The 110,403-nt window shown below is 54.8% G+C and carries 117 protein-coding genes and 2 riboswitches (2 of these 119 only partly in view); of the genes, 69 read left to right on the top strand and 48 right to left on the bottom strand.

The window, feature by feature from the left end; all coding sequences use genetic code 11:
- A protein-coding gene (locus D9A02_RS17855) for a sigma-54 dependent transcriptional regulator (RefSeq protein WP_120502222.1) crosses the window boundary here: on the top strand, positions 1–516 show its 3' portion. The gene continues 858 nt to the left of window position 1, outside the view; 516 of the gene's 1,374 nt are visible here — the last part of the coding sequence; its start codon lies off the left edge, out of view; it ends in the stop codon at positions 514–516.
- A gap of 19 nt (positions 517–535) precedes the next feature.
- Here D9A02_RS17855 and D9A02_RS17850 read toward each other — a convergent pair whose 3' ends face one another.
- From D9A02_RS17850 to D9A02_RS17835, 4 genes are all read right to left on the bottom strand, one after another.
- A complete protein-coding gene (locus D9A02_RS17850) occupies positions 536–1,138 on the bottom strand; it encodes a LysE family translocator (protein ID WP_120502221.1) in 603 nt (200 codons plus the stop codon).
- Between the two features lie 133 nt (positions 1,139–1,271).
- Positions 1,272–1,979 (bottom strand): glutathione S-transferase family protein, encoded by a 708-nt coding sequence (locus tag D9A02_RS17845; protein ID WP_120502220.1) that lies wholly within the window; start codon positions 1,977–1,979, stop codon positions 1,272–1,274.
- A 66-nt stretch (positions 1,980–2,045) separates the two neighbouring features.
- Entirely contained in the window at positions 2,046–2,588 is a 543-nt protein-coding gene (sigZ, locus tag D9A02_RS17840; RefSeq protein WP_120502219.1) for an RNA polymerase sigma factor SigZ, read from the bottom strand.
- Between the two features lie 4 nt (positions 2,589–2,592).
- Entirely contained in the window at positions 2,593–4,551 is a 1,959-nt protein-coding gene (locus D9A02_RS17835) for a cache domain-containing protein (protein WP_120502218.1), read from the bottom strand.
- Between the two features lie 234 nt (positions 4,552–4,785).
- Between D9A02_RS17835 and D9A02_RS17830 the strand changes: the two genes are divergently transcribed.
- From D9A02_RS17830 to D9A02_RS17810, 5 genes are all read left to right on the top strand, one after another.
- Positions 4,786–5,685, top strand: coding sequence for a 5-bromo-4-chloroindolyl phosphate hydrolysis family protein (locus D9A02_RS17830; protein ID WP_120502217.1), 900 nt, complete (start codon positions 4,786–4,788; stop codon positions 5,683–5,685).
- A 13-nt stretch (positions 5,686–5,698) separates the two neighbouring features.
- Positions 5,699–6,898, top strand: coding sequence for a toxic anion resistance protein (locus tag D9A02_RS17825; protein ID WP_120502216.1), 1,200 nt, complete (start codon positions 5,699–5,701; stop codon positions 6,896–6,898).
- A 4-nt stretch (positions 6,899–6,902) separates the two neighbouring features.
- Positions 6,903–7,868, top strand: a complete 966-nt coding sequence (locus D9A02_RS17820) for a DUF2927 domain-containing protein (protein ID WP_120502215.1) — start codon at positions 6,903–6,905, stop codon at positions 7,866–7,868.
- Positions 7,869–7,959: 91 nt separating this feature from the next.
- On the top strand, positions 7,960–9,090 hold the full coding sequence (locus tag D9A02_RS17815) for an SPFH domain-containing protein (protein ID WP_120502214.1): 1,131 nt from the start codon (positions 7,960–7,962) through the stop codon (positions 9,088–9,090).
- 52 nt (positions 9,091–9,142) lie between these two features.
- On the top strand, positions 9,143–10,282 hold the full coding sequence (locus D9A02_RS17810; RefSeq protein ID WP_120502213.1) for a TFIIB-type zinc finger domain-containing protein: 1,140 nt from the start codon (positions 9,143–9,145) through the stop codon (positions 10,280–10,282).
- Between the two features lie 60 nt (positions 10,283–10,342).
- On the opposite strand, the gene D9A02_RS17805 is transcribed toward D9A02_RS17810, so the two are convergent.
- The 4 genes from D9A02_RS17805 to D9A02_RS17790 form a co-directional block, all read right to left on the bottom strand.
- A complete protein-coding gene (locus D9A02_RS17805) occupies positions 10,343–11,365 on the bottom strand; it encodes a Fe(3+) ABC transporter substrate-binding protein (RefSeq protein WP_120502212.1) in 1,023 nt (340 codons plus the stop codon).
- A gap of 108 nt (positions 11,366–11,473) precedes the next feature.
- Complete coding sequence (locus D9A02_RS17800; RefSeq protein ID WP_120502615.1) at positions 11,474–12,274, bottom strand: iron chelate uptake ABC transporter family permease subunit; 801 nt, start codon at positions 12,272–12,274, stop codon at positions 11,474–11,476.
- The gene (locus D9A02_RS17795) at positions 12,267–13,010 is read right to left on the bottom strand and encodes a metal ABC transporter ATP-binding protein (RefSeq protein WP_120502211.1); all 744 of its coding nucleotides are present in this window, start codon (positions 13,008–13,010) and stop codon (positions 12,267–12,269) included. The genes D9A02_RS17800 and D9A02_RS17795 overlap by 8 nt, the downstream gene beginning before the upstream one ends.
- Positions 13,011–13,012: 2 nt before the next feature.
- Positions 13,013–13,489, bottom strand: a complete 477-nt coding sequence (locus D9A02_RS17790; protein WP_120502210.1) for a Fur family transcriptional regulator — start codon at positions 13,487–13,489, stop codon at positions 13,013–13,015.
- Between the two features lie 91 nt (positions 13,490–13,580).
- Here D9A02_RS17790 and D9A02_RS17785 point away from each other — a divergent pair, with 91 nt between their 5' ends.
- From D9A02_RS17785 to D9A02_RS17770, 4 genes are all read left to right on the top strand, one after another.
- Positions 13,581–14,618: a zinc ABC transporter substrate-binding protein gene (locus D9A02_RS17785; RefSeq protein WP_120502209.1), complete on the top strand. Its 1,038-nt coding sequence runs from the start codon at positions 13,581–13,583 to the stop codon at positions 14,616–14,618.
- A 103-nt stretch (positions 14,619–14,721) separates the two neighbouring features.
- On the top strand, positions 14,722–16,605 hold the full coding sequence (locus tag D9A02_RS17780; protein WP_120502208.1) for an acyl-CoA synthetase: 1,884 nt from the start codon (positions 14,722–14,724) through the stop codon (positions 16,603–16,605).
- Positions 16,606–16,677: 72 nt separating this feature from the next.
- Entirely contained in the window at positions 16,678–17,037 is a 360-nt protein-coding gene (locus tag D9A02_RS17775; protein WP_120502207.1) for a cupin domain-containing protein, read from the top strand.
- 250 nt (positions 17,038–17,287) lie between these two features.
- The gene (locus D9A02_RS17770; RefSeq protein WP_120502206.1) at positions 17,288–18,664 is read left to right on the top strand and encodes an MATE family efflux transporter; all 1,377 of its coding nucleotides are present in this window, start codon (positions 17,288–17,290) and stop codon (positions 18,662–18,664) included.
- 60 nt (positions 18,665–18,724) lie between these two features.
- Here the strand turns inward: D9A02_RS17770 and D9A02_RS17765 are convergent, their stop codons facing one another.
- Both D9A02_RS17765 and D9A02_RS17760 read right to left on the bottom strand, forming a co-directional pair.
- Positions 18,725–20,290, bottom strand: coding sequence for a 2-isopropylmalate synthase (locus D9A02_RS17765; RefSeq protein ID WP_120502205.1), 1,566 nt, complete (start codon positions 20,288–20,290; stop codon positions 18,725–18,727).
- A 597-nt stretch (positions 20,291–20,887) separates the two neighbouring features.
- The gene (locus D9A02_RS17760; RefSeq protein ID WP_120502614.1) at positions 20,888–21,331 is read right to left on the bottom strand and encodes an NUDIX hydrolase; all 444 of its coding nucleotides are present in this window, start codon (positions 21,329–21,331) and stop codon (positions 20,888–20,890) included.
- Positions 21,332–21,529: 198 nt separating this feature from the next.
- On the opposite strand from D9A02_RS17760, the gene aqpZ reads away from it, so the two are divergent.
- A complete protein-coding gene (aqpZ, locus tag D9A02_RS17755; RefSeq protein ID WP_120502204.1) occupies positions 21,530–22,210 on the top strand; it encodes an aquaporin Z in 681 nt (226 codons plus the stop codon).
- Between the two features lie 148 nt (positions 22,211–22,358).
- A complete protein-coding gene (locus D9A02_RS17750; RefSeq protein WP_162933123.1) occupies positions 22,359–22,727 on the top strand; it encodes a GNAT family N-acetyltransferase in 369 nt (122 codons plus the stop codon).
- A 116-nt stretch (positions 22,728–22,843) separates the two neighbouring features.
- On the opposite strand, the gene D9A02_RS17745 is transcribed toward D9A02_RS17750, so the two are convergent.
- Positions 22,844–24,358, bottom strand: coding sequence for an MORN repeat-containing protein (locus tag D9A02_RS17745; protein ID WP_120502202.1), 1,515 nt, complete (start codon positions 24,356–24,358; stop codon positions 22,844–22,846).
- A 163-nt stretch (positions 24,359–24,521) separates the two neighbouring features.
- Here D9A02_RS17745 and D9A02_RS17740 point away from each other — a divergent pair, with 163 nt between their 5' ends.
- Positions 24,522–26,189 (top strand): NAD+ synthase, encoded by a 1,668-nt coding sequence (locus tag D9A02_RS17740; RefSeq protein ID WP_120502201.1) that lies wholly within the window; start codon positions 24,522–24,524, stop codon positions 26,187–26,189.
- Here the strand turns inward: D9A02_RS17740 and D9A02_RS17735 are convergent.
- Entirely contained in the window at positions 26,186–26,890 is a 705-nt protein-coding gene (locus D9A02_RS17735; RefSeq protein ID WP_162933122.1) for a metallophosphoesterase, read from the bottom strand. The genes D9A02_RS17740 and D9A02_RS17735 overlap by 4 nt on opposite strands.
- 185 nt (positions 26,891–27,075) lie before the next feature.
- Positions 27,076–27,966, bottom strand: a complete 891-nt coding sequence (locus tag D9A02_RS17730; protein ID WP_120502199.1) for a LysR substrate-binding domain-containing protein — start codon at positions 27,964–27,966, stop codon at positions 27,076–27,078.
- A gap of 157 nt (positions 27,967–28,123) precedes the next feature.
- Here D9A02_RS17730 and D9A02_RS17725 point away from each other — a divergent pair, with 157 nt between their 5' ends.
- Positions 28,124–29,047 (top strand): dimethylarginine dimethylaminohydrolase family protein, encoded by a 924-nt coding sequence (locus D9A02_RS17725; RefSeq protein WP_120502198.1) that lies wholly within the window; start codon positions 28,124–28,126, stop codon positions 29,045–29,047.
- 3 nt (positions 29,048–29,050) lie between these two features.
- Here D9A02_RS17725 and D9A02_RS17720 read toward each other — a convergent pair whose 3' ends face one another.
- Positions 29,051–29,968 (bottom strand): MBL fold metallo-hydrolase, encoded by a 918-nt coding sequence (locus D9A02_RS17720; RefSeq protein WP_120502613.1) that lies wholly within the window; start codon positions 29,966–29,968, stop codon positions 29,051–29,053.
- Between the two features lie 77 nt (positions 29,969–30,045).
- On the opposite strand from D9A02_RS17720, the gene D9A02_RS17715 reads away from it, so the two are divergent.
- Positions 30,046–30,474, top strand: coding sequence for a DUF1801 domain-containing protein (locus tag D9A02_RS17715; RefSeq protein ID WP_120502612.1), 429 nt, complete (start codon positions 30,046–30,048; stop codon positions 30,472–30,474).
- A gap of 98 nt (positions 30,475–30,572) precedes the next feature.
- Positions 30,573–31,898: a glutamate--tRNA ligase gene (gene gltX, locus D9A02_RS17710; RefSeq protein WP_120502197.1), complete on the top strand. Its 1,326-nt coding sequence runs from the start codon at positions 30,573–30,575 to the stop codon at positions 31,896–31,898.
- Here gltX and D9A02_RS17705 read toward each other — a convergent pair.
- The gene (locus D9A02_RS17705; RefSeq protein WP_120502196.1) at positions 31,895–32,512 is read right to left on the bottom strand and encodes a gamma-glutamylcyclotransferase family protein; all 618 of its coding nucleotides are present in this window, start codon (positions 32,510–32,512) and stop codon (positions 31,895–31,897) included. The two genes, gltX and D9A02_RS17705, sit on opposite strands and share 4 nt — an antisense overlap.
- Positions 32,513–32,677: 165 nt before the next feature.
- On the opposite strand from D9A02_RS17705, the gene gcvH reads away from it, so the two are divergent.
- Positions 32,678–33,037: a glycine cleavage system protein GcvH gene (gene gcvH, locus D9A02_RS17700; RefSeq protein WP_120502195.1), complete on the top strand. Its 360-nt coding sequence runs from the start codon at positions 32,678–32,680 to the stop codon at positions 33,035–33,037.
- Positions 33,038–33,201: 164 nt separating this feature from the next.
- Entirely contained in the window at positions 33,202–34,152 is a 951-nt protein-coding gene (locus D9A02_RS17695) for a GlxA family transcriptional regulator (RefSeq protein ID WP_120502194.1), read from the top strand.
- Here the strand turns inward: D9A02_RS17695 and D9A02_RS17690 are convergent.
- Positions 34,149–35,015, bottom strand: coding sequence for an inositol monophosphatase (locus D9A02_RS17690; RefSeq protein ID WP_120502193.1), 867 nt, complete (start codon positions 35,013–35,015; stop codon positions 34,149–34,151). The genes D9A02_RS17695 and D9A02_RS17690 overlap by 4 nt on opposite strands.
- A 131-nt stretch (positions 35,016–35,146) precedes the next feature.
- Positions 35,147–35,350, top strand: a riboswitch (cobalamin riboswitch).
- A gap of 105 nt (positions 35,351–35,455) precedes the next feature.
- Here D9A02_RS17690 and D9A02_RS17685 point away from each other — a divergent pair.
- The 5 genes from D9A02_RS17685 to D9A02_RS17660 all read left to right on the top strand — a co-directional run bounded on the left by D9A02_RS17685 (position 35,456) and on the right by D9A02_RS17660 (position 39,914).
- The gene (locus D9A02_RS17685; protein ID WP_120502192.1) at positions 35,456–35,725 is read left to right on the top strand and encodes a hypothetical protein; all 270 of its coding nucleotides are present in this window, start codon (positions 35,456–35,458) and stop codon (positions 35,723–35,725) included.
- Between the two features lie 76 nt (positions 35,726–35,801).
- The gene (locus D9A02_RS17680; protein ID WP_120502191.1) at positions 35,802–36,275 is read left to right on the top strand and encodes a GNAT family N-acetyltransferase; all 474 of its coding nucleotides are present in this window, start codon (positions 35,802–35,804) and stop codon (positions 36,273–36,275) included.
- A gap of 176 nt (positions 36,276–36,451) precedes the next feature.
- Positions 36,452–37,285 (top strand): AraC family transcriptional regulator, encoded by an 834-nt coding sequence (locus D9A02_RS17675; RefSeq protein ID WP_120502190.1) that lies wholly within the window; start codon positions 36,452–36,454, stop codon positions 37,283–37,285.
- A 63-nt stretch (positions 37,286–37,348) separates the two neighbouring features.
- Positions 37,349–38,380, top strand: a complete 1,032-nt coding sequence (locus tag D9A02_RS17670) for a low specificity L-threonine aldolase (protein ID WP_216824967.1) — start codon at positions 37,349–37,351, stop codon at positions 38,378–38,380.
- A gap of 289 nt (positions 38,381–38,669) precedes the next feature.
- Positions 38,670–39,914, top strand: a complete 1,245-nt coding sequence (locus D9A02_RS17660; protein WP_120502188.1) for an MFS transporter — start codon at positions 38,670–38,672, stop codon at positions 39,912–39,914.
- A 239-nt stretch (positions 39,915–40,153) separates the two neighbouring features.
- Here D9A02_RS17660 and D9A02_RS17655 read toward each other — a convergent pair whose 3' ends face one another.
- Positions 40,154–40,360, bottom strand: a complete 207-nt coding sequence (locus tag D9A02_RS17655) for a DUF1127 domain-containing protein (RefSeq protein ID WP_254054668.1) — start codon at positions 40,358–40,360, stop codon at positions 40,154–40,156.
- 248 nt (positions 40,361–40,608) lie between these two features.
- Between D9A02_RS17655 and D9A02_RS17650 the strand changes: the two genes are divergently transcribed.
- Together D9A02_RS17650 and D9A02_RS17645 are read left to right on the top strand one after the other, a co-directional pair.
- Positions 40,609–41,700: an Mrp/NBP35 family ATP-binding protein gene (locus D9A02_RS17650; RefSeq protein ID WP_120502186.1), complete on the top strand. Its 1,092-nt coding sequence runs from the start codon at positions 40,609–40,611 to the stop codon at positions 41,698–41,700.
- A 112-nt stretch (positions 41,701–41,812) separates the two neighbouring features.
- Positions 41,813–42,136: a 2Fe-2S iron-sulfur cluster-binding protein gene (locus tag D9A02_RS17645; RefSeq protein ID WP_120502185.1), complete on the top strand. Its 324-nt coding sequence runs from the start codon at positions 41,813–41,815 to the stop codon at positions 42,134–42,136.
- Positions 42,137–42,644: 508 nt separating this feature from the next.
- On the opposite strand, the gene D9A02_RS17635 is transcribed toward D9A02_RS17645, so the two are convergent.
- On the bottom strand, positions 42,645–43,526 hold the full coding sequence (locus tag D9A02_RS17635) for a bestrophin family protein (protein ID WP_120502183.1): 882 nt from the start codon (positions 43,524–43,526) through the stop codon (positions 42,645–42,647).
- Positions 43,527–43,544: 18 nt separating this feature from the next.
- A complete protein-coding gene (purD, locus tag D9A02_RS17630) occupies positions 43,545–44,807 on the bottom strand; it encodes a phosphoribosylamine--glycine ligase (RefSeq protein ID WP_120502610.1) in 1,263 nt (420 codons plus the stop codon).
- 41 nt (positions 44,808–44,848) lie between these two features.
- On the opposite strand from purD, the gene D9A02_RS17625 reads away from it, so the two are divergent.
- Complete coding sequence (locus D9A02_RS17625) at positions 44,849–45,484, top strand: hypothetical protein (RefSeq protein ID WP_162933121.1); 636 nt, start codon at positions 44,849–44,851, stop codon at positions 45,482–45,484.
- Between the two features lie 24 nt (positions 45,485–45,508).
- Complete coding sequence (gene xseA, locus D9A02_RS17620) at positions 45,509–47,035, top strand: exodeoxyribonuclease VII large subunit (RefSeq protein WP_120502181.1); 1,527 nt, start codon at positions 45,509–45,511, stop codon at positions 47,033–47,035.
- Positions 47,036–47,040: 5 nt separating this feature from the next.
- Here the strand turns inward: xseA and D9A02_RS17615 are convergent, their stop codons facing one another.
- Complete coding sequence (locus D9A02_RS17615) at positions 47,041–47,553, bottom strand: hypothetical protein (RefSeq protein WP_367946757.1); 513 nt, start codon at positions 47,551–47,553, stop codon at positions 47,041–47,043.
- Between the two features lie 72 nt (positions 47,554–47,625).
- Between D9A02_RS17615 and D9A02_RS17610 the strand changes: the two genes are divergently transcribed.
- The 6 genes from D9A02_RS17610 to D9A02_RS17585 all read left to right on the top strand — a co-directional run bounded on the left by D9A02_RS17610 (position 47,626) and on the right by D9A02_RS17585 (position 53,652).
- Positions 47,626–49,311, top strand: a complete 1,686-nt coding sequence (locus D9A02_RS17610) for an NAD(P)H-dependent oxidoreductase subunit E (protein ID WP_120502180.1) — start codon at positions 47,626–47,628, stop codon at positions 49,309–49,311.
- A gap of 112 nt (positions 49,312–49,423) precedes the next feature.
- Entirely contained in the window at positions 49,424–50,104 is a 681-nt protein-coding gene (locus D9A02_RS17605) for a lysoplasmalogenase (protein WP_120502179.1), read from the top strand.
- Between the two features lie 42 nt (positions 50,105–50,146).
- Positions 50,147–51,388, top strand: a complete 1,242-nt coding sequence (gene ftsY, locus D9A02_RS17600; RefSeq protein ID WP_120502178.1) for a signal recognition particle-docking protein FtsY — start codon at positions 50,147–50,149, stop codon at positions 51,386–51,388.
- Positions 51,389–51,412: 24 nt separating this feature from the next.
- The gene (locus D9A02_RS17595) at positions 51,413–52,315 is read left to right on the top strand and encodes an EamA family transporter (RefSeq protein ID WP_120502177.1); all 903 of its coding nucleotides are present in this window, start codon (positions 51,413–51,415) and stop codon (positions 52,313–52,315) included.
- A gap of 26 nt (positions 52,316–52,341) precedes the next feature.
- The gene (locus tag D9A02_RS17590; RefSeq protein ID WP_120502176.1) at positions 52,342–52,947 is read left to right on the top strand and encodes an inner membrane-spanning protein YciB; all 606 of its coding nucleotides are present in this window, start codon (positions 52,342–52,344) and stop codon (positions 52,945–52,947) included.
- A gap of 165 nt (positions 52,948–53,112) precedes the next feature.
- Positions 53,113–53,652: a hypothetical protein gene (locus D9A02_RS17585; protein WP_120502175.1), complete on the top strand. Its 540-nt coding sequence runs from the start codon at positions 53,113–53,115 to the stop codon at positions 53,650–53,652.
- Between the two features lie 46 nt (positions 53,653–53,698).
- On the opposite strand, the gene D9A02_RS17580 is transcribed toward D9A02_RS17585, so the two are convergent.
- Complete coding sequence (locus D9A02_RS17580) at positions 53,699–54,409, bottom strand: dimethylsulfonioproprionate lyase family protein (RefSeq protein WP_120502174.1); 711 nt, start codon at positions 54,407–54,409, stop codon at positions 53,699–53,701.
- Between the two features lie 126 nt (positions 54,410–54,535).
- A riboswitch (SAM riboswitch) is annotated at positions 54,536–54,614 on the top strand.
- A 59-nt stretch (positions 54,615–54,673) separates the two neighbouring features.
- Between D9A02_RS17580 and metZ the strand changes: the two genes are divergently transcribed.
- A complete protein-coding gene (gene metZ / locus D9A02_RS17575) occupies positions 54,674–55,855 on the top strand; it encodes an O-succinylhomoserine sulfhydrylase (RefSeq protein ID WP_120502173.1) in 1,182 nt (393 codons plus the stop codon).
- Positions 55,856–55,938: 83 nt separating this feature from the next.
- Here the strand turns inward: metZ and D9A02_RS17570 are convergent, their stop codons facing one another.
- Positions 55,939–56,529, bottom strand: coding sequence for a YqgE/AlgH family protein (locus tag D9A02_RS17570; protein ID WP_174232042.1), 591 nt, complete (start codon positions 56,527–56,529; stop codon positions 55,939–55,941).
- 105 nt (positions 56,530–56,634) lie between these two features.
- Between D9A02_RS17570 and D9A02_RS17565 the strand changes: the two genes are divergently transcribed.
- Positions 56,635–57,441: a protein-disulfide reductase DsbD domain-containing protein gene (locus D9A02_RS17565; protein ID WP_254054667.1), complete on the top strand. Its 807-nt coding sequence runs from the start codon at positions 56,635–56,637 to the stop codon at positions 57,439–57,441.
- 6 nt (positions 57,442–57,447) lie between these two features.
- Here D9A02_RS17565 and moaB read toward each other — a convergent pair whose 3' ends face one another.
- Genes moaB through D9A02_RS17550 form a run of 3 tightly spaced genes read right to left on the bottom strand, consistent with a single transcriptional unit; the run spans position 57,448 to position 59,375 of the window.
- Positions 57,448–57,990, bottom strand: a complete 543-nt coding sequence (moaB, locus tag D9A02_RS17560; RefSeq protein WP_120502171.1) for a molybdenum cofactor biosynthesis protein B — start codon at positions 57,988–57,990, stop codon at positions 57,448–57,450.
- A 15-nt stretch (positions 57,991–58,005) separates the two neighbouring features.
- Positions 58,006–58,599 (bottom strand): metallophosphoesterase family protein, encoded by a 594-nt coding sequence (locus tag D9A02_RS17555; RefSeq protein ID WP_120502170.1) that lies wholly within the window; start codon positions 58,597–58,599, stop codon positions 58,006–58,008.
- On the bottom strand, positions 58,596–59,375 hold the full coding sequence (locus D9A02_RS17550; protein WP_120502169.1) for a uracil-DNA glycosylase family protein: 780 nt from the start codon (positions 59,373–59,375) through the stop codon (positions 58,596–58,598). Before D9A02_RS17550 ends, D9A02_RS17555 begins: the two co-directional genes overlap by 4 nt.
- Positions 59,376–59,474: 99 nt before the next feature.
- On the opposite strand from D9A02_RS17550, the gene D9A02_RS17545 reads away from it, so the two are divergent.
- The 5 genes from D9A02_RS17545 to plsY all read left to right on the top strand — a co-directional run bounded on the left by D9A02_RS17545 (position 59,475) and on the right by plsY (position 63,864).
- Positions 59,475–60,419: a glyoxylate/hydroxypyruvate reductase A gene (locus tag D9A02_RS17545; protein WP_162933120.1), complete on the top strand. Its 945-nt coding sequence runs from the start codon at positions 59,475–59,477 to the stop codon at positions 60,417–60,419.
- A 68-nt stretch (positions 60,420–60,487) separates the two neighbouring features.
- Positions 60,488–61,438 carry an aspartate carbamoyltransferase catalytic subunit gene (locus D9A02_RS17540; protein ID WP_120502167.1) on the top strand — a complete coding sequence of 317 codons (951 nt, stop codon included), beginning with the start codon at positions 60,488–60,490 and terminating at the stop codon, positions 61,436–61,438.
- Complete coding sequence (locus D9A02_RS17535; protein WP_120502166.1) at positions 61,435–61,971, top strand: hypothetical protein; 537 nt, start codon at positions 61,435–61,437, stop codon at positions 61,969–61,971. The genes D9A02_RS17540 and D9A02_RS17535 overlap by 4 nt, the downstream gene beginning before the upstream one ends.
- A 10-nt stretch (positions 61,972–61,981) precedes the next feature.
- On the top strand, positions 61,982–63,259 hold the full coding sequence (gene pyrC / locus D9A02_RS17530) for a dihydroorotase (protein WP_120502165.1): 1,278 nt from the start codon (positions 61,982–61,984) through the stop codon (positions 63,257–63,259).
- Entirely contained in the window at positions 63,259–63,864 is a 606-nt protein-coding gene (plsY, locus tag D9A02_RS17525) for a glycerol-3-phosphate 1-O-acyltransferase PlsY (protein WP_120502164.1), read from the top strand. The genes pyrC and plsY overlap by 1 nt, the downstream gene beginning before the upstream one ends.
- 100 nt (positions 63,865–63,964) lie before the next feature.
- Here the strand turns inward: plsY and D9A02_RS17520 are convergent, their stop codons facing one another.
- From D9A02_RS17520 to lepA, 5 genes are all read right to left on the bottom strand, one after another.
- On the bottom strand, positions 63,965–64,192 hold the full coding sequence (locus D9A02_RS17520; protein WP_120502163.1) for a hypothetical protein: 228 nt from the start codon (positions 64,190–64,192) through the stop codon (positions 63,965–63,967).
- 216 nt (positions 64,193–64,408) lie between these two features.
- Entirely contained in the window at positions 64,409–64,639 is a 231-nt protein-coding gene (locus D9A02_RS17515) for a hypothetical protein (protein WP_120502162.1), read from the bottom strand.
- Positions 64,640–64,837: 198 nt separating this feature from the next.
- Entirely contained in the window at positions 64,838–65,344 is a 507-nt protein-coding gene (locus tag D9A02_RS17510) for an alkylphosphonate utilization protein (RefSeq protein WP_120502161.1), read from the bottom strand.
- Between the two features lie 230 nt (positions 65,345–65,574).
- Positions 65,575–66,444 (bottom strand): DUF2971 domain-containing protein, encoded by an 870-nt coding sequence (locus D9A02_RS17505; RefSeq protein ID WP_120502160.1) that lies wholly within the window; start codon positions 66,442–66,444, stop codon positions 65,575–65,577.
- A gap of 108 nt (positions 66,445–66,552) precedes the next feature.
- Positions 66,553–68,352 carry a translation elongation factor 4 gene (gene lepA, locus D9A02_RS17500; protein WP_120502159.1) on the bottom strand — a complete coding sequence of 600 codons (1,800 nt, stop codon included), beginning with the start codon at positions 68,350–68,352 and terminating at the stop codon, positions 66,553–66,555.
- 236 nt (positions 68,353–68,588) lie between these two features.
- On the opposite strand from lepA, the gene D9A02_RS17495 reads away from it, so the two are divergent.
- Positions 68,589–69,926: a hypothetical protein gene (locus D9A02_RS17495; protein WP_120502158.1), complete on the top strand. Its 1,338-nt coding sequence runs from the start codon at positions 68,589–68,591 to the stop codon at positions 69,924–69,926.
- 178 nt (positions 69,927–70,104) lie between these two features.
- Here the strand turns inward: D9A02_RS17495 and D9A02_RS17490 are convergent, their stop codons facing one another.
- Genes D9A02_RS17490 through D9A02_RS17475 form a run of 4 tightly spaced genes read right to left on the bottom strand, consistent with a single transcriptional unit; the run spans position 70,105 to position 73,830 of the window.
- Positions 70,105–71,736, bottom strand: a complete 1,632-nt coding sequence (locus D9A02_RS17490) for a hypothetical protein (protein WP_120502157.1) — start codon at positions 71,734–71,736, stop codon at positions 70,105–70,107.
- Positions 71,737–71,787: 51 nt separating this feature from the next.
- Positions 71,788–72,846, bottom strand: a complete 1,059-nt coding sequence (locus D9A02_RS17485) for a quinone-dependent dihydroorotate dehydrogenase (RefSeq protein WP_120502156.1) — start codon at positions 72,844–72,846, stop codon at positions 71,788–71,790.
- A complete protein-coding gene (locus D9A02_RS17480; RefSeq protein ID WP_120502155.1) occupies positions 72,843–73,181 on the bottom strand; it encodes a DUF952 domain-containing protein in 339 nt (112 codons plus the stop codon). Before D9A02_RS17480 ends, D9A02_RS17485 begins: the two co-directional genes overlap by 4 nt.
- A 31-nt stretch (positions 73,182–73,212) precedes the next feature.
- Positions 73,213–73,830 (bottom strand): flavodoxin family protein, encoded by a 618-nt coding sequence (locus D9A02_RS17475; protein WP_254054666.1) that lies wholly within the window; start codon positions 73,828–73,830, stop codon positions 73,213–73,215.
- A gap of 34 nt (positions 73,831–73,864) precedes the next feature.
- On the opposite strand from D9A02_RS17475, the gene D9A02_RS17470 reads away from it, so the two are divergent.
- Entirely contained in the window at positions 73,865–75,127 is a 1,263-nt protein-coding gene (locus tag D9A02_RS17470; protein ID WP_367946756.1) for a class I SAM-dependent methyltransferase, read from the top strand.
- A gap of 3 nt (positions 75,128–75,130) precedes the next feature.
- Here the strand turns inward: D9A02_RS17470 and D9A02_RS17465 are convergent, their stop codons facing one another.
- Positions 75,131–75,505 (bottom strand): diacylglycerol kinase, encoded by a 375-nt coding sequence (locus tag D9A02_RS17465; protein WP_301951097.1) that lies wholly within the window; start codon positions 75,503–75,505, stop codon positions 75,131–75,133.
- 101 nt (positions 75,506–75,606) lie between these two features.
- On the opposite strand from D9A02_RS17465, the gene D9A02_RS17460 reads away from it, so the two are divergent.
- Entirely contained in the window at positions 75,607–76,392 is a 786-nt protein-coding gene (locus D9A02_RS17460; RefSeq protein WP_120502153.1) for an SDR family NAD(P)-dependent oxidoreductase, read from the top strand.
- Positions 76,393–76,488: 96 nt separating this feature from the next.
- Positions 76,489–77,487, top strand: a complete 999-nt coding sequence (locus tag D9A02_RS17455) for a type I glyceraldehyde-3-phosphate dehydrogenase (RefSeq protein WP_120502152.1) — start codon at positions 76,489–76,491, stop codon at positions 77,485–77,487.
- Between the two features lie 92 nt (positions 77,488–77,579).
- Here D9A02_RS17455 and D9A02_RS17450 read toward each other — a convergent pair whose 3' ends face one another.
- Positions 77,580–78,263 (bottom strand): helix-turn-helix transcriptional regulator, encoded by a 684-nt coding sequence (locus tag D9A02_RS17450; protein ID WP_120502151.1) that lies wholly within the window; start codon positions 78,261–78,263, stop codon positions 77,580–77,582.
- Positions 78,264–78,336: 73 nt separating this feature from the next.
- Here D9A02_RS17450 and D9A02_RS17445 point away from each other — a divergent pair, with 73 nt between their 5' ends.
- The 3 genes from D9A02_RS17445 to D9A02_RS17435 all read left to right on the top strand — a co-directional run bounded on the left by D9A02_RS17445 (position 78,337) and on the right by D9A02_RS17435 (position 79,481).
- Positions 78,337–78,660 (top strand): NIPSNAP family protein, encoded by a 324-nt coding sequence (locus tag D9A02_RS17445; protein ID WP_120502150.1) that lies wholly within the window; start codon positions 78,337–78,339, stop codon positions 78,658–78,660.
- On the top strand, positions 78,657–79,004 hold the full coding sequence (locus D9A02_RS17440) for an antibiotic biosynthesis monooxygenase (protein ID WP_120502149.1): 348 nt from the start codon (positions 78,657–78,659) through the stop codon (positions 79,002–79,004). The genes D9A02_RS17445 and D9A02_RS17440 overlap by 4 nt, the downstream gene beginning before the upstream one ends.
- Positions 79,005–79,130: 126 nt before the next feature.
- Positions 79,131–79,481, top strand: a complete 351-nt coding sequence (locus tag D9A02_RS17435) for an antibiotic biosynthesis monooxygenase (protein WP_120502148.1) — start codon at positions 79,131–79,133, stop codon at positions 79,479–79,481.
- Between the two features lie 231 nt (positions 79,482–79,712).
- Here the strand turns inward: D9A02_RS17435 and D9A02_RS17430 are convergent, their stop codons facing one another.
- The 4 genes from D9A02_RS17430 to trxB form a co-directional block, all read right to left on the bottom strand.
- Positions 79,713–80,693, bottom strand: a complete 981-nt coding sequence (locus D9A02_RS17430) for a murein L,D-transpeptidase catalytic domain family protein (protein ID WP_120502147.1) — start codon at positions 80,691–80,693, stop codon at positions 79,713–79,715.
- 306 nt (positions 80,694–80,999) lie between these two features.
- Positions 81,000–81,773 (bottom strand): hypothetical protein, encoded by a 774-nt coding sequence (locus D9A02_RS17425; RefSeq protein ID WP_120502146.1) that lies wholly within the window; start codon positions 81,771–81,773, stop codon positions 81,000–81,002.
- A gap of 231 nt (positions 81,774–82,004) precedes the next feature.
- Positions 82,005–84,080 (bottom strand): bifunctional sulfate adenylyltransferase/adenylylsulfate kinase, encoded by a 2,076-nt coding sequence (locus D9A02_RS17420; RefSeq protein ID WP_120502145.1) that lies wholly within the window; start codon positions 84,078–84,080, stop codon positions 82,005–82,007.
- A gap of 136 nt (positions 84,081–84,216) precedes the next feature.
- Complete coding sequence (gene trxB, locus D9A02_RS17415; protein ID WP_120502144.1) at positions 84,217–85,158, bottom strand: thioredoxin-disulfide reductase; 942 nt, start codon at positions 85,156–85,158, stop codon at positions 84,217–84,219.
- Positions 85,159–85,338: 180 nt separating this feature from the next.
- Here trxB and D9A02_RS17410 point away from each other — a divergent pair, with 180 nt between their 5' ends.
- From D9A02_RS17410 to ribD, 5 genes are all read left to right on the top strand, one after another.
- Complete coding sequence (locus D9A02_RS17410; RefSeq protein ID WP_120502143.1) at positions 85,339–85,872, top strand: SRPBCC family protein; 534 nt, start codon at positions 85,339–85,341, stop codon at positions 85,870–85,872.
- 7 nt (positions 85,873–85,879) lie between these two features.
- The gene (locus tag D9A02_RS17405) at positions 85,880–86,305 is read left to right on the top strand and encodes a secondary thiamine-phosphate synthase enzyme YjbQ (protein WP_120502142.1); all 426 of its coding nucleotides are present in this window, start codon (positions 85,880–85,882) and stop codon (positions 86,303–86,305) included.
- A 2-nt stretch (positions 86,306–86,307) separates the two neighbouring features.
- Positions 86,308–87,852 (top strand): amidohydrolase, encoded by a 1,545-nt coding sequence (locus D9A02_RS17400; protein WP_120502141.1) that lies wholly within the window; start codon positions 86,308–86,310, stop codon positions 87,850–87,852.
- A gap of 136 nt (positions 87,853–87,988) precedes the next feature.
- Positions 87,989–88,468: a transcriptional regulator NrdR gene (gene nrdR, locus D9A02_RS17395; RefSeq protein WP_085804361.1), complete on the top strand. Its 480-nt coding sequence runs from the start codon at positions 87,989–87,991 to the stop codon at positions 88,466–88,468.
- Positions 88,465–89,559 (top strand): bifunctional diaminohydroxyphosphoribosylaminopyrimidine deaminase/5-amino-6-(5-phosphoribosylamino)uracil reductase RibD, encoded by a 1,095-nt coding sequence (gene ribD / locus D9A02_RS17390; RefSeq protein ID WP_120502140.1) that lies wholly within the window; start codon positions 88,465–88,467, stop codon positions 89,557–89,559. Before nrdR ends, ribD begins: the two co-directional genes overlap by 4 nt.
- A 21-nt stretch (positions 89,560–89,580) precedes the next feature.
- Here the strand turns inward: ribD and metG are convergent, their stop codons facing one another.
- The 4 genes from metG to D9A02_RS17370 form a co-directional block, all read right to left on the bottom strand.
- Positions 89,581–91,293, bottom strand: coding sequence for a methionine--tRNA ligase (gene metG, locus D9A02_RS17385; RefSeq protein WP_120502139.1), 1,713 nt, complete (start codon positions 91,291–91,293; stop codon positions 89,581–89,583).
- 94 nt (positions 91,294–91,387) lie between these two features.
- On the bottom strand, positions 91,388–92,266 hold the full coding sequence (locus D9A02_RS17380; protein ID WP_120502138.1) for a DMT family transporter: 879 nt from the start codon (positions 92,264–92,266) through the stop codon (positions 91,388–91,390).
- A complete protein-coding gene (locus D9A02_RS17375; protein ID WP_120502137.1) occupies positions 92,263–93,507 on the bottom strand; it encodes an MFS transporter in 1,245 nt (414 codons plus the stop codon). Before D9A02_RS17375 ends, D9A02_RS17380 begins: the two co-directional genes overlap by 4 nt.
- 65 nt (positions 93,508–93,572) lie before the next feature.
- A complete protein-coding gene (locus tag D9A02_RS17370) occupies positions 93,573–94,142 on the bottom strand; it encodes a YceI family protein (protein WP_254054665.1) in 570 nt (189 codons plus the stop codon).
- Between the two features lie 97 nt (positions 94,143–94,239).
- Between D9A02_RS17370 and D9A02_RS17365 the strand changes: the two genes are divergently transcribed.
- The 3 genes from D9A02_RS17365 (at position 94,240) to D9A02_RS17355 (ending at position 96,811) form a co-directional block, all read left to right on the top strand.
- A complete protein-coding gene (locus D9A02_RS17365; RefSeq protein WP_120502135.1) occupies positions 94,240–95,283 on the top strand; it encodes an aldo/keto reductase in 1,044 nt (347 codons plus the stop codon).
- Positions 95,284–95,296: 13 nt separating this feature from the next.
- Positions 95,297–95,812, top strand: a complete 516-nt coding sequence (locus D9A02_RS17360) for a DinB family protein (protein ID WP_120502134.1) — start codon at positions 95,297–95,299, stop codon at positions 95,810–95,812.
- A gap of 75 nt (positions 95,813–95,887) precedes the next feature.
- The gene (locus tag D9A02_RS17355) at positions 95,888–96,811 is read left to right on the top strand and encodes a DMT family transporter (RefSeq protein ID WP_254054664.1); all 924 of its coding nucleotides are present in this window, start codon (positions 95,888–95,890) and stop codon (positions 96,809–96,811) included.
- On the opposite strand, the gene D9A02_RS17350 is transcribed toward D9A02_RS17355, so the two are convergent.
- The gene (locus D9A02_RS17350; RefSeq protein ID WP_120502133.1) at positions 96,808–97,665 is read right to left on the bottom strand and encodes a helix-turn-helix domain-containing protein; all 858 of its coding nucleotides are present in this window, start codon (positions 97,663–97,665) and stop codon (positions 96,808–96,810) included. The genes D9A02_RS17355 and D9A02_RS17350 overlap by 4 nt on opposite strands.
- A 106-nt stretch (positions 97,666–97,771) precedes the next feature.
- On the opposite strand from D9A02_RS17350, the gene D9A02_RS17345 reads away from it, so the two are divergent.
- The 3 genes from D9A02_RS17345 to D9A02_RS17335 all read left to right on the top strand — a co-directional run bounded on the left by D9A02_RS17345 (position 97,772) and on the right by D9A02_RS17335 (position 99,876).
- Positions 97,772–97,978, top strand: coding sequence for a DUF2061 domain-containing protein (locus D9A02_RS17345; RefSeq protein ID WP_120502132.1), 207 nt, complete (start codon positions 97,772–97,774; stop codon positions 97,976–97,978).
- A complete protein-coding gene (locus tag D9A02_RS17340) occupies positions 97,971–98,888 on the top strand; it encodes a fatty acid desaturase (protein ID WP_254054663.1) in 918 nt (305 codons plus the stop codon). Before D9A02_RS17345 ends, D9A02_RS17340 begins: the two co-directional genes overlap by 8 nt.
- Before the next feature lie 85 nt (positions 98,889–98,973).
- Entirely contained in the window at positions 98,974–99,876 is a 903-nt protein-coding gene (locus D9A02_RS17335; RefSeq protein ID WP_120502131.1) for a DMT family transporter, read from the top strand.
- Between the two features lie 2 nt (positions 99,877–99,878).
- Here D9A02_RS17335 and D9A02_RS17330 read toward each other — a convergent pair whose 3' ends face one another.
- Both D9A02_RS17330 and D9A02_RS17325 read right to left on the bottom strand, forming a co-directional pair.
- Positions 99,879–100,580: an NUDIX hydrolase gene (locus D9A02_RS17330; RefSeq protein ID WP_120502130.1), complete on the bottom strand. Its 702-nt coding sequence runs from the start codon at positions 100,578–100,580 to the stop codon at positions 99,879–99,881.
- A 27-nt stretch (positions 100,581–100,607) separates the two neighbouring features.
- The gene (locus D9A02_RS17325) at positions 100,608–101,000 is read right to left on the bottom strand and encodes a DUF983 domain-containing protein (RefSeq protein WP_120502129.1); all 393 of its coding nucleotides are present in this window, start codon (positions 100,998–101,000) and stop codon (positions 100,608–100,610) included.
- Between the two features lie 209 nt (positions 101,001–101,209).
- On the opposite strand from D9A02_RS17325, the gene D9A02_RS17320 reads away from it, so the two are divergent.
- The 4 genes from D9A02_RS17320 to D9A02_RS17305 are packed head-to-tail and all read left to right on the top strand — an operon-like array spanning position 101,210 to position 103,217.
- On the top strand, positions 101,210–101,695 hold the full coding sequence (locus D9A02_RS17320) for an EF-hand domain-containing protein (RefSeq protein WP_120502603.1): 486 nt from the start codon (positions 101,210–101,212) through the stop codon (positions 101,693–101,695).
- Positions 101,696–101,738: 43 nt separating this feature from the next.
- Positions 101,739–102,365 carry an RNA polymerase sigma factor gene (locus tag D9A02_RS17315; protein WP_120502602.1) on the top strand — a complete coding sequence of 209 codons (627 nt, stop codon included), beginning with the start codon at positions 101,739–101,741 and terminating at the stop codon, positions 102,363–102,365.
- Positions 102,349–102,732, top strand: coding sequence for a hypothetical protein (locus tag D9A02_RS17310; RefSeq protein WP_120502128.1), 384 nt, complete (start codon positions 102,349–102,351; stop codon positions 102,730–102,732). Before D9A02_RS17315 ends, D9A02_RS17310 begins: the two co-directional genes overlap by 17 nt.
- Positions 102,732–103,217, top strand: a complete 486-nt coding sequence (locus tag D9A02_RS17305; RefSeq protein ID WP_120502127.1) for a periplasmic heavy metal sensor — start codon at positions 102,732–102,734, stop codon at positions 103,215–103,217. The genes D9A02_RS17310 and D9A02_RS17305 overlap by 1 nt, the downstream gene beginning before the upstream one ends.
- Here the strand turns inward: D9A02_RS17305 and D9A02_RS17300 are convergent, their stop codons facing one another.
- A complete protein-coding gene (locus D9A02_RS17300; protein ID WP_162933119.1) occupies positions 103,218–104,606 on the bottom strand; it encodes a diguanylate cyclase in 1,389 nt (462 codons plus the stop codon).
- An 83-nt stretch (positions 104,607–104,689) separates the two neighbouring features.
- On the opposite strand from D9A02_RS17300, the gene D9A02_RS17295 reads away from it, so the two are divergent.
- The 7 genes from D9A02_RS17295 to D9A02_RS17265 all read left to right on the top strand — a co-directional run.
- Complete coding sequence (locus D9A02_RS17295; protein ID WP_120502125.1) at positions 104,690–104,974, top strand: DUF3572 domain-containing protein; 285 nt, start codon at positions 104,690–104,692, stop codon at positions 104,972–104,974.
- A gap of 25 nt (positions 104,975–104,999) precedes the next feature.
- Positions 105,000–105,695, top strand: coding sequence for an HAD family hydrolase (locus tag D9A02_RS17290; RefSeq protein WP_120502124.1), 696 nt, complete (start codon positions 105,000–105,002; stop codon positions 105,693–105,695).
- The gene (locus D9A02_RS17285) at positions 105,692–106,585 is read left to right on the top strand and encodes a DMT family transporter (RefSeq protein WP_120502123.1); all 894 of its coding nucleotides are present in this window, start codon (positions 105,692–105,694) and stop codon (positions 106,583–106,585) included. Before D9A02_RS17290 ends, D9A02_RS17285 begins: the two co-directional genes overlap by 4 nt.
- 83 nt (positions 106,586–106,668) lie before the next feature.
- Complete coding sequence (locus tag D9A02_RS17280) at positions 106,669–108,231, top strand: trimethylamine methyltransferase family protein (protein WP_120502122.1); 1,563 nt, start codon at positions 106,669–106,671, stop codon at positions 108,229–108,231.
- Between the two features lie 164 nt (positions 108,232–108,395).
- The gene (locus D9A02_RS17275) at positions 108,396–108,995 is read left to right on the top strand and encodes a heme NO-binding domain-containing protein (RefSeq protein ID WP_120502121.1); all 600 of its coding nucleotides are present in this window, start codon (positions 108,396–108,398) and stop codon (positions 108,993–108,995) included.
- Positions 108,992–110,029 (top strand): GGDEF domain-containing protein, encoded by a 1,038-nt coding sequence (locus D9A02_RS17270; RefSeq protein WP_120502120.1) that lies wholly within the window; start codon positions 108,992–108,994, stop codon positions 110,027–110,029. Before D9A02_RS17275 ends, D9A02_RS17270 begins: the two co-directional genes overlap by 4 nt.
- 116 nt (positions 110,030–110,145) lie before the next feature.
- A protein-coding gene (locus tag D9A02_RS17265) for an ATP-dependent Clp protease proteolytic subunit (RefSeq protein WP_120502119.1) crosses the window boundary here: on the top strand, positions 110,146–110,403 show its beginning. 372 nt of this gene lie beyond the right edge of the window; only the first 258 of its 630 coding nucleotides appear in the window; it begins with the start codon at positions 110,146–110,148; its stop codon lies off the right edge, out of view.

Here is a 110,403-nt window from a genome sequence, read left to right as displayed (position 1 = left end):
TTAGGGGCCGAGCGTGATATTCCGCTGAACCTGCGCTTTTTGTTTGCCACCAATGCCGATTTGGAGGTTGCGGTGGCAGAGGGGCGCTTTCGTGCAGATCTTTATCACCGTATCAATGTTGTCAATATCGCCATGCCGCACCTACATGAGCGGGCAGAAGATATTGTTGAGCTAACCGCCGCATTCATGAGTCAGATTTCCCGCTCACTTGGCATGCCTGCGCTAGAGCTGAACGAAGAGACACTGCTCAAGCTGAGCCGTTATGATTGGCCGGGCAATGTGCGAGAGCTGCGCAACCTGATCGAGCGCTCGGTTATTCTAGGGGCCTTTCCTGCCGAATTTGCAGGGCATGGGAAAATTACTGGGGTTGAGGCGATTGAAACCCTGGAACTGGTCGAACAACGCCATATCCTGAATGTTCTGGATGCTTGTAATGGCAATCGCGCCGAAGCGGCGCGTCGCCTTGGCGTGTCACGCAAAACGGTAGACCGTAAATGTGCAGTTTGGGGGCAGTGATTGCAGATACTGTAGGTCTTTATTGATCTGTCAACAATTTTAATCCCAATAAACCCAATACACCTGCAGCAATGCGATCAATATAGATCTTGGCGCGTAGGTAGCCATAGCTGACCGCTTTGGTGCTCATGCCAAAGGCAAGTGCGGCATAAAACAATACCTCGACGGCCAAGTGGTTGGCGACCACCAACATACTTTCTGGGAAACTCAGGTCACGTGGAAAAATGACCACCAGCACCGCTGCAGAAAAAAGGACGGCTTTGGGGTTGAGGATATTGATCATCATGCCTTGCTTGAACGCGTGGCGTTTAGGCTTTTGCGATGGCTCCACGTCTTTGCGGGCATTGAACCACATTGTGTACGCGATATAGAGAAGATAGATTGCTCCGGCGGTTTTCACGGTGACATAGGCCCATGGAAACAAATCAAAGATCACGTCCAAACCAAGCAGCGCGGTCAATGTCCAGAGTGCGGCCACAGTTGCCAGACCACAGCCGATTGCAATGCCAGCTTTTCGCCCCGAAGCCAGAGTTGTCTTGATCGCGACCAATAGGGCGGGCCCGGGGCTGGCAATGGCAGCAAATAGCGCGAAGTTGAAGGCAAGCAAGTGTTCAATGGTCATGGGATCCTCCAATTTTTACTTGTTGTGATTTCAGAGAAATTGCAGCAGATCCAGCCAATCCACAGAAGTGACCCAAAATTTGTCTGATTTGGGTTTGCTCAGCCTGAAAACAAGGCAAACCCGCGTTCAAACGTCACCCACAACAACCTTGCTTAGGTACGGTAGTTTCAGTTGGAACTTCATTGAGGTTCGCCCCACGGCCCAAAAATGTACGTTCCGCAAGATAGAAGTCGGCAAAGGCCTCCTCGAAATCTGTGGCGACGGATTTGTCAGCCAACCCGGTTGCAATCAATGTGTCTTGCCACGCTTTAACCTTGGGAAAGCTTGCTAAAAAATCATAGCCAGAGCGAGTTTCGATGATCTTTGCCCGGTGTAACAATGGTAGCCATGCAGTATCGACATTACCCATATCGGCGCCATTGAAGTATGGTCCAGCCCCCAGTTTATTCTCCGCCGTTTCAAAGGCTTTGTTAAGTTTGGCGCTGCGTTTCGCCAACGTTTCCTGATCAGCGCTTTGCATGGTGGAACATTGCACCAGATAGTGCTTGCTTGCCTGATAGCTCCAAGCGCGATCAATTGCGCGCTGCTCAGGGCTGACGTTATTCACAAGCGGTGCAGTTACCTCGTCGATATATTCAACGATAGCATCCGATTCAAAAAGCGCTATGCCGTCTTCGGTGACCATCAGCGGCACTTGTCCAGTGGGTGAGATGTCCAAAAACCACTGCGGTTTGTCGCTCAGGTTGATGTATTCTATTTCATACGGAACATTCTTTGCCTCCAACAATGCCGTGACGCGCTGGACGAAGGGGCAGATCTTGAAGCTTATGATTTTGATCATTGGGTGTCTTTCTTTCAAAGGTTACATCCGTAAGACGCGGGCCATTTGAAATAGACGAAAGAAATATCAACAATTCCCGCAATTATCTGATTTTGGGTGGTAATCGGTAATGTGTCCACGCGCATCCAAGGTCAGATGGCAGCAGCTTTCAAACACGTTCCTCAACTCAGACCGGCCCTTTTGTATTCGAGATTTTAGGGTGGAATAGGCTATGCCATGTGCGGCGCCGTAGTCTTTTTGTGACTGTCCTTCGATGTCGATGCTACGCAGCATTTGCGCTGTATCGGTCGGTAATGACGCGAGGAAAGGTTCAATACAGGCCTCAAAATCGCGCAAAACCTGCGTCTCTTCCTCCAGATACCACAGATCGTCCGGGTGGATGTCTTTTGCGCGCCCTTTGGTGCGATAGAAATCGATGATCGTGCGGTGCGCGATTTGAAACAACCAAGCCTGTATTTTTGAAAGGTCTTCCAGTGTGTCAATGCTGGTGACTGTTTTGATTGATATATCTTGCAATAAGTCTTCGACATCGGCTGGATTAGAGACTTTCGAATGTAAAAAGGCTTTGAGGCGGGCGCGATATTGGTGCCAGATTTGTTCTATGGTCATGGTGTCACGGCACCTTGAATTCTGCGGGCAGCCAAATGGTAAACTCCGCACCTTGTTTGGGCAGGTTCCGGACCGTGATCAGTCCACCCGCGGCCTGTATGAGTGTCTGACTGACTGACAGACCCAGCCCGGTCCCTTCCCCCAGCTTAGTGGTGTAAAACGGATCGAAAACCGTGTTTAGCTTTGCCTTGGTAATGCCTGGTCCGGTATCGGAAATGATCAGCTGCGCGCCGTCTTGACCGTCGCGTGTTGCGGTTTGGAGGGTGATTTCCAGCATGCCTTTGTTCTGCATCGCCTGAACAGCATTTATAATCAGATTGATCAGCACCTGCTGGAGCTCTCCGGGATTGATGTGCACGGGGGGCGTTTCATGACGGTCGATCGATACGGAAACTTCGCCCTTGCTGACAACATGGTCCACCAAGACCAGACAATCATCCAAGACATCGCTGATATGAACGTTTTCCTCAAAGGTGCCAAATTCAGTCGGCCGCGCGAATTGTAGCAACTTGCCGACAATGGCGTTGATCCGCCCAACTTGTTGGTCAATCAGGACCAATTCGGTTTTGACCGGCTCTGCCCCATCCTGCAAAATATCGCGGACGACATCGATGTTACCTTGAATGACCGCCACTGGATTGTTGATTTCATGCGCGACCCCTGCGGTGATTTCACCGATCGAGGCGAGTTTTTCGGACATCACAAGCTGTTGGTAGGTGTTTTCCAGTTTTTCGTTCGCATCACGCAGCTCAGCGGTGCGGTCTTCGACGCGAGTGTTCAACTCATCCGCCCAGGACCTGAGCGCGTGATCGCGTTCCTGCACCTGATTGAGCAGCTCATCCAGGTGAGCGGCCACAGCACCGATTTCATCGCGCGCAGGGATCGGTCCAATGCGCGCATTCAGATCACCATCTTCGACACGTTTCATGGTTTTTGTCATGCGTTCCAGTGGGGAGAAAATACCACCAGCCAAACGCAAGAATAGTGGGATCGTAAGAGCTAAAACAACGGCAAACGCCGTGAATATCAGAATATACGCGCTACGTTTTACGGCCTGAAAGGGTGCCTCAAGAAATCCGACGTAAAGCATACCAACGCGGTTTCCGAAGCTGTCGGTCAGGGGCAGGTAGCCTGAGATATACCAATCATTGACAACAAAAGCGCTGGCCAGCCAAGTGCGCCCTTCGGTTAAAACGGTATGGCGGACAATGGCCGAGACGCGCGTGCCCAACGCGCGGGCCCCTTCAAACAGGCGGACGTTGGTCGACACGCGGACATCTTCCAAAAATAGGGTGGCGGTTCCTTGACGCTCTCCGCCGTTAACCTGCGGACGGTAGACCAGCGCGTTGATTGTATCGATGAAGTTCAGATTGCGATTCAAAAGAATGCCGCCGACCAAAACGCCATTGCGTGATGGGGTGCTGACAGGCGTTGCTGTATGGACGACCATACCCCGGTCTTCAACAGTGCGATCTGTTGGGGTCGCGGCCTCTGTTTCGATTAGCGGGAACTGTGCGCGCGCTGCCAGATTTGCAGAATGTTCTGCCAGATCTGTATTTGCGAAAATGTCGATCTCTGTTGTGGATGTTCCATCATGTGCACGTTGTATGACGGGCCACTTTTCGGCTATTTTAAAGGCTTGGTGTGCGTCTAGATAATACAAAAAATCTAGGTTAAGCGCCGCACGATGCCCCGCCAGATAGGTGTGGAATGCGGTTTGGGATTTGTCCGACATATCGCGAAATTCTGCAGATTGAGCCAGTGCCTCAACATCGTCTCCGGTAGTGATCATAATTTGAGTAAGATATTGTTCCGCGATGCGCAGGTCGCTTTCGACGTTGGTAATCAGCAGGTTATCAAAATTTTCCGACCAACGGTTCACGGCAAGCGCAAGCAACAAAGGCATAAGCACGACCAGTGGCAACAGTGCCAATATGAGCAGACGCAGGCGAACGGATTTCATGAGGGATCCCAAAATATCATGTCATACCCAATCTAGATCACTCCGCGCGCCTATGCCAACTCTGTTGATAATCCTAATAAAATCTTCCCCCTAGCATACAACCTGTGGATCGCTTACCTTCACAACATATTCACCTGAGCGTGAGGGAGCGATGTCTGAAAGCGGTCTACAAAAGCTGGCGTTTTTCTTGCTTGTTTTGCTGATATTTTACGTTTCAGTACTCGGAGGCGTGTAATGGCTCAAAAATTTGGGGGTAAATACAGCCCTGATGGCCCTGCTGGTGATAACCCGGCCAAGCCGCGAAATGCCTATAATGGGGCAAATCGCACGCGGATTGGTGGGCGCGTGAACCTGCTGTTTATTGCGCCTTTGCCGTTGATCTATGCCGCATTCACCACCGGCCCGACGGGGCTGGCACTTAATCTGATTGCGCTAGGCTTGTTGCTTTTGGCCGCTTGGATGACACGCGAGGGGCTGAGGGCTGAAGAAGCCTATGAAGCTCGTAAAGTTGCGCGCAGACCGGGTGTGCCGCGCAAGATTTTGGGCAGCGTTTTGACCGGTTTGGGGTTGGCCGTGGCAGGTGTTGCCGCCGGGGCTTCACTGCTTGAGCCAATAATCTATGCCATTACCGGCGCAGTTTTACATTCCTTTGCCTTCGGACTTGATCCGATGAAAAGCAAGGGAATGGAGGGGATAGATACCTTCCAGACTGATCGAGTGGCGCGTGCGGTTGATGCCGCCGAGCAGCATTTGCAAGCGATGACCGATGCGATGAAACGTGTGAATGACCGTCAGGTGAAAACCCGAGTTGAACAGTTTCAAATGACCGCGCGGGACTTGTTTCGCACGGTCGAAGAAGACCCGCGCGACCTGACCGCCGCGCGAAAGTATCTTAGCGTTTATCTAAAGGGCGCGCGGGATGCGACGGTCAAATTTGTTGATATCTTCGGACGCAATGGAGATACAAAGGCCCGCACCGATTATCTGACGCTATTGGATGATCTGGAACAAAACTTTGCCGCACGGACGGAAAAGTTGTTGCTTGATGATCGCAGTGATCTTGAAGTTGAAATTGAAGTGTTGCGCGACCGGTTGGAGCGCGAGGGCCTGAAATCGGCCGGACAGAATGAGTAAGTGAGGGAAATTTATGTCTGAAAATATTCGTCAACAAGCCGAAGCCGCCTTGGCCGAAGTAGAAGAAATCAGCAATGCTGTTCTGCCCGAACCGGTGGCTGCTAATGCGATCATTACCCTAGATCAGGCGGATAGCGCCGTTAGCAATGAGATCAAAACCCGTATGGCTGAGATTGATATGAATGATACAAATTCAATCGTGTCATTCGGCTCATCTGCTCAGGCAGAGTTGCAGGAAATCTCGCAATCTATGCTGCAAGGCGTGCGTAATAAGGATGTTGGTCCCGCGGGTGACAGCCTGCGCAATATTGTGACCACCATTCGTGGATTTTCGGTTAGCGAACTGGATGTTCGCCGCGAGCGCAGCTGGTGGGAAAAATTATTGGGGCGTGCCGCGCCATTTGCGCAGTTCACTGCCCGTTTTGAAGATGTACAGGGTCAGATTGATCGCGTGACAGATGAGCTTTTGGGGCATGAACATACGCTGCTGAAAGATATTAAGTCATTAGATTTACTGTATGAAAAGACCTTGGATTTCTATGATGAACTGGCGTTGTATATCGCAGCAGGTGAAGAAAAACTGAAGGCTCTGGATGAAAAAGACATCCCCGCCAAAGAGGCCGAAGTACAGGCCGCACCTGAAGATCAGCAGGTTATCAAGGCGCAAGAATTGCGTGACCTGCGTGCGGCGCGTGATGACCTTGAGCGCCGGGTGCATGACCTTAAACTGACTCGTCAGGTGACGATGCAGTCGCTGCCGTCCATCCGTTTGGTGCAGGAAAATGACAAATCTCTGGTGACCAAGATCAACTCGACCTTGGTGAATACCGTGCCATTGTGGGAAACGCAGCTGGCGCAGGCGGTCACCATTCAACGCTCAGCGGAGGCTGCAGCTGCGGTTCGTGATGCCAATGATCTGACCAATGAGCTGCTGACCTCCAATGCTGAAAACCTGCGGTCTTCAAACAAGATGATCCGCGAGGAAATGGAACGCGGTGTGTTTGACATCGAAGCGGTGAAACAGGCCAATGCAGACCTGATTGGTACAATCGAGGAAAGCTTGCAGATTGCCGACGAAGGCAAGGCGCGCCGTGCCGCTGCTGAAGAAGATCTTAAGACCATGGAAACTGAATTGCGTGATACGCTGGCCTCCGCAAAATCGCGCCGCGATGGTACCGGAGACAACGCTGGTACCGCCGTTCCTAACGGCTGAACCGATGACGCGCCGCAGGTGGGCAGATAAATGGGCCGGGGGGCTGGCGCTGCTGTTGTTAACGGCATGTGTCACCCCACAACCGCCTGCACCAGCACCTCCTCCTGATCCAGAGGCGGGCGGTTTTGGCACGCAAGCGCCGGTCCGGCCTTCTGAACAAAGCCTGGCTTTGGCACGGTATTATGGTCGCGTGCAGGCGGATTTATTGGTGCAAGGCTTGTTGCGCGTTGATGGTGGCGGTGTGGATACGCCGTTTACTGATACGGACCTGGTGCGAAACTTTGACCGTATTGCATTCTATGATGAATATGCCCCCAATGGCGGTTTTGCAAAGGGATCTGAGCAAGCAGGGGGGTTGCGCAAATGGGCCGGGCCGGTGCGGTTGGGCATTGAATTTGGCGGCTCTGTGCCACAGGCGCAGCGCGATCTTGATACACAGGTGGTACAGGATTATTCGCGGCGGCTGGCGCGCATAACCGGGCACCCGATCAGTGTTGGTAATGCGCGTTCGGCGAATTTCCACGTTCTGTTCATGGGCGAAGATGACCGGACAGAGGCTGTCACTCGCATCAAACAGATTGAGCCAGGTGTAAATGCAGCAACCCTTGGTATGATCCAACGTTTGCCACGGTCGATCCATTGTATCGTAGTGGCATTTGCCGCACAAGAAAACAGCCGAACCTATCGTAGTGCGGTCGCCTTGATCCGAGCCGAGCATCCGAACCTGACCCGCAAATCCTGTGTCCACGAGGAATTGGCGCAAGGGTTGGGATTGGCGAATGACAGCCCCAAGGCCCGCCCGTCGATCTTTAATGACGACGACGAGTTTGCGTTACTCACAACTCATGACGAAATGCTGCTGAAGATGTTGTACGATCCGGATTTGCATGTTGGCATGAAACGCGAAGAGGTGCTGCCTTTAATTCGGGAGATGGCCGCAGAGTTAACCGAAGGACCACCGGGAAGTTAGGGCGGGCGCTGACCATAGAAAACCGTGATTTGCACGAAGCAAGATCACCAGAGATAAGAGTTTGCTGGCGTAAGCCGAAAGGGAGATAAAAATGGGTATTTTTGATTTTCTGACTGGAGAATTTATTGATGTCATCCATTGGGTGGATGATACCCGTGATACCATGGTCTGGCGATTTGAGCGTGAAAGCCACGAAATCAAATACGGCGCCAAGCTGACGGTGCGCGAAGGGCAGGCCGCTGTTTTTGTGCATGAGGGGCAGTTGGCCGATGTCTTCACGCCGGGGCTTTATATGTTGGAAACCAATAACATGCCAGTGTTGACCACGCTGCAACATTGGGATCATGGCTTCAAGTCACCGTTCAAATCTGAGATTTATTTCGTCAACACCACGCGCTTCAATGATCTAAAATGGGGTACGAAAAATCCGATCATGCTACGGGATCCTGAATTTGGACCAACTCGCATCCGAGCTTATGGCACTTATTCGGTACGTGTAGTCGACCCGGCGCGGTTTTTGGTGGAGATTGTCGGCACCGACGGCGAATTTACTATGGATGAGATCAGTTATCAGATCCGCAATATCATTGTGCAGGAATTCTCACGTGTGATTGCCAGCTCTGGCATTCCGGTGCTGGATATGGCGGCGAACACGGCAGACCTGGGCAAACTGGTCGCCACGGCGATTTCACAGACCATCGCTGAATATGGCCTGTCGATTCCTGAGTTGTATATCGAAAATATTTCGTTGCCCCCTGCCGTGGAAGAGGCGTTGGATAAGCGCACATCGATGGGACTGGCGGGTGATTTGGGCAAGTTCACCCAATATTCCGCAGCCGAAGCCATGACTGAAGCGGCGAAAAACCCAAATGGTGGCGGTGGAATGGGCGCTGGCCTTGGTATGGGAATGGGCATGGCGATGGCGCAGCAGATGTCGGGTGGACAAGGGCCTTGGGGCGCGCGTCCGGCAGCCACAGCGGAGCCACAAGCCTCTGCGCCACCTCCTCCACCGCCGGTTGAACACGTCTGGCATGTCGCCGAGAATGGTGAAACGCATGGACCATATTCCAAGGCGGCATTAGGCCGTATGGCTGGCGAAGGTAAACTGAACCGGGAAAGCCATGTCTGGACTGCTGGTCAAGATGGTTGGAAACGGGCTGAAGATGTGACCGAGCTTGCCCAACTCTTTACAGTCATGCCGCCACCGCCGCCTGCAGGATGACAGTACAATATGCATCATGGTGCTGCGGATACTTGAGATAGGTTTTTAGGTCATGGCAGAAACACCACCAATGTCTCCACCACTGTCATCGGCTGATGTCGAAGAACTACATCGCTTTCCCTGCGAGCAGTGCGGTTCGGATTATGCGTTCTCGCCATCTGACGGGCGGTTGGTTTGCGATCACTGTGGCCATGCCGAAGATGTCGCACAGATGCAACCTTGGGGTCGGACGCATGCTGAACTTGATCTGCGTGCTGCTCTTGCGGATCAATTGCCGCGTCAGGAAATTGAAGATACCCGTGTCCTGCAATGTTCTAGCTGCGGAGCGCAGGTGACGCTGGATTTAGACTCGCAGGCCTCGGAATGCCCGTTTTGCGCCACGCCGGTTGTAACGGATACCGGCACCCATCGCCATATTAAGCCGCGGGCAGTTCTGCCGTTTTCTTTGGATGAGCGCACTGCGCGCGGTGCAATGACCGACTGGTTGGGGCGGCTTTGGTTTGCACCCAACGGGTTGAAAGAGTACGCCCGTAAAGGCCGAAAGATGAATGGCATCTATGTGCCGTACTGGACTTTTGATGCAGATAGTAAATCCACTTATCAGGGGGAACGTGGGACGGTTTACTATGAAACCCGCACTGTGATGCGCGATGGTAAACGGCAACAGGTTCAGGTGCCAAAGGTGCGTTGGCGTCCTACCTCTGGTCGGGTGGCACGGTTCTTTGACGATGTGCTGATTCTGGCATCAAAGTCTTTGCCAAAGAAGTTCACCGACGCGCTGGCCCCCTGGGACTTGTCCTCGCTTGAGCCTTATCGCCCTGAATATCTGGCCGGCTTTCAGGCTGAGGGCTACACCGTTGAGCTGGAAGATGGATTTCAGGAAGCGCGCCAGTTGATGGACAAGGTGATCGTTCGGGATGTGAAGTTTGACATTGGCGGAGACCGCCAGCGGATTCACGATGTTCGAACCGAACTGAATGACCTTACCTTTAAACACATTTTGTTGCCGGTTTGGCTGGCGGCCTACAAATATCGCGGTCAGACCTATCGCTTTGTTGTTAACGGTTGCACGGGTCGGGTGCAGGGCGAGCGGCCCTATTCGGCTTGGAAAATCACCGTGGCGGTTGTGTTGGGGCTGCTGGCCGCAGTGGTTGTTGGATATGTTCTGGCGACCAGTCAAGGCGGGTATTGATCGCACACAAAAAAACAGCGCCGGAAATCGGCGCTGTTTCTGCTCGATCTGGCAAGGAGATCAGTCCCAACCGACCTGATTAAAGATAGCCTGTGCTGCTTTTGCATTTTCACTAAAGGCAGCGGTGTTGGTGGTTGTATCTGGCTTGTACTCACCTAGACGCTCGGTGTCTTCGTCACCGGTTGCGCCTGTCACTGCAGGATATTCGTTGTTGTTGTTTGCAAAGATCTGCTGGGCATAGTCGCTGGTCAGGAATTCCAGAAGCTGAATTGCTTCCTCAGAATTGGGTGACGCTTTGGTCATTGCAGCAGTAGCCAAATTGACGTGTACACCGCGGTCGTCTTGGTTTGGCCAGACCCAGCCAACGTTTTCAACGCCATCGGTCAACCCTTTAACATCTTTGTCAAAGGCACGCAGGAAGTAATAGTGGTTGGCCACAACCACATCACACTCGCCTGATACCAAACCGCGAAGCTGATCAGTGTCACCTCCTTGCGGTGGGCGCGCCATGTTGTCCACGATGCTGGCAGCCCAGTCTTTGGCACCTTCTTCGCCATGAGTGGCAATCAATGAGGCCAGCAGGGACTGGTTATAGATGTTCGAGGATGAGCGGATGCAAACTTTGCCCTGCCACTCTGGCTTGGCCAGATCTTCGTAGGTCTGTGGTGGGTTCTCGACTCGGTCTTTGGCGTAAAAGATGATGCGTGCACGTTGCGACAGGCCAAACCACAGATTTCCAGGGTGGCGCAGGTGGGCAGGCACACGCTCGGCGATAACGTCTGAGGTCACGGGTTGTAGAACGCCAGCCTCTTCAGCGCGGGCGATACGGCCCACATCGACGGTCAGCAGTACGTCAGCCGGGCTGTTGTCGCCTTCGGCCTCCAGACGTGCGATAAGTTCGTCTGCTTTGGCTTCAATCCGGTTGACGGTAATACCGGTTTCTTCGGTGAACTTTTCATAGATAGCAGCGTCAGAATCGTAATGACGGCTAGAGTAGACGTTGACCTCTTGTGCTATGGCCTGTCCGCTTAAGACGGCAATGAAGGCCGCCAATGTCAGTGAAGATTGAAAAGAAGGGCGCATGGATGCTTCCATTTCCTGATTGATTTTATCAGAAACAGGTTTCTATTTTCTGACTGAAAGAGTCAATAAAAGAATGAGGCATTTTCAAAAATACGCCGACCCACCTAATTAACTTGATTTTTCCCTGCGTAGTGCGGAAAGCGATGTGCTGAAAACAAAGAAGACAGCGGCACAGCAAACGATTGTGGGCCCTGTTGGAGTGTCGTGCCACAGCGATGTTTGCAGCCCCGTCAAAACGGCGGCTATTGCAACAAGCGTGGCAATCAGCATCATTGCAAGCGGTGTGCGTGACATCGCTCGTGCTGTGGCAGCGGGAATGATCAACATTGCGGTGATCAACAAAACACCCACAACCTTGATCGCCACCGCGACGACAATGGCCAAAGACAGAGTCAGGATTAACTGCTCGCGGCGTGGGTTGATGCCGCTTGCATAAGCCAGGTCACTGCTGAGCGTGGATAGCAGCAGGGCGTTGCGGCGCCAAACCAGCAACCCAAGCACCAGCGCAGCGCCGCCCCAGATGACTGCCAGATCGGTCTTATTGACCGCCAGAATATCGCCAAACAGATAAGCCATAATGTCGATCCGGACATTGGGTAAAAACGAAACCGCGACCAGACCAAAGGCGAGTGCGGAATGCGATAGCACACCCAGCAGCGTGTCCATAGCAAAGCCGCGATCAGATAGGTTGGCCACCAACGCAGCCATGGCCAGCGCGATGAACAATGCTCCGGTAAAGATGCTGATGTTGAACGCCAGCGATAGCGCGACGCCTAAAATGGCGGCATGCGCTGTGGCATCACCGAAATAAGCCATACGGCGCCAGACTACAAAACACCCCAAAGGCGCGGCAGCCAACGCGACACCAAGGCCCGCCAGCAGGGCGCGGATCATGAAATCATCAAGCATGTTGATGCCCTTCATGTGAGGTGCAATCGTGATGGTCATGATCATGGTCGTGCCGGTACAGCGCCAGTGTGCCCTGTGTCCCTGTACCAAAGATCGCGCGGTATTCCGGAGCCGAGGCGACAACTTCGGGCTTACCTTCGCAGCAGACATGACCATTCAGGCAGATCACCCGGTCGCTTGTGCTCATCACCACGTGCAATTCGTGACTTACCATCAATACCGAACAGCCAGTGTTTTGGCGCACCTCTTCGATGTGGCGATAAAAGTCGGCAGATCCGGGTTGGTCCAATCCCTGCGTGGCCTCATCAAGGATCAACAGATCAGGCTGTTCTAATAGGGCCCGCGAGAGCAGCACTCGTTGAAGCTGCCCTCCGGACATCGATGATAGTTGCTTGGCGCCTAGATCTGGTAATCCGGCAAGATCCAGAGCCTGCTGAATACGCGAAGCGGCGTGGCGGGTCGGAAGATTCAAAAAAGCAGAAACGGTCATAGGCAATGTTGCATCAACATGCAGTTTTTGTGGCACATAGCCGATGCGTAAATCGTCCGCCCTGCTGATCCGTCCTTTTGTTGGTTGCAGGGCTCCGATGATGGTTTTCAGCAAAGTTGATTTTCCTGAACCATTGGGGCCGACGATTGTGACGATCTCACTCGGCTTAACATGCAGGTTCACATTGCTCAGGATGTTTTGGCCACCCAAAGTGATGTCGAGGTTCTCAACGGAAAGCAACGCCATTGTCAGGCTTGTGATTTGCATTTGGGGCACAGGCCGATCACCTCGACCACGGCTTGTTCGACCTCAAACTCCACCTCTCGCACTGCCTTTCCCAAAAGATTCTTTGCGGCTTCCATGTGAGTTTCAACCACCTTGTCGCAGTCCCGGCAGATTAGAAAAGCTGGCATGTGCTGCTCACCTGGATGCATGCAGGCAGTGAAGGCATTCAAGCGCTCGATTTTATGGGCGAATCCGTGTTGCACTAAAAAATCGAGCGCGCGATAGGCAACCGGTGGCTGCGAGCCAAAGCCCTCGTCACGCAGGACTTCTAGAATGTCATAGGCGCCCATAGCGCGGTGACGCTCCAGCAAAATCTCAAGCACGCGTTTGCGGATCGGCGTGAGTTGTAGTTTTTGTTGTTCACAAAAAGCCTGTGCAGCGTTTAGTGCACTTTCAATGCAGCTGTGATGATCGTGCTGGGCAAATCCGACGTGTTCCATCGTGCATCCTGAAGGTTATGATTTGGGCTTGATAGGTGATAATATAACGTATAGCAAGCGTCTCATGTTATAACATATCACTGGATTCGACATGTATCATAAGTTCTCCGTCCTGCTGTTTGGTGTGGTATCAGGCATGGCCCATGCTGAAGCCCCCAAAGTTGTGACCGACATCGCCCCGGTTCATTCACTTGTGTCGCGTGTCATGCAAGGGGTAGGGGAACCAACGCTGATTATCCGGCCAGAGGCCTCCCCACATGGTTATTCATTACGCCCCACTGAAGCTGCGGCAATCCAGGATGCAGACCTTATGGTTTGGATGGGGCCAGAACTTACACCGTGGCTCGAAGATAAACTGCATACGTTGATGCAGACGGGCGAAAACCTGTCTTTACTTGAGGTACCTGACAGTATTGTTCTGACCTATCGCCAAGGCCACGGGTTCGGATCGCACGAGCATGGTGAGGATCATGGTGATGAAGAAGCTGGTCACGATGACCACGAAGAAGAGAACCATGATGATCACGCCGAAGACCATGGCGAAGCAGATGGTGAGCACACTGATCATGACGAACATGATGATCATGCAGATGAAACCCATGCCGATCACGAAGCTGAAGGCCATAATCCGCACACCTGGCTTGACCCGGTTAACGCCCAAGTCTGGCTGAAGCACATCGCGACACATTTGGCTGAAATTGACCCCGAAAATGCTGAGATGTACCAGATGAATGCTGAGGCTGGGCAGGCCGAAATGGAGATACTGCTTAGTGATGTTAACAAACAGCTACGCCCTGCCAGAGGTAAGCCCTATTTGGTGTTTCACGATGCCTATCAATATTTCGAGTCGCGGTTTGAAGTTCCGGCACAAGGTGCCATTGCACTGGGCGATGCCAGTACACCGGGACCCGCGCGCGTTGCTGCGCTTCACGAAGTGGCGCAGGAAACAGGGGCGGCCTGTATTTTCTCAGAGCCGCAGTTCGATCCTAAGATCGCGCGTTCGGTTTTCGGGGATGGCGTTACAATTGCGGTGCTTGACCCCATTGGTCAAGGTTTGCCGGCCGGGGCTGACTTGTATCCACAATTGATTCGGAATTTGGCGCAAAATCTGGCCGATTGTCTGGGGTAATAAATTTTCCGACCCACCGTTACGCTTGCGTAGGGCTGTAAAGATTCGCATGCTATGCACAATGAATATTGTGCCATAATGTGCGCTACAGGGAGGATAATATATGACATTTGCGTCTTTGCAGGATGCGCTTGCGATTCAGCAGGAAATGCCATGGGAGGAACGGGACCGCCCGGCAACGCTCTATCAGATGTTGAGCAACACGGTGCAGGCGTTTCCAGATCGCCCTGCCATCAGCTATCAGTTGATGTCGGGTGCAACCGACAAGGCGCAAACCCTGACGTGGAAGGGCTTTCACGATCAGGTCTGTCAGGCTGCAAATCTGTTTCGATCCCTTGGGGTTGGGGAACAGGACGTTGTGGCGTTAGTGCTGCCCAATTGTCTTGAAACGGCATCGGCGACTATTGGCGGTGCCATCGCCGGGATTGTAAACCCGATCAACCCGCTGCTTGAGCCTGAACAGATCTCGGCCATCCTGCGTGAAACCAATGCTAAGGTCGTGGTCACCCTTAGAGGATTTCCAAAAACAGACATCGCGCAAAAAACGCATGAAGCGGTGCAATCCGCGCCGAATGTAAAAACCGTTCTAGAGATTGACCTCAACCGTTATTTGAACCCACCCAAAAGCTGGATTGTGCCGTTGATCCGGCCAAAGGTGGCCGTTCAACACAGCGCCGATGTGCGCGACTTCAACAAGGAAACAGCGAAACAGGCGACAAGCCTCTCGTTTGCAGATTCCATTGGGGACAGGGTCGCGGCCTATTTCCATACTGGTGGCACAACCGGCATGCCGAAAGTGGCACAACACCGTTATTCTGGCATGATTTATAACGGTTGGCTTGGCGATACGCTCTTGTTCGATGAACACGATATCATCATGTGTCCATTGCCGTTGTTCCATGTTTTCGCCTGCCACGTGATCTTGATGGCGATGATTAAATCCGGTGCTCACGTCGTGTTTCCAACACCTGCAGGATACCGTGGTGATGGTGTGTTCGATAATTTCTGGAAGCTGTGCGAACGCTGGAAAATCTCGTTTGTGATCACCGTTCCAACGGCTGTGTCTGCCCTGATGCAGCGCGAGGTGGATGCGGATGTTTCTACTGTCAAAAACGCGTTCTCCGGTTCGGCCCCGATGCCACTTGAGTTGTTCAACCGATTTGAAGCCGCTACAGGCATGACCGTGATCGAAGGGTACGGCCTGACCGAGGCGACCTGCCTTGTATCCTGTAACCCGCCAACAGGTGAAAAGAAGGTTGGATCGGTGGGTGTGCCTTTGCCCTATACTGATGTCAAAATTTTCGACGCTACCCCTGAAGGGCCGGTGGAGTGTGGCGCCGACATAGTGGGCGAAATCTGCATCTCGAACCCCGGCGTTTATGACGGCAACACCTACACCGAGGCCGAGAAAAATCGCGATCTATATCATCACGAGAAATATCTGCGCACGGGTGACTTGGGCCGGATTGACGAAGATGGTTATCTGTGGATCACTGGCCGCGCCAAGGATCTTATCATTCGCGGCGGTCACAACATTGACCCTGCCGAGATCGAAGAGGCGTTGATGGCGCATGACCAGGTTGCCATTGCGGGGGCAATTGGCCAACCCGATGCCCATGCAGGTGAAATACCTTGCGTCTATGTCGAGTTGATCGAGGGCGGCACCGCAACTGCGGATGAGCTGATGGCACACTGCAAAGAGCATGTGCATGAACGCGCCGCTGTTCCAAAACATGTCGAGGTCATGCCAGAGTTGCCAAAAACAGCTGTTGGCAAGGTGTTCAAACCAGACCTGCGCAAACGGGCGATCACCCGGATTTACAACGCTGCCCTGGATAAAGCAGGCATAGCCGCTCAGGTGGTCGAAGTGATCGATAGTAAAAAGCGTGGTCTTGTTGCACAGGTGCAAAAAATCGGCGATCTGGATGAGGAGCAGCTTGGCCATGTTCTGGGGCAATTCGTCCGCCCATGGGAATGGGCTGAATAACTCCCTGAAAACGCGTGCCGCTGCCCAGGCTATCTGTCATGGTAGCGGCATGATTCTGACAGGAGTTCCCAAATGATCACACAAGATGATTTCCGCCTGAATCCCAATCCGCCCACTATGGTTCCCTCGGATATCACCGAGGTTAAGGCGTTTACGACGGCCGACAAGACCGAGCTGATTGCCGAAGCCTTTGCCACCGATGATGAATCTGTTCTGGCAGGTGTGTGGGAATGCGCCCCTTGCCGGGAAGAGATCGCGGCCTATCCAGTGCATGAAATGATGACGCTTATTTCGGGGGCCTTGTCATTGACCCACTCCGATGGTCGGACTGAAACCTTCAAGGCGGGGGATACGTTCTTTATTGCCAAGGGGTCACCGGTAATTTGGGAAATCACTGAACGTCTGCGCAAATATTATATGATCACCAGCTGATTTGCCGTTGTTTTACCCTTAAGGGATATGGGGGTGAAGATTGCATTGATCCTGTTTTTTGTTAGCATTCAATCGTCCACATGAGTGAGGGAGGGTTGGATGCATATTAGGCGCTATCACGACCGAACGCGTGGACCCATCTTTGCCCTGCAAACGTGTTTGCAGGGCTGATCAAAAGACACTCACGTCACACTGATCTGGCCCTATAGCAGCCGCATGGCTGTACCTGACAGATTGAAAGACGTGATTTATGATTTTCCAAGCAACAGAACTTATGGGCATCTACCGCCGAGCCGTCCCTTTGGGGCTGGCCAATATGTCTTTGGCAGGGCTGGTGTTCACCGACACGATGATGTTGGGTCAGCATGATCTGACCGCGATGGCCGCTGCCAGCGTGATGATGCAGATGTATCTGATTCTACTGGTATTGGGAGAAGGCATCGTTTTTGGCTTTGGCCCAATTTACGGTCGCTATCATTCCAATCCTGATTCCGACCGGCACATAGATGTTGTTGCGACCGCGGTTAGGCTTTTGGCTATTTATGCACTAATGGGCGCGTTGATATTGATGCAAACCGGTTGGATTGTGAGTGAGGTAGTTGGCCCATCAAATACCGCGCGAGATGCGCAGACCTATGTCATGCTACTTGGGGTCGCACTTTTGCCCAACCTACTGTTCATCATCTGCTGGGAGCTTCTGGCCTTTGAGCAGCACGAGCGCCTGGTGCTGGGCGGGGCACTTGTGCAGTTTGTGACCAACGCATTGGTCAACTATGTCCTGATCTTCGGTGCCTTTGGTATTCCGGGCTATGGCTTGATTGGTGCGGGGATCGCAACGCTGATGTCTTCAACCGTGGGGCTGGTGGTGATGGCCATCGCCTGCCGGAGGACCGTGCACGGAGTGCCGTCAATCCGGGCTGTTCTCGTTCGTAAAGTTGCCGGGGGAATTTCATATGCACTCGAAATCCTTCGTATTGGCCTGCCTGTGGGGTTGATGATTATGGCGACGATTGGATTTCTTAGCCTGTCGTTGCTATTGATGGCGCGGTTTGGAACCCAAGCTGTCGCCGCTCATAGCGCAGTCATGCAGGTGAGCGAGGTATTGGTAGTCTTCGCACTTGGTTTTGGTGATTTTGCGGCCATCCACTTTGCATCTCTCAGGGCGGTGAACCGCCAAAGGGCACAGATCGAATTGGTCAAAATATTGCGTGCGGCATTGGTGTTGTTTGTACCGGTCATAACCGGCTTGTTTGTTGTGCGCTCTCTTATTGCGCGGGTGTTTTTTGACGCGGATGATGTGTTATTTGCAGAAGTTCAGACTCAAGTTCAGGTTTTGGCAGCGGTTTCTCTTCCCTCACTTATATTCAGCCTTGTGCTTATGGTGCTTCAGGGCAGCCTGCGCGGCCGGGGGATTACAACCAGGCCAGCGATCATTGTGCTGTTTTGTTATTGGGGTATAGCCGTGCCGCTGCAATTTATCTTGTTGCGTGCTGAGGGCGCAGGGCCATTAGTGATATGGATCGGGCTGGTTTCGGGCTTTGTGCTGGCGACCATCGCTTTGGCGGCTTGTTGGTGTTTATTTTTCCCACAAAAAGACCCGATGGTCACGACGGAGTGCTCGCACTGATATAAAAAAGCCCAGCTATTTTAAGCTGGGCTTTTCTCTCAAATCGGTGCTGGTGGTGTCTTATGACACGTCTTTGTAGCTGACTTCCGGTGTGTCGTTTCCGGTTTTCTCACGACGGGCCAGCAGGCGGTTCAGGGCATGAACATAGGCCTTTGCAGATGCTACAACCGTGTCGGTGTTTGCGGATTGGCCCGTTACGATACGGCCTTCGTCTTCCATTCGGACGCTGACAGTGGCTTGCGCATCGGTGCCTTCAGTCACGGCATGTACTTGGTACAGCTGCAGGCGCGCGTTGTGTGGGAACAGGTTTTTGACCGCATTGAAGGATGCATCAACCGGGCCGTCGCCGGTGGCCTCGGTTGTGTGTTCTTGTCCATCGATGTCCATCACCAACGTGGCCTGTTGTGGCCCATCGGTGCCGCAGACAACGCGCAGTGATTTGATCTGCAAACGTTGGCTGTCTTCATCGCCGCCCGTGCTGACCAATGCGATCAGGTCGTCGTCATAGACTTCCTTTTTGCGATCAGCCAATTCTTTGAAACGGACGAATACGTCTTTCAACTGGTTGTCGGCCAGCTCATACCCCAAGTCCTTGAGCTTGGAGCGCAAAGCAGCCCGGCCGGAGTGTTTGCCCATGACCAGATTGGTCTCAGTCAGGCCAACATCTTCGGGGCGCATGATCTCGAACGTTTCGGCGTTCTTCAGCATGCCGTCTTGGTGAATGCCAGATTCATGGGCAAAGGCGTTTTTGCCGACGATGGCTTTATTGGGCTGAACCTGAAAGCCACTGACGGTTGAAACCCGGCGGCTGAGGTGCATCAGCTTGGTGGTATCAATGCCAGTTTGCCATGGCATGATGTCGCCGCGCACTTTCATGGCCATCACCACTTCTTCCAGTGCGGTGTTGCCGGCGCGTTCCCCTAAGCCGTTGATAGTGCATTCAATTTGTCGTGCGCCACCTGCAACGGCGGCCAGCGAATTCGCCGTCGCCATGCCCAGATCGTTGTGGCAATGCGTGGCGAAGGTGACCTCATCTGCGCCTGGTACGGTTTCGATCAGACGTTTGATCAGGTCAGCGCTTTCCACTGGGGCAGTGTAGCCCACTGTGTCGGGGATGTTGATCGTAGTGGCACCGGCTTTGATTGCGATCTCAACCGTGCGGCACAGATAATCCCATTCGGTACGGGTGGCATCCATCGGTGACCATTGCACGTTGTCACACAGGTTGCGGGCATGGCTGACGGTGTCGTGGATACGATCCGCCATTTCATCCCGGTTCAGATTGGGGATAGCGCGGTGCAGGGGTGATGTACCGATAAAGGTGTGAATGCGCGGTTTTTTCGCGTGTTTCACCGCCTCCCAGCAGCGATCGATGTCTTTGAAATTGGCGCGTGCCAGTCCGCAAATTACTGAATTGTTTGCGCTTTTAGAAATCTCACTGACGGCGCGAAAATCCCCCTCGGACGCGATGGGGAATCCGGCCTCGATAATGTCGACGCCCATTTCATCCAGCAATCCGGCGATTTCCAGCTTTTCATCATGGGTCATGGTGGCACCGGGGCTTTGCTCGCCATCGCGCAAAGTGGTGTCAAAGATCACTACGCGGTCTTTGTCTGTATTGGTCATGTCGGGTCTCTTTGTTTTGTCCTAAGCCTGTGGCGCGAAATTGCACATCCTCTGAGCGGTCGCGCCGAAGAATGGCACGCTCAGAGGCGGCTTAGGAGTAGCAAGGCAGACGCAAGCGCGGCACCGGAGGTGCGCGGAATCAATGCGATATGCTGCTGCTGTTTCATGAGGTGAATTATAGAGCTTGCGCCGGGGAAGGAAAGCCCCAATTCGTATCAAGTTTGGGGGGAATTGTGTACAGGTTGTACGCGAGTTTAGTACACAAAGTCAGAGGGGTCGATGGGCGAGATTGCTCTTCTGAGGAACTCTAGATATCTCCAATATCAATACCGGAGTCGCTTCCTCCTCCCGAATGAGATGAATTCTCGCGTCTCTTTTTCTTTTCAGGTGTATCAAGAACTACCAAAATGAAATGTACAGAAATTGCAATTGCTGCAATTGGAATTACTGCGGTGACAAAATCCGATAACATCTGCATTCTTGACCTAGATAATCAATATTCACCACATAGTTGCATTTTGCCGATATGTTTACAAGGTTGGAGGGATATCGCTTTGCCGACTGCCATTGAATTCAATGATTGGCAGTGCTGCCCCACTACGAGAGTGATTGTGTGACAAGCGGAATCAGGTTTTCGGGGAAGATGGTGTGAGACGTGCTTTCAAGTTCAGTCAATGACCACCACCGGTGCTCTTTGAGGTAGGTTCTCTCTACATCACTTTGCCCATCTTTGCAGATTGTATTGGCCGTCACTCTGACAAAGAAATACCTCTCATCAGCTTTCACGTACTCGCCCGAAGGAACGCGGAATATGGTATCGTGTTGTCCTATCTCCTCACCGACATCGATTGTGAAGCCTGTCTCTTCGAACAGCTCTCTTTGTGCCGCATTTCTAAAGGTTTCGCCTTTTTCGACGCCACCGCCGGGAGTGGCCCAGTAATTTTCACCGGCGAGCGGTCCATCGTCAAAACAGAAGCGAAAAAGCAGAATTTTATTTTCCGCATTGAGAACCAAAATCCGTGCCGCTGGCCGTTCTCTCATAAATCTGCCCTGTTCACGATTTATTAGACTAAAGAGCATGTCTTAGGGTGGAGGCAAGGTGGTTACCGCTTGCTTTCCATCAAAACACTTATTTCTGATGATCTTAGCCCAAAATTTCCCCGTTTATGTTAAGCTGTATTCAGCGCAGGGTAGTGCGCAGAACCGGGGAACGGCCCGGAGGGCAAAAGGAACAGTGAAATGAAAAAGCAGATAGCAGAATTTATCGGGACGTTTACGCTTGTCCTGCTTGGTTGTGGTGCGGCGGTGATTGCGGGTGACCTTATTGGTTATGCCGGTATCAGTTTCGCCTTTGGTCTGGCGTTGATCGGTATGGCCTATGGCATCGGTCCGGTATCGGGTTGTCATATTAACCCGGCGGTCTCTCTGGGTGCGGTGGCCGCGGGCCGGATGAGCATGGGCGAGGCGATTAGCTATATCATCGCGCAGGTCGCAGGGGCGATTGTGGCGGCATTGGTGCTACTGATGATCGCGGGTGGCACCGAGGCCTATAGCGTGGCTGAAAACGGTCTGGGTCAGAATGGTTGGGGCGCGGGTTATGGTGGCGAATATAACATGATGGCCGCACTGGTGTTCGAGATTGTTGCGACCTTCCTGTTCATGGTGGTGATCCTTGGTTCAACCGGGGCAAACGCACCTGCGGGCTTTGCCGGGTTGGCGATTGGTCTGGCGCTGGTGGTGATCCATTTGGTTGGAATTAATGTCACTGGCGTGTCGGTGAACCCAGCGCGTTCCATTGGGCCCGCGTTGTTTGCAGGTAGCACGGCGTTGTCGCAATTGTGGTTGTTCATCGTGGCACCGATCATTGGCGCGGTGGCTGCAGGCATGCTGTTTCGCACAGGATTATTGGACGGCGAATAAGCGATTGGATCGGGGTGGGCGTTGGCCCGCCCCGTCTATTTTCCAAAACTGAAATCTGGGCTGACCCTTGGCGCAAATGGCGCTACAGAGAGCCATGATCAGGTTTTGTATAGTTCCCGCAAAAGAAATTTACCCGTTTCGACAGGCTATGCTTTGGCCCGATAAGCCCTTGTCGCATGTGATATTGCCGGGGGATGAAACCGCGCTGCACGTTGCGGGGTATCATGGCACGCAGTTGATTGGTGCTGGGTCCTTCTTTCTGGATCCGCCCCAAGCGCGATTGCGTAAATTTGCGATTGCGCCGGCCTGTCGAGGGCGCGGATTGGGAACGGCTTTGTTGCAACATGGAGCGGGTTTGTTGCGGCAAGAGCGGATCGAAGTGCTGTTGTGTGATGCACGACAAAACGCTTGTGCCTTTTATGAAAAGCTTGGCTTCGAGATTGGTGGCGAAGTGTTTTTCAAAGACGCGCTGCCCTATGTGTCTGCGAAATTGTCATTGGAGCAGTTGTTGACCTGATCCCAAATGGGACCTGGGTGGGCATTGGAATCGCAGATGGTTTCGACAGTTTCTATGCGGCGCAGACTTGGCGATGTGCGCCGCATATAGGGATGTTGTTCAGATGCGATAGGTTGTTACTCGGTCGCCTCATCAGAGGTGGTTGAGCTGATATCGCTTTCAGGTGTGTCCGCAGCGGTTTCCTGAGCCGGTACATCAGGTGTGGTTTCACTGTCTTCTGTTGATGTTGGAGCATCTGCCCCTGCCAATGCACCGTTGTCCCAATCGCCGGTGGATTCTTCGCCGGTGGCATAGCGCATCGTGCCGGTGCCCTGACGTTTGCCGTTTTGGAATGTGCCTTCGTAGATGTCACCATTGGCATAAGTGGCGATGCCGTTGCCTCGGATCTCGCCACTTTTCCAATCGCCGACATAGCTGAAACCGTCGGCCATCTTGATTTCGCCCCGACCATTGCGTTGGCCATATTTGAAATCGCCAGTGTATATCGTCCCATCAGGGTAAGTTGCCGTGCCTTGGCCGTTGCGCTGGCCACTGTCCCAGTTGCCTTCGTAACGATAACCATCTGGATAAGTCATCACGCCCTGACCTTGCAGTTGGGCATTGACGAATTCGCCTTCGTAAATCAATCCGTTGGGATAGGTCGCGCGGCCTGTTCCTTCGATCACACCATTTACCCATTCACCATCATAGGTTGCCCCATCGGGATACAGGATTTTCCCCTGACCATTGGCCAGATCATTCTGCAAGGTGCCTTCGTAAACCGAGCCATCGGGGTAGGTGACTTTGCCTTTTCCAGCGATTTTTCCAACAAGCCAGTTGCCAGAATATTTATATCCATCGATGCCCAAAAATGTGCCTTGACCGTGGCGGTGATCGTCTTTGAAGTCACCCTCATAGCTGTCGCCATTTGCGTAGCTGACCTTACCTTTGCCTTCGCGGCGGCCGTTGACCAGCTCGCCTTCGTAGATGTCACCATTGGGTTGTGTCAGCTTGCCGGTGCCGTCGATTTGGCCGGCTTTCCACAGTCCGGCATAGGTTAACCCGTCGGCCATGGTCAGGGTGCCCTGACCTTCGCGTGCACCGTTCAAAACTGCGCCTTCGTATTGGGCGCCATCCGGATAGGTGATTTTGGCATTGCCCTCTTTGGTGCCATTGATCCAGTCACCATCGTAAACGTAGCCTGCGGGGCTGGTCATGACGCCACGACCATGGTGAACGGCGTTTCGAAACTCGCCTTCGTAGCGAACCCCATTGGCGTAAAGCGCGATGCCCTGCCCAGTGATCTTTCCGTCTTGCCAGTCACCTTCAAAGGTGCCGTTATCCAAAAATGTGATTTTCCCTACACCGCTGGGTTTGCCTTTGACGAATTCACCCTCGTAAAGTGATCCGTTGGGGAAGCGCGCTGTGCCTTTGCCGCGAATCTCTCCCTCGACCCATTCGCCGACGTATTTGTACCCGTTGGGAAGGGTGTAGCTGCCAGTGCCGTGTTGCAAACCGTCTTTGAAGGTGCCCTCGTAGACACCGCCATCGTCATATTCTTTGGTCTGGACCTCGTCATCCTGTGCGATGATTGGGCTGGCTGTCGCCATCAGGGCGGCGATCAGTGCGATACTGGTCAATCTTCGTGTCATGCTTTTCCCTGCTTCCCTAGCCTGTTGCGGCTTACACCCCCGTGCGCGGGTGAGGGAAATCTAGAGGACCTAGCGCGCGGTGACAACGGGGTTTGGGCAAATCCGCTTTCACTTATGCAATGATCTGCTAAATCAGGGGGGATATTGGTACGAGGCACGACGTATGACCGACAGATTTCGCCTGACATTGGCACAATTGAACCCGACCGTGGGCGATCTGGATGCCAACGCTGCGCTGGCGCAGGATGCATGGGAGCAGGGCCGCGCTGCAGGCGCACAGATGGTGGCACTGCCCGAGATGTTCATCACCGGCTACAACACGCAGGATCTGGTGATGAAGCCTGCGTTCCACATGGCCGCGATTGCCAAGCTGGAAGCGTTGGCAGAAGCCTGCAAGGACGGCCCGGCATTGGGCATCGGCGGCCCGGCGGTTGAAGGCGAGGGGCTGTATAACGCCTATTACATCCTTAAGGGTGGGCGGATCACGGCGCGGGTGCTTAAGCACCATCTGCCGAATGAAACCGTGTTTGATGAAGTCCGCATTTATGACGCTGCACCGGTTGGCGGGCCCTATGTGGTGGACGATGTCCGTGTCGGCAGCCCGATTTGTGAGGATAGCTGGCATGAGGATGTGCCGGAAACATTGGCAGAGACTGGGGCAGAGTTCCTGCTGGTGCCAAATGGTTCGCCGTACTACCGCGACAAGATGGAAGTGCGTCAAAACCTGATGGTTGCGCGCGTGGTTGAGACGGGCCTACCGCTGATTTATCTGAACCTTGTCGGTGGTCAGGATGATCAGGTGTTTGATGGCGGCACTTTTGCGCTTAACCCCGGTGGGGAACTGGCGTTGCAGATGCCGGTGATGCAAGAGGCTGTGACGACGATAAATCTGACGCGTGGCGACGATGGTTGGCGAATTGAGCCAACGGAACTGGCCCCCATTCCGGATGCGTTTGAGCAAGACTATCACGCCATGGTGCTGTCGTTGCGCGATTATCTACGCAAGACCGGGTTCAAGAAGGTCTTGCTGGGCCTGTCTGGTGGGATCGACAGCGCGATTGTAGCGTCCATCGCAGTGGATGCGCTGGGCGCGGAGAACGTGCGCTGCGTGATGTTGCCATCGGAGTACACCTCGCAAGCGTCATTGGATGACGCCAAGGAGATCGCAGAAAATCTGGGCTGTCGTTATGATTTTGTACCGATTTCCGAGGGGCGCACGGCGATCACCAATACGCTGGCCCCACTGTTTGAAGGTACGGAAGAGGGGTTGACCGAAGAGAACATTCAGTCGCGCTTGCGCGGGCTGCTATTGATGGCGCTGTCGAACAAGTTTGGCGAGATGCTGTTGACCACTGGGAACAAATCCGAGGTCGCGGTCGGCTATGCCACGATCTATGGCGATATGAATGGCGGCTACAATCCGATCAAGGATATGTACAAAACCCGCGTCTTTGACACCTGCCGCTGGCGCAATGCCAATCACCGCGATTGGATGATGGGACCGGGCGGTGAGGTCATTCCGGCGAATGTGATCCAGAAGCCACCAAGTGCAGAGCTGCGTGATGACCAGAAAGACAGTGATTCTCTGCCAGATTACCCGGTGCTGGACGCAATTCTGGAGATCCTGGTGGATCAGGATGGCAGCATCGAAGATTGTGTTGCCGCCGGGTTTGAACGGGATATGGCCAAAAAGGTCGAACATCTGCTCTACATCAGCGAATACAAACGCTTCCAATCAGCGCCGGGCACGCGCCTGTCGAAAAAGGCGTTCTGGCTGGATCGGCGCTATCCGATTGTGAACCGCTGGCGGGACAAAGGAACGGGCGCTTAAATTCGAGTATTCTCAGCGGTTACCACGTATAAGCGATTGTCTATATTCAGCGCTTGATTTTTCCCAATCTCAATCATCGGGATTTCCCAGTGGCAGTGTCCGAATGCCACAACGCCAGAACCGTATGACTTTAGGTGCGAAGTTATTTCTGGTTCCCCGAGCTGGGCGTTCTCCAAATCTGCGGGACCTTGATGCAGGAGAATGAGATCATTTTTTTCACGCACAACCTTTTGAAGTGCCTTTATAAAGTCTTTTTCCGACTTTCTTTGGTTTCTGTCGGTGCGCCCAATAATGCCCGAAACGCCTCCTATGCTTACTCCTGCTATTTCGCAGGTTGTGCCATCAAGTACGAGCGTGTTTTTGGCCATCAATTGCGGATCAACTATGTCGTGGTTCCCGTGCACACCCACTACAAATTTGAAATGCTTTGCGAATGCGTTCCAAACAGCTGTGACATCACCTGTACCACCCAATTTATGGAGCTCCGGATGATCATAAAGATCACCTGCTAAAGCCACAAAGTTGGAAAAAGGGATGTCTCCTAATTCGTATAAGAGGGAAAGCTCTTCTGCGACGGCTTCTCCGACCAAACGATTTGCTTCTTGATCTTGTTCGCGGCCTTGTAGGTCTGAAGTCAAAATAAAAGATGAAACCCCCTCGGGTAATATGTCTACCGTTGCCCTGTAAAATGGAAGGGCCATCTGACGAACACTTCCTGATCTTGAAGATGATCGATATGGCATTTCGTGAAATGGGGTTTTGGAGACACTCACAAGTTTCATCGGATACTCTAAACCTCCTGTTAAAGCCTAAGTTCTTTCTCTAATCCCCTCTGGGTGAAAATGCGAGCGACGGGGTCTATTGGCAAATCAATTTGGCTTCGCCTTCAAGTCTCGGCGTCTGGAAGCTGATCCAAAAGCCACTGTCGGAAGGCGATCACATATGCGATTTCGGCCTTCGCAGGTGGGATAGCGAGGTAGTAGGATTTTGGGGATTGGATCGCCAGGTCAAAGGGGCGGACCAACTGACCGTTTGCGATGGCTTCCCCGCAAATGAATTCGTCACCCAATGCGATGCCCTGCGCCTTGATTGCGGCATTATAGATCAGGTTCATATCCGCGAAGATGATGCCCGGTTTGGTGGGATGTGATTGCACGTCTGCCAGCTTCAGCCAGCGCGCCCAATCCTCGCGACCAGAAAGATGCAGCAGCTCGCTGCGCAGAACATCCGCCGGGCTTTGCAGGTTGCCCATTCGGTTGGCAAGGGCGGGGCTGAGCAAGGGGGTGAACTCGACTGATTTCAGAAGCTCAACGTTTACCCCGATAAGGGTGCCCTCAGAAAAGGTAATGAAAACATCAGCCTTTGGGTTGGATACTTCGTCTAGAGAGCTTGGTGTGATGATCGAGAGGGCAACGTCCGGGCAGGTGGTGCGAAAGCTTTCGATCTTGGGGCTGAGCCAGCTTGCGGCAAACCCGGGGGTGCAGCTGATCGTCAACTGACCAGAAAGCCCGTGTGCCGCATTACGAGAGGCGGAGCCGCTGATTTGCGTCAACGCGCCGCGCACGTCCTTGGCAAATGCCTCGCCCCGGCTGGTCAGAATGAGCCGGGTACCCACACGGTTGAACAGGGCGAACCCCAGATCCCTTTCCAGCAATCGCAATTGGTGGCTGACGGCGCTGCGTGTTAGATGCATTTCCTCGGCCACGGGCCGCACTGCCCCATGGCGCGCGAAGCTTTCAAGGGCGCGTAAAGCTTGGGTCGAAGGAATTCGCGTCATTCTGAGCTCTCTTTCAACGGCACTGTACGCAATCTTGTGCGTATTCACCAAGGAATTGACAAAAAAAATTTGCCAATATTGCGAAAAAGTTTCACTTGGAATTTGCCGGTTTATTGGGTTGAATTCCGGGCAACCGAAGGTAACTGAGGAACTCCCAATGGCACTCGATAAATCCACTGACGCATTCAGCCTGCAACGTCGCAACCCGAATGGCGGCACTGCGCCGCTCGCCAATTGGGGGTTTCTCAATGAGACCGATCCGCTGACCGATGTATTGCTGGGCTCGCCCGCGCATCTGTTTCACCGGGCCACATCCAGCCTGTCGCGCAAGCATCTGCGTGAGGCGCCGTGCAATATTCAGACAGCGCAGGCGCAACATGCCGAGCTGGTCGATGCCTACCGCCATTTCAACGTGAATGTGCATATGCTGGAGGCGGAGCCGGAACTGACGATGCAGGTCTATTCTCGCGACAGCAGCTGCATGACACCCTACGGGGCCTTTATCACCGCTATGTCACAGTGGTGGCGTCGTGGCGAAAACTATGCTGCGATCCGGGCTTATGAAAAACTGGGCATCCCGATCTATGATATGGTCACGGCTGGCACCTTTGAGGGTGGCGATTTTAACGTGATCGAGGAGGGTTGCGTGCTGATCGGTTGCGGTGAGGCCCGCACGAATGAGGCGGGGGCCAAGCAGGTTGCGGGCTGGTTTGAGGCTGAAGGCTGGGAGACGCGCATTGCCTATATCGACGAATATTATGTGCACATTGACCTGATGGTTGTGCCGGTGGCGGATAAGCTGACCGCCGTTTGTCTGGCCTGTACTGAGCCCGCGATTGTTGAGTGGCTCAAGGCGAAAGGGCATGAGATCATCGATGTGCCCTTTGCTGACACCATGGCGCTGGGTTGCAACATGATGTCACTGGGCAATGACAAGGTGATCGCGCCAAGTTCTTCAACTGTGTTAATCGACCAGCTGCGCGCCCGCGGGTTTGAAGTGGCCGCCGTGGAGACAGCCGAGATTTCAAAAACCGGAGGCGGCATTCACTGCATGGCGCAGGCGCTCAAGCGGGTGGCGTAAGGGTCAAAGCTGGAGCTGATAGCTTTCGGGTACATAGACGTAACTATCGCCATGGGCCAACACATAGCCGACGCCAGGCCATGGCATGTGATAGCCGACAAAGGGGACTTTGTCGGCAGCCATCATATCCAAAAGGCTGCGGCGGGTGGCGGCAGCTGCAGCTTTGTCCATGTCAAATTTGACCTCCCAATCGGGATGCGCCAGCGACCAGACATAGTGGTTGGCAAAGTCAGCTGCGATTAGAAGCTGCTGACCATCGCTTTCGATCATGTAGGTCATATGACCGGGGGTGTGACCGAAGGCTGGAACGGCAGTGATGCCTGATACCACGTCCTGTCCGCCCTCTAACATGGTGGTTTGATCGGCCAGCGGGCGCATCAGAGCATCAAACCCTTCATTTGCAGCCTTGGCCCAGGCGTCAAATTCCACCCGTCCGGTGACATAGCGCGCGTTGGTGAAGGTTGGGCTGCCGTCGGACATCAAGCCACCGATGTGATCGGGGTGCATGTGAGTGATGACCACAATGTCAATTTGATCAGGTGTGTAGCCTGCTGCGGTGACGGCGGCGGCCATGCCTGCGCCGTTTAGTCCTGTGTCAAACAGCACGAGTTCATTGCCGGTGTTCACCAAGGTAGGGGTGAAAAAGAACTTGGCTTTGTCCACGGGCAGGTTGGCAGCGGCAGAGACTTCGGCAAATTCCTCGGCGCTGACATTCATGCCAAAGATTTGCTGCGGACCTTCGACGGTGCGGCTGTCGACCAGCAAGGTTGTGACTTCGAACGCACCGATGCGGAAGCGGTTGAACGGTGTGACGGCGGCGCCCAGCATGGGGGCGTTGGCGCTTGCGGATGTCGCAACGGTGAAAGGCGCGGCAGCGGCGGCGGTCAGGAATGTACGGCGGGCAAGTTTTGTCTGGTGCATGATCATCTCCCTTGGTTGCGCCGATGATAGCGCGCTGCGCCATGGTCGGGCTGGGGGATTCACGCTATTGTGAGGGGATGGCGAAGAATAAAACACAACCCACGGATATTGTCCCTGTTGATTTTGTGGCAGGAGTTGAGCATCCGACGCGGCGCAAGGATGCTGAGGCGTTGCTGGAGTTGTTTGGTGATGTCACCGGATTTGCCCCGCGCATGTGCGGGCCAACGATCATCGGGTACGGGCGGTATCACTATAGATATGCGACGGGGCGTGAGGGGGATTTTCTGGCCACCGGATTTTCACCACGCAAGGCGAACCTGTCGATTTACATCATGCCGGGGTATCAGGGTTACGGTGAGATTTTGGCCCGGTTGGGCAAGCATAAATTGGGCCGGTCGTGCCTGTATGTGAATAAGCTGGCCGATATTGATCTGGACGTTCTAGGCGAGTTGATCCGGGTGGGTTTAGCTGATCTGGATAAAATCTGGCCGGTACACCCTGAATAACGCGGGTGTACCCTAAATGAACACCGTCTGAGCGCCTGCCAATTCTGGACAATCGCAGCCACCTGTGACATTGCCCCGTTTGAAGCAGGAGCCTTGATATGACCACCACCCGTTTTGCCCCGTCGCCTACCGGATACATCCACGTTGGCAATTTGCGCACCGCACTGATGAACTATCTGATCGCCCGTAAAAATGGCGGTACTTTCATCTTGCGTATCGATGATACTGACCCGGAGCGTTCAAAAGAAGAATACGTCGACGGGATCAAGGCTGATCTGGAATGGTTGGGCCTGCATTGGGACCGGGTTGAGCGCCAATCCGAGCGCCTGGATCGTTATGCCGTAGCGGCGGATAAACTGCGCGAGATGGGCCGGTTTTACGAGGCGTTTGAAACGCCGATCGAGCTGGACCTCAAGCGTAAGAAGCTGCTGAACATGGGTAAGCCTCCGGTCTATGATCGTGCGGCGCTGGATCTGTCAGAGGCTGACAAGGATGCGCTGCGTGCCGAGCGTGGCGAGGGCGTGTGGCGCTTCAAGCTGGATCAACAGCGCATTGAATGGCCTGATGGTATCGTGGGTGATGTGTCAATTGATGCAGCGTCTGTGTCTGATCCGGTGCTGATCAAGACAGATGGTCAGGTGCTCTATACATTGGCTTCGGTTGTGGATGATATTGAGATGGGCGTGACCAATGTGGTTCGTGGCTCGGACCACATCACCAATACTGCGACCCAAATTCAGATGATCGAGGCGCTGGGCGGGACCGTTCCAACCTTCGCGCACCACTCGTTGATGACGGGCCCACAGGGCGAGAAGTTTTCAAAACGCTTCCAGATGGCCTCATTGCGTGATCTGCGTGACCAAGGAATTGAGCCGATGGCGCTTTTGAGCCTGATGGCGCGGTTGGGATCGTCTGATCCGATGGAGTTGCGCAGCACGATGGATGAGCTGATTGAAGGTTTTGAAGTCTCGCACTTTGGCACAGCGCCGACAAAGCTGGATACGCAAGATCTGGTTCCGTTGAGCGCGCGCGTTCTGGGTGTCCGCGATTTTGCCGAGGTTGCGGATCAAATCGCTGAGATTGGCGTGCCTACGGATCTGGCCGAGCAATTCTGGGCGGTGACGCGTGAAAACATCAGCACCATGTTGGATCTGGACGGCTGGTGGAGCCTGTTCCGCGACGGTGTTGATCCGGTGATCGAAGATGAAGACAAAGAGTTCGTTGCTGAGGCGATGACCTTGTTGCCGGAAGGCCCTTACGATTCTGAAAGCTGGGGCCAGTGGACCGCAGCGGTGAAAGCGGCCACAGGCCGTAAAGGCCGCGGATTGTTCATGCCTCTGCGTAAAGCGTTGACCGGCCAAAGCCACGGCCCGGACATGTCGCAGGTTCTACCGCTTCTGCAGGTGATCCGCGCCAAAGGTTAAGGATCAGGCCAGAGGTGGCGGGCCTGTGGGTCTTCTGCTGGGATGATTTGCACATCGAGCGATTTAAGGAACGCGTCCGTTAAGGCGCGTTCTTTTTTGTTAAGCTCCAGATGACGTGGGTAAATCGGGCGGGTGCGATCATTTAGGATTGGGGCGTCCCAACCGTCGGTGGTTTCAAAGAATCGTGTGACACCGGGTTCGCCGAACTCGTTCAGGTAGCCTTGCACCACGACATCGAGATAGCTGAGCAGCACAGGTGTTTGTGCCGTGGGTTTGCCATGTTTGCCTTCTGGGATTGTATAGACTGCGATGTCGGGCACATGATCCAGATCATGATCCGTATGCGCGGTTGCTGTGATCCGGTCATAGGCGCGTTCACGTTCATCCAGTGCGGCCCAATCTGCGCCGGGAACAGGGGCTATTAGCCCGTCGATCTCATGACCTGGAGCGGGTTGTACGGTGAGATAGGCCACCGGGCGAAGGGCGGTGTGTCGCCAGACCCGCCGCCAGCCTTGTAATTGCGCCGGGTGCGTCGGATCAAAGTGGTGCGTGTGGCGGTTGACCAGACTGCCATAGCCAAAGAAATAAGCGGGTTGGGTTGGGGCAGATGTCATTGGCTTTCCTGTGACAGTCTTATTGAGGGCTTTGTCCTTGTTGTGCCGTGACGAGGTGTGCAAGGCAAGCAACTGACATTGACGGATTGTCATGCGCGCATTTTATTGGTTGAAATAGGCAACGGGCTGAAGTTATTGCCCGGCGTACCACCAAGGGAGAGCGTTATGAAATTTACCGAAGAGCACGAATGGCTGCGGCCCGAAGACGACCTGATTGTTGTCGGCATCACCGCCCATGCCAGCGAGCAATTGGGCGATGTAGTGTTTGTCGAACTGCCTGAGGTGGAAACCGAAGTGGTCAAAGATGACGAAATTCTTGTGATCGAAAGCGTTAAGGCCGCCAGTGATGTTCTGGCTCCGATTGACGGCGAGATTGTCGAAGTGAACGATGCGTTGACGGATGATCCGGGCAAGGTCAACGAAGATCCGATCGGTGATGGCTGGATGTTTAAGATCAAGCCCAGTGATCCGTCGCAAATGGATGATTATATGGACGAGGCGGCCTACAACAAATTCATCGCCTGAGGCCTCGCTTTTGTTGTTTGCAAAATGAAGAAATCAGGGCCAATCCCCATTGGCTGGCCCTGTCCTGTAATCATTACAGGATCTGACCCACCAGCTTCATCAGATCTTGTGCGCTTAGATATGATACACTAAGCGCCACCGGACATTCCGGGCGGAGCGAAGCCATGACTGAGACGGAAACATTCGTCTTCTACCTTGTAGATGAATTCGCACATCTTGCGATGTCCTGCGCTGTCGAACCTCTCAGGCTGGCCAATCTTGTCAGTGGAAAACCACTTTATGAGTGGAGCTTTGCCTCGGAGAATGGGCAGACCGCCGTGGCCTCGGATGGAACGGTAATGTTGGTGCATGGCGGGTTTGATAAACGCGTGCGCTCTGACCGGTTGTTTGTACTGGCTGGGTCAAACGTCAAGAACCACCTGTCCAAACCGTTGCTGGCAGCCTTGCGTCGAGAGCGCTCGCATGGAGCCGCAATTGGCGGGTTGTGCTCGGCGTCGTACATTCTGGCACATGCCGGGTTTTTGGACGGCATGCGCGCGGCATTGCATTGGTACTATCATGATGCCTTTGTGGAAGAGTTTCCCGAGGTTGAGCTGGTGCCAAGTGTGTTTGTCTTTGATGAAAAGATCATCACGGCGTCAGGCGGGACCGCGACGGCGGATCTTATGCTGCACCTGATCAGTGAAACCCATGGCGAGGATCTGGCCAATCAGATCGCTGATCAGATGGTTTATAACACCGTGCGCGAGGCCACAGCAGAGCAGAAAGTCTCGGTTCAGTCCCGCCATGGTATGCGCAACCAACGCCTAACCGAGGCGATCAAATTTATGTCGGAAAACATCGAAGAGCCGTTGTCGACCAAAGAGGTTGCTTCAAAGGTCGGGATCTCCACGCGCCAACTGGAGCGGCTGTTCATGCGTTATCTGCAAAGCACGCCCAGTAAATACTATCTGGAGATGCGTCTTCAACGGGCGCGAAATTTGTTGCTGCAAAGTGAGCGATCCGTGACGGAAATTGCAGTGGCCACCGGGTTTCGGTCAACCACGCATTTTGCACGGGTATATCGCGGGTTCTTTGGGGTGTCGCCAACGGCCCAGCGGGCGCGGTTGACCTAAAGTTCCAACAAAAAGGCAAACGTCTCGTGCACTGCGGACCAAGCGGCCTCATTGTTGGCAGTGAGTAAGAAACCTTGGGGAGTGCCTGCGTTATAGCCGGCTCCATCCAACATGCGCGCTACGCCTCCCGCTTCCTGACAGGCGATGATTCCAGCGGCGTGATCCCACGGAGTCATCATCGCGGACAGGCAAAAGTCAGCCCCACCCTGCGCTAATGTGCGATATTCATGGCACGAGCAATTGAGCACCTGCGTGCGGGCAAATTGTGGCAGGTGGGGTGCAAGGGCCTGTTGCACGTTCTGGGGCATCAGGTGCAGGTGGATAAAGCCGGACATGTTTTTGGGGTTTTCTTCGCTACCCATCCGCAGGGGGCGCGGGGTTCCGGCCTGCCGCACTTTGTGGGCGCCATTGCCCGTGCTGGCACTGATCCAGTCGTCGCGCACCGGATCATAGAGTAGGCCAAAGATCGGCGCACCAAAGCGGGTGACCGACAAGATCACACCAAACAGCGGCAGATCATTGGAAAAGTTCCAAGTGCCATCCAAAGGGTCGAGCAGGATGCAAAATTCAGCCTCGGCAATCTGGGTGCGGATGTCTGGGTGCTCGGAGGCTGATTCTTCACCCACGATCAACGCATGAGGGAACATCTGTTGTAGTCCGCGCCGCAACATTGCCTCGGCGGCGAGGTCGGCCTGCGTGACCAGATCGAATCGACCGGATTTTTGAGTGACATCCTGCACGCCGTGATTTTGAAAAAGTGGCATGATTTCAGTGCGGGCGGTGCGGCGCACCAGATTGATAACACTGGTTTCCTGTGCCTTGGTCAGCGGTGATGTGAGGGCAACGGGCAGGGATGTGGTCATCAAAAACTCCGGTTCATGCTACCTTTACTTGCATGCCACCGGTAATGGAAAAGTGCAACTTGCAACGTTTTGTTCAGTTCCGAGATGGGATGAAATGTGTCGCTTTCTGACGTGTCCTACCTTTGCGACCTGCTAGGGTTATGGTCTGAGGTGCCACCTTTCGCGAGGTGGAGAATTGGGAAGCTGGTGAGAGACCAGCGCTGCCCCCGCAACGGTAAATGCAGGAGGCGACCTGACAGAATGTCACTGGGATAGCTCCCGGGAAGGCGTCAGATCGCACGGTTGAAAAACCACCTGTCTAAGCCCGGAAACCAGCCTTGGAGTACGTCAAACCGCGGAGGGCGGTGCGGGCGGAAACAGTCAGGTTGTTGTATCCGGCATTTCCCCCGACCCCCTTTCGTCCCAATTCAGCCCGGGGTGTGGCTGGGGAGAAGAAGAACATGGTCCTGACACGTATTCTGGATGGATTGGAACAAAGCCCGGCGCAGGGTGCGGATGCGCAAAACATGGCCCGGCTGGGATTTCTTGAGTGGGTGCTGTCCTCGCCCGCGGGGATCACGGCGCAAGATGCCAAAGACGCCTTGTTGCAGCCGGGCATCCAAGATGCCGAAAGTGCCGCGGCACAGGAGTTTGTGACCTTTCTGGAGCAAGCAACGGTGAAAGTGTCCGCGCGCCGCTCACGTCGCAACCGGGCAAGGCAGCTGCATTAACGAAATTAGATCAGCAGGGGGCATCCGCTGTCAACCACCACGATTGAGCGGATGCGTGATCTTTGTATGTCGAGGCATGTTTATTCGTGCGATGACCCCTTCGGATGCCGCCGTTTTGGTGCGGATTTTTCACGATTCTGTTCGTCAGGTCGGGATTGAAGCCTATTCGGCAGAGCAGGTCGCCGTCTGGAGCCCGGCCCCGGCCACGCCAGAGATGTTTTTGCAGCGTGTTTCGGATGGGCGCGATGTTTTTGTTGCGCTGGATGACGGCGGCCAACCCTGCGGGTTCATCGAGCTTGAAAACAACGGCCACATCGATTGTTTTTATTGTCGTCCTGATGTGGTGGGCACCGGCGTTGGCGCGGCTTTGTATGAGACGCTTGAAGCTAAAGCCCGGCAGCTTGACCTGACAGCGCTATCAGTCGAGGCCAGTGAGCGGGCCAAGCGGTTTTTTCTGCAGCGTGGTTATGCCGTGCTGTGCCGGCAGGGCCTTTGTAGGCAGGCTGTGGAACTTCACCATTACCGGATGCAGAAAGTGTTGGAGGCTTGAAGCCAAATGACATGTCTTATCCTAGGGGTTGTTCATAAAGGTGATTGATTGGACCGCTTTGTAAACGGCTGCTTTGCGGGACAAAGTGAGCTTTCACCGCAAATTCATCAAAGACCGCTAAGGCCGCACAGCGGACTTGGTTTGAATTGCGTTACCACACCGACTAGATTGACGATATGCCAGAGGCGCATAGCCCCATCGGTCGCCGTCCGAGTAATGAAGCGACGTTGAAGCACACCGAATTGCTTGGTGGGTTCGATTATCTGCGCGCCGACTATACCAAGCAGACGTTTCCCCGGCATTCACACGAAGAGTATTTGGTCGGCGTTATTGAAGATGGCGTGCATGATGTCTGGTGTCAGGGGGAATGGTGGCACGCCTCCAAGGATGTCGTGGCCACATTTTCACCCGACGAGGCGCATCATGGTGGGCTTGGCGATGCTGACGCTTGGCGACAAACCATCTTCTATTTGCCGCAGAACATTGTGCGCGAGGCCATGGATTGTACAGACAGCACCTATTCCTTTCACCAGCCGTTCAAGCACTCACCCGAAATCGCTGCACGACTGGTAAGGCTACGATCACTGCTGGAAACGAATTCTGACCGTCTATTGCTTGAGCAGGAGGTGTTGGAGACTGTCGGGCAGGTATTTGAAAACCTGTCAGATGCAGAGACCGAAGTACGGACCATTGGCAAAAAAGAACTGGGAGAGATCCACGCCTTCATCCATGACAACATTCAGGGCTCGTTCGACATTTCGACTTTGGCAGGTTTGTCCGGCTTTACCAAACGCCAGTTCATGTCCAGGTTCCAGAAGCAATTTCACATGGCTCCCTATCAATACGTTATGCAGGCGCGTGTGCGACGCGCTCGGGAAATGCTGCAAAAAGGATCCAGTATAACCGATGCAGCATTCGAAGCCGGATTTTCCGATCAGAGCCACCTGACCCGCAACTTCCGAGCCATTTATGGCGTTACACCCGCGCGGTATTTTCGGTTAGAAACGTAATATCGTTCTATATTCGCACCATTCGCGTCTCTAAGTTCGTGCAAAGGACGAATGGAGACGATGATGGAACATAGCTTTCTGGATGATTACAGCGAAGGGGCGCACCCCCAAATACTAGCTGCCTTGGCGGGCACCAACTTGGTTCAACAGACGGCCTATGGTGACGACGCCTATTCGCAAGAGGCCCGTAAGTTACTGCGCCAGCACATGGGAACGGTCAACCCTGATGTCTGGTTCGTCGCCAGCGGCACTCTTGCCAATATTCTCCTAATTTCCAGTGCCCTCAGATCGCATGAGGCCGTGATCGCCCCTGCGTCCGGGCATATCGTAGTGCGTGAAACAGGCGCGATTGAAGCCACGGGGCACAAAATTATCACGGTCCCGCCGGTCGAGGGCAAACTGACGCCGAACGCCATAATAAAGGCGCTGGAGACCAACGCGCACTTCCCCCACATGGCCAAGCCGCGCCTCGTCTACATCTCCAATGCCACCGAGGTCGGAACCCTTTATACGAAGGCTGAGCTCAAGGCGATTTCGACTCTGTGTCGCGAGCGCGGATTGTTGTTGTTGCTTGACGGTGCTCGATTAGGTGCTGCTTTGTCTGCCGACAAGAATGATCTGACGCTCAAGGATATTGCGGAACTCACTGACATGTTTTGGATCGGTGGGACAAAGGTTGGGGCATTGTTGGGAGAGGCCATTATTATTTCAAACCCAGAACTGCGTGAAGATTTCGCCTTTCACGTTAAACAACGCGGCGCCCTATTGGCCAAAGGACGCATTCTGGGGCTCCAATTTCGTGAACTGTTCCGCGAAGGGCTCTATTTTGACCTTGCGCGTCACGCCAATGCTATGGCTGCCCGGCTATCTGACGGCCTTTCCAAGGCTGGAAATAAATTCGTCGCCGAAACCGAAACGAACCAGCTGTTCCCGATCCTTCCCAACGAACTGATCGCGCAATTGAAGGAGCGGTTCGATTTCTACGTTTGGGAGCCATACGATGCGAACAGCTCGATCACACGGCTGGTAACGTCCTGGGCTACCTCAGCGGAACAAGTGGACGCATTCATCGCGGAAGTTAACAAATCGACCTGATATGCTGAGTAGTTGCGAGAGCCAATTGGATGATGAACAAAGTCTGCTAAGCTGGACGTTGCTGCCTTTGCTGCAAACTGCAGCATCGGTCAATTTGGGCTCAAAGCGGACATCTGTGTTTTTGGCCAGACTTGTGATTACATCAGAAATACAAAAGGCGGGTTCGTTGATGTTGCAGGTGATCGCGAAATATCTATCGTTATCCCGGCAATCTATGATTGAAGGTAAGAGTGTGCCATAGAAAGCCTCAGGGCAGGCGTTCATTTACGCTAAAGTGTGGAATTGAAAGATGAGCACGACTGAGGGATCCAAACGTCTGGGCGGGATCAGTGATGCATTCTCTGACCGGAACTTTCGGATCTATTCCGTTGGATCGATTGGGTCGTGGATCAGTTTCTTTGTTCAGATCGTCACGGTATCCTGGCTGACATGGGAATTGACCGGGTCAACCAAATGGTTGGCGATCATGGCGCTTTTGGACATTGTCCCAAATGTTGTGTTGATGCCGATTGCGGGGGCGATTTCAGATCGGTTTGATCGCCACAAGATCATGCTGGTGACCAGTATCTTGTTGTTTTTGCAGGCCGCCTTGCTTGCGCTGGTGGCTTGGGCGGACATGTTGACGATCTGGACACTGGCTGTTCTTGTTTTGATGCACGGTATTTTCATTAGTCTGATGGTTCCGGCAATGTATGGGATTATCCCCCGTTTTGTCGGCCGAGCGGTGATGCCTTCGGCGATTGCGGTGGCATCGGCCTATTCCCAGTTGGCGCTTTTTGTCGGTCCTGCGCTGGCGGGGTGGATTATTGCGGAACACGGAACGACGGTGGCGTTTGTGGTGAACGCGCTTGGGTATCTTTTGCTGATTTGCGCGTTTTTACGGATGAGAACGCCCGCTGACTATGTTCCGCCAGAGCGATCGACACGATCTTTTGTGGGCGATATCTGGGATGGTGCGATCTACATTTTTGAGCGTAAGACCATCTGGTCATTGTTGTTGATCATGTTGGTTGCTGATGCCGTAGCTTTGGGGTTCATTCATATGTTGCCCGCCTATGCGGACACGGTGTTGGGTCTGGGGGTGGTTGGCATGACGACCATTCTGGCCATGCGCGGCTTGGGGGCGATATGTGCGGCCCTCAGGTTGGCCTATCTTGGTGCGCCAGCGGCACGGGTGAACTCTGTTTTATGGGCGTTTCTGGCAGCGCTTCTTGCGTTGGGGGTGTTGGTTCAGACGCGCAATCTCTATCTGGCGGCGGGCATCGCTGTTGTGATGGGGTTTGCGGGGGAAACAAAGAACACGGGGATTATGACAATCATCCAGCTTGCGGTTGACGAAAATCAACGCGGGCGGGTGATGGGAACGGCTTTCATGTTTTCGCAGTTGGCTGCAGGAATCGGCGCCTATCTGATTGGGGCCTTTTCGGTAGAGGCAGGCGTTCAGCTACCAACGACGGTTGCTGTTTGTGTCGGCCTTGGATTTTGGGGGTTTATATTTTTGCAGCGAAAGAAGTTATTTCAGGACCGCTTTTGAGGGTTGATGGCCCGTTTCTGAAACCCCGGTTGTTCGATTGGCGGCCTGATATTTGCAAGCGCTTGAAAAACAAAAACGGCGGCACCCGGGAGGAGGGATACCGCCGCTCTGATCGCGTCCGGCTCAGGGAGGAGGAGAGAGCCATTCGCAAAGGGGTGGACCGATCTGAAAGGCAAATCGATCCGGTAACAGGCGCAGGAAGAGGGGGAGGAGGGTTGCGCCCGTGTTCTGGTGCGGCCTTAGCCGTAAACTGCTTCGTGTGCTGCGGCGTGAATGCCGGCGCGGTAGATGCCCATGTCTGCCAGCGTCTTGCTGTCCAGTCTGGACAGTTCACGCACGGTTGTGCGGTAGGCGCGGTAGTCAGAGACGTTCTGCATCAGCTTGTGAACGCCTGCGCTGATTTCAAGCGCGAGGCCATCGGTGCGGGTTTCGGTTGCGAATGCCATGTTTTTCATCCTTGGGTCATGCGCTAGAAGAGGCGCTGTTGTTGAGACTGAACATAAACAAATGCTGCACCTGCACAACGGATGAGATCGCATTTCCGATATGCGTTTAACGCATGGCTTTCGTGTATATGGCTGACCTTAGGTCATACCTTCGACACATTTTGTGATTTCCCCGACATTGCGGCGTTGACCCCTTGCAGACTGGGAAAATTCTGCCACCTATGGCCCCTGAAACGCGGAGGCCTGAAATGAGCGAAATTAAACAGGATTTGTTGGCAGAGCTGAACCGATTGGAATTGCCAGACGGGGGAACGCTGGTGTCGCGCGATATGGTGCGGGCGATTTCGATTGACGACGGCGTGGCAAAGTTTGTGATCGAGGCCCCCTCGGCTGAGATGGCACAACAGATGGAGCCGTTGCGTGCGGCGGCGGAACGGGCGGCTTTGTCGGTACAGGGGATCAGGCAGGCCAGCGTTATTTTGACGGCGCATCAGGCGAGCGCAGCGGCACGCCCGGCTGCTCCGAAAGGCCCGGCACCCAGCCTCAAAATGGGGGGGCACCCGACTGGGGGGGATAACTCCATCCGCCCATCTGGGGTGAAATCCATCCTTGCAGTGGCTTCTGGCAAGGGCGGTGTTGGTAAATCCACTGTGTCGTCAAATCTTGCCGTGGCGCTGGCCAAGCAGGGGCGCAAAGTTGGCCTGCTGGATGCGGATATCTATGGCCCCTCGCAGCCGCGCATGATGGGTGTCAGTAAACGCCCGGCCAGCCCGGATGGAAAAATTATTGAACCTCTGCAAGCCCACGGCGTGACGATGATGTCCATTGGCTTGATGTTGGACCCGGACAAGGCGGTGGTCTGGCGTGGCCCGATGTTGATGGGGGCCTTGCAGCAGATGATGTCGCAGGTGCGTTGGGGTGAGCTGGATGTTTTGATCGTCGATATGCCGCCCGGCACGGGTGATGTGCAACTGACCCTGTGTCAACGCGCAGCACCCACCGGCGCATTGGTGGTATCGACCCCGCAAGATGTGGCCCTGCTGGATGCGCGCAAAGCACTAGACATGTTCAACACGTTGAAAACGCCGGTGCTGGGATTGATCGAAAATATGTCGACATTCCATTGCCCCAACTGCGGGCATGAGGCGCAGATCTTTGGTCATGGCGGTGTGAAAGCCGAGGCCGACAAGCTTGGTTTGCCGTTCCTTGGGGCTTTGCCGATTGACCTGGATACCCGCCTTGCAGGCGATGGTGGTACCCCGATTGCGCTGGGCGATGGCCCAGTGGCGCAGGCCTATGCACAGCTGGCTGACAGGTTGGTGCAGGGTGGGATGGCCTAGGGATGCGATATTTGTCGCAACCCGTCTCACACAATGTCGCAAAAGGGGCTGGCTTTGGGGCCAGCGCTTTTGTAGGAACGTCTGAATCTTTAGTTTAGCGGAGTCCCGACTCATGGCGAAAATCACATATATCGAGCATAGCGGCACAGAACATGTTGTTGAGGTCGCCAATGGCCTGACCGTCATGGAAGGTGCTCGTGACAACAATATCCCCGGCATTGAGGCCGACTGCGGCGGGGCTTGCGCCTGCTCAACCTGCCACGTTTATGTGCATGCCGATTGGGCTGAAAAAGTCCCGGCCAAGGACGATATGGAAGAAGATATGCTGGACTTTGCGTTTGAGCCTGATCCAGCCCGTTCACGTCTGACTTGCCAGATCAAGGTAACAGACGCATTGGACGGCTTGGTTGTTCAGATGCCTGAAAAGCAGATCTGATGAGCTTTGGGCGGGTACATCGTGTCCGTTGCATTCTGATGAGCTTGAATAAAACTGCGTATCTAAGGGGGCTCACTTCGGCCCTCTTTTTCTTTTGCGTCACTCCGGTTGCTTTAGCGCAAGACCGGATTTTACCCGATGCTTTTCTTGATCAGGTGGTGGGGAAAACTGTAACCTTCACTGACCGCGTATCTGGGCAACCAACTGGAGTGGAGCAGTATTTACACCGGGATACATCCGTTTGGGCGGATGAAACTGGCCGTTGTACCTACGGATCAATCGAAATACGCGGGCCGTATCTTTGTTTTCTTTATGAAGACTTCCCAGAGGCCGACAATTGCTGGCTGCCCCATATCTTGAGCGGGCAGTTGACAGTGCTGTCACAAAAAACATGGCAGATTCAAATCGCATCAGGTTACAGTGACGAACCTGTTGTGTGTGAGAGCGCTCCGATTTCGTGATCAGGTTGGTGGCTCGGACGACCAGACCCTTCTTGAAGACTGGAGATCTAGCTCAGATAGTAGTTTTGGGGTGCCAAAGGAGCAGGTGGTTCTATTCCCAAGTGCGGCGTCAAACTGATCTCTATCGTTCGGCACATTGCATCGAGCGGCAGACCATTCACCGTTTCCCCAAACGGGTTTGATAGCTCCTCGGTGACCTCAGCCAGACCAAAGAACATATAGGCGACCACGCCGACAAACAGTGGTGTTAGCCATCCTGCGCCTTCGATCAGGCCAAAGGGGAGCAACAAGCAATAGAGGTACGTGGTGCGAAAGATCAGCAGCGAATAGACATAGGGAAGTGGTGTGGTGGCAATGCGTTCACATCCCGCCTGCGCCAAAGCAATGGATCCCAACCGTTCACTCAGGGCCTTGCGGGCAAAGCCATCAACCTCGGCTTTGGCGATCTCGACTGTTATCTGATTGAGTGCGGCGCAGGGAGGGTGGGCGTTGTCTGAAAAGTCTGTATCGCACCACTCTATGGCTGCTTTTGTGTCAGGCAGACGTCTTAGATTGATCCGGTGTAAGTGAATAAAACCCAAGGCCAACCGGATCACACGTTCACGGGCCGCGAGGTCCGGCAGGAATAACGAGGTTTCGCGTCCCAAATTACGCAGATCGGCCACCAGCTGCCCCCAGAGCTTGCGCCCCTCCCACCAGCGGTCATAAGCGGCGTTGTTGCGAAAGCCCAAAAACAGCGACAGAGCGACGCCAAATACAGCAAAGGGTGCGGCATTGGTGTGGGGCAGGGTAACGCCGTATTTGTCGATGGCCACAAGAATGGCAGCCAGAACACTTACGCCCAATACGCGCGGTAAGATCTTTGGCAGAACCGAGCCACGCATGGCAAAGAGCAGCTGCCAGAAGCCAGGTTGGTCGCGCACGATCATAGCGTTACTCCGGTATGATTATAAAGCCCGCCAGCCGATATCACGACGGTGAAACCCTTGTGGCCAGTCAATCTGATTGACCATGGCATAGGCCCGGTCGCGTGCCTCTTGCAGGTTTGTGCCGCGTGCGGTGACATTCAGAACCCGGCCACCAGTGGCGATGATCTGGCTATCGCGCTGGGCGGTACCTGCGTGAAAGACCATGTTTTTGCTGTCCTCGGGGCATGTGGCGAGCCCGTTGATCACAGAACCTTTTTCATATGATCCCGGATAACCATTTGCGGCCAGAACCACGGTTACGGCGTGATCATCGGCCCAGTTGACTTGAGCGTCATTCAGGCGCCCCTCGGCGGCGGCCTGCAATAGGTCCAGCACCTGCGCGCCTAGGCGCATCATCAGCACCTGACATTCGGGATCGCCAAAACGCACGTTGTATTCGACAAGGCGCGGCTGGCCGTCTTTGATCATCAGGCCAGCATAAAGCACACCTTGATAAGGCATGCCACGCGCGGCCATAGCTTGCATGGTGGGTTTGACAATCTCGGCCATGGCTTTGGCTTCGATCTCGGCGGACAGAACTGGGGCGGGGGAATAGGCACCCATGCCGCCCGTATTGGGGCCAGTGTCGCCTTCGCCGACGCGTTTGTGATCTTGTGCAGTGCCAATGGCCAGCACGTCTTCGCCGTCAACCAGAACGAACAAAGACGCTTCCTCGCCTTCCATGAATTCCTCAATCACCACCTCGGCGCCCGCACCACCAAAAGTGCCGCCGAACATGTCGTCGATGGCATCGAGCGCTTGCTCTTCGGTTTCAGCCACGATCACACCTTTGCCTGCGGCCAGACCGTCGGCCTTGACCACAATCGGTGCGCCTTGTGCGCGGATGTAAGTCTTGGCCGCTTCAGCGTCGGTGAAATGGGCGTAGCCAGCTGTGGGCGCATTGGCCGCGTCACAAATTTCCTTGGTGAAGTTTTTTGAGGCTTCCAGCTGTGCGGCGGCTTTTGAGGGGCCAAAGGTTAAAATGCCCGCCTCTCGCAAGCGGTCGGCCACGCCAGCGGCCAACGGGGCCTCGGGGCCGACGATGACGAAATCAATGGCGTTTTCGCTGCAGAAGGTGGCCACTGCCGCCCCATCATTGATATCCAGCGCGGCACATTCGGCGATTTGGGCCATGCCGGCATTACCCGGGGCCACGATCAGCTTGTCACATTTGGGGTTCTGCATGACCGCCCATGCCAGCGCATGTTCACGCCCGCCACTGCCGAGGATGAGAATATTCATGAAGATCACCTTGCCTTGCCAATCTTGAGGCGGTTTAAGCTGTGTTGCAGGTGCAGGCAAGCGGTGTTCAATTAACCATGGTGCGAACAAACTATAATAGATTGAGTAACCCGGATTTATGGGCGCGCATTCAAGAATATACTTTTCCGGACAAAGCCGATGGAATCAGTTTTGCTTACTGGCTTATGTCAGATACGGGTATGAGTATAACGCGTGCAACGCAGGCCATCGAGGAGTATCGTAAATTTGCCTATCTTTGTACGATTTCATCGCGTCGGTTAGTACCATCCAAGATCGTAGATGAGGTGTGGCACATTCATTTAACTCATACGAAAGATTACTGGGGGCGATTTTGCCCCGAAGTGTTGAACAAAGAGCTGCATCACGTTCCCGGAAAGGCGGACAGCCAGAGAGAAGATGAAGCACTTACTCATGGGCTTTACGAAAGAGAGTTTGGGCATGCTCCACCATATAAAATCTGGCCGCAGTTAATACATTTGTTGGCGTGTCTTAGTGGTTTGTTCGTAGCAGGGTCTTCAATTTTTGGATTGGTCACGTACAAAAACGGATTGTATCTTATTGGTGTATTTGTTGGCGCATATTTGGTTGCGCATTTCGGTGATTGGCGTTTTTGGCGCGGCGACCACGGTGGTTGTAGCGGCTGTGGAGGCGATTGACCCATGCTCAAAGGGAAAGTTTAGATGTCCGACCTGATCGATGACCCACATCCGGGTCAGAATATGCCTGAGTTCACTGTGTCCGAGATTTCAGGTGAGGTGAAACGCACGCTTGAAGGGACGTTTGGCCGTATCCGGGTGAAGGGTGAGGTTGGGCGCGTGTTCAAAGCCCGATCCGGGCACCTTTATTATGATGTCAAAGACGACAAGAGCGTATTGGCTTGCACCACATGGAAAGGGCAGGTGTCTGGCCTGTCTGTTGTGCCTGAAGAGGGGCTTGAGGTGGTTGTCACCGGCCGCCTGACGGCGTTTGGTGCGCAGTCGAAATACAACATGAATGTGGATGAGGTTGCGGTTGCGGGGCAGGGTGCTTTGATGGCGCTGTTGGAAAAGCGCAAAAAGCAGCTGGCCAGCGAAGGTCTGTTCGAGGCGTCGCGCAAAAAGCCATTGCCCTATCTGCCGGGCGTGATTGGGGTTGTGACCTCGCCTTCAGGGGCGGTTATTCGTGATATTTTGCACCGGCTGAGGGATCGGTTCCCGCGCAAGGTGCTGATTTGGCCAGTGGCGGTACAGGGTGATCGGTGTGCGCCAGAGGTGTCGGCGGCGGTGCGTGGGTTCAACGAATTTACCCCCGGCGGAGCACTTCCGCGGCCTGATCTGATCATTGTGGCGCGTGGTGGAGGGTCCATTGAGGACCTTTGGGGCTTCAATGAGGAAACAGTTGCCCGGGCCGTGGCCGAGTCTGATATTCCGGTGATTTCTGCGGTTGGACACGAAACCGATACGACGCTGATTGATTATGTATCCGATCAACGCGCGCCAACACCCACAGCAGCGGCGGAACTGGCTGTGCCGGTGCGCATGGATCTGTTGGCGTGGCTGGGGGAGCAGGATGCGCGGCTGACCCATGCGCTGACGTCTGGATTGTCACGCCGTCAGCAGCGCCTGCGCGACCTTTCCCGTGCCTTGCCACGGGCAGAGAGCCTGTTGGAAGGACCACGCCAGCGGTTGGATCTGCAGGCTGAACGCCTGCCTGCGATGTTGACGGGGCTGGTGCAGCGCAAACGGGTGCATCTGCTGGAACGTGCCGGGGCGTTGCGTCCGGGTTTGTTGCGCCGGGGATTGGACAATGACAAACGCCGCCTTGCGCAAATATCGGCGCGGTTGAACCCCGAGGCGCTTTTGCGCGAAAATACCCGCCGCCAAAAAGATCTGACCCAGATCAGCACGCGGTTCACTACCGCAGCTATCCGACAGGTGGGCGCATGGCGTGACCGGCTTGAGGGCATGGAGCGCCTGCGTCAGACGGTTGGCTATCAGGCCACGCTTAACCGAGGTTATGCTGTCGTGCGCAGCGGCGATAAGGTTCTGACAACGCTTGCAAAAGCGCAAAGCGAAACGGCGCTGGAGGTGCAATTTTCTGATGGCGTATTGCCGGTTCAGGTGGGGGACACTGCGACTGTCAAACCCATTGAAAAACCCGCCCCCAAACCTGCATCAAAACCCCGTAAGACCCCGCCGACTTCGGATGATCAGGGCAGCCTGTTTTAACGGTTTTAAACCCCAATCTTGGGCCCAAGACACAGCAACGGGTCGGCGCTTTGGTCGACCTCATAAAGCGTTGTGCTGGCGGGGTCATTTTCGAACTGTGCGATCATGCCGTTGCCGGATTGCACAAAGCTCCAGCATTGTGGGTTGGGGGATTCGTCATAGAGAAAGCAAATCAGATCACCATCGGGGTACCAGGTTCCCTCTTGGCATTCACCATCAAGAAACGACCAGCGTACCCGGCGGTTTTTCAGATACTCCTCGGCGCCGTACGCATTTCCACCTGAGCCGTAGTAGAAGGTTTTGCCCTCAGTATAGGTTTCGAACTCCTGTGCGGTCATGAAAGATTCCGCCTGAGCCGTTTCGGACAAGGCCAAAAAGCAAAATAGAAAGGTGTTCAATTTCATCGCAATCGCCTGAGAAATGTTACCGATAACCGTTACCGCGACCAGTGCAGGGTTTCCTATCAACGACATTGGTGCCGGATCGGGGGATATTCCAGCGTTTATTAGGGGCTTCATGTCGTTTTTGGTCTCGCCTTGACGGCATCTCCCTTGTATCTGTGCAGGTCAGACAAAGACAGAGGGCATCTCATGGCACTGGACGATCGCAAGGGCGTGTGGAAATCGGGTAAAGGCAAAGGGCGCAGAACGCCTAAAGGCCGTCAAGTGGATGACACCGCCTGGGACGAGGTCCGCGAACTGCTGGGCGATGCCCCGCGTGATCGTGATCTTTTGATCGAATTTCTGCACCTGATCCAAGATCGTTTTGGCCATCTGTCTGCCGCTCACCTGCGCGCACTGGCTGAAGAAATGCGTGTTGGGCAGGCCGAGATTTACGAAGTTGCAACCTTCTATGCCCACTTTGATGTGGTCAAAGAGGACGACACACCGCCGCCAGCCCTGACCATCCGAGTTTGCGATTCGCTGAGCTGCGAAATGGCCGGTGCTGAGCAGCTGCAAAGGGCGCTTGAAGACGGTCTTGATGCCACGCAGGTTCGTGTATTGCGAGCGCCTTGCATGGGCCGCTGTGATACAGCACCTGTGTTGGAAATTGGCCACAACCATATTGATCATGCGACCCCTGAAAAGGTGCAGGCGGCGATTGCGAATGATGACACGCACGCGCATGTGCCTGAGTACGAAGGCTTTGCAGCCTACAAGGCCGATGGCGGTTACGCCAAACTGGCTGAGCTGCGTGCTGGCGGTGATTTTGAGACTGTTCAGCAAGAGCTGCTTGATTCTGGCCTGCGTGGCCTTGGTGGCGCAGGTTTCCCATCAGGTCGCAAGTGGGGTTTTGTTCGGGCTGAGGCAGGCCCACGCTATCTGGCTGTAAACGGTGACGAAGGCGAACCGGGCACGTTCAAAGACCGCTACTATCTTGAGCGTACACCGCACCCTTTCCTTGAGGGGATGCTAATCGCGGCTTGGGCGGTTGAGGCAGAAAAGTGCTTTATCTACATGCGCGATGAATATCCTGCCGTGTTGAAAATTCTGGCAACCGAGATTGCCGCGCTTGAAGAAGCGGGCATTGTTGAGCCGGGTTATATCGACCTGCGCCGCGGTGCCGGGGCTTATATTTGCGGCGAAGAAAGCGCGATGATCGAATCGATTGAAGGTAAGCGCGGTCTGCCGCGTCACCGTCCGCCATTTGTGGCGCAGGTGGGGATCTTCAATCGTCCGACCTTGGTGAACAACGTTGAAACCCTGTATTGGGTGGCGCGTGTTCTACGCGAAGGCAAAGAGATCCTCAGCAGTGTTGAGAAAAACGGCCGCAAGGGTCTGCGCTCTTACTCGGTTTCGGGTCGTGTGAAGAACCCGGGTGTGCATCTTTTGCCAGCCGGGTCGACTATCACTGACATCATCGAAGCCTGCGGTGGCATGCTAGATGGTCAAACCTTCAAGGCGTATCAGCCCGGTGGGCCATCTTCGGGCCTGCTGCCGGCGTCGATGGATGATATCCCGCTGGATTTTGACACGTTGCAGCCGCATGGCACCTTTATTGGATCCGCTGCTGTGGTCGTGTTGAGCGAACAGGACAGTGCCAAGGATGCCGCATTGAACATGCTGCGCTTCTTTGAAGACGAAAGCTGTGGCCAGTGTACGCCGTGCCGGGTTGGTTGTGAAAAAGCGGTCAAGTTGATGCAGGCAGATACCTGGGATCAACCACTGCTGGAAGAGCTATGCACCGCCATGGGCGACGCGTCGATCTGTGGTCTGGGGCAAGCGGCGCCAAACCCGATCCGTCTGACAATGAAGCACTTTCCGGACGAAGTGTAAGGACCAAATATAAGCAGACCCGTGCCGATCTTGGGTCTGACGCGACGGCAGCCGGGACAGGCTGCTAAAGACAAGGTTAACTGTTCTCTGAGAACTTAGAGCAAGAGCACGGATGACCGTTTTTGAAGAAATCGTCTTGAGACAGTCCATCATGTTAAGTGGGCTGTCTTTTGGTTTTCTGATGGCGCTGATTTTTGCTGTGTGCTTCTGCTATCGTGGGCCATCAAAGCGCAAAACCATCATTAAGGTGCTGACACCGCTTGCTTTTGCTGTTGCGGGATACGTTAATTTTGCAGCACCTCTGGTGGTGTTGGGATTGCTGCTCTCTGCGATTGGCGATGCCTTCCTGTCGCGTGAGGGAGAAAAGAGCTTTCTCATCGGGTTGATTGCCTTTGCCGTGGCGCATGTGCTGTACATCGCGCATTTCCTTCCGATGGCGTCACTGGTTGAGCTCGCATGGTTCCCGGTTGTGCTGCTTGTGGTGTTGGCCCTGTCAACAGAGCGATGGTTGATCCCTTACACCGATGACATGGCTTGGCCCGTGCGGGTCTATGTTCTGCTGATCACTGTGATGGGTTGCGCGGCACTAGGGCTGAGCGGGCGCGAGGTGGCAGTGCTTGGGGCTTTTGCCTTTATCTTGTCCGACCTGATTTTGGCGATCAATTTGTTCCGATTGACCACAGCATCTCGCTGGTTGATCCCAAGTGAAATCGCGCTTTGGATTTTCTATGTTCTGGGACAGGCGGGGATCTTGATTGGCGCAGGCTTTGCGCGGCCGCTCTTTTCAATCTGATCATCTGCCTTTAGGGGAAAGAAGGGATGATCGGAGACCGCAATGGCATTTTTCAAAAAGCTCAAGGACAAGCTGTTTAAATCTTCTTCGAAACTTGAAGAGGGGCTGGATGCCATTGTTGAAGATGGTGGCGAAGAAGAGGTGCTGACAGTTGAAACCGAAGTCAGTGTTGACGCGGCTCCCGCTGTCGTTGAAGCAACTCCAGAGCCAGAGCCAGAGCCAGAGCCAGAGCCAGAGCCAGAGCCAGAGCCAGAGCCAGAGCCAGAGCCAGAGCCAGAGCCAGAGCCAGAGCCAGAGCCAGAGCCAGAGGTCATATCTGTGCCGGATCCAGAACCGGTACCTGAGCCAGCCGTTGTTTCCGAACCTGCACCAGCTGCACAATCCACCGCGGCAAAGCCGGGTCTGCTTGGTCGGCTGCTGGGACGTGGTGAGAATAAAACCGTTGTTCGCCGCGCGCTGGACGATGATATGTTGGAGCAGCTCGAGGAATTGCTGATCACCGCCGATATGGGCGTGGATACGGCGTTGCGTGTGACGGCCAACATGGCCGAAGGACGGATGGGCAAACGTTTGTCCACGCAAGAGATCAAAGAGCTGCTGGCCAGCGAGATTGCCCGGATCATGGAGCCAGTTGCGCGCCCGATGCCACTATATCCAAACCGTCCGCAGGTGGTGCTGGTGGTTGGTGTTAACGGATCGGGGAAAACCACGACCATCGGAAAATTGGCCAGCCAGTTCCGCGCGGCTGGTAAAAAGGTGGTCATTGCGGCGGGGGATACCTTTCGTGCCGCCGCTGTTGAGCAACTTCAGGTCTGGGGTGATCGTGCCGGTGTTCCGGTTCTGACGGCCCCCGAAGGATCGGATCCGGCGAGCCTTGCATTTGATGCGATGGAGCAGGCTCAGAAAGATGGTGCCGATCTGTTGATGATCGACACCGCAGGCCGCTTGCAGAACCGTCAGGATCTGATGGAAGAACTGGCCAAAATTGTCCGCGTCATTCGCAAGAAAGACCCAAGCGCACCACACAATACTCTGTTGGTGCTGGACGCCACCACCGGGCAGAACGCACTTAGTCAGGTCTCAACTTTCCAGAAACTGGCAGATGTGTCTGGCCTTGTCATGACTAAGCTGGACGGCACCGCCAAAGGCGGGGTTCTGGTGGCGCTGGCAGACAAATTTGGCTTGCCAATCCATGCCATTGGTGTTGGTGAGCAGATCGATGACCTTGCCCCGTTTGACCCAGAAGAGTTTGCCGCTGCACTGACCGGCTTGGATGCGAATTAAACGCCATAGCATTGGCAGTTCCCAATGAGTGACTGGCTTATCTCGCTTGAAGGGACGGAAGCCGGTCATCACTGGGCGCTGGGGTTGGCTATTTGGGCAGCGTTTTTGCATGCCGTCTTTGGCGCGCTGCAAAAGGGGCGGCATGATCCTTGGCTGACCCGCGGCGCGATTGATTTCAGTTACTGCATCATGTCGGCGCCGTTTGCGTTTTTTATCGTGCCCTGGCCTGAGCCGCATATGTGGCCGATCTTTTTCGGGGCATGGGCGCTGCATCTGGTTTACAAGATCCTGCAGGCAATGGCGTATACCCGTGGAGCCTATACCGTGGTTTATCCGGTCGTGCGGGGCACCGGGCCGTTGTTTACGGTGATCGGGGCTTATCTGCTGTTTGGCGAATCTTTCACGGTTGTTCAGTGGCTTGGTGTCGGGGTGTTGTTGTGTGGGATTTACGGTCTTGCCGTATACAATATGCGCACCATCGTGGCGCAGCGCGAGACATTGATAGCAGCACTTGGTTTGGCGGTTCTGACTGGTGTGTTTGTGGCGCTTTACACCACATTTGACGCTTACGGAATTCGCGCCACGGCAGATCCATTCACCTTTCTGGCGTGGTTTTTCATGTTTGATGGGTTGGTGATCCCGTTTTATGCCTACTACCGCTGGAAACACATGCCAGACGCACCGGCGCCTGCGCCTTTGATGTTCAGGGGTTTCATTGGCGGGTTGGTTGCCTATATGTCATTCGGATCCATCATGTTGGCGACACGGCTGGATAAGGTTGGCGAAGCTGCTGTGCTGCGCGAAACCTCGACCGTTTTTGCGGCCATCATCGGTTGGTTGGTGCTGCGTGAAACCGTGGGGCCGCGCCGTATTGCATTGATGACTTTGATTGCCGCAGGTGCGGTGATAGTGGAAATGGGCGGCTAAAGGCCACTGACAGTAAGGACAGACAGATGAGTGACACCAATTCCCCCAAATGGCTAAAGCCCGCATTAGAGTTTGGTCCGCTCCTTCTGTTCTTCGTGGCTTACCTTAAGCTAAAGGATCAGGTGTTTACCATTGGCGGCACTGAGTATCTGGGCTTTATCGTTGTGACAGCGGGCTTTATCCCGATTTTCCTACTGTCGATGGCTGCGCTGTGGAAGTTGACGGGGCATTTATCGAAAATGCAGATCATCACAGCCGTGCTGATTGTGGTCTTTGGCGGGCTTAGTGTCTGGTTCAATGATCCGAAGTTTTTCAAGATGAAACCAACGATCATCTATGTGCTGTTTGGCGGTGCATTGGCATTGGGGCTGATGCGTGGCAAATCCTATTTGCAATATGCGATGGACGGGCTGATGCCTCTGACCGACGAGGGTTGGATGATTTTGACACGCCGGATGATGGGATTTTTCTTTGCTCTGGCCATCCTCAATGAACTGATTTGGCGCACTCAGACTGAAGAAACCTGGGTCTATTTCAAAACTTTTGGTCTGACCGCGGCAATTTTTGTGTTCTTCATGACACAAGGTAAACTATTCAAAGATCACGGAATTGAAGAAAATAGCACTGAATAAACTACACAGTTTTTTGCGTGCTGGGAAAAGTTACTGGATTGCCAGTCTTTTGACGCAATTGCTTTTTAACCTACGCCAATGACCAGTAGCCTGTCCTATCGTTTGTGGTACGCCATTTCTTCTATTCCTCCGATAAATCCGGGGAATATTTTGCCATTGGTGGTTATGCTGATTCTCTGGGTCGGATTGCATCAGTTTCCGATAGATGAAGCCGCCATTTTTGTGATTTCGGTTGTAACGGCGCAGGGCTACATGGTTTGGCGAAACCTGCCGACTGCCGCTGCCAGCCTTAACTCAATCCAAGCGGGCAAACCGCATATGCTGCGCTGGCCCGTTATCATTGTCATAGCTCTAAGCGGCTTGCAGATATGGTTGAATGATCCGTTGTTTACGCAACGCGTGCTCAGCGGGATTTGTCTCTTCATTCTGATTGTGATGCTCTTGGGCATTCGGCGTGAACAGGCCTTGTTAGACCGTGTTGTACCAGCAGGCTTCCGTTTCGGGCGAGAGATCAAACGCGTCAGCCTTTTGCGGATCAACGCTTTGGTTCTGGCGATAGTGATCACTGTGAACGAAATCTTGATCGCCTCTGAGTCATTGGTCGTGTGGATCACGGTCATGCCCTTGCTGGCGATTCTGATGCACGGGTTTTATTGGTTCGCAGTTTTGTTGGTCCTGCCAAATGATGAGGCCAACCGAGGTTGACAGAGCTAGCAGCCGCTGATCTGCACAATCGGAATTGTTATCTGTTCTATTTCGAGGAATTGTGTAATGCGGCCTCAATCTTTTCCCAATCATCAGCGAAGACAACACTGCAAGGTGCGTTGATGTCTTGCGCCCAGACAAAGACTGACAGGAATGGAACGGCGTAAACTCGCGTGGCGTGAACAACGTTGGGCGCATTGTAAATTACGCTTCCGGCTGCGTGGTCTTGCCAGTCACCAGATCCGAACCTCCAACCGCTTGGTCCGGTCAACGGCATGTAGACCTCGGGGGCCAAATGTTTGTGATCGCGGTACAACGTATTTGGAGCCAAAAGAAAGAAGCCGAGTAAAAAATCGTCCGCGTGAAATAAGCTATTCTTTGGGCCAACCAGCAGGGTATGCATATTGCCGGTCTTGTATCCCTGTCCAACGTCTGCGCCTTTGGCATAAAACCCACCATCATCAACGCGCCAGTGCAACTTGTGCTTTGCAACGGTTAAGGCTGTTTTCAGTTTGAAGAATTTCCGATCAGTTAAGTTGGAAATTGCACAATCCAGAAGATCACCGTGTGCGGGGATGTATCCCGTAACATCGTTTGCCTCTGTCCCTGAATGCCCCACAGAATGAAGTACATTCAACATTTCATTGGTGCGTGGGTCTTTTTTGCATGCCAATGCGAGGCTGGCTTTGACTTCAAGGAAAAGATCTAGAACGGCGGTGTCACTAATGTTGTGTTCCAACTCTTCAGATGCTCCCAAATAAGCGTCTCAGTGCATAGTTACTTGAATACTCAACGAACTGCGCATCGCCGCCAAGCATCTTTTCTGACTTTTCAGCTCTAACGCAATTTCGGACACTCTTGACGTGTCTTTCCGCGCAAGATAAATCACCGGCGTGGCGATTTGTTACCAGATTGCGGGCCACGTTAAACTACACCGCTAAATAGGTCAGGATGAAAGCCCCCTTTCGCTTGATCGCGTTGGGGGTTTTTTCATGGGCCAAGCGCGCCCTGGAGGATGAAGATGACGAACGAATGGAATACACGCACCAAGCTGGTGCACGCGGGCAGCCGACGAAGCCAGTATAATGAGGTCAGCGAAGCGATCTTTCTAACCCAAGGGTTTGTCTATGACACGGCTGAGGATGCCGAGGCCCGGTTTCTGAACTCTGGTCCTGATGAGTTTATTTATGCCCGTTACGGCAACCCGACCGTAGCGATGTTCGAAGAGCGTATTGCCGCGCTTGAAGGCACAGAAGACGCTTTTGCGACGGCTAGCGGAATGGCCGCGGTGAGTGGTGCGTTGACGGCGATGCTGCGGTCTGGTGATCATGTGGTTGCGGCGCGGGCGTTGTTTGGCTCATGTCTTTATGTTCTCGAAGAGATCCTGACCCGTTTTGGGGTCGAAGTGTCCTTTGTTGATGGCACTGATCTGGCACAGTGGGAGGCCGCGATCCGGCCAGACACCAAACTGGTGTTCTTTGAATCCGTGGCCAACCCAACGCTGGAAATCGTCGATATCCGAGCAGTGTCTGAACTGGCCCATGCAGTTGGCGCACAGGTGGTGATTGATAACGTCTTTGCCACGCCGGTGTTTTCGCGCGCAGTCGAGCAGGGCGCAGATGTGGTGATTTATTCCGCGACCAAGCACATTGATGGCCAGGGCCGTGCTTTGGGTGGCGTTATTCTGGGCACGCGCGAGTTTATTCGTGGCACGATTGAACCCTACATGAAACACACTGGCGGATCGATGTCGCCTTTCACGGCATGGATCATGCTTAAGGGCATGGAAACCATTGATCTGCGGGTACGCGCGCAGGCGACCACGGCTCTGGCGATTGCTGAGGCGGTGCAAGGTCACGACAAATTGCAGCGGGCGATTTATCCGGGGCATCCCAGCCATGCGCAGCATGATCTGGTGATTGAGCAGATGACCAAAGGCGGCACAGTGGTTTCGCTTGATCTCAAAGGCGGGCAAGAAGCGGCGTTCCGTTTTCTGAATGCGCTTGAGATTGTTGTGATTTCTAACAATCTGGGCGATGCCAAATCAATTGCGACCCATCCGGCGACGACCACACACCAGCGTTTGTCAGATGAACAGAAAGCCTCGCTTGGTATTACTCCGGGTCTGATTCGCATGTCGGTCGGGATCGAAGATACGGATGACCTGATTAAAGACATCCTGAATGCTTTGAGCAAAGTTTAACCTGTTTAGAACTGCTCTTGAGACAAAATTGTGCCCTGTACAGCGGATTGAACGGGGCATATTTGACTGCTCAAATTGTGATTTCAAGCATGTCCGGCATCAGCGGAAAGGGTCAATGCGTTGACCCCGAGTTTGCTAAGCGCTGCTTCCCATTTATCAGAATCCGCGGTTTCAAATACCAGTGCCTGATCTGCCTCGGCAGTCAGCCAGCCATTTTCGGCAATCTCAGATTCCAGTTGTCCCGGACCCCAGCCGGCATAGCCGAGCGCCAGAATGGCACGTTCAGGGCCCCGGCCATCGGCAAAGTCTTCTAAAATATCAAGGGTGGCGGTCATCGCGAACTGCTTGTTCACATCCAGCGTGGAAATTGCAGAATGATAGCCATGTTCGTGCAGAACAAAGCCCCGACCATGTTCCACCGGTCCGCCAAAATGCACTGGCGTTTCGCGGGTGTCTGGCCCGATTTTGATCTCGAGCTGCTCCAACAGATCGTTAAGTCTTAGTTCATCAGTTGGTTTGTTGATAACCAAACCCATGGCGCCATCCTCAGAATGGGCACACATAAAGACAACCGATTGTGCAAACCTTGGATCTGCCATGCCGGGCATCGCTATAAGGACTTGACCACTAAGGTTAATTTCACTTTCCGTTGGGTTTTCGGGGTTTCTGCTCATGTTACAATGATGGGTCTCTTGCTCCAAAAGTGCAAGGGCAATGACACGCTTATCGCTGGAATGTGAGTTGGCATTTCACTTCAGATACCCCAAGTAAGAGACATGATGAGATTTGTGTTTTCCCTTTGCGTTGCGTTGTGCTCCTTGCTGCCCATGCTGGCGTTGGCTGGGCCTGCGGATGATATTGTTGATGCCCGTATTTTGCCCGGATGGCGTGGGACAAACGGTCAGCATACCTCTGCTTTGCAGTTGACCCTGAAAGATGGTTGGAAAACCTATTGGCGTGCGCCGGGTGATGCCGGCATTCCACCACGATTTAACTGGCAAGGGTCGCAAAATTTGGCTGGGGTCGAGGTGGTGTGGCCTGCGCCTATCGTTTTCAATCAAAGCGGGTTGCAAAGCTTGGGCTATAAAAATGTTCTGGTGTTGCCGCTGAAGATCACCCCAAAAAGAGCGGGAAAAGCAATCTCTTTAGATGGAAAGATAGAGATCGGCGTATGTCAGGATATTTGCGTGCCGGTTAGCTTGAAAGTTTCGCAAGAGCTGCCGCAACAGGCCGGCAAACGTGATCCGCGGATCGTGGCGGCATTAGCCGAACAACCCTATTCAGCGCGCGAAGCTGGCGTTTCGCACGTGTCGTGTCAGGTGACACCGGTACAAAATGGCATCAAGCTCAACGCAAAAATTACCCTTCCACGCAAAGGGAAATCAGAGTTTGTCGCGATTGAGGCTGGTGATCCTAAAATTTGGGTCGCACAAGCTGAGACGATGCGAAGAGGTCAGACGCTTTATGCCGAAACCACGCTTTATCATGCAGACAGCCGACCCTTTGCGCTCAACCGCTCTGACCTGCGGATCACGGTGATTGGTGGAAAATCTACCGTAGATATTCAGGGCTGCCCGGCAGGCTGATGCCTGTTACTTGCGTTTCAGATGTTCGTCCAGACGGGGCATGATTTCCACGAAATTGCAGGGTCGATGTCGGAAATCCAGCTGATTCGACAGGATTTCATCCCAAGCGTCTTTGCAAGCGCCAGGGCTGCCCGGCAAAGCAAAGAGATAGGTGCCGCCAGCCACGCCGCCGGTGGCGCGTGATTGTACGGCGCTGGTGCCGATTTTATTCATCGACACAATGGTGAAGACGGTACCAAAGGCATCGATTTCTTTTTCATAAACATCGCGGTGGGCCTCAACCGTGACGTCGCGGCCGGTCAAACCAGTGCCGCCTGTCGAAATCACCACATCAATGTCAGGATTTGCGATCCATGATCTAAGCTGACTGGCAATCGCCGCGCGATCATCACGAGAGATTGCGCGATCTGCCAAAATATGCCCGGCATTTTGTACCCTTGCGACCAACGTGTCGCCAGAACGATCATCGCTCAGGTCGCGCGTATCGCTGACTGTCAGAATGGCGATGCGTACGGGAATAAAGTCTTTGTTCTCGTCTATGCGGCTCATGGGATGTCCTGCAGATTAAAAGTCAAACCAATTGGGGGATGGGCCGAGGTTCACTACCTTTGTGGCGCCGATCATACCAGTCTGGCCCCAACTGTCATGGATATGGCCACAAACGGCAAGTTTGGGTTGGAGGCGTTCGATTGCCTCATAAATCGCGATAGACCCCACGGATTGGCCCATGGATGTCTGATCGGCAATGCCATTTGGTGGGGAGTGTAGCACCAGAATATCGGCCTGTTCGCACTGATCCAAGTAGCCACGTGCTTGATCTTCGCTCAGGTCGCAGGACCAGTCTCCGAAAGGCGTTTGCGGGACACCGTAACCAAGGCCAAAGATCTGCAAACCATCGATATTGATACCTGTCCCGTGCAGCACCTGCATGTTGGGAAGGGTAGCAACAGTTAGTTCATCTGCGCTTTCGCCATTTCCGGGCACAGCGATGATCGGAGCGGTGATGCCAGAGAGCAGCGCCAGCGCCTCTGGCAAACCCTGTCGCATGTTGCAAAAGTCGCCGGCGCCGATCACCAGATCAGCGTCTTTGCTGGCTGCGACCAGTTCTTGCGCATGTGATCTGGAATGGTGAAGGTCAGAAAAAGCGAGGACCTTCATGCGTCACCTTTGAGGCGGGCTTTGAGCTCTAGCAAATCGGCCCATGCCTCGCGCTTGGCATGCGGGTTGCGCAGCAGATAGGCGGGGTGAAACATAGGCAGAGCCGGTTTGCCATAGGCTTGTGTCCACTGCCCGCGCAGTCGGGTGATGCCGCGTCGTCCCAGTGCCGCCTGACAACTGATATTGCCGACCAGAACAATCACATCGGGGTTTGCCAGCTCGACATGCCGCTCCACAAAGGGCAGCAGCATGGCGATTTCTTCGGGCTTGGGATCGCGGTTTTGTGGGGGGCGCCACGGTAGGACATTGGTGATATAGGCGGACTGCGCCGGATCATCTGATGTTCGTGACAGGCCAATAGCCGCCAGCATTTTGTCGAGCAGTTGTCCAGCCCGGCCAACAAAGGGTTTGCCTTGTTGGTCCTCATCACGCCCCGGGGCCTCGCCCACCAGCATCAGGCGCGCGGCCGGGTTGCCATCGGCGAAGACGGTGTTGCGGGCACCGCGTTTCAGATCACAATGCGGATAGTTGGCAAGGGCCTCTTGCAATGCGGGCAGGGACGTGGCGGCTTTTGCCGCGCGCCGCGCATCAGTAACCGGATCAATGTCGGATGTTGCCACGGCGGGCGCTGGTTGTGCGGCTGCCTTGCGGGGTTTGGGTTTTTCTGGTGCTTCATAGCGATTGATTGGCGCGTCACAAATCGCCTCGGTCGCGCCAAGTTCAACCTGCCATTCCAGCAGGGCCTTTGCCGTATGATATTCAAGTGCCGAATCCATGAGGGATAGGCTAGCCTTTCACGTCAATGAGTGAAACAGTCAAACGCAACGGGCTGCGTGCCCGAACGCAAAAGTATCACCCTGAAAGAGGCCGTGAGAATGGATGATATCGAAGTCGTATGCCTGTGTCAGCACTATGACATGAAGGGCTTTTATGGGCGTGGTTTGGCAAAACATGCACCATGGGTCAAATTGAAGTTTCCCGATGAGGTCAAAGACCCGCTGAGCATTCGCCATGCGTTGGCTTTTTCGCCGGGCCCCGAAGATTTTACACCTTACCCCAATCTGGAACTGGTGTCGGGCGGGGGCGCTGGGGTTGATGCCGTGCTGAGCAATCCAAGCCTGCCGGATCACGTTGCGGTCACGCGGGTGATCGCAGCAGAGCAGGGGCAGATGATTTCGGGCTTTGCGCTGTGGCATATCGTAAACTGGCAACGGCAGATGCAGACCTATGTGTCGCAGCAAAAGGACGCGAACTGGAACGTCATTAACCGTACGCCGCCGTCCTCATTTCCTGTCGGGATCCTTGGATTTGGCAATATCGGATCCAGGCTGGCAAGCGCGTTACGGTTGTTGGGTTATCCGGTCAAGGTTTTGGCCCGAACACCACGGTCGACTGAGGATGGCACAATTGTTGTAAACGGACAGGCCGGGCTGAATGAAATTGCCAGAGAATCACGCGCCGTTGTTAACCTATTGCCGCTAACAGACGAAACGCAGGGCGTTTTGAATGCAGATTTCTTCAGCATGATGCGGGACGATTCCATCGTTATTAACTTGGGACGGGGTGCGCACCTGAATGAGGATGATTTGATTGTGGCCCTCGATACTGGCCATCCTGCTGCCGCAGTGCTGGATACTTTCGCGACTGAACCACTACCCCGCAATCACCCGTTTTGGGCGCATGAACGTATTTTTGTGACGCCACATGTGGCTGGCGATGGGGAGCCAGAGGAGATTGCCCGTTTCATTGCTGAGGGGATCCGACGGTTCGAAGATGGCAAAGCCCCCGCTGGATTGGTTGACCGGGCTACGGGTTATTAAGTGCAGACCCTCTTGCCCCTCTTGGCCTTCGCCCCCTATAAGCGGGCGAAACCGATTAGGAGCGGCGGATGACCTTTTCACATTCCCATCTTCTGGGGATCGAACCCCTTGCACCTTCGGATATTACCGCAATTCTGGATCTGGCCGATCAGTATGTTGAACTGAACCGGCGTGATCTGAAGCACAGCAATGTGTTGGCGGGTTTGACGCAGGTCAACATGTTCTTTGAAAATTCGACCCGGACGCAGGCCAGTTTCGAGCTGGCAGGTAAGCGTCTGGGCGCCGATGTGATGAACATGGCGATGCAAGCCAGTTCGATCAAAAAGGGCGAGACCTTGATTGATACGGCGATGACGCTGAATGCGATGCATCCTGATCTTTTGGTGGTGCGACACCCGCATTCTGGTGCGGTCGATCTGCTGGCGCAAAAGGTGAACTGTGCCGTGCTAAATGCAGGTGATGGGCGGCACGAACATCCGACGCAAGCGCTGCTGGATGCGCTGACCATTCGCCGCGCCAAGGGGCGTCTACATCGCCTGAATATTGCGATTTGTGGTGACATCGCGCATTCGCGGGTGGCGCGGTCCAATATTATGCTGCTCGGTAAGATGGAAAACCGCATTCGCCTGATTGGTCCACCAACCTTGATGCCGTCTGAGATTGGGGCTTTTGGGGTCGAAGTTTACGACGACATGGCCGAGGGTTTGAAAGACGTCGATGTGGTGATGATGCTACGCCTTCAGAAAGAGCGGATGGATGGTGGATTTATCCCGTCTGAGCGTGAATATTACCACCGCTATGGCCTTGATTTTGCCAAGCTCAGCCACGCCAAAGACGACGCGATCGTCATGCATCCCGGCCCGATGAACCGGGGCGTGGAAATCGATGGCGAGCTGGCCGATGATATTAACCGCAGTGTTATTCAAGAACAGGTCGAAATGGGTGTTGCCGTGCGCATGGCCGCGATGGAACTGCTGGCCCGCAACCGCCGCACCAAGTCACCGGAGGTCATGGCGTGAGCGACCGGTTTGAGATCAGTGCAGATGAGGTTGGGTTGGTCCGCTTGTTCCAGATTGACCTGCCTGCGGATCAGGTTGAGGCGTTTTCAGACGACTTGCAAAAAGTTCAACGCGCTCTCGGGGCAACTCAACTGAATACTGACTACGTCGAAGTATTCGCAGTGAGCGACCTGACCGGACTGGGGTTGGCCGGATATATGGCTGAAGGGCTGGGCATCGCGAAACAGGACTTTGCGGCAGAGCGTGTCCGTCTGGATGCGTTGGAGGGTCATATATTGGTGATCCTATCCAAAGCGTTCGAGCAGACGGTCCAGACACTGACACCCAAGGTACCCTTGCGTTGGGTCGGAACCTACGCTGAGGAAAGTGCAAACGTCACGTTTGAGCCGCTTCCTGATAAAAGCGCGCAAGGTGTGGCCCCGGTCGCGGTGAAAAAAACCGCATCGAACGCAGCCATTCAGGGGCGCGTGGCGACAGTAGTTTTGATTTTTCTGGCCCTGTTTGTCTGGGTGTTCATTAAGATAGCGGGATGAGAGGACACATATGACCATCCTTTTTAAGAACGCACGGTTGATCGACCCCGAAGCGGGTACCGACAGCAACGGCTGGCTTTTGATTGACGGGGGTACAATCCGCGCGACGGGCACTGGTTCAGACCTGCCAGAGGCTGACCAGATTGTGGACTGCAGGGGTAAATGCCTAGCTCCGGGGATAGTCGATATCGGCGTAAAGGTTTGTGAACCGGGTGAACGTCACAAAGAATCCTACCGCTCTGCCGGGGCAGCAGCTGCCGCAGGTGGCGTAACAACGATTGTGACCCGCCCTGACACGTCCCCGACAATTGATAACCCTGAAACGCTTGAATTTGTCTCACGCCGTGCCAACGAAGATGCGCCGGTGAATGTCCTGTCCATGGCGGCACTGACCAAAGGTCGTGAAGGCCGTGAGATGACTGAGATTGGCTTTCTGCGTGACGCAGGCGCAGTGGCGTTTACCGATTGCGACCATGTGGTGCGCGATACCAAGGTGCTGAGCCGGGCGTTTAGCTATGCGCGTTCTTTGGATGCGTTGGTGATGTGTCACCCACAAGAGCCGATCTTGTCTGCAGGTGCGGCGGCGACATCGGGTAAATTTGCCTCGCTCAAAGGTCTGCCAGCGGTGTCACCGATGGCCGAACGTATGGGGCTTGATCGCGATATTGCCCTGATCGAGATGACGGGCGTGCGCTATCACGGCGATCAGATTACTACGGCCCGTGCTTTGCCCGCATTGGAACGCGCCAAACGCAACGGCTTGGATATCACCGCAGGCGTGTCGATTCATCATTTGACGCTGAACGAATTGGATGTTGCTAACTATCGGACGTTTTTCAAGATCAAGCCGCCGTTGCGGTCCGAGGATGACCGGCAGGCGATTATTGCTGCCGTGCGCGATGGGTTGATCGATGTAATCTGCTCGATGCACACGCCGCAGGACGAAGAAAGCAAACGCCTGCCGTTTGAAGAGGCGGCCAGCGGTGCCGTTGGGCTGGAAACACTTCTTCCGGCGGCGTTGCGGCTGTATCATTCGGGTGATCTGAGCTTGCCGCAGTTGTTCAAGGCGATGGCCCTGAACCCTGCCAAACGCCTTGGTCTGTCGTCTGGTTGTCTGACGGAAGGGGCGGCAGCGGATGTGATCCTGTTTGACCCAGATCAGCCATTTGTAATGGATCGTAGCAAGCTGCGCTCAAAATCCAAGAATACCCCGTTTGATGAGGCACGAATGCAAGGTCAGGTTCTGGCCACTTACGTTGCCGGTGAACGCATTTACGAGGCGACCTGATGCCCCCGATTGAAAGCGCGACAACCATCCTGACCCTATGGGCCGTTATTGGTTATCTGTTGGGATCCATTCCTTTTGGTATGGTGCTGACCCGTGTGATGGGGCTGGGGAACTTGCGTGACATCGGGTCGGGCAACATCGGGGCCACGAACGTTTTGCGCACTGGCAACAAAGCTGCTGCTGCAGGAACCTTGATATTGGATGGCGGTAAGGGGGCTCTGGCGGTATTGCTGGCGCGCGCCTGTGCGGGGGAAGATGCCGCACAGATTGCGGCCCTGATGGCGATGATCGGGCATTGCTATCCGGTCTGGCTGGGCTTTCGCGGGGGCAAAGGCGTGGCGACGTTTCTGGGGTTGCTGTTGGCGCTGGCATGGCCTGTGGGAATTGCCTGTTGCCTAACATGGCTTGCCACTGCGGCGACCTCGCGTATTTCATCATTGGCGGCGATCGCTGCTGCGGCAAGTTCGACAATATGGGCGATCTTGCTGGGGCATGGTGCGATGGCGGTGCTGGCTCTGTTGCTGACATTGCTGATTTATTACCGGCATGCGGACAACATCAAACGGATCAAGGCCGGGACCGAACCCAAGATAGGCAAGACGTGATGCTTGCGTTCTTTGTGGCTTTTGATGTGCGTTAATATATATAGATATTAATAGCTTAACTGACGGGTGCTGTTTAGCCCCCGCCAGAATTTGCCAGTTGTTAACGGCCGATGCGCGCGTCACGGGCGCGGGTGATCCGCTCGTCTTGTGTGGTTGAGGACTGCACGTTGACCTGCGCTTTGGTTACGGTATTGTCCGAGGCTTCCTGAAAGTTGCGTAGCGGCTGGCGCTCGCTTGGGTCAGGCTGGGCAAAGGCCGGTGCTGAGGCGATGGTTGCAAGGGCTGCCACAGTCAGAGCGGCGGTTTTGATAAGGTTTGGACGTTTCATGGATCAAGTCCTTTCTGTGTTGTTCATGACTATGATGTGGGGCGCAATCTGGGCGTTTAAACCCTTGGGTCGATCAACCGTAATCGCATTTCAGTGAGGGGCCGTGAGAGGGTTTGTGAGAGGTTGAAACATATGCTGCTGAAGGTCACCGAGAATGCAAAACGGGCAGGCCCTGAGGCCCACCCGATGGGGGGAGTTTGTAATGTTTTTAGCGGCTTAACGGTCGCGACGTTCCACCAGTGCTGGGGAAATCCGCGCCTGTTGTCCGTCGCGCGTCTGGATGTTGGTTTGCGCCTTGGTGACGGTCTGCGCAGGGGCTTCCTTGAAGGCGCGCAGGGGTTGACGCTCGCTGGGATCCGGGCCGCCTTGGGCGGTGGCCGAGACGGCAAGGGTGGTGGCAGCAGCCAAAGACAGAGCGGCGGTTTTGAAAATATTGGTACGGGTCATGGATCAGATCCTTATGTTGTGTTCGTCTGATCCAAATGTGGGGCGTTTAGGGTGGGAAAGAAGGCTTGGGGCGATCAACCCTGATCGCGTTTCAGTTAGCACGCGTGAGGGCATGAGATTTGTGTACAGCCTGTACAGGTTGTACGCGGATTATGTACGCAAATGGCTTGGGGCGCGTCGTTGGGTGTGCCGAAACGTTTACTTCTTTTTAACAAACTGCGTCAGGATGACGATGCGCTGCCCCTCAACCCGGCCCTCGATGTGTTCGGGATTATCCTGCACCAGTGAGATACTGCGCACTGCGGTGCCACGTTTGGCGGTGAAGCCCGCGCCCTTGACCGGCAGGTCCTTGATCAGCACCACGGTGTCGCCTTGTGCCAGTGGCGTGCCGTTGCTGTCTTTGTGGGCGGTGGCGACAGCGACGTTATCCACCCATGCGCGCATGTCGTCATCGAGCCAGAGCTGATCGGACAGATCGCGCGCCCAGTCGTGATCGGAGAGGTGGTTGAGGAGGCGTGCGGCCATCACCTGCGTTGCCGGATCCTCGGACCACATAGAGGAGGCGAGGCAGCGCCAGTGATTGACGTTGTCGCCGTCCAGCGCGCGCAGGCACGTGGCGCAAAGGTTGACCACCGCGCCGTCCGGCCCGCCGGGGACGGGGTGAGCGGTGAGAGGGGCATCAGCCGAGCAAAGGGCGCAGGACATGAGGGGGGCTCCGGTGTTCAACAGGTTTGGCCGGGGTATAGGGGGAATGTGTGGTGGGGGATAGTGGAGAGTGGGGGAATGGTGGGTTGCACCCACTCTACGGTGTTTATTCGACAATGCCATTTTCATCTAACAAACCGAAGGGCAGAGCCAGACCGCGGGCGGAAGCGAAGCGCCCGCCCATGGGGGCGGTCGGGCGCTGCCCGTGCACGGCACGGGCCTTTGTGCATTTATACGCTGTGTCGGAGAAGCGAATAGCGATGCGCGTCTAAATAAACCTTCGAGATAGAAATACTTGAATTCACTCTCTGTCGAATAACTTCAGGAACTCGTTCGTCGGAGTTGGCGCCCAATATGATTTCAACGGGTTCCAATGCCATTATGGTCTTATAACCTGGAGTCGGATCACCTGTGGAGTGTACGCGCCACTCTTTTTCATACTCCCACTCTTCGGGTTTTTGATATGCAATTGCGTGCAAAACATCGGTGGGATTATAACCTTCCGACACAGTTTTTTGCTCATCAGCAAATTTCAAAAGGTCGAGTATTGTAAGTTTTGGGCGCTCAGAAGAGTATTGAACATCTAGTGGAACATGATCATCGTACTTGCGTATCAGGTCCTGCTTGAATCGATATTTTATGCAGTAGCCTTGATGTGAATTAGAGTAATGGCTCCACATAAGAGGGTTGTCCCAGCTCTCGGAAAAACAGCAAATAAATGCTTTTCGCCTTTGCTCATCCATAAGATTTGCTCCGGTGTTCATGACCCTCTGAACATTAGCTATCGTAGGGCGAAATGACTTTCGAATATTTCGCCTCTGAGCTGGCGTTGAGTTATTCGGGTACAACCTTGCAGCCGTTGCCTCTTCGATGATGAGTTTGCCGGGTCTAAATTTTTTAAAATACTCAACTATCTCGATAGCAGAGCTCTGCTTGAAACTCGGATTGCAATCGAATGGATCATTCTGACCTACTAATGATGAAAAATATATACGCCTAGAGTTAATTGCTTCCTTTAACTCGTCGCAAACAAATGGAGTTGAATCTGAACGATACCTATAGAGAAACTCAGGAAATTCGTTGTTTTTATTCAGGGTCATTTTTCAACAAGTTTTTATAAATAATATCTTATGTATGTTTCCGTTTCGTATGCAAATACGAATGGTCGATTGAACGGCTACGCGGATTTGGTTCAAAACCGAAAAGCTTCAATTATCCATCTTCAACGCCGAAATAAACGCCTCCTGCGGGATATCAACTTTCCCGAACTGACGCATCTTTTTCTTACCGGCTTTTTGTTTGTCCAGCAGTTTGCGTTTCCGGGTGGCGTCGCCGCCGTAGCATTTCGCGGTCACGTCCTTGCGCATGGCTGACAATGTTTCGCGCGCGATGACCTTGCCGCCGATGGCCGCTTGGATCGGGATTTTGAACATGTGGCGCGGGATCAGTTCTTTGAGCTTTTCGCACATCACACGCCCGCGTGTCTCGGCCCGGTCACGGTGGACCATCATCGACAGGGCATCGACCGGCTCGTCATTCACCAGGATCGACATCTTAACAAGATTATCCTCGCGGTAGCCTTCGAGCTGGTAATCAAAGCTGGCGTAGCCTTTGGTCACGGATTTCAGGCGGTCGTAGAAGTCAAACACCACCTCGTTCAGGGGCAGGTCATAGACGGCCATGGCGCGGGAGCCGGCATAGGTCAGGTCCATCTGGATGCCGCGGCGGTCCTGGCAGAGTTTGAGCACATCGCCGAGGTATTCGTCGGGCACCAGAATGGTCGCCTTGATGCGCGGTTCCTCGATATGGTCGACATAGGTCATGTCGGGCATGTCGGCGGGGTTATGCAGGTCGGTCTGGGTGCCGTCTTTTGCGTAGACGTGGTAGATCACGCTGGGCGCGGTGGTGATCAGTTCGATATCATATTCGCGCTCGATCCGGTCGCGGATCACCTCAAGGTGCAAGAGGCCCAAGAAGCCACAGCGGAAGCCAAAGCCGAGGGCGGCGGAGGTTTCCATCTCATAGCTGAAGGAGGCATCATTGAGGGCGAGCTTTTCGATGGCGTCGCGCATGTCTTCGAATTCGGCGCTATCGACGGGGAAGAGGCCACAGAAGACCACGGGTTGCGAGGGGGCAAAGCCGGGCAGGGGTTCTGTGGTGCCCTTTTTCTCGTGCGTGATGGTATCACCGACTTTGGTATCGCGGACTTGTTTGATCGAGGCGGTGATAAAGCCGATCTCGCCGGGGCCAAGCGCGTCGATGTTTTGCATCTGTGGGCGGAACACACCGATGCGGTCAACGCCGTAGGTGGCGTCGGTCTGCATCATGCGGATCTTGTCGCCCTTTTTCAGGACGCCATCCATGATCCGAACCAGAACAACAACGCCAAGATAGGAATCGTACCAGCTGTCGACGAGCATGGCTTTCAATGGTGCATCTGCGTCGCCGGTGGGGGCGGGCAGGTTCTGAACGATGGATTCCAGCGTTTCCTGAATGCCGACACCGGTTTTGGCGGACACAGCGATGGCGCCTGAGGCGTCGATGCCGATGACATCCTCGATCTGTTCTGCGACGCGGTCACAGTCTGACGCAGGCAGGTCGATTTTGTTCAGAACCGGGATCAGCTCATGATCGGCATTGATCGCCTGATAGACGTTGGCCAGTGTCTGCGCCTCAACGCCCTGCGTGCTGTCAACGACCAGTAATGAGCCTTCGACCGCACGCATGGAGCGGGAGACCTCGTAGGCGAAATCGACGTGACCGGGGGTGTCGATCAGGTTGAGAACATAATCCTCGCCATCCTGCGCTTTGAAATCGATGCGCACGGTGTTGGCCTTGATGGTGATGCCGCGCTCGCGCTCGATATCCATCGTGTCCAGAAGCTGCGCCTTCATGTCCCGATCCGCCACCGTATTGGTGGACTGAATGAGCCGGTCGGCCAGCGTGGATTTCCCGTGGTCGATGTGCGCCACGATCGAGAAATTGCGGATATGTGAGAGCGGTGTCATGGTAGGGGGATATGGAAGGGTTTTGAGGGTTGGTCAAGGTGAGCAATGCAGGCAGTCGCACTATAGATGCGAAAAAAGAGACTCAAGACAATGAACGCGTCTCGTTGGGAAGCAAGAGAGTAATTTGGGAGCGTGTATTTTATGCCTTTTCCCTTTCCGGGCCTTATTGCAGTTATGAGCGCTACGGACAGTTAGTACTGACCCAAGTCACCACTCTAGCGCTTTTAAGGACAATATTGACCACACATTCTGGTTTGCAAGGCGTGCCATCTTCTTCGCCTTTGGCTGCGGCCCTTACAAACGCATCGCTCTTTTTGCAGCAATCTCTGATACAGGATGACAATGTTGGAATAGCCAGTAGCTTTGCCAAAGCCACGGTAGATGGCTCAGTATATGAGCGCGGTGAATATTTGGCTGCCTTAGAAAATCGAGACTTTTTCGGTATCGGGGATACTCTGGTTTTTTTACTGGAATCTCTATCTAGCGGCGTTGATTATGACGGAGTTTCAAAAAAAGAATTTGGAGAAATCGCACGCACAACCAGCTGGGATTTGTTAGCGGGACATTATCGTCGCGAAGAATTTCTCAAATGGATGGACGAAGCTGATTATCGGGGCTTACCGATAACTTCCCCAGACAATTCTATGTTTCTTTTGCTGAAGTATTTTTCAAAGCATGAGCATTGGTCCTTTTGGCGTGAGTGGTATCAGGGTTTTTTGGATGGCCACCCGATGGATTGGGAGTTGCAGCGGCGGGTGGCGTTGATTGCAGATCCAATCTGGGAGGCGGGGCCAGAGGCGGTGGCCAAGGAGATTGAGCGGATCCGGGCGGAGTATTTGCTGGAGAAGGTGCCGCAGGCTGAGAAGGTTGAGTTCAATCCTGAAACAGCAAAGTTCTTCACCACTCCGATAGAAGTCGCGAAGCCAGATCTGTTGGGCGCGACGCTGGCGCAGGTCGAAGACGCGCTTGAGGATGTCTTGGCCAGCGCCTCGAACGGATTGCATGATAATGCGCGCGAAGTGCGGGTATTGTGCCGGGTATTTACCAAATACGGCAACAACCCACAGCAAATCGAAATGGGGTTTGTTGGCGTTCACAAAGGGCTAACACGGCAAATTCTGAATGATGAATTGCCGCCAAGCGAGGAAAACCTCGCCTTACAGGACGCATTGGAAGAGGGTGCGCGGGCGATCCGGGCAACCCATCCGGAGGTGGCGGAGAACCGTAAGATCTTATCCGAGCAAGCCATTCGCGAATTACCGGAGGGTGCGAAGGAGCAACTGGAAGAGGCGCTGCCGATGTTGGTTGCGATCTCTGAGCCAGAGCTGGCGGAAGAATGGCAGCATGACATTCCGCAGTTGATCAATGATGCGACGTTGCCTTTGCCCAGTGGGGCACCGCCCTTGCCGGGGGCGGATGAAACCACGCGGATATTCTCTCGTGTGGCTAAGATTGCATTGCATTTGAAAGCAGCAGAAGTGATCCACAAAATAGATGGTAGCGCGGGCTATAAAGGGGCACGCATCCTAACGACGGTTGCAGCCCTCGTTGGATTGGGAATTGCATTTCTATAATTGAGACGTCCCGCCCGGTGGAACACCGGGCAGCGCCCGACCCTCCCCATGGGAGGGCGCTTTTGCGACGATTGCGGGTGATTGAGTGCTTGGCGAATTGGGAGAGGGTGTGTGGATTACAATGGGAATACTGCGCCCACCCAGGGTCGGGCGCTGCCCTTTTCGAGAGGTAGAGGCCTCAGTCGCCGGTTCTGAGGCGGGAGTTTTGGATGAGGGCGATGGTCAGGAGCGGCGCGCCGACGGTGATCAGGGTGACGACGATCAGGAGGATGCCGAGCTGGCTGTAGTCGGCGGCGGTGGTGACGGCTCCCGTGTTGTCTGTGACCTCGCGCGTGACGATGAAAATCTCGTTGAGGTATTTGGTCAACAGGGCGCTGGCCGAAAGCGCCAGATTGGTGAAGGAGGCCATGACGGCAAAGAAGGTCGCCTTGAGATTGGCGGGTGCGTTGCGGGCAATCCACGCCAGCATGGGGATGACGGCGACTTGGCCTAAGGGCGATTCCACCGCCGTGTCGAGAATGGCGATGAAACGCGCATCAACCACGCCACCGGTGAGGGCGGCGGTCCAGTTCTGGATGCCATAATACAACCCGATATTGGGCAGCGACAGGATGCCAGCGGCGACGGTCAGGATCGCCACGATGGCGGTGACCGAGCGGCTGGCCATCAGCGGGCGCAGAATGACGAGACCCACGAGGGTCAGCGCCGAGGTGATAAACGACAGCAGCGACAGAAATTGCTGGTCAAAGCCGAGGATATCAATGCTGAACCATGTTTGCCCGTCGCCGGGGCGGGGTGTGGCGCGGAACACAAAGAGGATCAGCGCGGTGCCGACAAGCGCGCGGGCTTGGGCCACGGGCAGGACTGTCAGCAGTTGCCGCATCAAGAGCGAGACGATGATGAGCGAGCCGAGGAATATGATTTCCTGCCCGTAGGGGACCTGCCCCAGACCGACGATCAGGGTGATGGCGACAAAACCCGCCCCGCCGATGAAATACCACGGGTTTGGGGTGGTGGGCTCATCGGGCGTATCAAGTGCGGCGGTGATGGCTTGCGCGCTCAGGCCTTGTAATTGCATGCGTTTACGGCGGCTGCGGCGTTGCCCGGCGGCGATCAGGATACCCGAGACTGAGATCAGCGGGATGACCAGCCCGATCAGGTAGATATTGGCGTAGACAGTGGATTTCTGCGCCTGATCCAGCGCCTCGATCCCGGCGAACATGGTGATGTTTACGACGGCGACGACGACCGTGCCGAAGATCAGCGCAAACCGGCCCAGTGTTTGCATGGTGGTGTGCATCATGCGCGAGGTGTCGTGGTCGATTGGCGTGCCGGTGTCATCGGTGCGCGGCACCGCCTCGACCGACATGGCATCGGCGACGGCGTCTTGCAGCACAAGGCCAGACGGCGCGATGATGGTGCTGGCGATGAACCATGATTTGAGCGGGGCGATGGCGCTCATCATCTCGGGGGCGGTCAGCACTAGGTACATGATGAAGAAGCTCAGCGCGGTGAGGGCTGCGCCCAGCCATAAGAGCCACGCCTTGTGCCGCCACAGGATATCGACCAGATGTCCAAGGGGCATTTTCAGCGCCCATGGGATGCCCGCCCAAAAACCAAGGCCGGCTAGGTAAGCGGCTGACAGATCAAGGTATTCTTTGACAAAGAAGGTGCCAGTGATGCCGCTGATGGTGGCCAAACCATAGGCGAAATAGACCATCAGAGGCGGGACATAAGACCAGCGCAATTGGCGGATCAGGTCGATGAAGATGTCATCAAACCATGTGGCGATTTTGCCCAATACCTGCATGCCAGCCCTGTGTTTTGTTCTTATGCCTCATGCATATAGGGGTATTTTCGGTCAGAGCCAATCGTCGCGCCCGGTGCCGATGGCCTCGTCCACAGTGGTGAACCCATCGCGCGCGAGCAGCTGATCCAGCCCCTTGGCGATGTCCCCTGCCAGCGAGAGACCTTTGTACACCATGGCCGAGTAGAGCTGTACAGCGCTGGCCCCGGCGCGGATCTTGGCATAGGCCTGTTCGGCGCTGCCAATACCACCGACGCCGACAAGGGGGATTTCTCCGTCGGTGAGTTTTGAGAGCTGCGCCAGCACGCGGGTGGATTTTTCGAAAAGCGGCTGGCCAGAGAGGCCACCGGCTTGGTCTTTGTCGGCGCTTTGCAAGCCGTCGCGTGACAACGTGGTGTTGGTGGCGATGATGCCGGAAAGGTTTGCCGTGGTGGCGACCTCGGCGATTTCAGCCAGTTCGTCGTGATTCAGGTCTGGCGCGATCTTGAGGAAGATCGGGATCGCCTTTGGCAGGGTATTGCGGGCCTCCATCACGCCCTTAAGAAGCGCAGTCAGGGCGGCGGCGCCTTGCAGATCGCGCAGTTTTTCGGTGTTGGGCGAGGAGACGTTGACGGTGGCAAAGTCCAGATGCTGACCGCAATGGGCCAGCACACGCGCGAAATCATCGGCACGGTCGGTGCTATCCTTGTTGGCCCCGAGGTTGAGGCCGATGACGGCGTCTTGTGGGCGCTGGGAGAGCAAGCGTTCAGCGGCCACCATTCCGTCGTTGTTGAAGCCAAAGCGGTTGATCACGCCTTGATCTTTGGTCAGACGAAACAGGCGTGGTTTTGGGTTGCCGGGTTGCGGGCGCGGGGTGATGGCACCGACTTCGATAAAGCCAAAACCTGCGCGGGACAGGGGGGCAAGCGCTTGCGCGTTTTTGTCGAACCCGGCGGCGAGGCCAACAGGGTTGGGGAGTGTCATGCCAGCGAGATCGGTTTTCAGGCGGGGGGATGTGACGGGGCCGGAGAGTGGCGCCAGACCGCTGCGTAAGGCGCGCAGGGCAAGGCCATGGGCGGCTTCCGGATCAAAGCGGTGCAGGGCGGAGACGCCGAGGCGTTCGATCAGTTTCATGTCATATCATCCGGAAAGATGTGGGTGCCGTTTTCAAAAGGGAGCGATTTGGCCCAGAGTACATCGTCAATCTTTAGATCGCGAAAGAGGTGTGGGAAAAGCGCCCCACCACGGGAGGGTTCCCATTTCAAGGCGTCGCCCAAGTTATCCGCTTCGAGGGCGAGCAGTGTGAGCTCTGTTTCCCCGGCGAAGTGTTTGGCGGCAGTCTCTGACGCTTGTTCGGCCGTTGAGAAATGGATGTAGCCATCGGCCAGATCGATGGGGGCACCCCGGGTCTGGCTCTCGGCCTGCAATTGCGCCCATTCGGGTGCGCGGAATATCTTGTAAATCAGCATGTGGGCCTGATGCCCTGATGCGGTGGGCGGGTCAAGATGGAAGCTGTCGCCAGCGCCGGGTTGCCATGGCAATACGGATGCCAAAGCGGCGGGCGGTGCCCAGATCGTCGGTATCGACCAATTGTTCCTTATCGCGCGAGGATGTCGCTGCCAGACCCAGCCAACACCCGGCGGTGTTAACGCCGGGGCGGTCGGGATGTACCGGCGCGCCAACCTCGGCTTGGCCAACCCAGATCATGCCCATTTGCGCGGCGTAGATGGCAAGGCGTTGCAAGGTACTGAGCTTATCGCCTGAGGGGAAGGTGGCGACAGTGAAACCGGCGGCAATTTTGTCCGCCCATGCTAGGTCCAACCAGCGGTCGGCGGCCTCTTCCAGAAATTGATCAAAGCGGGCGGCACTTGAGCCCATATAGGTGGGACTGCCGAAAACCACTGCCTCTGCCGCGTCGAGAATTCCCCAATCCCGATCGGTGATGTGTTCAACATCGATGATATGTGCGCCAATGCCTGCGCCCGCAGCAATGGCTTGGGCAACGGCACGGGTATGCCCATTGCCGGAAAAATAGGTGATCGCAATCTCAGGTGCGTGATCGGCATCTTGCTCTTGCGGGGTCATGTCATAAGGGTTGGCGTGTGCGTGGTCTTCCATCCGTTAATGATAAGACGAAGGAGAAGAATATGCGATGGCTTTTCTTTTGCCGCCGATGCGGCCTATCTTGCAGGCAAATGACAAAGAGGCCCCGATGAGCAGCGTCAAAGAGCAATATGAGGCGTACCCGTACCCTGAACGGAACCCTAAGGATGAGGCGAAACGGTTGATCAGCGGATCGCCATCGCTGCCGCAGGAGATTGATCATTTCATCTATGGCGGGATGCGCGATTGGTCCAAGCCGTTGCGGGTGTTGGTGGCGGGGGGCGGCACTGGTGATGGATTGATCCAGTTGGCAACGATGATGGCGCAGTTCAAGAAACCCTGCGAGATCACCTACGTGGATCTGTCAAAAGCCTCGCGTAAGGTGGCGGAGGCGCGCGCAAAAGTGCGCAAGCTTAGCAATATCACCTTTGTCACTGGCAGCCTGCTGGATGCGCCAGATCTGGGGGAGTTTGATTACATCGATTGTTGCGGTGTGTTGCATCACCTGCCCGCGCCGGAAGAGGGATTTCGCGCGTTGAATGCGGCATTGGCCCCCGGTGGTGGCTTGGGCTTTATGGTCTATGCGCCTTATGGACGGTCGGGTGTTTACCCGCTGCAACAGGCGTTTGGGGCACTATTGGGGGATTTACCGCCCAAGGAACGACTGAGGCAGGGGAAACGGATATTTGAGGCATTGCCCGAGGGACACCCATTCAAGGCAAATATCAACGTGAATGATCATAAGGCCAGCGAGGCAGGGTTTTATGACCTGCTGCTGCACACGCAGGATCGATCTTATGATGTGACGCAGTTGATGCAGACATTTGAGAATACCGGATGGCATCTGAGCGGCTTTGTCACGCAGGCGCTCTATGACTTGTCGCGGGTGGCAAAGCGGCCCGAAGGTATGGGGGATGTTGAGGCAATGGCGATGGCGGAGAAGCTGAACGGGACGATCAAAGTCCATACGGGCTATGCCGTCAAAACCGGAGGGGCACGCGGGCCAGCGAATGGGCGCAACCGTGCCGTGGTGCCGGTGCTTAAGGGCGTGCGTGCGCAGCAATTGGCACAGGCGGTGGCGCAAGGTAAGGCCTTGCCGATGGAGATGGATGGTTTGAAGGCCACCTTGAGTCTGCCCAAGTCTGCAGCCCCGCTGATCGCGGCCATCAATGGCCAGCGAAACTTGAATGAGATTGCCGTGGTGGCGGGTGCTGATCCGATCAGCTTTGGTGCCAATTGGGGCAAGGTTGAGAGTGTTTTGGCAGGTTGGGGGTTGTTGCTCTATTCCGGGATTGCACGACAAAGTGCCTGAGGTTCAGCTGCAGAATTTTGTATAAAGCGCGGCTGCCCACAACATGCCGGGGATGAAAGCGGCCAAAAGCACTGCAAGTGATCCGTAGTCCTTGGCCATGCGCGACAGTTCATGCCGCTCTGGCCCTATCCGGTCGATGGCGGCCTCAATCGCACTGTTGAGAATCTCTACAATCACCACCAACAAAACCGAGATAATCAGCAGGGCGATCATGATGGCGTTTTGCCCCACCAAAAATGCGATAGGAATCGAGAGCAGGAAAACGATAAATTCAATACGAAAAGCTTCCTCTCCGTGCCAGATATCGCGAAACCCGGCCATCGAATTGGCGTAGGCTGCGCGCAGGCGTGCAAAGCCTTTTAACGGTTGATTACCCACGGGCGCCTCTTTGTTTTGTGCCTGTTTAGCGCAGCATATGTCGCCGTGATTGACATGTCGAACACAATCCGGGACGGTTCTGGAAAACAGGAGTGAGCCGCATGAATGAGATCACCTTGCGTGGATTGGCGGTGGTGACGGGTGCTGGACAGGGCATTGGCCGGGTGATCGCGGTTCGGTTGCTGCAGGCAGGATGTCACGTGTTGGCGGTCGGGCGCACCCGGTCGAAGCTGGAGGGGCTGGCGGCAGAGGCAGGGGTTTCTGAGGATCAGGTGACGATTGCAGGCGTGGATATCCGGGATGTGTCTGCCGTAGAGCAAATGGTGCAGGCCGCGCAAGAGCAGCATGACGAGATTGCCTATCTGGTAAATGCAGCAGGGATTTTGGTGCCGTCAAAGCTGCTGGAGACCGATTCTGACGCCTTGGCGAAAACCATTGCGGTGAATTTCACAGCGACGCTGGTGTTCACGCAGATCGTGGCACGGGTGATGGCGGCGCAAAAAGCCGGGGCGATTGTGACCATCGGGTCGAATTCGGGCACCACGCCGCGCACCGGGCTGGGAGCTTATCCGGCCTCCAAGGCCGGGTTGGCACATGCGATGAAGTGTCTGGGGTTGGAGTTGGCCGAACATGGCGTGCGCTGCAATATTGTGTCGCCCGGTTCAACCGATACGCCGATGCAGCAATCGTTTCAAACCTCGGCCAGCAGTCTGGACCGGGTGCTAAAGGGCGATGCGGACCTGTGGCGGCTGGGCATTCCGTTGGGGCGGATGGCCGATCCGCAGGATGTGGCCAATATCGTGCTGTTTCTGCTGTCGGACATGGCGCGGCATATCACGATGGAGAATATCGTGATCGATGGCGGGGCGACCTTGGGGGCGCGGTAGGCGTTCAAAATTTGATCAAGTTTCATTTCACCCCTTGGAAATCCTGACAAGGCGCGCAACAGTCAGCTTTGTTGACCTTTTGCATCGGAGGCCGTGATGTCCCAAGACAAGATCAAGATCGCCATCAATGGATTTGGCCGTATTGGACGGACGTTGTTGCGCATTTTGATGCGCGACAGGTCAGAGTTTGAACTGGTGCTGATCAACGAGATCGAACCGTTGGAGACCTGCGCCTATTTGTTTCAATACGACAGCGTGTATGGGCCGTGGCCGGGGCATGTGTCGGCGGGGGATCAGCGGCTGGTGGTCGATGGTCACAGCATTCCGTTTCATGCCGAACGTGACATTCGGGCGCTGGACCTGAGCGGCATTGATCTGGTGCTGGAATGCACTGGCATGGGCGGCAAACGCGCAATGGCCGAGCGTGGGCTGGAAGCCGGGGCCAAGGCGGTGTTGGTGTCTGGGCCCTCTGCCGAGGCCGATATCACACTGGTGATGGGCGCAAACGATGAGATGCTGCGCGATGAGCTGATCATTTCAAACGCGTCTTGCACCACCAATGCGCTGGCCCCGCTGGCGCGGGTGCTGGATGAGGCTTTTGGCCTGATCAGTGGGCAGATGACAACGGTGCACTGCTATACCGGCAGCCAGCCGACGGTAGACAAACCGCGCGCCGCACTGGAACGTAGCAGGGCAGCGGCGATGTCGATGGTGCCGACAACCACAAGCGCGCAGCATCAGACGGGGCTGGTTTTGCCGCACCTGAAAGGCCGGATTGAAGCGCGAGCCATTCGGGTGCCGACGGCAAGCGTGTCGGCCATCGACCTGACAGTGCAAACACGCGATAAGGTGACTGAGGGGGCGGTGAACGAAGTGCTACGTGCCGCCGCGGCGGCGAGCCCAGTGTTTGGCTGGATCGAGATGCCGCTGGTCAGTTCCGACCTACGCGCGCGGCCCGAATCCCTGATCATCAGTGGGCCCGAAACATCCGTGTCCACCGGCGGGCTGTGCCGGGTGTTTGGTTGGTATGACAATGAATGGGGCTTTTCCTGCCGGATGCTGGACATGGCGGAGAAGATCGCACGGCGGGGGTGATGTTTATGACCGGGGCGACAGAATGACTTGGTCTGCTTAGCGGACAATACTGCCGTCCGCGCAATGTCCGATTTAGGCGAAACATGATTGGTTTAGGTTCCCGGAAAGAGCTTGTTAAACTCCTCCGCTCCATTTCGTGAGAACGTCACTACCCGCGATTTCTGATCTCGTTTGGCCCAGTGCATTTCCTCGAATCGACTGAGAAATGCGCGGCCCAGACTCCCTGCCAAATGGGACCTGCGCTCACTCCAGTCAAGGCATTCTCGGCAAACCGGCGCACGTGCTTTGCGTAAGCTCTCGATGTCGATTTCGAAATCTGTTGCGAAGGCAGCACCTGTCTTGGTCAGTTCAAGTTCGTCGCCGAGCAGAACCAAATGCCCTTGTTCCACGAGGCTATCAAACATCTGAGTGCCCATATCTCCGGCCAGATGATTATAGCAGACCCGGGCTAGCCGCAGTTCAGCGTCTCTCGGGCCCGTCCGTTTGCGCAAATATCCCGACCCCGCCGCAAGTCCCATTAGACTCTCTAGTACGTGCGCCACATCGTCGCTCGCGAGCGTGAAGTATTTGTGCCGCCCCTGCTTTCGAGGACGCAACAGTCCACCATCGTCCAGCTTCGAAAGATGCGAGCTGGCCGTCTGGATCGTCACTCCCGCTTCTTCCGCCAGCTCACTGACAGTTAAGGCTTTGCCGCTCATCAGCGCGGTCAGCATGTTGGCGCGAGCAGGGTCGCCGATCAAAGCGGCAATATGAGCTATATCCGGGCCTTCTTTCATAGTTCGACCTTAATCGAAGCATAGGGGGAGAGCAAACAATTAGGATCGAAAAACACACTAGAAGGAGTTCTACATGCTGGCCTGCGTCATCCGCTACCAAATCGACCCGACAAAGAAGGCACAATTCGAAGAGTATTGTCGCAACTGGGGCCGGGTGATACCGCGCTGTGGCGCTGAACTGATCGGCTACTACGCGCCGCACGAGGGGTCATCGACGCTCGCTTATGGCATCTACAACGTAGCGAGCCTTAAAGACTATGAGGCCTACCGGACACGCTTGGCCGCCGACCCTATTGGGCGAGAAAACTACGAGTTCGCCCAAAGGGAGAAATTTCTGCTTCGCGAAGACCGTACATGGCTCAAACTCGCTTCTGCACCACACGGAGACAGCGCATGATAGCCATCATTTTCGAAGTAGTACCAGCAGAAGGCCGCAAAGATGAGTACTTTGATTTAGCTGCTGAGATGCGCCCGATGCTTGATAACATAGAGGGCTTCGTCTCGGTCGAGCGGTACCAGAGCCTTACTGACCCGCGCAAATTCCTGTCTTTGTCGTTCTTCGAAGATGAAGACGCTGTTGCGCGCTGGCGATGCCTCACCGCCCATCGAGGCGCTCAAACGAAAGGGCGCGCCGGGATATTTGACAACTACCGCCTGCGGATCGCCAGCGTAATCCGGGATTATGGTATGTTTGATCGAGAGCAGGCTCCTGCTGACAGCCGGAAGACACACGCGACATGAGTTCGATACCCTCCTGCCAAAAAGATAACGGGTTCAGCATCTTCAACGCTTCGACCAGCATCGAAACGATGGGGCTGTTTTATTGATAAGTATCACCCAAAGAATCAAACTAGATGGATAAAACACATGATTGTCATGGTATTTGAGTTCGACGTTGAAGCACATGAAATGGACGATTACATGCAAACGTCAACGAATTTGCGCGAACACCTGAACGGCATTGAAGGGTTCATTTCAATAGAACGTTTTGAAAACCCCACCAAACCCGGCAGGTTTGTCGCCATCGGTTACTTCGAAGATGAAGATGCCGTAACCAAATGGCGAAATCTTCCTGTGCACCGTCGTGCGCAAGCGCTTGGCCGGTCCCGCTTCTTCAATAGCTACCGTTTGGTAATGGCTGACGTTACCCGCGACTACACACACGACCTAAGGCGAGAATCCGCGCCAGACGACAGCATCAAAGCCCATCGAGGCTGAGAATCCTGTCAGCGTTCTCTCGGACGCTGGTTTTCTCGTTCTTGCGTGCCAAGAGGTTGTTGCAATTGGACCCAAGCAAGATGCGCCAAGGCAACTCGGCTTGAGTAAACCGGTCATTCGCGGCAACCCGACTAATGTACAGATGGGCTCTAAGTGGACAATGGATAAGTGGCGCTGCCCGGTGTCGCTACGCTCCTTGATCCCCGGCAAGGAGGCTCCGCTTTCTAGTGGCTACTTACAAATGGGCAGTTTGTACGGTTTCGGCTCGGGCAGGGATTGGCGCCATGAATTGATGATGGGCTGGAGCTGCTTCTTGGGCCAGAATTTTGGCGCACCGATGGCTTTTAGGCAGGCGGCATTCCAGTAAAGCCCGGCCTTGGCTGGGGACTTTCCGCGTTTCACAGCCTTTGCGACGGCGTTGATGTCTTTCGATTCTGGATAGATGTAGAGGGTCGTCGGGTTGTTCTCGACCAGTGCGAGGATCTCTTTGGAGGCGTTTCTGGACCATGTTGTGCAGCCGTTGCTGCGGCCAGAGGTATAATCAACCAGTCTGCCGTAGGGCGTGTAGCCGTCTTCGTCGGCATAGGGGCTTTGCGGGTTCTTGAAGCGACATTGCCACTTCAGAAACATGGCGCGGTGTCCGCCGATGGCGCGTTCGCGGGCGTTGCTGGTTTCGCCTTCGCCGTCGAACAAAAGGAACGTGCGGTGAAACGGTTTTCGTGTGCCAGAGCTGGAGTAATACCCCTTGAAGGAGGTGCGGAATTCCGCCGTGACATAGGAGCCGCCGGCGGTCAATTTTGACCCTTCGGCGTTGCTGAAGTTTCTGGCGCATTGCCGCCCGTTGGCAAAGTTGGCGCGTTGCAATTTGCGCCCGTTTCCATACCCGGATGAGACCGCTTTGAAGGATCGCTTGTTCTCGCAAATTACGTAAAACCGTGCTTTGGCGCTGCCGTTCGAGGAGGCGCTTGGGCGTGTCGCATCCATGGCAAGGTAGCAGGGGTTTTTGATAGCGCCTGATCGCAGTTTCTTCTGGTACAAGGCGCGGGCCCGTTCAAGGACAACGGGGGCGATCTGATCGTTGCCTGTTCCCACATGTTTTTGCAACCAAGAGGGAATGCCGGATGAGAGCGCAGAGGCTTGACTTGGAAAAGTTATACTCAACGCAACGATTGCCATTGCCGCGACGGCGCACTGGCGTAACTTCAAAATCATTGAAGGGTCTCCTGCTGCTATGCCTCGGGGCCATCATAGCAGAAAACGCGCAGAAAACACAGCCGTACCAGATTGCTTGAGAGCGTCTGCATCCATCAACCGCAAGGTTGCAGTAAATGAGGTGCTGCGCGCAGTCGTCGTGGTCAGACAGATGTTTGGATAGAGCGAGATGTCATTCGTGAATTCCGAACTGCGGGCGTGGCCCGAGTCTTTGACCGGGGCGACATGTTGAATTGGTCCGCTTTGCGGACAAAGTTACCTTCGGTGCGTTGTGTAAAGTTTGCAAAATGGACTTAGAACCATCAATCAGGAATTTGTGTCCCTGAGCCAACTTGTAACATTCACTACTACGAAGTCCGCCAACCCATCTTCAGATGAGACTACTTTTCCAATAACATGCTCGATATTTGTGATCTCATTTTTTAACCACCCTGTTGCGGCGAATGCGTCGTCATCACCAAAGTCAACTGTCTTTAACTGGGTGATAAGATCAGAGTTGGGGCGACCAACATTCTCGAACTGCTCAAGTAGAACCGGATTATATTCGTGGTTAAATCCCGGGTAGACAGCGATGGTCAATCGACATACCTGAGCCGCTACAGCTTCCTCGGGTACTTTCGCAAAAAATAGAGCGACGGCTTGAATTTCTCTGGCACTAAATTTCCAATTGAGTCCACCTTTATCGCTGCTTTTTCGATTTCTGGTGTCTCCAATCATCTCAATTTCTCTGCGGGCCTTCGCTATCGAAACTCGCCTAAGACGAATACAATCGAAATTCCTGCCGAATCTTGAGGGCTGGCTAGATGTTAGCCCTTGCCATTCATTTACAGCACCACGCCAACGGTCATCTTTATCTTCGAATGCCTCAACTGGCGGCCAAGTGGACTGGTTCATCCAAGCATAATTGCTTTGAGTAGCAACGGTGTTGCGTAATTCTTGTATTTCAATTGGCCAATCTTGAGCGATGTTTAACACTATTTCCACGGCGTCTCGTGCGGAAAGCAGGTTTCGATCCTCTTCTGCTTTTGCACCAACAATGGCCAGACACAAAAACACAATTTGAAATGTAAGCAGCTTCATGGATGTCACTCTCGTAATTGTTTACAGCTTTTATTGTCAGAGGTAGAGCAAATACAACTGCATACAGACAAATGTATATGTCCCCTTTGGGCTCAAAGCGGACAGTGGATAGGTGGCGCTGCTCGGGGCGCTTTGCGCTTGGTTCCGGACTAAGGAACGATCTTGGCGAATGTGTTGAAAAACAAAACCCCGCCAGAGGGCGGGGCTTTGCGGTTTGTATTGATCTAAGCCTTATCCGGCGATCAGGCCCATTTGTTCGAGCTTGAGGATTACTTGGTGGGCGCAGTTGTCGACTTCGACGTTCTCAGTCTCGACGCTCAGTTCAGGGTTCGTGGGCACATCGTAGGGGTCGGAGATGCCAGTGAACTCTTTGATTTTACCTTCGCGGGCCAGTTTATACAGGCCTTTGCGGTCGCGGCGTTCGCATTCTTCGATGGTGGTGGCAACGTGCACTTCAACAAAGGCGCCAAAGTCTTCGACGTCTTCACGTACCGCGCGACGGGTTGTGGCATAGGGTGCGATGGGCGCACAGATGGCGATGCCGCCGTTCTTGGTGATTTCCGATGCGACATAGCCAATGCGGCGAATGTTCAGATCGCGGTGCTCTTTTGAGAAGCCCAGCTCGGAGCTGAGGTTTTTACGCACGATATCACCATCAAGCAGCGTGACCGGGCGGCCACCCATTTCCATCAGCTTGACCATCAAAGCATTGGCAATGGTGGATTTACCTGAGCCGGAGAAGCCAGTGAAGAACACGGTGAAACCCTGCTTGGAGCGCGCGGGTTTGGTCCGGCGCAGTTCTTTAACCACCTCGGGAAAGCTAAACCATTCAGGGATTTCCAGACCTTCCGACAGGCGGCGGCGCAGTTCGGTGCCCGAGATGTTGAGGATGGTGACATCGTCTTTGTCTTTGATTTCATCCATCGGCTCGTATTGGGCGCGTTCCTGAACCCAGACCATGTGTTTGAAGTCGAGCATTTCGATGCCGATTTCTTCTTCATGCTGGCGGAATAGATCCTGCGCATCATAGGGGCCGTAAAAGTCCTCACCAGCCGAGTTTTTACCGGGGCCAGCATGGTCGCGACCGACGATGAAATGGGTGCAGCCGTGGTTTTTGCGGATCAAGCCGTGCCAGACCGCCTCGCGGGGGCCAGCCATGCGCATGGCAAGGTTCAGCAGGCTCATGGAGGTGGTGGAGGATGGGTATTGATCCAGCACCGCCTCGTAACAGCGCACACGCGTGAAGTGATCAACATCGCCGGGTTTGGTCATGCCAACTACCGGGTGGATCAACAGGTTGGCTTGTGCCTCTTTCGCGGCGCGGAAGGTCAGTTCCTGGTGGGCGCGGTGTAGCGGATTACGGGTCTGGAAGGCCACAACCTTGCGCCAGCCCAACTTGCGGAAGTAAGCGCGCAGTTCGTTTGGTGTGTCACGACGGGCGCGGAAATCATAGTGAACCGGTTGTTGGATGCCAACGATTGGCCCGCCGAGGTAAATCTTGCCAGCAGTGTTGTGCAGGTAGTTGACGGCAGGGTGGGCGTCGTCATCTGCGCCAAAGACCTTTTCAGCCTCGTGGGCTTTGTTTGGCTCCCAGCGGTCAGTGACGGTCATGGTTGCCAGAATGACGCCTTCTTGGTCGCGCAGGGCGATGTCTTGACCCAATTCGATGCTGCTCGCGAAGTCCTCAGAGACATCAAGAGTGATCGGCATTGGCCAAAGCGTGCCGTCAGCCAGGCGCATGTTGTCGACGACGCCGTGGTAATCTTCCTCAGATAGGAAACCCTTGAGCGGGTTGAAACCACCGTTCATCAGCAATTCCAGATCACAGATCTGGCGAGGTGACAGATCGTGACTGGTTAAATCGGCCGCTTCGACCTTTAGTTTCTGGGCGCTGTCATAAGAGACGAAAAGCTCGGGGATGGGGGCAAGATTATTTTGCACGAGTCTGGTCCTAGATTTGAGCGGCTCAAGGCCACTGGTGGTGCCGGTCAGTTCAGCATGAAGCGCGTCATATTCGGCAAATTTTCGGGTGAGAAACTGATCGGTGAGGCGGAGCTTTTCCGCCGCGCCGCGTGATGTCAGGGTGTAGGTGTAACGCTGGCGTTTGTCGGTGCCTGCGCGGTCGCTGATGGTAACCAACTTGGACTCGGTTGCCGCGCGCAAAAGCGCGTTAAGGCGGCCAAGGGAAATTCCAAGGGCCGATGCGGAAGCACGCTGCGACGCTTCCGGCGCCAGTTCCAACTGACGCAGGAGGCGGAAGAGTTGATCCTCTTCCTGTAATAGCGATTTTTCAGACGCGGTGGTCATGGGGCGACTCAATATGTGTTCAAGAGTGAACGCATTGCATGAATTTACACCAAAGGCAAAGAAAAAAGAAACACGCCGAGAGGTTTTCTCGACGTGCTTCAATTGCAATAGGGATGTCGTTGGTGGGGCGGGGTGGTTAATCCTGCTCGGCCAGGAACCGTTCGGCGTCCAGTGCGGCCATGCAGCCCATGCCGGCAGAGGTGACGGCTTGACGGTAGGTGTGGTCGGTCAGGTCGCCGGCGGCAAACAGGCCGGGGACCGAGGTGCGGGTGCTGCCGGCTTCGACCTTGACGTAGTCGCCGTGGTGCATCTCGACTTTGCCTTTGACCAGCTCGCTGGCGGGGGCGTGGCCAATGGCGATGAAAACGCCCTTACAGGGGATCTCGGAAACCTCATTGGTTTGGTTGTTGCGTACGCGCACGCCGGTGACACCTTTGGGCATGTCGTCACCCAGTACTTCTTCAAGTTCGTGGAACCAGAGCGGCTCGATCTTGGGGTGTTTGAGCAGGCGATCTTCAAGAATTTTTTCTGAACGCAGCTCATCGCGGCGGTGGATGAGGGTCACCTTGCTGGCGAAGTTGGTCAGGAAAAGCGCCTCTTCCACAGCTGTGTTACCGCCGCCGATGACAACGATTTCGTCGCCACGATAAAAGAACCCGTCACAGGTGGCGCAAGCCGAGACGCCGAAGCCTTTGAAGGCTTCCTCGGACGGCAAGCCCAGCCATTTGGCGCGCGCACCAGTACACAGGATGACCGCATCAGCGGTGTAGACTGTGCCGCTGTCGCCTTTGGCCACAAAGGGGCGGCTTTCTGTATCGAGCTCAGTAATGATGTCACCGATGATTTCGCAACCCATCGCCTTAGCGTGGGCTTCCATGCGGACCATCAGATCGGGACCTTGCACCTCGGTATCGCCGGGCCAGTTTTCGACCTCGGTTGTTGTGGTCAGCTGACCACCGGGTTCAATCCCCTGTACCAAGATGGGTTCCAACATCGCGCGGCTGGCATAGACGCCCGCAGTGTACCCAGCAGGACCGGAGCCGATGATCAGGGTTTTGGTGTGACGGGTCTCGGACATGGGGGCCTCATTGTGACGGACATCTGTAAAAGTTGACCTGATATAGACATGGATGGCCGGGCTTGAAACCCCTCTTGAGCGGGTTTGGATTGAACGTTTTGTGACGGCTGCGAATTGAAGCGCAAGAAGCGTTGTGCCGATGGGTGTGATATGCTTGTCTGCACGCAGAGGAGATCGAAGATGCGCATTTTGAAAAAGCTACTTGTTGGAGGGCTGGCGCTGGTTGTGGTGCTGGCGATTGTCGGAATGCTTTTGCCACGTGAAGTCGCGGTCGAGCGCAGTATTGTGATCGATGCGCCTGCGTCAGAGATTTATCCGCATGTCAGCAATCTGAAGGCGACAACAGCTTGGTCGCCGTGGTTGGGGCAGGATCCTGAAACTAAGCTTACCTTTAATGAGGTTGAGGCTGGTGTTGGAGCGGTGATGGAATGGGCGTCAGAGAACCGCAATGTTGGCAGCGGATATATGGAGATTGTCGAGGCGGTTGAGAATGAAGCCGTCTCTGTGGCGTTGGATTTTGGCGACATGGGAACTGCGAAAGCCGGTTGGACGTTTGATGAGGTTGACGGTCAAACCACCGCGACATGGGGCATGGTTGCCGATATGGGTGCAGGACCGATTGGCCGTTGGATGGGGTTGAAGATGGATGATTGGGTTGGTGCCGATTACGAGCGAGGCTTGCAGAACCTGAAAGCATTGGTTGAAGGCGGATAAGCAACGCATGCCAATGACAGTTCTGAAAATTGAGACGCGTGGTCAGGGGCTATATGAGTTCACTGAACGTGTGCGGCAATGGCTTAATACCGAGCCAGTGGCTGAAGGGCTGCTGACACTGTTTATCAGGCATACCTCTGCCAGCCTGTTGATACAGGAAAATGCGGATCCGGAGGTGAAGACCGATCTGCGCAACTATTTTGGCCGACTTGTCCCACCCACCACTGATCCATCGATGTCTTATCTGACGCATACCTACGAGGGGCCCGATGACATGCCAGCGCATATCAAGGCGTCAATGCTGCCTGAAAGCCTGCAGATCCCGGTGAGTGACGGGCAGATGGTGTTGGGGACATGGCAAGGCATTTATGTGTTTGAGCATCGCGACGCCTCGCATTTGCGAGAGGTCGTCGCGCATTTGGCAGGGAGTTGAGCATGTTTGAAACGGCGGATGGATGGGTTGCAGCTCACCAGAAGGATTTGTCAGATTGGTGTGCGACCATTTTTGACTACGCTGAACCGGCGTGGCGTGAGTACCGATCAGCTGAGTGGTATGTAAGCCGTTTGCGCGCCGAGGGCTTTACCGTTGAGGAAGGCTCGGGCGGGATGCCGACGGCGTTTTGCGCGGAATGGTCCAATGGTGATGGGCCTACGGTTGGTATGTATGCAGAATACGATGCCGTTCCGGGCAACTGCCAGGCTCCACGCCCGGAGCGCGCGCCACGTGAGGGGCTGGGGTATCTGGCCGCCGGGCATACCGACCCGCATTCAGGGTTGGGTATTGGGGCCTTGGGTGGGTTACTGGCAACCAAGGCCGCAATGGAGAAACATGGCATCAAAGGCGGGTTACGGTTTACGGGTGAGCCCGCGGAGAAGGTGCGTGGCTCCAAACCTATCCATGCCGCCAAAGGATATTATGACGGGCTGGCGGCGATGTTGTCGTTTCATCCGTTCTATATGCTGCCGCTGTGCAACACGGTGCGCTGGGATACGCAGTGCGGCGCAGCCTATTCGATGATTTACCGGTTCCGCTGTGAGATGCCGGAAACATGGGGTGCACAGGATGGTGCGCCGATCCCACAAAGCCACTCGGACGTGCGCGCGCCGGGGGCAAATGACGCGCTGATGCTGATGTATCAAACCGCGAGGAATTTGCGCGATAGCATGCTGCCGCATCGCGGCGGCTGGTCTGTGTCCGAGGCGATTTTAGGCATGGGGCAGGCGACGGCAGATAACCTGCCCGCAGTGCAAGCCGATATTCAATATATGATCCGGGTGCCGGATCTGGCGATGGCAGAGCGGATCAGTGGAGAGCTGGACCGGGTTGCTAACTCTGTCGCGAGCATGACTGGCTGTCGCGTTGAAAAGCACTGGGTTTGCAAATCGCGACCAGGTTTGACCAATCACGCGATGGCCTCGGTTGTGTGGGAAAACCTGCAGGCGGTTGGCGCGCCAACATGGGATGCGGCGGCATTGGATCTGGCGCGGCAAGTGCAGGAGGCTTGCGGCAAAGGCGGGGCGGAAAACCCGTTGATTGACGCCTGTACGCAGATGATTTCCCCTCAAGAGGCAGAGCGCGAATTGCGGCAATCTTTGCCACCAGAGCAATTGAATTCCACTTCGGACGATTACACTGACATGAGTTGGCATGCGCCGACGGCGCGGTTTTATATTGCGCGGCCTGCGTTAAGGGGTGGACCATACCCGGCCTGGGCGATGAATGCGCTGGGCGGGATACCGCAGTTGATTGACCCGATGGTATCGACAGCGGCGCGGGTCTTGGCGCGATCGGCCCTGCGGGTGCTGACAGATGAAGGTGTTCGGCAGGCCGCTTGGGATGAGTTCGAGCAACGGACCGGAGGTGGCGTTGGTGGCGACAATTGGATCGCACCCTTGTGTGATTACGAGGCCCCGCTGGAGTTTGCCTGGCCTGAATATGTTGAGACTAAACGGGGACGGCACTGGCATTTACCGGGGTAATTTTCCCAATTTCCGTCAGGATGTAGGGGGTTAAATTCCCCTCTACCCAAAACCTTGCGGCTCCCCTATAGTGGCTGTGGATAAGTGGGCTTAAGCCCCATTGGGATGCAGGCAGATTAGAAAAGGGGACTGGCTCATGCGCTGCCCGTTTTGCGGAAATATTGATACACAGGTGAAAGATTCACGCCCGGCAGAGGATCACGTTTCGATCCGGCGTCGGCGGTTTTGCCCGGCCTGTGGTGGGCGGTTTACCACCTATGAACGGGTGCAGCTGCGCGACTTGGTTGTGGTGAAATCCAACGGACGCCGCGAAGATTTTGATCGTGACAAGCTGGAACGTTCCATTCGCATCGCCCTGCAAAAACGGCCCGTCGAACCAGAGCGTATTGATCAAATGATCTCGGGTATCGTGCGCCGGTTGGAAAGCCTTGGCGAGACCGATATTCAATCGAAAAACGTCGGTGAGATTGTCATGGAAAGTCTCGCACGGATTGATACCGTGGCCTATGTGCGCTTTGCCAGTGTTTACAAAAACTTTCAGGCGGCGGATGACTTTGACAAGTTCGTCAGCGAGTTGCGGCCAGACTCTGTCACAGACAATTCCGAAGAAGAGTGACTCAGAACGATCAACGTTATATGGCGCTTGCCCTGTCATTGGGGCGGCGCGGACAAGGCAATTGCTGGCCCAATCCGGCAGTTGGCTGCGTTCTTGTGCGCGATGGGCGGATTGTTGGGCGCGGTTGGACCCAGCCCGGTGGCCGACCGCATGCGGAACGTGTCGCGTTGGATCAGGCGGGCGATGCTGCGCACGGTGCGACGGCTTATGTCACGTTGGAGCCCTGTGCGCATCATGGGCAAACGCCCCCCTGTGCTGAAGGGTTGATTGCTGCGGGAATTGCACGAGTTGTCGTGGCCGTCGAAGACACAGACCCGCGTGTCGCGGGGCAGGGTTTTGCCATGCTGCGCGCGGCTGGGATTGTGGTGGAAACTGGATTGCTTTCGGATGTGGCGAGCGATGACCTTGCGGGGTTTTTGCGTCGGGCAGAGACGGGGCGGCCTTGGGTGACACTGAAGCTTGCCACGTCTTTCGACGGGCGGATTGCAACCGCAACTGGGCATAGCCAGTGGATCACCGGGCCTGAGGCACGGCGCACGGTGCATGCCATGCGCGCGGGTCATGATGCGGTGATGGTGGGTGGTGGCACAGTACGGGCAGATGATCCGTCACTGACGGTACGCGACATGGGGGTGACCCAACAACCGGTTCGGGTGGTGATTTCGCGCCGGTTGGATCTGCCGTTGATGTCGCAACTGGCTCGTACTGCTCATGAGGTGCCACTTTGGCTGTGTCATGGTGCCGATGCCGATATTGCACTGGTTGAGGCATGGGAAGGGATCGGGGCCAAATTGTTGCCCTGTGCCATACACGGTGCGCAACTGGATATGGGGTCAGTTTTGACCATGCTGGCTGAACAAGGGCTGACGCGGGTGTTTTGCGAAGGTGGTGGCGCGATTGCTGCGTCACTGCTGTCTGAGGATCTGGTCGATGAATTGGTCGGCTTCACCGCAGGGATAGCGATTGGGGCCGAAGGCCTGCCCGCCATTGGCGCGCTTGGTCTGTCAACGCTGGAAGGGGCTAATCGGCTTGCCCTGATTGAGATCCGCGCGGTTGGTGCCGACATATTGCACCGGTGGCGGCGGGTCTAATACCCGCCACGCTATTCGTGCTTAGTCACGCGTGCCAGAGAACTTGCTCTGCCACTCCTCCCGCTGATCATCAGTGATTTTAGCAAACAAAACCTCTGGCACCTCAAACGCGTGGCCTGCTGTCAAAGTGTTCAGGGCTGCGGCCGCATCATCTGGCCAAGCATCATCGTCAGTTTTCATTGATTTCAGCATCGCGGCACTGGCGTCGGGAATAAATGGCGCGGACAGCACCGCGTACAGCCGGATGAGGTTCAGGGCCAGACGGATTTGTGCAGCGGCGGCGTCTGGGTCTGTTTTGAAAGTGGACCACGGCGCGGCTTCTTGCAGGTATTCATTGCCGGCAACCCAGATGGCACGTAGGGCACCCGCAGACTTGCGGACTTCCATGGCTTCCATGTGGGATTCATAAGCGCGGATTTTTTCGGACAGGTCCGTGATCAATGCCTCTTCGCGTGTGCCAAATGCGCCACCGGCGGGAACTTCCTCGCCAAACTTGGAGCGGCAGAACTTGGTGACGCGGCTGACAAAGTTGCCCAACACGTCGGCCAGATCTTTGTTCACGCTGGCCTGGAAATTCTCCCAGGTGAATTCGCTGTCTGAGCTTTCCGGCGCATGCGACAGCAGCCACCAGCGCCAATAATCAGACGGCAGGATTTCAAGCGCCTGATCCATGAATACGCCGCGCCCGCGCGAGGTGGAGAACTGCCCACCGTCATAGTTCAGGTAGTTGAAGGATTTGATGTAATCGACCAATTTCCAAGGCTCGCCTGAGCCTAGAATGGTGCAGGGAAAGCTGAGCGTATGGAAGGGCACGTTATCCTTGCCCATGAACTGGGTGTAGGTCACGTCATCCGCACCCTTGTCGGTGCGCCACCAGCGGGCCCAATCAGTGCCTTTGCCGGCGTCTTCCCATTCCTGCGCGCAGGCGATGTATTCGATGGGGGCATCGAACCAGACGTAAAAGACTTTGCCTTCCATACCGGGCCAGTCTTGGTCACCTTTTTTGACGGGCACACCCCAGTCCAGATCACGGGTGATGCCACGGTCTTGTAGACCGTCACCATCGTTCAGCCATTTCTTGGCGATGGAGGTGGTCAGAATGGGCCAATCGGTTTTGCTGTCGATCCATGCCTCAAGCTGATCTTTCATCTTGGATTGACACAGATAGAGGTGCTTGGTGTCGCGCATTTCCAGATCGGTGGAACCTGACACGGTGGAGCGTGGGTTGATCAGATCAACTGGGTCGAGCTGTTTGGTACAGTTATCGCACTGGTCGCCGCGCGCGCTCTCAAACCCGCAGTTCGGGCAGGTGCCCTCGATGTAGCGGTCAGGGAGGAAGCGGCCATCGGCGTGGCTGTACATCTGGGTCTCATTCACTTCACGAATGAGGCCTGCGTCTTCCAAACGTGCCGCGAAATGCTGGGTCAGCTTGCGGTTTTGCTCAGACGAGGAGCGCCCAAAGTGGTCAAAGCTGAGGCGGAAACCGTTGGCGATCTTGTTCTGCACTTCCCACATTTCGGCGCAGTATTCGGCGACGGGCTTGTCGGCCTTAGCAGCAGCCAATTCGGCGGGTGTGCCGTGTTCGTCCGTGGCACACAGAAACATCACCTCGTGCCCACGCCCGCGCAGATACCGAGCATAAAGGTCCGCTGGCAACTGACTGCCAACAAGGTTGCCCAGATGTTTGATCCCGTTGATGTAGGGAATGGCGGAGGTGATGAGATGCCGAGCCATGGGATGATGCCTTTGAATCTGTTTCACGACCCCTTTAACGCGCTGTGGACTGCAGGGCCAGAGGGTAGGAGTAAGGAATATTGGGATTGAGGTTTTAGGCTGCTTTAGCCTGTGCTGTACGTCTGCCAAAAATCGCCTGACCGGCGATGGCAGTCAGGACGATGATCCCGCCGATGACCTCGGGTGATGACATTGCTTCACTGACAAAAAGCCAGACCCAGATCGGGCCAAGGACGCTTTCGAGCAGAACCAGCAGGCTGACCTCGGCGGCGGGCACATAGGGTGTGCCCCAAGTGACAAAGCCGACGCCGATGCCAATGGTAAAACCGCCCATGAACAGGCTGAGCCAGAGATCGTATTGAGAGACGCCTAGGCCGGTGCCGAGCAGCAGCGCGCAAATGATGCCGATACCGATACAGAAAACACCGCCCATGAAGGTGCCGCCCAGCACATCAGTTTTGCGCGAACGACGGGCCAGTGTCAGCATCAGGGCAAAGGCAGCGGCAGAGATAAAGGCATAGAAATTGCCGAGCGAACGGCCTTGGGTCGCGCCATCCTGTACCATGAGGCCAACACCGATGATCGCCAAGCCCATGGCAACGAGGGTGATCTTGGTTGGGCGTTCGCCTAGCCAGGCCCAAGCCATCAATGCCGCGTATAGTGGGGAGATGGACAGGATGAAGAGGGCTGAAGCCACGGATGTGTTAAGCATCGCAAAGACGTAAGTGGTGAAGGCCACCGAGAGGGCGAGGCCCATGGTAATATCATTGCGATCAAGGCTGTGTAGGAACTTGAAAGGTGATGTCTTGCGCTTGAGGCACGCCATTGTTGCGATCATGCCTGCAAGTGCGACGGAGCGATAGGTGAGGATTTGAAAGCCATCGGCGCTGTCGATCAGGCGCATTGTCAGCCCTACAAAGCTCATGAACGTAGCGCCCAACAGGATAATGGCTGTGGCTTGGCTCTTGGTCATTTCTTGTCGTGTTCTTCCGGAGGCTCATCGCGCGTGGAGCTTGTCAGGCGACCGATGGTAAAGCTGGTGCGCGGCGACCAGACATAGCGGGTGCGATCCCCGCGTGTAGGGCGGGCGCGCATCCGGCTGAGGCCAAAGATGATCAACAGGCCGTGGCCCACTGCGATCATGGCAAACATGGCGGGAGGGCCGAACGCCTCGATCAGGTTGGAGGCCAGTAGAGGTGAGGCGATGGCACCGACGGCGTAGTAAAACATTAAGGCGGCGGATAGCTCCACCCGTTGACTGCTGTCGGCGAAGTCGTTGGCGTGGGCGGCTGAGACTGAATAAATCGGGAAAGATGTGAGGCCGAAGAAGAATGCGGTCAGAAGTACGCCTGTGGTGCTGAGGTCATGCGACAGAGCGGTCAGGATGCAGCTGATGATTGCAGCAATGGACAGGCCGATCAACACTTTGCGGCGATCAAATTTATCGGCCAGCCAGCCAACAGGGTATTGCGCGAGCGCACCGCCCAAGACGAAAACAGCGAGGAAATAGGCGATCTGGCCGACTTCCAGTCCCACCTGTTGGCCGTAAAGCGGGCCAACCATGCGGAAGGTGGCGCTTGACAGGGCGGCGACAACCACACCCGCGGCGGCGAGTGGAGAGCATTGCCATGCCAGCATGGGACGCAGGCGGGGGGCCTTGGGCACCGAAGGCGGGCTGGCGCGGGTCAGGATCAGGGGCAGGATTGCAGCGCAACAAAACAGGGTGAGAATGTTGTAGGAAACATAATGTGCTGGCGCGAGAACCGAGATCAGCATTTGCGCCATCAGGGATGCGCCCATGTCGACGATGCGGAACATCCCCAAAGTGCGGCCGCGGTTGTCGTTGGTGACTTTGGCGTTGAGCCAGGATTCAACCACCGTATAGCATCCAGCCACACACAGCCCGCTGGCCATTCGCATTATGGCCCAGGCATAGGCATCGATAATCAGCATGTGCATGAGCAGGCCAAGCGCCCCAAGCGCATTGAAGGCCGCAAAGGAGCGTGAGTGGCCAATGGCCCCCATCAGGCGCGGTGCCCACCAACAGCCGATGAAAAAGCCCAAAAAGTGTGCGGAACCCAGCAAACCAATTTGTGCGTTTGTAAAATTCAGGGCAATGCCAGAAAGCGCATCCAGTGGGCCAACGCCGCCCGAAGACAATTGCATCAGGGCGATGGACAGGAAGAGGGCGGCAAAGGAGATCAGCGTGCGCATAATGAGTTAAGGATCGCAGGTCGGGATGTAATGGCCAGTGTTTATTCGACAAAGGCAGGTCGTTTTTAGCTTTCTTTATCGATCTGTGCCAAAATTCGCAGTGTAATCAAGTCCCCAACATAAGAGGGAAAGCCGCTTGCGCCGAAATCATGCCGGTTCACAGTGCCGGTGAGGAGGACAATCAGATTATCTTGGTTGTGAACTTTGGTGCCACTTTGACGATATAGCCCGGCATCAAGTGTGACATCCTGAGTGACGCCGCGGATGGTGAGTTTCCCGGCCATCTTTGCCTTGGCCAGAGTTCCGGTGATCTTGGTCGAAGTGAAAGTGATCTCTGGAAATTGCTTGGTGTGCAGGACCTGTGGCCCTTTCATCGCTTCGGTAGCAAAGACAAAGCCTGCTTTTGCGTCATGCGCGTTCAGCGTTACAGATACCTGACTAGCAGAGATATTGCGCAGATCGATGCGCATATCGGTTGATTTGACCGGCATCTGCCCCTGTTTCTCGGCGCCGCTGAATTCATAGCTGAAGCCGACTTTGGATTGTGCGCTATCCAACAGATAGATGTGCGGGGCGGCCTGCGCGGCTGGGGTGGTCAGTGCCAATAGGATCAGGCACAAAGAACGTGAAAGCATTTTGATCATGCGGGGGACAGTAGGGCGCAGGTGTCACACTGGCGAGTCACTGTTTGTCACGCTTTTGTAATATGGGTCACGAAAAGGGGCAGAATTCATGCAGATGAAACAATTGGGGCAGACCGATCTAAAGATCAGCAAGCTGTGCCTTGGGTCAATGACTTGGGGCACGCAAAACTCACAAGAAGAGGGCCATGCTCAGATCGATCGCGCATTGGAGCGGGGGATCAATTTTGTTGATACGGCTGAGATGTATCCGGTCAATCCGATTTCTGGTGAAACAACCGGGCGGACCGAAGAGATTATTGGCAATTGGTTTGCGGCGACCGGGCGGCGCAAGGATATGCTACTGGCATCGAAACATTCTGGTGCGGGGTTCAAGAATGCCCGTGATGGTGCGCCCATTTCCGGACAGACGATTGCGCAGGCGATTGAGGGGTCGCTGAAGCGATTGCAGACCGATTACATCGATTTGTATCAATTCCACTGGCCCAACCGGGGCAGTTATATGTTCCGACAGAACTGGCGCTATGATCCGTCCAGCCAGAACAAGACCGAGACATTGGACAATATGGCCGAATGCCTAGAGGCGCTGGAGCGTGAAGTGCAGCGCGGGACAATCCGGGCCTTTGGTCTGTCGAACGAATCTGCCTGGGGCACTGCGCAGTGGTTACGTTTGTCAAAGGCAGGGCATGGGCCACGTGTCGCGTCGATCCAGAATGAATATTCACTGATGTGCAGGATGTATGACACCGATCTAGCAGAGTTGAGCGTGAACGAAGATGTGGATCTTTTGGCATTTTCACCGCTTGCGGCGGGCTTCTTAACCGGGAAATATCAAAACGGTGCCGTGCCTGAGGGCTCGCGCATGTCGATTGTCAGTGATCTTGGCGGGCGTCGGACCGATCGCGCCTATGACGCAGTTCAAGCCTATCTGGAGATTGCTGAGCGGCATGGGCTGGAGCCGGTGCAAATGGCACTGGCCTGGGCGATGCAGCGACCCTTTATGGGGTCGGTCATTTTTGGAGCAACCACAATGGAGCAGCTGGATCTGGCGTTGGGCAGCGATGAGGTGTCACTGAGTGACGAGGTGTTGGGCGAGATTGATGAGGCCCATCGCGCCAATCCGATGCCGTACTAAAGGAGGGCCAAGCATGCCCAACAAAGACTATGCCATCACGATGGCCCGCTATAACCTGTGGCAAAACGAGGTATTGTTGGCGGCTGCCGATGAATTAAGTGAAGCGCAGCGTCAGCAGGATACAGGCCTGTTTTTCGGATCGATCCAACAAACATTGTCGCATCTGTTCTGGGGTGATTTAATCTGGATGAGCCGCTTTGCCGACACCCCCGCACCGGAGGTTGGGATTCCCGATTCAGTGAACCTGATCGAAGATTGGAAGACCTATGTGATTGAACGTAAAGCCTTTGATCAGACCATTCTGGAATGGGCAAAAAATGTTTCTGAGGCGTGGTTTGACGGCGATCTCAGCTGGTTTTCCGGTGCGATTGGGCGCGATATCACAAAACCGAAAAAGACATTGGTGATACAGCTCTTTAATCATCAAACGCATCATCGGGGCCAAGTTCATGGCGCGTTGACTGGGTTTGGGGTGAAAACCGATAACACGGATGTACCCTTTATGCCGGACCGGTATCTTCAGTTATAACGTCCGATTGGGATGTCTTCTCTTTAAGCGCAAGAAACGGGTCGAGCGTGAGGTGACCCTATGCGAGTACGAGTTATGGATACAAATACAACACCGACGATTAACCTGACCTCTGGCCTTATGTTGCTGGCGCTTGCCGCAGTATGGGGCGGGTCGTTTTTCTTTGCCGAGATAGCCTTGCGCGAAGTCCCACCCCTGACCATCACGCTGCACCGCGTGTTTTGGGCCGTGCCGTTTTTGCTGCTGGTGGTCTGGTGGAAGGGGATCGCTCTGCCCACCGCACCAAAAACATGGCTGTGTTATCTGGTCATGGGCGGATTGAATAACGCGATCCCCTTTTCGCTGATCTTCTGGGGGCAGACGCAGATCGAAAGCGGCCTTGCATCGATTCTAAACGGCACAACGGCGGTCTTTGGTGCGGTTGTGGCTGGGTTGCTGCTGGTGGATGAACCCCTGACACCGCGCAAAATTGTCGGTGCGATCTTTGGTGTCATCGGCGTGGGGGTCATCATGGGGCTGGATGCGCTGACCAATTTTGACCCGCGCAATCTGGCGCAATTGGCCATTTTGGGTGCTGCACTCTCCTATGCACTTGCCAGTGTCTGGGCCAAGCGGACGCTGGCCGGGCAGCCACCACTGATGAATGCGCTGGGCATGGTGATGGGCAGCACTGTTTTGATGATCCCGATTGTGTTTTGGGTCGATGGTGTGCCTGCTTTTAATCTGTCTAGTGGTGTCTGGGCGTCGCTTTTTGGACTGGCGGCTCTGTCGACGGTGCTGGCGTATATATTGTACTTTGCCATTTTGGTACGTGCAGGTAGCGCCAACCTGATGCTGGTGACCCTAATGATCCCACCGTTTTCCATCGGCTTGGGCGTGGCGTTTCTGGGTGAGCGACTGGGGCCTGAGGCCTGGGTCGGGTTTGGCCTGATCGCGCTGGGGCTAGCGGTAACTGACGGGCGATTGTTTGGCAGGTTGAAGAAAAGCCGCACAGCCTAGCGCGCCGCCCGCAGGCTGCGAATATGATCTGGGAGGGTGCGAGCGCCAACATGGGCCTCGCGCACCAGATGATCAAAGTGGGCGGTCAGGCTTTGCACGCGTTCAGTGTCGCGAAACACCATGTAGGACTGGCCAATGTAAACAGCTGCCAAGAGTGGTCCGAAAATGGTAATCGGGGCAGAGTATAATCTTCGGGCGTCGTATAGATAGAGCCGCAGGCTGGGATAGAGCTGCTCAGTCGCTTCCAGAAAATGTTCGATCTGAGCTTCGCGAATCTCAGTGGGCAGACCGGAATAATACCCCTCGCCGTGAATCAACGATTGCACCTCATAGAGCGGCAGCGCGATTTCATAATCTGAATTGGTCTGACGCATCCATGCCATGCGGTCTTCGGATGCGCCGATGGCTTGATCCGCGCTGCGCCCCAAATGCGGCGCATATTCCCATTCCAGCATATCGCGGGTTTTTAACATATCGGGCAGGCCAGCCGGGACATGACGGATTTTGTACCCCGCAGCCTCTTGGTGCCAGGCAAAGATTTGTTCATCGACCAAAGCGCGCTGTGCTTTCGTCAACGTCAGGGAATGGGCCAGAATGTCCGCCGCAGTTTCAGACCTGTCGGTCAATCCCAGTAACCAATCGGCGGAAACCCCAAGTGTTGAGGCGCATTCCCCGATGATTTGCGCATTGGGCAAGCGTGCGCCTTGGTCCTTAAGAAGCTGTGAAATGGTTGAACGATCAACACCGATGGCACGGGCCAAAGCGCTTTGATTACTGCCGCGATCGCGGATTGCCTCGGCCAGGCGGGTGCGGAATTGGGCGGCACGGTGCCGCTTGTCGATTTTATAGCTCATATGGTGATAATAATCACATATGCTGAAAAATGTTAACTGTTATCGGAATGCCTCGACGACATTTTCTATAGTAACATTTTCGTGAAATTCATCATGAGGTACGGGAATGGAGACGCAACGGCGCACGTTGGTGAAAGCGATTGTGTGGAACGTGATGGGGTTGATGATGATGGCCCTAGTTGGGCTGGTCATGACCGGATCAATGATGGTCGGCGGAGCGATGGCCATTGTGAATACCCTGATCGGGCTGTGCTGTTATTTTGCTTATGAACGTGTCTGGGCGAAAATCTCCTGGGGGCGGATGCATGGCTGAGCCGATGACGAAGGCCCGTTTAGTGGAATGGCCGACTTTGCTGTTGTTGGTGGTGTGTTATCTGGGATGGAGTGTTGCAACCACATGGCTGGCGGCGCTGTGGCTGCCGCTGGGCATCGCGGCGACGATCATTTTTGTCGCCTTGCATTCATCACTGACGCATGAAGCGCTGCATGGGCATCCCTTTCGCAGCAAGGCTTTGAACGAATTTCTGGTTTTTCCTTGTCTGGGGTTGGCCATTCCCTACCAGCGATTTCGCGATCTGCATCTGGATCATCATCGCGACTCACTGTTGACGGATCCTTATGATGACCCGGAATCCAATTTCTTTGATCCCGAAACATGGGCGACGCTTCCACGTTGGGGGCAGTTGATTTTGCAATTCAACAACACGCTCTTGGGGCGGTTGACCGTCGGACCACTGGTTGGGCAATATGCCTTTATGCGCGCAGATTGGCGGGCGGCCAAGGCGGGGAATATCGCGGCACGTAATGGCTGGTTGTGGCAAATACCGGCAATTGTTCCTGTACTGTTATGGGTGGCCAGTTCACCAATGCCAATCTGGGCCTATTTTCTGAGCTGTTATGTTGCGCTATCGATCCTTAAAATCCGCACCTTTTTGGAACACCGTGCACACGAACGCGCCAGCGGTCGCACCGTGGTGATCGAGGACAAAGGTCCGTTGTCTTGGATTTTTCTGAACAACAACTTGCACGTGGTACATCACATGCACCCCAATGTGGCCTGGTATGATCTGCCGGGGGTCTACGAAGGAGATCGTGAGAAATACCTGCGGCGCAATGATGGCTATCGCTATGGGTCATATGCCGAGATATTCAGGAAGTATTTTTTCAAGGCCAAAGACCCGGTACCGCATCCCATGTGGTCAAGGATTGAGCCGCGAGACTGATTTCGGCGCGGTCCCCCCTGAAGTATTTGTGAAGAGATGATCGGCTGCTCTGGTCAAGCCTTTGAAAGCTGGGCATGAAGGCCGGATGGAAGTATGGATTATCCTTTCGGTTGCGGCAGCCGCGTTTCAGACGTTGCGCTTTATGTTGCAAAAATCGCTAAGCATGGGGGTACTGTCCTCTGGTGGGGCGACATTTGCGCGGTTTGCTTATTCCGCACCCTTTGCCGCGACAGTGGCCGTTGGGTATGTGATCTGGTCCGGGGCCGGGGTGCCGGATTTGTCAGCGCGATTTTGGCTGTTTGTTCTTAGCGGCGGTGTGGCGCAGATTTTGGCCACTTGGTGTGTGGTCGCGATCTTTGCCGAGCGCAATTTCGCAGTTGGTATTACGTTCAAGAAAACCGAAGTGATCCAAACTGCGCTTGTGGGGTTGGTTATCTTGGGTGATCGGATCAGCATGGCAGGGTTTTGCGCCATTCTGGTCGGATTGGTAGGCGTACTGGTCTTGTCTGACCCACCCGAGGGGGCCGGTAAATGGGCGGGCCGTTTGATGAACCGGGCGGCGGGCCTTGGTGTATTGTCAGGTGCATTTTTCGCAGTTTCAGCAGTGGGGTATCGTGGCGCAACGTTGGAGATTGCCAGCGATGACGCGCTTTTTCGTGCCGTTGTGTCGATTGCTGCGGTCACCGCGTCGCAAACCATTGGAATGTCATTTTGGCTACGTTGGCGCGAGCGCGGGCAGCTTGGCCGGGTTTGGGCCGCACGACACCAGGCGGTATGGATGGGCATCACCAGCATGCTTGGCAGCCTGTGTTGGTTCACAGCTTTTGCGTTGCAGAATGCGGCTTATGTGTTCGCGGTGGGGCAGGTCGAGGTGATCTTTTCCCTGCTGGCTTCGGTATTGTTTTTTCGGGAGAAAATCACCGCGCGTGAACTGGCGGGTATCGGCCTGCTGAGTGCCAGTATTGTGCTTCTCATCGTTTTTGGGTGAAGTTATTCGTCTGATTTCGGGCTATAGCCACGTAGGCGAATGAACAGGCTGGCCTCATCATCGTTTTTGAAAAATGGAACAGATGCGGGTGGTTGCGGATTGTGAGCAGTGATCTCAATCTCGGCTAGAACGACCTCGGTGATAAAGGGCAGATCAAAATCTCTGACCTGACTGAGGGGTACCCACTGCAGGTGCGACAGCTCATCGCTGGCGGCAGAAAAATCATCAAGATCACCTGCAAGCTGATCAGCATCTAACAGAAAGAACCGCGCATCAAAACGACGTGGTCGACCTGGCGGAGTGATCGCACGAAACACGAATTGGAGTGCATTTGCGGTGGGCACAAACCCGCGTGCGGCGTAGCTTTGCCAGTCTTCAGGGATGTCGCCAGACCAATTACCGGTTTGGCCAAGAATTAAACCGGTTTCTTCCCAAAGCTCACGAATGGCGGCAACGGCAAGGGCATGAGACAGATCTGTGGCGCTGTCTTCGCGTAGGCGGTCTGTGCAAAGAGAGGGCAATGATGTTGCAAGTGATATGTCCGCGTCACCTGCATCTACGGCCCCGCCGGGAAAAACAAACTTGGACGGCATAAACGCAGCTTTGGCACCGCGCTGACCCATCAGAACCTGAGGGTTGGTATGACGGTCACGCAATGCGATGATGGTAGCCGCATTGCGAATGGCGGTTTTATCGATGCTCATGATGCCCCTTGCCTGTTGTGGAGGGGGTCAGCGTCGTGTGTCGAACCCGTGCATGCGACGCGCCCATTGAAAGGCCACGACCGCCCCCTTCATTCTGGGCAGAAGGTATAGCGAGAGTGCGACACAGCCAATAGAGAATATCGTGAACATGGTCAGCGGGCTGGGACGAAAGTGGACAAATACGAAGTGCAGGATCGGAGCCAACAGGTGACCAACGATCAGAATGGTGAGATAGGCCGGGCCATCGTCGGCGCGTTGTGGGGATAGATCCTCGCGGCAGACTGTGCAAGTATCACGCACCTTGAGGTAGCCTTTGAACAGAGGGCCACTGCCACAATTAGGGCATTTGCGACGTAGACCTTTCATCAAGGCGGGGCGCAATTCGCGATCTTCAGTTGGTGCGTTTGTGATATCGGTCATGGGGGACTCATTAAATGTGCTGAACCCTAAATGGGGCAAAATCCCTTAAAATAAAAGGTTCAAAGCAAGGTTGCGTCCGGATGTCGCAAAAACCCATAAATTATTTTTCATAAATTGCGACGGAAAGTGACCTGTGCCCCGTATTATGATCAGAACGGGTAATGAAACGCCGTTCAAATAATGTCTTTGTAAAGTCCGGAGAACAGAAAATGAAAAATACAATGTTGATGAGCAGCCTGGCAGTTGCAATAGTTTTGGGCGGTGTTTCACAAGGGTTCGCCGGCAGTGGTAAAGGTGGCCACGGGCCGCATCATTCATTCGAAGAATTGGATGCAAACAGCGATGGTCAGATTTCCCGTGAGGAAATGGCAGGCCACATGCAGAAACGCTTTGAGGGAGCCGACACCAATGGTGATGGCAATCTGACGCGTGAAGAACTGGTCGAGCGTATCAAGGAACGAAAGGCCAAGAAGGCTGAAAAATATGCCGATCACATGATCGAAAAGCATGATGCCAATGGTGATGGTATGTTGAGCACAGAGGAAATGAGTGCAAAGCACGAAGGCCGTATGGATAAGATGTTTGCCAAGATTGATGCCGATGAAAATGGCGCGATTTCCGCAGAAGAATTCGAGGCCATGAAAAAGCATCACGGCAAGAAACACGGTAAAAAGCACGAACCAGAATCGGAATAATATGTCCTTTGGGTGGGGTGTTGTCAGATGCCCCACCCCCTATATGGATTTCTATAGGTTTGCAGCAGGGCACGTTTTGGCGAAGGATCTTTCATTGACCGCGATCGAAGGGCTGTCAGATGGCGCGTTGCTGGTGTTGTTCGCAAACGGCGATCAGCAGGCGGCGCGTGTTCTGACCCTCAGGCTGACGCCTGCGGTGCTAGGCCATGCCATGCGTCTGCTGGGGGACCGGGCTGAGGCCGAAGATGTGGCGCAAGAGGCTATGTTGCGGTTGTGGCGCATTGCGCCGCAGTGGCAGCAGGATCAGGCCAAGGTGACAACTTGGCTTTACCGTGTAGTGGCCAACCTGTGCACGGATCGTTTGCGCAAAATGCGGCCCATGACGCTTGATGCAGTGGACGAGCCAGTGGATGAAACCGCAAGCACTGCGGAGCAGATACAAGACCAGATTAGGGCACAAGCTTTGCAACAAGCGCTAAACGATTTGCCAGAGCGACAACGGCAGGCGGTTGTGTTGCGCCACATCGAAGGGCTGAGTAACCCTGAGATTGCCGAGATCATGGAGATCAGCATCGAGGCGGTTGAAAGTTTGAATGCGCGTGGGCGCCGCAGTTTGTCGGTGAAGCTGAGCGAGAAACGAGAGGAACTGGGATATGTCGACGCACATTGACAAGACAGAGGATGATTTTCTGGATGCGTGTTTTGCCTCGGTGCGAAAGACATCTGTAACCGCTCCGGATGACCTGATGGCCAAGACCCTTGCGGATGCGGGATCGGTTCAAACGGAATTTTTGTCACAGGATGCTGTGACGCCCACCCCTGCAAAAGCGGGTCTTCTCGCGCGGTTGCTTGATGGTTTGGGCGGATGGCCGGCAATGGCCGGTTTGGCGACGGCCTCGATAACCGGGGTTTGGATCGGGATCAGCGCCCCGGCGGGGCTTGAGAGCGTGACGCAGGTCTTGTTAGGGTCAGACACCATGACCCATGTGGTTGATCTGTCGTACGAAGCAGAGTTTGAATTGGCAGGAGAGCTGTAATGCAGGACGAAACCATAGCACAAAAGCCTGGCGCGCGCCGGTGGGTGCGGATTGTGCTGTTTGTCTCGCTTGCGTTCAACCTGCTGGTTGTCGGGGCCGCCGGGAGCGCATTTTTTATACACGGCGAGCGACATAAACATCACGGCGGTGGATTTGGCAAAATGGGTGGGCCATTAACGCATGCATTGTCACCGGAAGACCGGAAAAAAGTTCGTAAGAAGTTGCACGAGGCCTATGAAGAAAGCGGTGCTGGTTTTCGGCAATACAAACAGGAAAAAGCCAAGTTGATTGTGGTGCTAACTGCAGAACAATTTGATGCCGAGGCCGCGCGCGGGCATCTTGAACAGATGCAGGGCATTGTCTCAACGCGGTTGCTGCAAGGTCGTGAAGTGCTGCTTGAGCGGCTGACCGAAATGACGCTGCAAGAGCGTCAGGCCTTTGCTGAGCGCTTGCAAAAACGTCACAAAAAGCATCGAAAGAATTGATCAGGCTGCGGACCTGACATCGAACGTCACAGTGTTACGCCCCTCGGACTTGGCTTGATATAGGGCCTTGTCCGCCTGTTTTAGCAAAGTATCGATCGTGTAGGGGGCGGAACGACCGTCATCACGTGGAGCGAAGGTGATCCCTATGCTGATGGTGACATGAATAGGGTTGTTGCCTGTCGATAGCGTGATAGGCATTTCGCGAATGTTCCGGCGCAACGTATCGGCGGTGTTACGGGCGTGTTCCGGTGAAGCGTTTGGTAAAACGATCAGAAATTCATCACCACCGAAACGGGCAATCATATCATGGTCTTGCAATGTATTTCGCAGGTTTGCGGCGACTTGCATCAATACCTTATCCCCGTCGAGGTGGCCGTATTGGTCATTGATCGGTTTTAGGTGATCCAGATCTGCCAACATGACCGTGAAATGCTGACAGTTCAGGCGTGCATTGTCGATCTCCTGTTTTAGAAAGTCTTCGGCATAGCGGCGGTTGTAGAGGCCTGTTAGCGAATCTGTTATGGCCGCATCGAGACGTATTCGCAGTTGTTCACGCAGTTTATCGGTATGCTGTTTGCCCCGTGCTTGACGATGGAGCCGTAGAGCGAGTTCTTCGATTGAGGCTGAGGCATCAACAACATCATTCGCCCCCAGATCAAGGACCGTAGAGGTTAGACCGGGATTCGGCTGCTGCAGATGAGTTAAAATGCGATATGAGCGGCTGCTGGAGGCACTGCGTAACCGGGACAAACGGCGCAGGTCAGCCTCTGGAGTATCGGCATCTTCGATAGCAAGCAAATACACATCGGCCTGCGGCGGCGCATGTGCGAGCGACGAAAGAGTATCTGGGTGGTAACGCGCTAGGCTGCAGTTCCCAAGCAACGCAAGGGCATCACCAAGGGGAGTGAGTGCGTCAGTTCTCGGGGAGAAAAGTGCGATTGTCATCGGGTGAGTGAACGTTTGGTTTGTATCACTGAAGCCCAAATCTTCATTGGAGCGCGTATTTTCTCGCAAATCATATTCAGCAATCTGCATCCGCAGATGGTTCCGTAAACTGGCGAGCAGGACGGGTTCATCAAACGGATGGCATATGACATCAATGGCACCGCTATGCAGCGCATTTAAGCGTTGCAGTGGATCATTTTCAGAAAGGAAGACGATTATTGGCCGTTCCGGGTTTGATTTTCCCGCATGCATAAGGCTGGCCAAGCCTGCTTCAAGTATGCTGCTTCCAACCAGTAGAAGGTCAGGATTGTGTTGGCCTGTTAAGGCAACCGCATCTTCTACGCTGTCCGCCAGTATGACCTGATAGTAGGCTGCAGTCAGTTTGGCTTTGAGGGTGATTCTGTTGGTGGTTGAAGTGTCTGCGATCAGAATTTTCCCTGGCATTGGCTGGCCTTTCGTCTTGCTCTTTTTGCTCGCTTGACTATCCATAGAATTGGTTAAGAAAACCTTTCCAGGAATTAAGACACATGAAGCTTTCACAGGACGCTGCAGAGACAATTGGCCTGAAATGTTTGGCTTGGTTGGCTGAACAAGAAGACTTGCTTCCTGTCTTTATGGGGGCAACCGGGGCATCGGTTGACGATCTGCGAAATGGGGCTAAGAATGCTGATTTTATTGGCGCAGTTTTGGATTTTGTGCTGATGGATGATGCATGGATAGAGGCATTTTGTACTGCTGGTGGATTGCCGAACGACATGCCGATGCGCGCCCGGGCGATGTTGCCCGGCGGCGCGCAAATGAATTGGACCTGAAAAACAACTGAGGGATCGAACCGAAATGTTAACACAAATTGACGGCGTCTTGTTTGACAAGGATGGCACCCTTTTTGAGTTTCAGGCAACCTGGGCTGTCTGGGCCCGGCAGACAATCGAGGATTTATCGGATGGTGATCCGATGCTTTGCTCGGCTTTGGCGCAAGAGCTTGGTTTTGATCTGAAGCAAAATCTGTTTACCTCCGACAGTCCAATTATCGCGGCATCGGTCAGAGAAATTGCCGAATGCGTCCAAAAGGTGCTGCCTGACCGCTCGGTCGAAGCCATCGAAGAGCAATTAGCGATCAGCGCAGAGACGGCACCATTGGCTCCGGCGGTTCCATTGGCCGCGTTTCTGGAGGCGCTGAAGAACCTCGGTTTGGCGCTGGGTGTGATGACAAATGACGCCGAATCCGTGGCGCACGCTCAGTTACGGCAGGCGGGCGTCTTTGAGCGATTTGATTTTGTTGCCGGTTACGACTCTGGCTATGGTGCCAAACCATCGCCAGACCCATTACTTGCCTTTGCTGCAAAGATGGATCTGGACCCAAAACGCGTTTTGATGGTGGGTGACAGCACGCATGACCTGGTGGCCGGACGTGCGGCGGGAATGAAGACCGTTGCGGTTCTGACTGGTGTCGCAGTTGAGGACGAGCTTAGCCCCTACGCGGATGTAGTGTTCCCCAACATTGGACACATCCCCGGCTGGCTGGCTGCATGAGGCAATCGCCCAGCTTTGGGATTCTGCTAGCATTGATTGGCACTCTTGTGCTTACGCCCGACGCACTTTTGATGCGTTTATCTGGGATGGACGGCTATCAGATGGTTGGTTGGCGCGGCGGCCTGATGGGCCTGATCTTTCTGCTCAGTTGGGGCATGCTAAGTAAAGGGCGCTGGGCTGACACCATGCGCATGATGACGCCCTTCGGTGTTCTAATTGTCATATGCCAGTATTTTAACGCCTCTCTATTCGCTTTGGGCGTGTCCTGGGCCCCAGCGGCGATTGTCTTGATCGGGGTGGCCACCGTTCCGGTTTTTGCCGCTGTGTTTTCCTGGCTGATGATCGGTGAAAAAGCTGGGGGTCTGACTTGGATCACCATCGTGTTGGTGATGGCAGGTGTCTTTATCGCCGTATTGGGCGGTGAAAGGGCCGATCTTAACTTTGACGCAAAGCTTGTCCCCGGTGCCTTGGCCGGTTTGGGTGTTGGGGCGGCTTTGGCGATGAATTTCGTGGTGTTGCGCTCAAATCCAGACTTGCCAATTCTATTGTGTATTGGAACCGGCGCACTGCTTGCCGGTATAAGCGGTATTCTGGTCACTGGCCCCGAAATGATGACCAATGGCACCGTCTGGGCAATTGCCATTGCGGGCGGCGTAGTGCTGCCGTTTTCGTTTTTCTCATTGTCTTTGTCGTCACGCTATACAGCGGCGGCCAATGTCAGCCTGATCATGCTGCTGGAAACGGTGATCGGCCCCCTGTGGGTTTGGTGGGGCGTCGGAGAAGAGCTGAACGCCAGCATGTTGATCGGTGGCACAATCGTGGTGATTAGCCTAGCGGTTTACATTGTCCTGAGCAGTCGCAACGCGGCTAGGAAAGCCTGTGAGAAATAAAAACGACGAGATCTGTCGCAAAACGACAAACCATGGCTGACCGAAGGTGGTTGCATGATGGAAACCCCATCAGGAGGCCACAAATGACTCAAGACAGCAAACGCAGACGCCGCAGCGGCGGACGGGCCGGCAATGCAGAGCGTCGCGGTGCAAACGCGATTGAGCAAATGCCGTGGAACCCGCCACTCAACATAGACCGCCCTGTTGAGCCGCTCACAGACGAGGGCGTTATGGCCGTCCATGATGGTGCTATGCGCATTCTGGAAGAGATCGGGATTGAGATCCTGAACCCCGAAGCGCTTGAGATCTTCCGCAAATGCGGTGGCTGTACCATCAATGGTGAAAATGTGCGTATGGGCCGTGATTACGTCATGGAGATGATCGCAAAAGCCCCCGAGCAATGGACAGTGACACCGCGCAACGTGGATCGCACTATTACACTGGGTGGTAATAACATCCTGTTTGGCAATGTCTCATCACCGCCCAGCTATTGGGATATGAACTTGGGGCGCAAGGTGACCGGCACACGTGAGATGTGCCAGAATATTTTTAAACTCAGCCAGTATTTCAACTGCATCCATTTTGTTGGCGGATACCCGGTTGAGCCACAGGATATTCATCCCAGCATCCGCCATCTGGACGTGCTCTATGACAAGCTGACGCTGACAGATAAGGCCGCGCATGCTTATTGCTTGGGCAAGGAGCGTGTCGAAGATGTGATGGAGATGGTGCGTATTGCGGGGGGGTTGACCCACGAGGAGTTCGAGGCGACACCGCGAATGTACACCAATATCAACTCAACCTCACCACTCAAGCATGACTATCCGATGCTGGACGGCTGGATGCGGTTGGCTCGGCGCAACCAAGGCTTAGTCGTGACACCGTTCACATTGGCCGGGGCGATGGCACCGGTCACGATGTCCGGTGCTGTTGCGCAATCATTGGCTGAGGGTTTGATCGCGGTGGTGCTGGCGCAAATCGTGCGCCCGGGTGCAGCCTGTGCGATCGGCACGTTTACCAGCAATGTTGATATGAAATCCGGCGCGCCAGCCTTTGGCACACCGGAATACATGCGGGCGACCCAGATGACTGGTCAGCTTGCGCGGTTTTACAAATTGCCGATGCGAGCCAGCGGTGTTTGCGCCGCGAACGTGCCAGACGGACAGGCAATGTGGGAGACCTCGAACAGTCTGTGGTCGGGCGTGCAATCGGGTGCAAACTTTATCTATCATGCCGCCGGGTGGCTAGAGGGCGGCTTGATTGCCAGCCCAGAGAAGTTCGTTATGGATTGCGAAATTTTGCAGCAAATTCAGCGCTATATGGACCCATCCCTGACAGCAACTGGCCCGGATGAAATTGCGATTGATGCCATCCGCGAGGTTGGGGATCAGGGTCACTTCTTTGGCATCCAACACACGCAGGACCGATATGAAACGGCATTTTACCAACCCTATCTGAGTGATTGGCGCAATTATGAGGCTTGGGAAGCGGCTGGCGGTGTCTGGACAGCGCAGCGGGCACATCAGGTTTATCAGGATATTCTGGCTGAGTTTGAAGCCCCACATATGGATGAGGCCATTCGTGAAGAACTGGCGGCTTTTGTTGAGCGCCGAAAGGCCGAAGGTGGTGCGCCAACCGATTTCTGATTAATGACCGTTGATGAATGCGAAGCCCGCCCTGTTTAGGGCGGGTTTTTTGTCGGCTGAAGATTTTGAAAGATTTTCGATAGATTGCAGTTGATCACTTTGCGGCTGTTGAAGCTTTGTTAACCCCCTTTTGGCATCGTCTGATCTCGAAATTGGAGGGCGCGATGCACGGGTTGATCAACCAATCGATACAGGGGTTTGTCTGTGACACCTATGGCCACACCATGTGGGATGGGATCATGCGGCAGGTCGATCCGGGCTTTGCCGAGTTCGAGGCGATGCTGATTTATGAGGACGACATCACAGCCGCGGTCATCCACGCGATCTCAAAGGCGTTGGATAAGCCGCCGGAGGAGGTGCTGGAGGATGTTGGCACCTACCTGATTTCCCATCCTAAGGTTGGCGCGGTACGTCGGTTATTGCGGTTTGGTGGCGTCACGTTTGAAGAGTTTTTGCATTCACTTGATGATTTGCCTGCACGCGCCAAGCTGGCCGTGCCTGATCTGATCTTGCCAAGGCTGGAATTGCGGGACCACTCACCACAATTGTTTAGCCTAACGGTGCAGCCCTTGCCGAACGTGCAGGTTTTGTTTGGCCACGTGGTCTTGGGGGCTTTGCGGGCGATGGCCGATGACTATGGTGCGTTGGTTTTTCTGGAACATCGCGGCGAAAGCGAGGCGGGTGAAATGATCGATATCACCTTGTTGGAAGCTGCCTTTGCTGAGGGCAATTCATTCGAACTGGGAATGAGGCCGACATCATGAGCGCGGATCAACCACTATTAAATGCCGAGGTTCTGGAAGTGTTTTGCCCATTGCATGTGGTTCTGAACAAAACCGGCCATATCGTGCAGGCGGGGCGGGCGTTTCACAAACTATGCCTTGGGAAAAATGCGACGGGCCATCGGTTGCTAGAAATGTTTGAGGTGAAGCGACCCAGACAGGTCAAATCGCTGAAAGATTTGCGCGCGTGTGCTGGAACACGCTTGCACCTGCAATTGCGCAACGCGCACCGGACAGAGCTGAAAGGGGTTTTTGTCTCTTTGTCAGATGGCGAAGGGGCCGTGCTGAACCTGTCATTTGGCATTTCAGTGGTGGATGCGGTTTGTGATTACGAACTGACCAGCGCAGACTTTGCGCCAACAGATCTGGCGATTGAACTGCTGTATATGGCTGAGGCGCAGTCAGCGGCCATGTTGGCCTCAAAGAAGATGAACCTGCGCCTGCAAGAGGCGCGAATGATGGCCGAGGAACAGGCCTTTACCGATACTTTGACCGGGTTGAAAAATCGCCGTGCACTAGAGCCGTTATTGGAGCGTTTGATCGAGCGCGAACAGGATTTTGCCTTGTTGCACCTGGATTTGGATTTTTTCAAAGCAGTTAATGATGAACAGGGTCATGCAGCAGGCGACCATGTGCTCAAGGTTGTCGCCAAGCGCATGCAGCATGAAACGCGACCGCAAGACAACATTATCCGAACAGGGGGTGATGAGTTTGTCATGATCCTGCCAAGCCTAAAGGAAGGCACGCAAGTAGACGGATTGGCGAGGCGCCTGATTGCTGCGATCGAAGGGCCGATCACCTTCGAAGACCAGCTGTGCAAGGTGTCCGCCAGCATCGGTACTGTTCTAAGTCTGAATTATGAACGCCCAATGATTGACCAGATGATGGATGACGCCGATCTTGCCCTCTACGGGGCGAAGCGGGAAGGGCGCGGGTGCCATGTACCCTATAGTGCCGCATTGAGATTGGAAAACAATCCAAACGCTCCAATCGATACAGCGCGCTCGATGCCTTAGATCGCGTGACATCACATAATCAGGGCGGCCCCCCTTGCAGCTCCGGGGGCGCGTGACTAAGACTCCGTTAGCACCTGATCACTAAAGATCATGACATTTAGACAGGCAGGCGGACGATGAGAGACCCAATTGATACGTACATGAATACCCTGGTGCCCATGGTGGTTGAGCAAACCAGCCGCGGGGAACGGGCATATGACATTTTTTCGCGCCTGCTGAAGGAGCGGATCATTTTTCTGAGTGGCCCGGTTCATGATGGCATGTCGAGCCTGATCGTAGCGCAGTTGTTGCACCTTGAGGCGGAGAACCCTTCAAAAGAGATCAGCATGTACATCAACAGCCCTGGTGGCGTGGTAACCAGCGGCCTGTCGATT

The sequence above is a fragment of the Roseovarius sp. EL26 genome, from assembly GCF_900327775.1.
GTDB lineage: Bacteria > Pseudomonadota > Alphaproteobacteria > Rhodobacterales > Rhodobacteraceae > Roseovarius.
This window is presented reverse-complemented; position numbering and strand designations above follow the sequence as displayed.

Coding starts and splice junctions, on each gene's coding strand:
- D9A02_RS17850 (WP_120502221.1), bottom strand. CDS start 1,138: ATGACCATTGAACACTTGCTTGCCTTCAACTTCGCGCTATTTGCTGCC.
- D9A02_RS17845 (WP_120502220.1), bottom strand. CDS start 1,979: ATGATCAAAATCATAAGCTTCAAGATCTGCCCCTTCGTCCAGCGCGTC.
- sigZ (WP_120502219.1), bottom strand. CDS start 2,588: ATGACCATAGAACAAATCTGGCACCAATATCGCGCCCGCCTCAAAGCC.
- D9A02_RS17835 (WP_120502218.1), bottom strand. CDS start 4,551: ATGAAATCCGTTCGCCTGCGTCTGCTCATATTGGCACTGTTGCCACTG.
- D9A02_RS17830 (WP_120502217.1), top strand. CDS start 4,786: ATGGCTCAAAAATTTGGGGGTAAATACAGCCCTGATGGCCCTGCTGGT.
- D9A02_RS17825 (WP_120502216.1), top strand. CDS start 5,699: ATGTCTGAAAATATTCGTCAACAAGCCGAAGCCGCCTTGGCCGAAGTA.
- D9A02_RS17820 (WP_120502215.1), top strand. CDS start 6,903: ATGACGCGCCGCAGGTGGGCAGATAAATGGGCCGGGGGGCTGGCGCTG.
- D9A02_RS17815 (WP_120502214.1), top strand. CDS start 7,960: ATGGGTATTTTTGATTTTCTGACTGGAGAATTTATTGATGTCATCCAT.
- D9A02_RS17810 (WP_120502213.1), top strand. CDS start 9,143: ATGGCAGAAACACCACCAATGTCTCCACCACTGTCATCGGCTGATGTC.
- D9A02_RS17805 (WP_120502212.1), bottom strand. CDS start 11,365: ATGCGCCCTTCTTTTCAATCTTCACTGACATTGGCGGCCTTCATTGCC.
- D9A02_RS17800 (WP_120502615.1), bottom strand. CDS start 12,274: ATGCTTGATGATTTCATGATCCGCGCCCTGCTGGCGGGCCTTGGTGTC.
- D9A02_RS17795 (WP_120502211.1), bottom strand. CDS start 13,010: ATGGCGTTGCTTTCCGTTGAGAACCTCGACATCACTTTGGGTGGCCAA.
- D9A02_RS17790 (WP_120502210.1), bottom strand. CDS start 13,489: ATGGAACACGTCGGATTTGCCCAGCACGATCATCACAGCTGCATTGAA.
- D9A02_RS17785 (WP_120502209.1), top strand. CDS start 13,581: ATGTATCATAAGTTCTCCGTCCTGCTGTTTGGTGTGGTATCAGGCATG.
- D9A02_RS17780 (WP_120502208.1), top strand. CDS start 14,722: ATGACATTTGCGTCTTTGCAGGATGCGCTTGCGATTCAGCAGGAAATG.
- D9A02_RS17775 (WP_120502207.1), top strand. CDS start 16,678: ATGATCACACAAGATGATTTCCGCCTGAATCCCAATCCGCCCACTATG.
- D9A02_RS17770 (WP_120502206.1), top strand. CDS start 17,288: ATGATTTTCCAAGCAACAGAACTTATGGGCATCTACCGCCGAGCCGTC.
- D9A02_RS17765 (WP_120502205.1), bottom strand. CDS start 20,290: ATGACCAATACAGACAAAGACCGCGTAGTGATCTTTGACACCACTTTG.
- D9A02_RS17760 (WP_120502614.1), bottom strand. CDS start 21,331: ATGAGAGAACGGCCAGCGGCACGGATTTTGGTTCTCAATGCGGAAAAT.
- aqpZ (WP_120502204.1), top strand. CDS start 21,530: ATGAAAAAGCAGATAGCAGAATTTATCGGGACGTTTACGCTTGTCCTG.
- D9A02_RS17750 (WP_162933123.1), top strand. CDS start 22,359: ATGCTTTGGCCCGATAAGCCCTTGTCGCATGTGATATTGCCGGGGGAT.
- D9A02_RS17745 (WP_120502202.1), bottom strand. CDS start 24,358: ATGACACGAAGATTGACCAGTATCGCACTGATCGCCGCCCTGATGGCG.
- D9A02_RS17740 (WP_120502201.1), top strand. CDS start 24,522: ATGACCGACAGATTTCGCCTGACATTGGCACAATTGAACCCGACCGTG.
- D9A02_RS17735 (WP_162933122.1), bottom strand. CDS start 26,890: ATGGCCCTTCCATTTTACAGGGCAACGGTAGACATATTACCCGAGGGG.
- D9A02_RS17730 (WP_120502199.1), bottom strand. CDS start 27,966: ATGACGCGAATTCCTTCGACCCAAGCTTTACGCGCCCTTGAAAGCTTC.
- D9A02_RS17725 (WP_120502198.1), top strand. CDS start 28,124: ATGGCACTCGATAAATCCACTGACGCATTCAGCCTGCAACGTCGCAAC.
- D9A02_RS17720 (WP_120502613.1), bottom strand. CDS start 29,968: ATGCACCAGACAAAACTTGCCCGCCGTACATTCCTGACCGCCGCCGCT.
- D9A02_RS17715 (WP_120502612.1), top strand. CDS start 30,046: ATGGCGAAGAATAAAACACAACCCACGGATATTGTCCCTGTTGATTTT.
- gltX (WP_120502197.1), top strand. CDS start 30,573: ATGACCACCACCCGTTTTGCCCCGTCGCCTACCGGATACATCCACGTT.
- D9A02_RS17705 (WP_120502196.1), bottom strand. CDS start 32,512: ATGACATCTGCCCCAACCCAACCCGCTTATTTCTTTGGCTATGGCAGT.
- gcvH (WP_120502195.1), top strand. CDS start 32,678: ATGAAATTTACCGAAGAGCACGAATGGCTGCGGCCCGAAGACGACCTG.
- D9A02_RS17695 (WP_120502194.1), top strand. CDS start 33,202: ATGACTGAGACGGAAACATTCGTCTTCTACCTTGTAGATGAATTCGCA.
- D9A02_RS17690 (WP_120502193.1), bottom strand. CDS start 35,015: ATGACCACATCCCTGCCCGTTGCCCTCACATCACCGCTGACCAAGGCA.
- D9A02_RS17685 (WP_120502192.1), top strand. CDS start 35,456: ATGGTCCTGACACGTATTCTGGATGGATTGGAACAAAGCCCGGCGCAG.
- D9A02_RS17680 (WP_120502191.1), top strand. CDS start 35,802: ATGTTTATTCGTGCGATGACCCCTTCGGATGCCGCCGTTTTGGTGCGG.
- D9A02_RS17675 (WP_120502190.1), top strand. CDS start 36,452: ATGCCAGAGGCGCATAGCCCCATCGGTCGCCGTCCGAGTAATGAAGCG.
- D9A02_RS17670 (WP_216824967.1), top strand. CDS start 37,349: ATGGAACATAGCTTTCTGGATGATTACAGCGAAGGGGCGCACCCCCAA.
- D9A02_RS17660 (WP_120502188.1), top strand. CDS start 38,670: ATGAGCACGACTGAGGGATCCAAACGTCTGGGCGGGATCAGTGATGCA.
- D9A02_RS17655 (WP_254054668.1), bottom strand. CDS start 40,360: ATGGCATTCGCAACCGAAACCCGCACCGATGGCCTCGCGCTTGAAATC.
- D9A02_RS17650 (WP_120502186.1), top strand. CDS start 40,609: ATGAGCGAAATTAAACAGGATTTGTTGGCAGAGCTGAACCGATTGGAA.
- D9A02_RS17645 (WP_120502185.1), top strand. CDS start 41,813: ATGGCGAAAATCACATATATCGAGCATAGCGGCACAGAACATGTTGTT.
- D9A02_RS17635 (WP_120502183.1), bottom strand. CDS start 43,526: ATGATCGTGCGCGACCAACCTGGCTTCTGGCAGCTGCTCTTTGCCATG.
- purD (WP_120502610.1), bottom strand. CDS start 44,807: ATGAATATTCTCATCCTCGGCAGTGGCGGGCGTGAACATGCGCTGGCA.
- xseA (WP_120502181.1), top strand. CDS start 45,509: ATGTCCGACCTGATCGATGACCCACATCCGGGTCAGAATATGCCTGAG.
- D9A02_RS17615 (WP_367946757.1), bottom strand. CDS start 47,553: ATGAAGCCCCTAATAAACGCTGGAATATCCCCCGATCCGGCACCAATG.
- D9A02_RS17610 (WP_120502180.1), top strand. CDS start 47,626: ATGGCACTGGACGATCGCAAGGGCGTGTGGAAATCGGGTAAAGGCAAA.
- D9A02_RS17605 (WP_120502179.1), top strand. CDS start 49,424: ATGACCGTTTTTGAAGAAATCGTCTTGAGACAGTCCATCATGTTAAGT.
- ftsY (WP_120502178.1), top strand. CDS start 50,147: ATGGCATTTTTCAAAAAGCTCAAGGACAAGCTGTTTAAATCTTCTTCG.
- D9A02_RS17595 (WP_120502177.1), top strand. CDS start 51,413: ATGAGTGACTGGCTTATCTCGCTTGAAGGGACGGAAGCCGGTCATCAC.
- D9A02_RS17590 (WP_120502176.1), top strand. CDS start 52,342: ATGAGTGACACCAATTCCCCCAAATGGCTAAAGCCCGCATTAGAGTTT.
- D9A02_RS17585 (WP_120502175.1), top strand. CDS start 53,113: ATGCTGATTCTCTGGGTCGGATTGCATCAGTTTCCGATAGATGAAGCC.
- metZ (WP_120502173.1), top strand. CDS start 54,674: ATGACGAACGAATGGAATACACGCACCAAGCTGGTGCACGCGGGCAGC.
- D9A02_RS17570 (WP_174232042.1), bottom strand. CDS start 56,529: ATGAGCAGAAACCCCGAAAACCCAACGGAAAGTGAAATTAACCTTAGT.
- D9A02_RS17565 (WP_254054667.1), top strand. CDS start 56,635: ATGAGATTTGTGTTTTCCCTTTGCGTTGCGTTGTGCTCCTTGCTGCCC.
- moaB (WP_120502171.1), bottom strand. CDS start 57,990: ATGAGCCGCATAGACGAGAACAAAGACTTTATTCCCGTACGCATCGCC.
- D9A02_RS17555 (WP_120502170.1), bottom strand. CDS start 58,599: ATGAAGGTCCTCGCTTTTTCTGACCTTCACCATTCCAGATCACATGCG.
- D9A02_RS17550 (WP_120502169.1), bottom strand. CDS start 59,375: ATGGATTCGGCACTTGAATATCATACGGCAAAGGCCCTGCTGGAATGG.
- D9A02_RS17545 (WP_162933120.1), top strand. CDS start 59,475: ATGGATGATATCGAAGTCGTATGCCTGTGTCAGCACTATGACATGAAG.
- D9A02_RS17540 (WP_120502167.1), top strand. CDS start 60,488: ATGACCTTTTCACATTCCCATCTTCTGGGGATCGAACCCCTTGCACCT.
- pyrC (WP_120502165.1), top strand. CDS start 61,982: ATGACCATCCTTTTTAAGAACGCACGGTTGATCGACCCCGAAGCGGGT.
- plsY (WP_120502164.1), top strand. CDS start 63,259: ATGCCCCCGATTGAAAGCGCGACAACCATCCTGACCCTATGGGCCGTT.
- D9A02_RS17520 (WP_120502163.1), bottom strand. CDS start 64,192: ATGAAACGTCCAAACCTTATCAAAACCGCCGCTCTGACTGTGGCAGCC.
- D9A02_RS17515 (WP_120502162.1), bottom strand. CDS start 64,639: ATGACCCGTACCAATATTTTCAAAACCGCCGCTCTGTCTTTGGCTGCT.
- D9A02_RS17510 (WP_120502161.1), bottom strand. CDS start 65,344: ATGTCCTGCGCCCTTTGCTCGGCTGATGCCCCTCTCACCGCTCACCCC.
- D9A02_RS17505 (WP_120502160.1), bottom strand. CDS start 66,444: ATGACCCTGAATAAAAACAACGAATTTCCTGAGTTTCTCTATAGGTAT.
- lepA (WP_120502159.1), bottom strand. CDS start 68,352: ATGACACCGCTCTCACATATCCGCAATTTCTCGATCGTGGCGCACATC.
- D9A02_RS17490 (WP_120502157.1), bottom strand. CDS start 71,736: ATGCAGGTATTGGGCAAAATCGCCACATGGTTTGATGACATCTTCATC.
- D9A02_RS17485 (WP_120502156.1), bottom strand. CDS start 72,846: ATGAAACTGATCGAACGCCTCGGCGTCTCCGCCCTGCACCGCTTTGAT.
- D9A02_RS17480 (WP_120502155.1), bottom strand. CDS start 73,181: ATGCTGATTTACAAGATATTCCGCGCACCCGAATGGGCGCAATTGCAG.
- D9A02_RS17475 (WP_254054666.1), bottom strand. CDS start 73,830: ATGGAAGACCACGCACACGCCAACCCTTATGACATGACCCCGCAAGAG.
- D9A02_RS17470 (WP_367946756.1), top strand. CDS start 73,865: ATGGCTTTTCTTTTGCCGCCGATGCGGCCTATCTTGCAGGCAAATGAC.
- D9A02_RS17460 (WP_120502153.1), top strand. CDS start 75,607: ATGAATGAGATCACCTTGCGTGGATTGGCGGTGGTGACGGGTGCTGGA.
- D9A02_RS17455 (WP_120502152.1), top strand. CDS start 76,489: ATGTCCCAAGACAAGATCAAGATCGCCATCAATGGATTTGGCCGTATT.
- D9A02_RS17450 (WP_120502151.1), bottom strand. CDS start 78,263: ATGAAAGAAGGCCCGGATATAGCTCATATTGCCGCTTTGATCGGCGAC.
- D9A02_RS17445 (WP_120502150.1), top strand. CDS start 78,337: ATGCTGGCCTGCGTCATCCGCTACCAAATCGACCCGACAAAGAAGGCA.
- D9A02_RS17440 (WP_120502149.1), top strand. CDS start 78,657: ATGATAGCCATCATTTTCGAAGTAGTACCAGCAGAAGGCCGCAAAGAT.
- D9A02_RS17435 (WP_120502148.1), top strand. CDS start 79,131: ATGATTGTCATGGTATTTGAGTTCGACGTTGAAGCACATGAAATGGAC.
- D9A02_RS17430 (WP_120502147.1), bottom strand. CDS start 80,693: ATGATTTTGAAGTTACGCCAGTGCGCCGTCGCGGCAATGGCAATCGTT.
- D9A02_RS17425 (WP_120502146.1), bottom strand. CDS start 81,773: ATGAAGCTGCTTACATTTCAAATTGTGTTTTTGTGTCTGGCCATTGTT.
- D9A02_RS17420 (WP_120502145.1), bottom strand. CDS start 84,080: ATGACCACCGCGTCTGAAAAATCGCTATTACAGGAAGAGGATCAACTC.
- trxB (WP_120502144.1), bottom strand. CDS start 85,158: ATGTCCGAGACCCGTCACACCAAAACCCTGATCATCGGCTCCGGTCCT.
- D9A02_RS17410 (WP_120502143.1), top strand. CDS start 85,339: ATGCGCATTTTGAAAAAGCTACTTGTTGGAGGGCTGGCGCTGGTTGTG.
- D9A02_RS17405 (WP_120502142.1), top strand. CDS start 85,880: ATGCCAATGACAGTTCTGAAAATTGAGACGCGTGGTCAGGGGCTATAT.
- D9A02_RS17400 (WP_120502141.1), top strand. CDS start 86,308: ATGTTTGAAACGGCGGATGGATGGGTTGCAGCTCACCAGAAGGATTTG.
- nrdR (WP_085804361.1), top strand. CDS start 87,989: ATGCGCTGCCCGTTTTGCGGAAATATTGATACACAGGTGAAAGATTCA.
- metG (WP_120502139.1), bottom strand. CDS start 91,293: ATGGCTCGGCATCTCATCACCTCCGCCATTCCCTACATCAACGGGATC.
- D9A02_RS17380 (WP_120502138.1), bottom strand. CDS start 92,266: ATGACCAAGAGCCAAGCCACAGCCATTATCCTGTTGGGCGCTACGTTC.
- D9A02_RS17375 (WP_120502137.1), bottom strand. CDS start 93,507: ATGCGCACGCTGATCTCCTTTGCCGCCCTCTTCCTGTCCATCGCCCTG.
- D9A02_RS17370 (WP_254054665.1), bottom strand. CDS start 94,142: ATGCTTTCACGTTCTTTGTGCCTGATCCTATTGGCACTGACCACCCCA.
- D9A02_RS17365 (WP_120502135.1), top strand. CDS start 94,240: ATGCAGATGAAACAATTGGGGCAGACCGATCTAAAGATCAGCAAGCTG.
- D9A02_RS17360 (WP_120502134.1), top strand. CDS start 95,297: ATGCCCAACAAAGACTATGCCATCACGATGGCCCGCTATAACCTGTGG.
- D9A02_RS17355 (WP_254054664.1), top strand. CDS start 95,888: ATGGATACAAATACAACACCGACGATTAACCTGACCTCTGGCCTTATG.
- D9A02_RS17350 (WP_120502133.1), bottom strand. CDS start 97,665: ATGAGCTATAAAATCGACAAGCGGCACCGTGCCGCCCAATTCCGCACC.
- D9A02_RS17345 (WP_120502132.1), top strand. CDS start 97,772: ATGGAGACGCAACGGCGCACGTTGGTGAAAGCGATTGTGTGGAACGTG.
- D9A02_RS17340 (WP_254054663.1), top strand. CDS start 97,971: ATGGCTGAGCCGATGACGAAGGCCCGTTTAGTGGAATGGCCGACTTTG.
- D9A02_RS17335 (WP_120502131.1), top strand. CDS start 98,974: ATGGAAGTATGGATTATCCTTTCGGTTGCGGCAGCCGCGTTTCAGACG.
- D9A02_RS17330 (WP_120502130.1), bottom strand. CDS start 100,580: ATGAGCATCGATAAAACCGCCATTCGCAATGCGGCTACCATCATCGCA.
- D9A02_RS17325 (WP_120502129.1), bottom strand. CDS start 101,000: ATGACCGATATCACAAACGCACCAACTGAAGATCGCGAATTGCGCCCC.
- D9A02_RS17320 (WP_120502603.1), top strand. CDS start 101,210: ATGAAAAATACAATGTTGATGAGCAGCCTGGCAGTTGCAATAGTTTTG.
- D9A02_RS17315 (WP_120502602.1), top strand. CDS start 101,739: ATGGATTTCTATAGGTTTGCAGCAGGGCACGTTTTGGCGAAGGATCTT.
- D9A02_RS17310 (WP_120502128.1), top strand. CDS start 102,349: ATGTCGACGCACATTGACAAGACAGAGGATGATTTTCTGGATGCGTGT.
- D9A02_RS17305 (WP_120502127.1), top strand. CDS start 102,732: ATGCAGGACGAAACCATAGCACAAAAGCCTGGCGCGCGCCGGTGGGTG.
- D9A02_RS17300 (WP_162933119.1), bottom strand. CDS start 104,606: ATGCCAGGGAAAATTCTGATCGCAGACACTTCAACCACCAACAGAATC.
- D9A02_RS17295 (WP_120502125.1), top strand. CDS start 104,690: ATGAAGCTTTCACAGGACGCTGCAGAGACAATTGGCCTGAAATGTTTG.
- D9A02_RS17290 (WP_120502124.1), top strand. CDS start 105,000: ATGTTAACACAAATTGACGGCGTCTTGTTTGACAAGGATGGCACCCTT.
- D9A02_RS17285 (WP_120502123.1), top strand. CDS start 105,692: ATGAGGCAATCGCCCAGCTTTGGGATTCTGCTAGCATTGATTGGCACT.
- D9A02_RS17280 (WP_120502122.1), top strand. CDS start 106,669: ATGACTCAAGACAGCAAACGCAGACGCCGCAGCGGCGGACGGGCCGGC.
- D9A02_RS17275 (WP_120502121.1), top strand. CDS start 108,396: ATGCACGGGTTGATCAACCAATCGATACAGGGGTTTGTCTGTGACACC.
- D9A02_RS17270 (WP_120502120.1), top strand. CDS start 108,992: ATGAGCGCGGATCAACCACTATTAAATGCCGAGGTTCTGGAAGTGTTT.